The organism is Thiothrix subterranea (assembly GCF_016772315.1).
GTDB classification, from domain to species: Bacteria; Pseudomonadota; Gammaproteobacteria; order Thiotrichales; family Thiotrichaceae; genus Thiothrix; species Thiothrix subterranea.
The window spans coordinates 402,017-515,794 of sequence record NZ_CP053482.1 but is presented as its reverse complement, the minus strand read 5'-3'; the positions used below and the strand labels follow the sequence as shown (position 1 = coordinate 515,794).

The window sequence follows — 113,778 nt, the reverse complement described above, 5'->3', positions numbered from 1 at the left end:
GCAGGTCAAGTAGCAGGCAATTACCGCCTACCCAACACCACCCTCTACGTAACGCTCGAACCTTGCCTAATGTGCGTCGGCGCAATGCTACACGCACGGGTAGAGCGAGTGGTATTCGGTGCGTATGACCCAAAAACTGGCGCGGCTGGCAGTGCTTTCGACCTGCTGCAACACCCGCGCCATTACCACAAGATCGCGGCAGTGCAGGGCGGGGTATTGCAGGAAGAATGCGCTACCTTGTTGCAGGCATTCTTCCGCGAACGGCGGGCAGTGGCAGCCTTAGCCAAACCAGCGCCGGAATAGACGACTAAACCACGATTCGGCTGCTGGCGCTGGCGTCGGGGTAGCAGGTGCTGGCGGTGTGACGGGTGTAGTGGGCGGGGCTGATGGCGTAGGTGTTGGTGGAGGGGTAACGCTAGGTGCTGGGGGTGTCACGGGTGGCACTGGCGTCGGGGTTGCGGGTGGCGTGGGCGCTTCACTCGGTGCGAGTTGCGCACCATTGGCGAATTTGATGATTTGTTCAACAATTGCTGCCAGTGGCTGGCCTTTGGCGCTGGCTGATTTCGCCGCTGCTCGCCAAGTAGAGGGGACAGGCGCTCCCCCTGTCCACGCGCCCGTGGCTTGCGCTTCATAAGCTGTTTTGGCTTTTAGCCCCTTGCCCGGTGTCCACAGGAAATCGGGGTGTTTGTTGGTATACCATTCGCCGCCGATGATATTGCCTGCCGCATCCAGCTCCAGATCGTAGTAGTAGGTCACTTTCTGAATGGAGTCTTTGGCAGGGCTATCGGTGGTTTCGTGGTTCGGGCTGGTTTCGACCACGTAGGATACATCCATCCGCACTCCGACGATGGATTGGGTTTGAGCACTGCGGTAAGTCTTGAATTTATCGTCGGTGAATGCCGCTTTGCTGACGGTGGCAGCCGCTAACGTATCGGCATATTGCATGACTTGCGGGTTGAAATAACGGTATTCGTAAGCGTACAGCGGTTGATTCCACACTTCGTAGTCGAAGGTAACATCCAGCACCATGCTGCGTTTACCCGCGCCAAGTTGATTGACGATGGCTAAATGCCAAGCACCGGGGTTGGTGTCAAAACAGTTTGCGGATTTCACGCGCCCGGTTGCGGGGTCGGTTGCAGGCGCTTTGTCGTTACAACGCCCGCCGATAAAGCGGGTAGCACTGGCGGCGTTTGCCCACAGCAGTGAGGCTAAGCCTTTAATATCAGAGGGATAAAATGTGATCGCAACATTGCTGGGGGTTTTGAGCGTCACGCTTTTGGTAGGGCGTGCCAACATGTAAGCAGCCGGTGCCCACCCGTGACAGATACCCATCCAGCTTTCGACGGAGCCGTTTTTGTCATAATAATATTTGCCGTCTGCCCACATTTTTTTGGTGAGGGTTTCATTGGCGTCGCCGATCAGCGCATCGTATTTTTCAGCAGGCGAAAGGTTATTGATTTTACTGGCATTACTGCTGGCAAGGATCGTCGCCGCAGGCGCAGCGCGGACGTAATCGTAATTCTTTTTCCAGTCCGAATCTTCTGGGAAATTAGGGTCAGCATAACGTGCGCCGAGAATCCCTTTGTAAATTGCCCAGTAATCGTCTGACCAAGGTGATTCGGCGAGTGTGGCTTTTTTCAGACCAGCCGTTTCCATCTCACTGAGTTTGTTGTAAGTCAGTGCATCGACCAAATTGACCGGCTTATCGTTTGAAGCAATCGCCGCACGGGTGGAAACACTGCCCGGTTCGCCCGCAGAGGGTTGCAGGATGTCCATGCGTTGTTCATCACGCGCTGCAATGTAGTCTTGGTTTTCAATAGCCGTGCGTGAAAACAGGGTTGCGCCGGTAACGGGATTGCCTGCGGCATCGGTTTTCGGCGGTTGGCGATTCATGAAGGCTTTGGGGTCTTGTGCAAAAGCCGCGAGATCAGCATTGATTTGCTGTTCAATAGTCATTGTCATGTGAAACATCTCCTTGTCCGCTTGGCGGGTTGCCCTGATATTGTTATCCCTGACTATAGCGTGTTCTGGTGATTTCTGGCAGATATTCCCACTGGTCGAAGTAAGCAGCCTGCCCCGCGTAATTGCCTTGTGCATCCCGCAAGTTCCACACAATGGCTTGGCGAATCAAAAAACGCCGCCCGCTGCTGGAAATGCGCACCCCCGCGTAATCGTCAATGTAACCTTGGCGGGCAACGGTTTGCAGCAAGTGTTCGCGTTCTTCGCGTACTAACGCTTCGGCGGAATAGCGTGAGGGCAATTGCGTCAGTGTTTCCCAATCCATTTCAAAGACTTCTAGCGCTTTCTGATTGCCGTAAGTGAAGAGTGGGTCAGCATCGGTATTGTGCGAGAGCAATACAAACGGTGCTGCGTCGAGCGTGTGCGCTGTGCTGACACCTTGCCATGCCAGCCCCGCCAAATCGCGCCCGACGTAATGGCGAAAGCTGGAATGCAGCAAGTGCAAATGCGCGGTGAGTTGGGCTGTATCCATCATACGCTTGCCAGATTGCCTTTGGTTTCGAGCCATTGTTTGCGGTCGCCAGCGCGTTTTTTTGCCAGCAACATATCCATCATCAGGTCGGCGGCATCGGTGTCGTCGAGGCTAAGTTTCACCAAACGGCGCGTATCGGGGGCAATGGTGGTTTCGCGCAATTGCAACGGGTTCATCTCCCCTAAGCCTTTGAAGCGGGTCACAGCGACCGTGCCGCGTTTCTTTTCGGCGGCGATAATGTCGAGACGTGCCTGTTTTTCAGCTTCATCCAGCGCGTAATAAACTTCCTTGCCGATGTCGATGCGGTACAACGGCGGCATGGCAACGAAGACATGACCCGCTTGCACTAAGGGGCGGAAGTGTTTGACAAATAAGGCACAAAGCAGCGTGGCAATGTGCGCCCCGTCCGAATCCGCATCGGCGAGAATACACACTTTGCCGTAGCGCAATTGGCTCAAATCGACATTGCCCGGTTCTACGCCAATCGCCACGGAAATGTCGTGTACCTCTTGCGAACCCAGTACTTGTTCCGAATCGACTTCCCACGTATTCAGAATTTTACCGCGCAATGGCATGATGGCTTGGAATTCGCGGTCACGTGCTTGCTTGGCGGAACCGCCTGCTGAATCGCCTTCGACCAAAAAAAGTTCGGTGCGGGTGGTGTCTTGTGAGGAACAATCCGCGAGTTTTCCGGGGAGGGCGGGGCCAGCGGTGACGCGCTTGCGGATGACTTTTTTGCTGGCTTTTTGGCGTTTGGTGGCGTTATTGATCGCTAATTGCGCGAGTTGTTCGCCAATGACGGTGTTGTTGTTGAGGTAGAGGCTGAAAGCGTCTTTGATTGCGCCGCTGATGAAACTCGCGGCTTCGCGGGAGGACAGACGTTCTTTGGTTTGCCCGGCAAATTGCGGGTCTTGCATCTTGAACGACAGCACGAAGGCGATATTTTCCCACACGTCATCGGGGGTGAGTTTCATGCCGCGTGGCAATAGGTTGCGGAATTCGCAGTATTCGCGCAAGGCATCCGTGACACCCGTGCGCAAGCCGTTAACGTGTGTGCCGCCTTGCACAGTCGGAATCAGGTTAACGTAGCTTTCTTGGATGGCAGTGCCGCCTTCGGGCAACCACAGCAATGCCCAATCGAGCGTTTCACGCGGCGCGGTGAGCGAGCCGGTGAACGGGTCTTCGGGCAGGGTGATGAATTCGCTGACGGCTTCGTTGAGGTAATCGCGCAAACCGCTTTGGTAATACCATTCGGTCACTTCGGGTTCGGTGGTCGAAGCGTCGGTGAAGCGGATGCGTAAGCCGGGGCAGAGAACTGCTTTTGCGCGTAAATTGTGCTTGAGGGCTTTAACGCCGAATTTTACGGTATCGAAGTATTTGCCATCCGGCCAGAAATGCACGGTCGTGCCGGTTTCACGCTTGCCTGCTTTGCCGATGACTTCGAGTTCGCTGGCTTTGTTGCCGTCGGCAAACGTCATGCGGTAAAGCTGGCTGTTGCGCTTGATGGTGACTTCGAGCTTGCGTGACAGGGCATTGACCACGGATACGCCGACACCGTGTAAGCCGCCGGAGAATTGGTAGTTTTGGTCGGAAAACTTGCCGCCTGCGTGCAGGGTGCAGAGGATGACTTCGATCCCCGGTTTGCCTTGTTCGGGGTGAATGTCGACCGGCATTCCGCGTCCGTTGTCGGTGACGGAGACTGAGCCGTCGGCGTGTAGGGTTACGTCGATTTGGTTGGCGTGTCCGGCGAGGGCTTCGTCCACGCTATTGTCGATGACTTCTTGCGCTAAATGGTTGGGGCGCGTGGTGTCGGTGTACATGCCGGGGCGTTTGCGCACGGGGTCGAGTCCGGTGAGGACTTCGATGGAAGAGGCGTTGTAAGTGTTGTTGGTCATTGGTTTTTCTTGATGGGGGTTGCGGAAGTGTGCGAAGGGTTGTCAACTCCACGCAATGATTCTACTGGAAGTTTGTGCTCGTGCGGTATTTTGATCTGTAGACGGTCACAGGTCATAGTGCAGCAACAACGGATCAGCAACGCCCGCCTCCGCAAAGCCTTTGGCACGCAGCAGGCAGGAATCGCATTGCCCGCACGGTTTGCCGTCATCACCGGGGTCATAACAACTGCTGGTCAGGCCATAATCCACGCACAGTTCCAACCCTTTACGGATAATATCCGCCTTGCTCATCTCAATCAGCGGCGCATGGATAGTGAGCTTATTGCCCTCAACCCCGCTTTTGGTCGCAAGATTCGCCATCGTTTCAAACGCGCTGATGAATTCCGGGCGGCAATCGGGGTAGCCCGAATAATCGAGCGCATTCACCCCCACAAAAATATGGTTAGCGTGCAACACTTCCGCCCAGCCCAGCGCGAACGATAGAAAAATCGTATTGCGAGCGGGGACGTAGGTGATCGGAATATCCGCTTCCATCGCGGCAGTATCACGCCCTTTCGGAACAGCAATATCAGCCGTCAACGCCGAACCACCAAAAGCACGCAGGTTAATATCAGCAATGACATGTTCCTTGACCTGCATCGCCGCCGCCACCCGTTGCGCGGACGCGAGTTCGATGCTGTGGCGCTGCCCGTAGCGGAACGAGAGCGCGTAGGGTTCATAGCCTTGCGCTTTGGCAATGGCAAGAACAGTGGTGGAATCGAGTCCGCCACTGAGAAGAATGACTGCTTTTTTCATGGATTCGCGTCGGTTTGCTAGGAATCAAGCGCGAATTATGGCGCAGGTGCAGGCGTTGCGCTAGTTGCTTGGATGCGTCATGCTTGCCTGCGCTTAAGCTTATTCAACCGGAGTCGCCTGATGCAAACCACGCTTGCCTCTTTTTCCATCGCCCGCTTGCCACGTATCGAATTCGGCGCAGGTGCTATCCGTAAGTTGCCCGCGATTGCCGCGCAATACGGCAAACGTTTGCTGATTATCACCGGGGCTGGCTCCTTCACGGATTCTGTGGCTGCTGAGGCGTTGTTTCACGAGCTGCAAGCGGCTGGTTTTAGCTGGGAAATTCGGCGCGTGACGCAAGAGCCTTCCCCGCAATGGGTGGATACCACCGTCGCCGCCTGTAATGCCTTGTCGGATATGGATTTTGATGCGGTCATTGGAATTGGCGGTGGCAGTCCCTTGGATGCTGCCAAAGCGTTGGCGGGGCTGCTCAAACCCGGCAATTCGGTGCTGGATCATTTGGAAGGTGTCGGCCCCGAATTGCCGTATCAAGGCGCTGCCACACCGTTCATCGCTGTGCCTACCACGGCTGGCACGGGTTCAGAAGCCACCAAAAACGCGGTGCTGTCGGTGCAGGGCGAACACGGTTTCAAGAAATCGTTTCGGGATGATCGCTTGGTTGCCGAATACGCCATCATTGACCCCGATTTGCTGGCAACTTGTCCACCTGCACAAATTGCAGCCAATGGCATGGATGCGTTCACCCAGTTGCTGGAAGCTTACGTGTCCATCCGTGCCAATCCGTTGACCGATGCGCTGGCGTTGTCGGGCATGGAAGCGGTGCGCGATAGCTTGCTAAATTTCTACCATGACCCCAGTGATAGCGCGGCTCGCGGCAAAATGGCTTACGCTGCTCTGTTATCGGGCATTTGTTTGGCGCAAACGGGGCTGGGTTCGGTGCATGGCGTGGTCGCACCGCTGGGAGCGTTTCATCCGATTGCCCACGGAGTCGGCTGCGGCATGTTGGTGGCTGAAGCCACGCGCTTAAACATTGACTTGATGGAGGCCAATGAACCCGAGAACCCCGCATTGGTAAAATACACCACGGTCGGTAAATTGTTCCGAGGGCGCAGCCATGTTGATCCGGTCGGGGCGCGGGTGTTTTTGGTACACACGCTGACCACCTGGGCGCATCAATTGCAATTGCCAGGCTTGGCAGATTTTGGGGTCACGGAGGCGGATATTCCGAAAATCGTGGCGCATTCACGCGGTTCCAGCATGAAAACCAACCCGATTACGTTGACCGATACCGATATTGCGCACCTGATTCGGGTTTGCTTGTGATGACTTTGCCCGCGTATGCCCCCGTCGATTTGGTGCAACACCAACAAGCCTTGCGCCAATGCACGCTTTGCCCGCTGATGATCCGCCCGGTCATTACTGGCGAACCCGTTGTGTCACCCGTGATGTCCATCGGGCAAGCGCCCGGTATCCACGAAGCCAAGGTCATGCGCCCGTTTGGTTGGACAGCAGGCAAAACCCTCTTCAAATGGTTTGAAGGGATTGGGTTAGATGAAACGGCATTTCGGCAACGGGTTTACATGGCGGCAGTTTGTCGGTGTTTTCCGGGCAAGCAAGCGCAAGGCGGTGATCGCGTTCCCTCCACGGAAGAGGTGACGAATTGCTCACGCTGGCTGAATGCTGAAATTCGCCTATTGCGCCCGCAACTGCTGATTTTGATTGGCAAGTTAGCCATTAGCCAATTTCTTAGCGCCAAAAAGTTGGATGAAGTGGTGGGGAAATGCCATCGCACGGTGATCGACGGACGCGAAGTCGATTTGCTGCCGTTGCCGCATCCGTCGGGTTTGTCGACGTGGTTTCGTACTGAGCCGGGAAAAACCTTGTTGCAGGATGCGCTGCAAGCCTTGGCAGCACACCCCGCTTGGCTTGGCTTATTGGATGCTGAAAGCCGCGAGTAAGCCGCTTTTCCCTAAGGTATAAACAACATTGCCGTCTTTAACGGGGGCGACGGTGTAGCCGGTTTTATCGCCTTGGGTGCGTGCCGCCACTTGCCCGTTGCTGGTATTGATCCAATGCAAGTAGCCTTGGTAATCGCCGATGACGAGGTATTGACCAAGTAGCGCTGGCGCAGTGGGTTGGCGACGTTGCAGGTCATCCATTTTCCACACCGGGTTGCCGGAAAGCGGTTCCAGTTTCCACAGATCACCCGCGTCACTGCTGGTATACAAGCCGTTCGGGTCGGCATCCACGCCGGTATAGCTGGAGTAGGGCGCTGCCCAGGCGACACTGCCGTCACGCATATTGATGCCTGCAATTCGCCCGTTGTAACTCGCGGCAAACAGCGCTTCGCCCAAGGCTTTCATCTCGCCATCCACGTCGGTCATGCGGTCAAGATCGCTGCTGCCGCGTGGCACGGACAGGGTAACTTCCCACAGCCCTTTGCCGCTTTGCATGTCGAAAGCTGTGACCACACCGTTATCGAAACCGGCGATGACCATGCCGCCCACGACAATCGGAGTGCTTGCGCCACGCAACGAAAGCGTTGGGCTTTTGCGCCCTTCACGCCAGAGAACTTGCCCGTTTTGGGTGGAAAGGCCGTGCAAACCGCCATTACTGGTGCGGAATACTACAACACCGTTATTAGGCGCTGATGCTGCCAATACTTCACTGCCCAAGGGCGTTGACCAGAGAATTTTGCCGGTTTGCCGCTCCAATGCAAGCGCATTGCCGTTGCCAGTGCCGAGGAATACGCCACCTGCGCCGCTGCTGACGCCGCCGGTCACACCACCCTCAAGCGTGGTTTGCCAGATCTGCCCGCCGTTGGCTTTGCTCCACGCACTGGCTGAACGCCCGCCAGCCACTAATACGGCACTGTCATCCACTGAGGGGTGGATGCGCACGTAGTCTTTGCCGCTGCTGCTGCCCGTGCTGACTTGCCATAAGGTGCGCACGGTGGCAGTGGCTTTGACTTCTTTCAAGGCTTTCGGTGGGTTTTCCGTTTTGGCAGGAATAACCGCTGTGGTCATTTGTGAGAGTGTGCCGCAACCCGATAAGGCGACAGCGACGAGCAGGGCGACGCTAATGTGTTTCATGGTGTCCTTGTTAGGTTCCCTCACCGAGGTTGTCACGTTTCAGTTTGATCAATTCGCTGGAACTGCCTGCCGCGCCCAGCATGGCTTTGTCATAAGCCGCGCGTGCGTCGGTGGGTTTATTTTGGGCAACGTAAATGTCGCCTTTCAGCTCGTCAATCAGTGCTTGATACGCCTCAGGGTAGGTTTGGGTGATGAGCGTTTGCGCTTCGTCCACTTTTTTCATGGCAAGCAAAACGCGGGCGAGGCGGATATTGGCAAGGTGTTTGAAATCCGCTTCCTTGCTATTGTCGATGACCCAGCGCAGGGCGGTGGCTGCCGGTTCGTATTCGCCTTTTTCAGCGTATTGCTGCGCCGCTTTCATGCTGGCAATCGCCGCATACGGGGTGGAGGCGTAACCGCTTTGCAAGGCTTGGATGTCTGTTTGCGCTTGTTCCAATGAGGTTTCACTGGCTTTTTCGACTTTGGCATAGAGCGCCGAGGCTTCTGCCGCCGTGGTTTCTTGGTAGTCTTTCCAATATTGCCAGCCGAATAAACCGCCAATTGCCAGTGCGATACCGGCTATGACGGAAGTGCCGTTTTCTTTCCACCAAGCTTTGAGTTCTTCGACTTTTTCATCATCGGTTTTGTAATCAGACATGAGTTTGCCCCTGAATTATTGAGTTAAGTTGGTATTTATTGTGTTTTTTCAAGCAAAACAGCAAGGTGTTGCGCCACTTGGCTGAGCGGGAGCGTAATCTGCTCACCGCCGTCACGCAAGGGTTTGAGGCCGATTTCGCCACGTTCCACTTCATTTTCCCCCAGAATCAGGGCAAAGCTGGCGGAAGATTTATCAGCCCGTTTCATTTGGGTTTTGAAACTGCCTTCGCCACCATTGCTGATCAGGCGCAAGTCGGGCAGGGCATCACGCAATGTTTCTGCCAGTGTCAAGCCGGTTTGAATCGCGGCTGTGCCTGCCATGATCAAATAAACATCGGGGGCGGTGACGGGTGGAGTAATGCCTTGGGTTTCCAGCAACAGAATCAGGCGTTCCAAACCCATGCCGAAGCCCACACCGGGGGTCGGTTTGCCGCCCAATTGTTCCACCAAGCCGTCGTAACGCCCGCCTGCACAGACGGTACTTTGTGCGCCGAGATCATCCGTTACCCACTCGAATACCATGTGGGTGTAATAATCCAGCCCGCGTACCAAGCGCGGGTTGACTTCGTAGGCAATGCCCATGCTGTCCAGTAAGGAGCGCAATGTCGCAAAGTGTTCGCGGGAAACCGCATCCAAATGATCGTGCAGGCTGGGTGCTGCGGCTACAATTTCCTTCAGGTCAGGATTTTTGGTGTCCAAAATTCGCAACGGGTTGGTGTGCAGGCGGCGTTTGGAATCCTCATCAAGTGCATCGTGATGCGCGGTGAAATACTCCACCAGTAATTCACGGTAAGTATGACGGCATTCGGGCGTGCCTAGCGTGTTTAATTCCAAACGCAAGTTGCGCAGCCCAAGGCTTTTCCATAACCGCGCAGTCATGGAGATGAGTTCGGCGTCAATATCCGGCCCCGCCATGCCGAACGCTTCCACGCCAATTTGGTGGAATTGACGGTAACGGCCTTTTTGGGGGCGTTCATGGCGGAACATCGGGCCGGTATACCACAGGCGTTGTTGCTGATTATGCAGCAGCCCGTGTTGAATTCCGGCACGAATACAGCCAGCCGTACCTTCCGGGCGTAAACTTAAGCTGTCATCGTTGCGATCGGTAAAGGTGTACATTTCCTTTTCAACAATATCGGTCACTTCGCCGACAGCACGCGAAAACAAATCGGTTTGCTCGACGATAGGCATACGGATTTCGCTGTAGCCGTAGCGATTCAGCAAGGTGCGGGCAGTGTTTTCAAGGTACTGCCATGCGGGGGTAGCATCCGGCAGAATGTCATTCATCCCCCGGATAGATTGGATATTTTTGCTCATGCTTACTCGACTCGGAAACGGGCAACGCTGCCTTTGGTGTGTGTGGTCAAATCGAAGGGTTGACCATTGACGAAAATCTTAACGCCCGGTGCATTACCGATTTTGACATTCAACGGCGGTGTGGCTTTGAATTCTTTAATGTTGCCAGCCGTGTTGAGGGACTCGAACAAGGTCTTTTTATCATCACCTTTGATTTGCATCCAGACTTCTTCGGCGAATTCCATTTTGATGCTGACTTCACCGGCAATGGGCGGCGTGGTGGCATCGGTTGGCGTTGCAGCGGTATCGGTCGGGGTTGTTGCCGGTGGTGTGACGGGTGTTTCTGACGCAGTAGCAGTAACGGTTGGCATTGCAGCGGTATTTGGTGCTGGTGTTGCGGGCGTTGTTGCAGGAGCGGGCGTTACGGCGGTTGTTTCAGCCGCTTTAGCCTCGGTTGGCGCAGCGGTATCTTGAGTGCTTGTAACCGTTGCTTCCGGTGCTGGTATTGCGGGCGTGGCAGGATTCTGCGTCGCTTGATCGCTTGGTGCGGTTGCTACCACTTCAGAAATAGGTGCTGGCGCTGGTGTGGGAACGCTGGGTGTTGCTGCTTGCTGAGCTTGTTGTTCGGCAGCGGCTTTTTCACGTTCCATGGCTTCTTTTTGCGCGACGTAAGCTTCCATGGCGGACGGCGGGCGTTGTTGGGTGTCGGGCGGATTGGTTTGTGCAGAAAACGATGACCAAGTATGATTTGCCCAGTCACGCACCCCCGGAATCATGGAAAATAATCCCAATAATAATACTAACGCTCCAAACCCGATGAATTTCAGGGTGGAGGTTGACATCATGGGCTGTGCCACTTTGTTGAGCGGTCTAGCGGGGGCAAAGTGATGGGCAATTTCATCGGGTTTTGCGCCGCGCAGGGCTTCATAAGTGCGAATCAGCTCTTTAGCGTCAATGTCTGCCAGTTTAGAATAGCCGCGCAAATAGCCCCGAACGTAAGGCGGTTCGGGCAGGTGAGCGAAATCTTCCCGCTCCAGTGCTTTAATAATATGAGTGGACAGGTGCAGTTCTTCCGCTGCTTGTTCGATGTCAAGTCCCGCTTTTTCGCGGCAAGCCACGAGCAGGGCGGTCAGGTCGCCGGGTTGCACCGCAGCAGATGTCCTTTCTTCGACTGAGTGGGCTGTCTCTGTCACGTGTCCTCCAGTTTAATCAATCAATTTGGCTGGCAGCGCTGCTATCGGGGAATTTTTCCCGCAAGGTGCTGGCACAGGCATCCGCTTTATCCGTTTCATTCAAGCGTGTTTGTACTTGGTAACACAGCAGCAAACTGTCCGGGGTTGCCGGTGCTACTTCATTATAGCGGTAAATAAACGCTTCTGCCTTGGCTGGCTCACCTTTTTCATGGTGCAATCTGGCCATCTGGTAAAGCGCTTCCGAGAAACGGTCGTTTTTTTCCAGTGCTTGGCGGAAATACGTTTCTGCTGCTGCCACATTGCCCGCTTTTTTGGTGCAAATGCCTGCATTGGTGTAGGCAAATTCCGGCGTTTTATAGAGCGGATCACTGAGCGCTTTGAGAAAAGCCGTTTCTGCGGCGGCATACTGTTGCGTGCGACACAGGTGTGAGCCGTAGTTATTCAGTAAATCGGAATCGTTGGGCGTAAGACTGAGTGCTTTGCGGAAGTGTTTATTCGCTTTAGCATCATCCTTCAAACGTTCTTGAAGTAAAGCATAATAATGGTGTGCCGGTGCGGAACGCGAATCTTGCGCCAAGGCTTTTTCCAGATTCATATTGGCTAAATCCAAACGCCCTTTCTGCAAGTAACCGATGCCTAGTTGGGTGTAATAACTGCCCGTTTTGTCATCAGTGCTGGAAGTTGTGTTGGAGCAGCCGCCCATGCTGCTAATCAACAGCGCCAACAATGCATACGTTATTATTTTCATTGCTATTTTATGACCGTTCGATGCGTGCGAAATGTATCTCTCGGCGACTTTTGTCATTGACCTGACCTGCAAGTTGCCCGCAAGCAGCATCAATATCCTCGCCCCGTGTTTTTCTGGTGATGACAGTATAACCTGCTTCGGTCAGAATATCACGGAAACGGTGTATGCGATTGTTACTAGAACGTTTATAGCGCGTTTCGGGAAACGGGTTGAACGGAATCAGGTTGATTTTCGAGGGAATGCCTTTCAGTATTTTGGCGAGTTCGTGGGCGTTGGCATCGCTATCGTTGATGCCATCCAGCATCACGTATTCCCACGTAATGTGATTGCGTTCGGTGGTCTTTCTCTCCAAGAACTGGCGGCACATGGCGAGCAAGTCCTTGATCGGGTATTTGCGGTTCAATGGCACGAGTTGGTCACGCAATGTGTCATTCGGTGCGTGCAAGGAAACGGCAAGCGAAACATCCAGCGTATCGGCTAAACGATCCAACGCAGGCAATACGCCAGAGGTGCTGAGGGTAACGCGGCGTTTGCTCAGACCGTAAGCATTATCATCCATCATCAAGCGTAAGGCATTGATGACGTTATCGAAATTCAGCAAAGGTTCGCCCATGCCCATCATCACCACGTTGCTGACGACGCGAGCGCCTTTGGGGTCAGCTTGCAAGGTGCGTTTGGCGACCCATAATTGCCCGATGATTTCTGCCGTCGTTAAATTGCGGTTGAAACCTTGGCGAGCGGTGGAGCAGAAGGTGCAATCCAGCGCACAGCCGACTTGCGAGGAAATGCACAGCGTGCCGCGATCGTCTTCGGGGATGAACACGGTTTCAATGGCATTGCCATCGTCCAGCCGCAGCAACCACTTGTGGGTGCCATCGGCGGATTGCTGATCCATTACAATTTCCGGGGCGCGAATCACGGCATTATCCGTTAAAAATTGGCGCAGCGGTTTGCTGATATTGGTCATCTGGTCAACACTGTCGACATTAAGCTGGTGCAGCCATTTGATGATTTGGGTGGCACGAAACGGCTTTTCACCGATGGAGGTGAAATACGCTTTCAGCCCTTCATGGCTAAAATCCAGCAGATTGACTTTCTTAACAGTGTCAGACACAGATGACGTTTACCTTAAATTAACGAGTGCGTGGGCACAGACCGTCTGTACCGAAGAAGTAAGCGATTTCAATCGCGGCATTTTCTGCGCTGTCAGAACCGTGAACGGCATTTTCGTCAATGGAATCAGCGAAGTCTGCACGGATTGTACCAGTGTCTGCATTCTTAGGGTTAGTTGCACCCATCAATTCGCGGTTTTTAGCAACCGCATTTTCACCTTCCAGCACTTGCACCATGACAGGGCCAGAGGTCATGAATGCCACCAAATCACCGAAGAACGGGCGCTCTTTGTGTACAGCATAGAAACCTTCAGCGCGTTCTTGGCTCAGGTGAACCATTTTTGCAGCAACGATTTTCAGACCAGCGTTTTCAAAACGGCTGTAGATCTGACCGATCACGTTTTTAGCCACTGCGTCAGGTTTGATAATGGAAATGGTTTGCTCGATCGCCATGCGGGATACTCCAGTAAAAAGTTAAGGCTATAATTGAGGGCGCAATTGTAATGGGTGTGCATCATGCAGGCAAAGCATATTCGTCGCATCGAGTGCAAACCCCGTGCTAGACTTCGTTGCAAACGGTAAATCACAAGCAATAATCGACGAAAAGGACTTAATATGCTGGCGAAACTGACCCGATTGGTGATTATGGGTGGCGTGTTGTCACTGGGTATAACGGGCTGCGGTACGACTACCGGCGGCAAAACGGCGACAACGGGTTCTACCTCTTTGTCTGCGGCGAAAGGTGCATTTTCCACGAATAATTCAGCCTCCCCATTGGGCATGAATACTAACGAGATTTTGGAAAGCGATGCGAGTATGCCTTTCATCGACCTGATGCGGGCAGCGATGCCCTTTCAGGAAGCCAGCCCCTGGTTGACCAAAGGCAATGTGGTTTACGACACCAATGGTTGGCCTGCCAATTTAAATGGCGGGCAAGCGGGGACACGTTTCCTTTCCAATTTACCCGCTGCGGTTATTCCTGAAGGCACGTATACCGTGTTGTATGACGGCGAAGGCGAGATTCAGTACATGAATGATGCTGCCTTGGTCGAGCGCCAACCGGGTCGTGACAGTATTACCATTGCAGCCGGTGATGATGGCATGTTGAATACATCGTTGCTGATTACCCGCAGTAATCCACAAAACTACGTGCGCAACATCCGCATTCTGCCACCGGGCGGGATTTGTGCGAGTAATCCGTTTCAGCGTGTGGCCTCTGCCGCCGCGTGTGGGGATTTCAAATCGTTTGTGGAACATGCCGATAGCATTATTTTCAATCCTGATTTCATGGCATTCATGAAAGATTTTCGCTCGATTCGCTTTATGAACATGAGTGGCGTGACCCGCAGTGATGAACGCGCTTGGTCAGATCGCAATCAATTGAGCAAGGCAACCTGGGGTGGCAAAGAAGCCACGCGCGGCGCACCGCTGGAAATTCAGGTGGAACTCGCCAACCGTTTGAATGCTGACCCGTGGTTTACGCTGCCGCACGAGGCAGACGATAATTACGTGCGTGAATTTGCGTCTTATGTGAAACAGCACTTGAATAGCAATCTCAAGCCGCACATCGAATACAGCAACGAGGCGTGGAATACGATTTTCACCCAAGCTAACTACATGATTGATAAAGGGATGCGTTTAGGGCTGGATTCCAATGCGCAGCGTGCCGGACACCGTTATTATTCGCAACGTTCCGTAGAAATTTTCAAGATTTGGGAAAGCGTGTACGGCGGTTCTGAGCGTTTGGTGCGTATTTTGGCGGGCTGGACGGTGAATGATAAGTTGACCGAAACCGTGTTGAGCCATCAAGACGCTTACAAACACGTGGATGCCTTCGCGATTGGCCCGTATGTGTTCGGTGGTCATGCGGAACTTCGCAATGTCAGAACGGTTGAAGAAGCCTTTGACTTGATTAATAACCCGATTTACCGCCATTCACTCGACAAAGAAATGGGTTATGTGCGGATGCAAAAAGCGATTACCGATAAATACGGTTTGCGCTTGGTGGCGTATGAAGCAGGGCAGGGTTTGGCGGATTTCAAAACCAAAAGCGATGATGAGTTCCCTAATCCGGTGTTGTTTGCGGCTAACCGTGACCCTAGGATGCGCGGTGTTTACGACCGTTTGTTGAATGCTTGGAAAGCCGAGGGTGGTACATTGTTTATGCATTACACCGCGCCGCGTACTTTTACCAAGCACGGGCCATGGGGTACGAAGGAATACATTACGCAACCGACCAGTCAAGCACCGAAATACCAAGCATTACTCGACTTTATCAACAGCACCCCGTGCTGGTGGGATGGCTGTAAGCGTTAAGATTCAGGGGGAAATGATGTTTACACACGAAAAACCGGCACATTCGGTGGCGATTCATCCGTTATTGCCGACAACGTGGGAGGCGTTTAGCGCCTCTCTGCCTGAGGCGGAACGGCAATGGGCAAAATTGCATGATTTTAAGGCGAATGCAGGGCAACTGTGCTTGATTCCAGACGGGCAGGGTGGCATTAGTAAAGTGCTGGTGGGCTATAGCGCCGACGCTGGAGTACGTTGGGCGTTGGCGGCATTGCCGAACAAATTGCCAGGCGGACATTACCATCTGGCGTGCGATTGGTCGGCAGAGGCGCAGTTACAAGCGAGCATTGGCTGGGGTTTAGGCTATTACCGCTTTGAGTATTACACCAAGCCGGATAATAAAGCCCGCCCGGTGTTATTCGTGGAAAATCAGCAAGCGCGTGCCAAAGCCTTTGTGCAAGCGGTGGCATTGGTACGGGATTTGGTGAATCAACCCGCGAATCACATGATGCCGGAGCATTTATCTGCCGCTGCGCAGGAATTGGCACGTGCGTTTGATGCCGATTTCAGCGAAATTGTGGGCGATGCGTTGCTGGCGAAGAATTACCCCGCTATCCATGCGGTGGGGCGTGCCAGTGCTCATGCGCCGCGTTTGCTGACTTTGCAATGGGGTAATTCTGAGCATCCGGCGGTGACGTTGGTGGGCAAGGGCGTGTGTTTTGATACCGGCGGTTTGGACATTAAACCGTCGCAATACATGCGTTTGATGAAGAAAGATATGGGTGGCGCGGCGCATGTGCTGGGCTTGGCGCGATTGATTATGCAGTTGCAGCTTCCGGTGCAGTTACGGGTGCTGATTCCGGCGGTTGACAATGCGATTGGCGGGGATGCGTTTCGCCCCGGCGACATTTTGGCAACCCGCGCGGGTAAATCGGTGGAAGTGGATAATACCGATGCCGAGGGGCGTTTGGTGTTGTGTGATGCATTGGCGGATGCGGTGAGTCACAAGCCGGATTTGCTGTTGGATTTTGCGACGTTAACCGGCGCAGCACGGGTGGCGTTGGGGACAGAAATCCCCGTGTTTTTCAGCAATAACCAAGCATTGACCGCTAAACTGCAAGCGGTAGCGGCGGATGCGGAAGAATTGATTTGGAATCTGCCGTTGCATCGCCCGTATTTCGATCAGTTGAAAAGTGGCTGTGCCGATTTTACCAACAGCGGCGGGAGCTATGGCGGTGCAATTACAGCGGCATTATTCCTGAATGAATTTGTGCCGGAGTCCACACCTTGGGCGCATTTTGATGTGATGGCCTGGAATACCCGTGAACGCGCCGGTCGTCCGGTGGGTGGGGAGGCGATGGGCTTATTTGCCGTTTATCACTATTTAGAAGCCGTTTATCGCGGCGATTGAACTTTTGCGGACTCTTTCGTTCAGTTTCGATTCATTTTTCTTATTCTGGTCTATAATCTAAGTATTAGAGTGTTAGATAGGTTGGAATACTATGCAACGACGGTACGCGGCGCAGCGTAACATCGCCCGTCATTTTGCTTTGGGGATCGCCCTAACAGGATTGATGCTAACGTTTTTAGCAGCAGTTCTGTTGGTGTTCCCTTATAAGCTGGCAGCGAACCCTGAAGTACAGGGCGAGCTGCTGTATGATTTGTTGGGAAGTTTGGAATACCAAGACGATGGGCGTTTCAGCCCAGTTGATGACCCTGTGATGCAACAAAACCTGAAAACGTTGACGACTCAAAAGCGTTTAAACGGGCGTGAGGGCGTGGCGTATATCCTGAATGTGCGCAATGGGATGGTGGTATGGCAGTCAGCTCCGGTTCGCGCAGAACTGGGAGTCGTGGCGGTGGATGACACTTACACCATGCAATTCAAGCAAACCCCTACGCATCAATTGGCAGTGCAAAATTTCTGGCTAAAAGCGGCAGGTAATGCCCGTGTGGAATTCAGGATGGTGGTAGCATTGCCAATTCATTGACGTTGCCTTGCGTAGGAAGCCCGCTGTTATGGTCGATTTTTATGACGAACTTGCATACGAAACCAATCCTTTCCCCGAAACGCACCCCGGCAATCTGGCTACTTTAGGGCGTTTATTCGGGATTCCGACTGCCTCACCGCAACAATGCCGGGTATTGGAATTGGGTTCGGCAACCGGCGGTAATTTAATCCCGATGGCGTGGCATTTACCCCATAGCGAATTTGTAGGGGTGGAGTTATCGGGGGCGCAAGTGGCGATCGGGCAGCGCATTGTCGAGCAATTACCGCTGCAAAATATTCGTTTGGATGTCGGCGATATTTTGGAAATTGACCCTGCCGCGTTGGGGCAGTTTGATTACATCATTGCCCACGGTGTGTATTCCTGGGTCCCTGCGGTAGTCCGTGAAAAAATCTTGGCGGTGGCGCGTGAATGCTTGACACCGCACGGGCTGGCTTACATCAGTTATAATTTACTTCCCGGCTGGCGGATGCGGGGAAGTTTGCGTGATTTATTATTGCACGCGACCCGCGAGGTAACAGGTGCGGCGGCTAAATACCGTGCCGCGATTGCCGCTTTAGAGCGTTTGCAACAAGCCTTGGTGGGGGCGGAAGCTGACAGCCAGCGTTATGTGCAAAAAGAGATTACCTACCTGCTCGGTTCGCACCCCAGTTATTTGTTGCACGAATATTTGGCGGGCGAAAACAACGCTTTTTTATTTAGCGAATTCCTTGCTGATGCCCAGCGGCATGAATTGCAATACGTGTGTGAAACCGATTTGCACACCTTGTTCGACACTACGCTGAGCGGAGCCGCGCAAGCCGCTTTGGGGGATATTGAAGACCCGTTGCAGCACGAGCAATGGATGGATTTTGTGCGAATGCGGGCATTCCGCAAAAGTGTATTATGCCGTGCCGATGTGACATTGGAACGTGCAGTGGATGTGGATGTGTTCACCGAGTTTTTTTACAGCGCGGATTTACGGCTTAAAGGCAAAGCGAATCTGAGCAATACCAAGCCGGTGGCGTTTTTGACGCCAGACAATACTGAGCTGACAGTAACGCACCCTCTGAGCAAAGCCGCCTTGCTGTATTTGCAGGAAGTACACCCTTACACACCGGATTTCAACGAGTTATACGCCCATGCTGCTGAACGGGTACGTGATGCTGGCGGCAAACAATTTGCGAATGCTCGCAGCGAATTGGTCAGTGAGTGGTTCAGCTTGTACAGTTATCGTGCGGTGTATGGGCATTTACATCCCTGCTTAATCAAACCCGAATGGTCGGAACGCCCTGAAGTCAGCGCTTTGGCACGTTTGCAAGCGGCTGAAGGCTGGCAAAGTGTGGCGAGTATTCGCCATCAAGCCCTGAGTCTTGATGATTTTTCTAGCCGTTTATTGCAAGTGTTGGATGGCACGCACACTGTTCCCGAACTTACCCAACTTTTGTGTGAGGAAGTGACCGGAGGGGCGTTACCAATCCCCGGTGGTAAACAAGCACAAACTGGCGGTAAAGGCTTGGAAAAAGAAATTGCAGCGAATGTTAAGCACTTGCTGAGTGTATTTGCGCGGCATGGTCTGTTGGTTTAAAGATTAAGCAACCCAAGCACACTGACAATCGCTAATCCGCCACCGATCCAGCGCTTGAAGGTGATGTCATTGCGGGTAATGGCATGATGCGCTTTCAACCCTAATACGTGCCCAATTGCCGCGACCGGAATTAACAGCAGTGCCGTCATGAAATTCATCTCCACGTCCAAAGCGATGAAGGTGGTCATTTTGATACTGACCAATACAAACCACAGTACAAACAAGGTATCGCGTAATTTTTCCTTGCTTACATGGCGCATATACACAGCGACCATGAGCGGTGCGCCCGTGAGTGACGTGCCTGCCACGTAGCCGCCCAATATGAGCAAAAGTTTGTCTACCCAAGCTTGATGGCTTTCGATCGCACGATTCAGCATCCAGATAATACCGTAGAACAGGCTAACCGAATAAATAAACACATTCAGCCACAAGGTTGGCAGGCTGATCAGGCCGAATACACCAATAATGGCGGGTGGAATGATGTACCAAGCTGAGTGCCGCAAATACGCCCAATCGACATTATGCAAACGCTGGCTCAAGGTCAGGCCGGAAAAAAACAGCAGATGCGTTCCAATAATTGGCAACCACAGCAACGGGTCAGGGTTGAGAAATAACATTAACGGCAAGCCTAATGCTGCCCCGCCAAATCCCAGCCCGGTACGTACAAAGCCTGCCCATACAAATAACAGGCACACGAGCAAGGTTTGGGAAATACTAAAATCTAACAGCATGGTAAATGTCGCCTTGCAAAAGGCGCATTCTAACAAATGGCTAGAAAATTGTGGTCACGGCGTGTTTGCCACTAAGCTTTTTACCAGCCAAGCGGGGGCGGGAATCTCCGTCATCGGCTGAAAAATGCCGCTAAGTTTGGCGGGCATGGCGGGTATTTTGCGGGCTTCGCTCCAACTATTGCCCCAGTCATTGCTGCTGTATTGATACCATTGTTTGCGTTCACCGCTGCCTGCTGGCACATACGCCGCCGTGATCAGTGTGCCGCGCCCTTGCGTATCCATATTGAAATCGTGCAGACCGGGGTAATGGTTGCCCCAATTGGGGCGATTTAATTCAGCGGGAAGATGCACGGTGGTGCAACTGAAGTCGCTCAACTGGTTTTTGCCCTGCAAAACAATGTAATCATTGCCGGAGCCTTCGCGTCCCCACGTGGCAAACAAGGTCACGCGATTCAACGATGGCGTGCTGTAAGCAGCGAGTACCGCGCTGCCATCGGCAATTGGGTAAGCTTGCCAAACAGTGTCGCGTTTGGCGAATAAAATAGCGCCTGATTCCGCCGGATTTTGCCCAATCAACAACGGCAGTGTTACACCCTTTAAAGCATAACCGTGTAACGCATTGTTTTTAATTAGTGAATTTACAAACGCTTTGCTGATGCGCTCGGCTTGCCCGCATTGCCACCCCGGTTGCCACAATGCGGCAACGTCAGTTTTTAGGGTTTCCCCGGCACAGCCGCTGACAGGGAGCAAATTGCTGATTAGCAATAATCCTGCAAATACGGTGTGCGATGTGGTATGCATAATGATTTCCTTTTTTGCCCCCGAAGCTCAGTCTACTGCTTCAGACTGCCAGAATAAAGAAATGTTCAGTATCGGGAAGCAAGCAATAATTCACGGGTATAAAGGTGTTGCGGGTGATCAAACATAAGGTTTACGGCCCCGGTTTCCACCACTTCACCGTGACGCATGACGGCGATGCGGTCACACACCCCACCCGCCAAGGGTAAATCGTGGGTAATCAACACCAGTGCCATTTGCCGCTGGGCGCGAATGTCCCGCAACAGTGCGAGAATTTCGGACTGTACCGTGACATCCAAAGCGGTGGTGGGTTCGTCAGCAATCAGCAATTCGGGTTCGCATAGCAATGCCATTGCAATCATTACCCGTTGGCGCATTCCGCCAGAAAGTTCGTGCGGGTAACTGTGTAAGCGGCGGCGGGCATCGGGGATACGCACTTGGTCGAGCATGGTCAGGGCCTGCTGTTGTGCTGCTTTCGCGCTCATGCCTTGATGGACTTCCAGCACTTCGGTGAGTTGCCGTCCGATGGTCAGTAGCGGATTTAACGCCGTCATCGGGTCTTGGAAAATCATTGCCATGCGTTTGCCACGGTATTGATTGAGCACAAGCGGCGGCTGATTCAGCAATTCTGTACCCGAAAATTGCACGCTGCCACGGGTTTGGGCATTGTGTGGCAGTAAGCCCATGACGGCGTGAAACAGTTGGCTTTTGCCAGCACCGGACTCGCCGACTACCGCGAGGGTTTCGCCCGCCATGAGTTGCAAATCCACGCCGCGCACGGCTTCGATCACGCCGTCGGGGGTGTTAAAACAAAGCTGTAATTGCTGAATGGATAACAGAGGTATCACGGCGTTGGAGTTCCATTGCGCTATAATTCAAACATCATAACCTGTGAGCCGTAATAAAATGAACACCCGTAATCGTGAGGGTATGTTGGGCGATTTTCTTAATGTCCGCCAAGAAGCCATTTCCAGCGTCTCATTGCTGGGGTGAATTTCTTTTTGTATGGCAAAAGGTGGTGGTGCGTTCGTTGTAGAGCAGGATTGATTGACCGATTTGTTCTATAGTACCGGGTTTGCGCTCATTTGAAGGAGGTTTGCATGTTTCGCAAAGCAGCAGGGTTGCTTGCCAGCATGGTGGTGTGGTCTATGTCGACGGCGATAGCGGCGGAAACGTCGTTGAAACAGAATTTGATGACGGCGGCTGATACCAAAGCCAGTGGCGAATACGCTTTTTCCCAGTGCCGTGCGTTGACAGGGCAGACGTTTGACACGACTAAATCGACGAAAAAAGCGCTGATTGTGGGCGACAGTTATGCCTGCGATTTTCTGAACAGTATGCAGGAAAACGGGTATTTGCGTGATTACCAGATTGCGCTGCGTTTTATTCCGTATGACTGCCAAACCGTGGCGGGCGATGCAGCCCCTAAGTACATTGCCGCTAAAGATCGTAGCTTGTGTGCCACGCCAGAGCGAGCCGACAGTTTGGAGCGTGCGAAAGCGCAGATGCAAGAAGCCGATGTGGTGATTTTTGCATCCCGCTGGAAACCGGAGATTGCGGCGGCATTGCCACAGACCTTGCATACCTTGGGTTTGCAACCCCGGCAACGGGTAGTGGTGGTCGGCAGCAAGTTTTTCGGCAAAATTTCGGTGCGGCAATACTTGCGAATGCCTGCCAATGATTTGAAAAAGTTGGAAAATGAGGTAGACCCTAGCGAAGCAAAAGCCATCAATGCGGTGTTGGCGAAGGGCTTAGGCAAAGAGGTATTGTTTGTTGACCCGCACAATTTGGTGTGTGGCGATGATACGAGCTGCCCGTTGTTTACCGATGATGTGAATTTGATTTCGTATGACGGGCGGCATTTGACCAAGGAAGGGGCGCGTTACATGGGCAAAGTGTTGTTCCAACACTCGGCATTAGGGCAGATGTGACGGCAAATCCACATTTCCTGCATGACCTTTGCACGTGATTCGGGCAGAATCGCGGCTTCTTTTTGTGGAAACCACGTTAAACCATGAGCCGTTTGTTGCGTTCCGGTGCTGTGATCAGCGCCATGACCATGATTTCCCGCGTGTTGGGCTTGCTGCGCGATATGATTGTTGCGCGTTATTTTCCGGTGGATGGCGCAACCGATGCGTTTTATGTGGCATTTCGCATCCCTAATTTGTTGCGGCGTTTGTTTGCAGAAGGGGCGTTTTCGTTAGCTTTTGTGCCGGTGTTGTCGGAATACAAGGAAAAGCGTGGTCAGGCAGAACTCAAGGATTTGATTGATCATGTGGCGGGTTATCTGGCGCTGATTTTGCTGGTGATTACGGTCATCGGTGTGGTGGCAGCACCTGTGGTGATGTGGGTGTTTGCACCGGGGTTTGCCAGCAAACCGAGTGCGCGACCGGATTTAGCCGTGGAAATGTTGCGGATTACCTTTCCCTACATTTTATTTATTTCGCTGACAGCGTTTGTCAGTGGGATTTTGAATACATTTCATCGGTTTGCGATTCCGGCTTTAACGCCTGCTTTATTGAATGTGGTGATGATTGCGGCGGCGGTGTGGGGTGCGCCGTACTTTGACGAACCAATTTTGGCATTGGCGTGGGGGGTGTTTTTCGCGGGGTTGGCGCAATTGGTGTTTCAGTTGCCGACCTTGACACGTTTGGGATTGTTGCCGCGTTTCCGCCTGCGTAAGGCTCACGAAGGTGTTAGCCGGATTATGACGCTGATGATTCCGACCTTGTTTGGTTCATCAGTGGCGCAGTTGAATTTGCTGATCAATACCTTGCTGGCATCATTTTTGGCGGTGGGCAGTATTTCGTGGTTGTATTATTCCGACCGTTTTGTGGAATTGCCGTTAGCGATTGTCGGGGTGGCGTTGGGGACGGTGATTTTACCCAAATTATCCAGCGATCATGCCAAGGCGGATGCGTCGCAATTTCAGCAAACGATGGATTGGGCCTTGCGGCTGGGGGTGTTGATTTCGCTGCCTGCGACGCTGGGTTTGGTGTTGTTGGCAAAGCCGATTTTGGCAACGGTGATGATGCACGGTGAATTTGCTTGGCGTGATGTGCAAATGTCATCCTTGAGTTTGATGACGTATGCGGTCGGCTTAAGCGGATTTATTCTGGTGAAAGTGTTAGCGCCCGGTTTTTATTCGCGTCAAGATACCAAAACCCCGGTTAAAATCGGCATGATTGCGATTGGGGCGAATATGGCGCTGAATGTGTTGATTGTATTGCCTTGGTATTTTTCGGGTATCGCGGGGGCGCACGCTGGCTTGGCCTTGGCAACCGCCTTAGCGGGATATGTGAATGCGGGTTTGTTGTTCTATCATTTGCGTAAGCAGCAGATTTTTCAACCGACAAAAGGCTGGAGGGTCTTTTTGCTGAAAATCGGTGCAGCTTGCTTAGCGATGACGGCGTTGGTTTGGCTGGCATCTCCGGCAGATGCATGGTGGCAAACGGCTTCCACATGGTCAAGAATTGGCTGGTTAACGGGGCTGATTGCGCTGGCGTTAAGCAGTTATTTTATGGCGCTGCGGCTGCTGGGAATGCCGTTTAGGCAAATGTTGGGGCGCTGATACTTTTTTCTCTGGTACACTTCGCGCAAGTGTCAAAATACATCCTACAGGAATCTATAATGAAAAAGTTAGTTACACTGCTGTCTGTTCCCGTTGTTTTGCTGGTCGCGTGGGGCGGTACTACTTGGTATGTCGGTCAACAGACTGAAACCACCTTGAAACAGTTTATCGACCAACAAAATCAAGCGTCCACACAAAGCGGCATCAAACAAGAACTGGTTAGCTATGAAAAAAGCGCTTTGGGCGCTACCGCGATTACCAAGCTGATTATGGATGTGCCACCCTTGAGTGGTTTGGGTGAAATCCAATTCATCAATGAAATTAGCAATGGCCCGGTGTTTATCGGTGGTGGCAGCCCAGTGCAGTTCGGCACGGCGCGAATCCACACCCAACTGGATACAGCGGCGTTGGATGCTGAGCAGCGTGAATGGTTAACCACGGCATTTGCGGGTAAAGCGCCGTTAGAAGGCCACACCGTGATTGGTTTTGGTGGCAATACGGATTACCACTTCACCACGAATCCGCTGAAAGTCGATCAGGACGGCACGACCGCACAAATGGATAGCATTACCTTGTCTGGCACTTCAGCGCCGGATATGACGGGTAAGATTTCAGTGCAAGCGGGCAAAATTGAAGTTAAAGATACCACGGCGCAATTCACCCTGCCTTCCATGCAATTAGAAGGCGACATGACCGGCATGATTGGCGGGCAAGCCTTGGGAACGTTCGATCTCAAAATGCCGGGCGTGAGCATTTTAGCGGAAGAGACGACCGTGCCAGTCAGCTTTGATTTGGCGATGCAGTCCGACAGCGGTATCACTGACAATGAATTAGCCTTTAAAATCGCCACGCAAGCCAGCAATATTCAAGGCGTAGACGACGCGCTCAGCAAGTTGGATTTCAAACTTGATCTCAGCGGCTTGGATATGGCTGGTGCAGAGGAACTGGGCAAGCTACAAGCCGAATTGCAAAGCCTCCAGAACCAAATGCTGTGGAGCAGCGAAGCCACCGAAACCCCAGAAGGCCAGCAAAAACAGCAGGAGTTGATGACGCAATTGACCGATACCACCGGTAAAGTCGTCGAAACCTTGTTTGCTAAAGTGCTGAAAACCGACAAAAGCCGCTTGCATACCACGCTCTTGACCGAAAGCCCCAAGGGTAAGCTGAATGCTGATGTGGATTTGACCTACACGGGTAAAGCAGCCCCGGATATGATGGCGCTTGCCAGTTATGGCCCCAATGACTGGGCAAAACTCATGAAAGGCAAAGTAACCTTGGATGCCGATAAAGCCTTACTGCCTCCCGGTTCTGAGCTGATGTTGACTCCGCTCAGTGAACAGGGTTTGCTGAAGTTGGACGGCGAGAAAATTACCAGTGCCATCGAGCTGGCGGGTGAAAATGTTACCCTGAATGGCAAACAGATGCCGTTTGCTGATTTTGTGGCTATGCTGGCTCCGCCGGGCATGGATCAAGGCATGATGGAAGAGGGTGGCGACCCGAATATGGGCATTCCTGAAGATTTGATGAAAAAGATCGAGGCAGAAGGCTTGACCCCTGAAATCATCCAGTTACTGGAAGAAAGCGATGATGTGCCGAAGGAAACCATCGAGATAATGAAACAATTGCAGCAAATGCAGCAGCAAATGGGTGCTGAGGAAGCACCTGCGACTGAAGCAGCACCCGCCGCAGACGCTAACAAGGAGTAGAGAATAATGGCAGAAAATGCAACTTCCCCCTATATTTTTGAAGCGACCCCGCAGAATTTTCAGCAAATCATGGAAAGTTCTTACCAAGTCCCCATCTTGGTGGATTTCTGGGCGGATTGGTGTCAACCCTGCAAAACGCTGATGCCGATTTTGGCGAAGTTGGCGAATGAATACCAAGGCGGTTTCATTCTGGTGAAGGTCAATAGCGACCAACAACAGCAACTCGCCGCCCAATTCGGGGTGCGTAATCTGCCGACCGTCAAGGTCATTAAAGATGGCAGGATTGTGGATGAATTCACGGGGGTACAGCCAGAGTCTGAAATTCGCAAACTCATCGACCGCCACCGCACCCGCAAAACCGAGCCGTACCGCCAGCAAGCGCTGGAAATGTACAACAACGGTGATTTGCCGGGCGCAACTCAGTTGATGGAACAAGTGCTTCAGCACGAACCGGATTTTCATGAGGCGGCAATTGAACTCGCCGGAATGCTGATTCAGCAACAGCGTGCGGAAGAAGCGGAGGCTCTGCTGCAAGCGATTCCGCCGGATGCCATTGATAATCAGGTCATGAGCCAGCTACTAGCAGAGGTGAAACGGGCAAAATTGCAAGCGCAAGTGGTCGGTGTGGATACCTCAGCGCTCGAACAGCAATTAGCCGCTAACCCTGACGACCTGGCAACCATGCTGGAATTAGCCAAAATCCGTGTCGCAATGGATGAGATTGAAGCCGGTCTGGAGCTGTATTTCACCGTGCATAAAAAAGACAGCAAGTTCCAAGATGGCGCTGGTAAACAAGGTTTATTCAATACTTTTGAATTGATCGGTAGCGCCAATCCTTTGGTGAAAAAATATCGCAATAAGTTATTTGCCTTACTTTATTGAGGTGTTTTGGGTTATTTTCGGCAAAAATGCGAGTTTGCCCTTGAAATTCCCAAACTAAACCTTACTTTCCACGGCGAAATGATTTTTATCGCCGTGGAGTAGTAACAATGAACGATCCCAAAGACAACCTGCAAGACGCAGCGACAAACGATGCAGATGACGCTGTGATGGACGTGATGGATATTGAGCCATTAGACACTGATGCCCTGCAAATCGAACTCGACAAAGCCAAGGCTGAAGCCGCCGATAACTACGAACAATTGCTGCGAGCGCAAGCGGAAATGGCGAATCAACGCCGTCGTTTTGAAAAACAAATTGAAGACGCGCACAAATATTCTGCCCAAAAATTTCTCGAATCCATCATTCCGGTGATCGACAGCTTGGAAATGGGGATGCAGGCGCAAGGCGATATTGAGCAAATTCGCGAAGGCATGGCGCTTACCCTCAAGCAGTTTGAAACCGTCATGGAAAAATTCAACATTACCTCCGTCGGTAAACCGGGTGATGCGTTTAACCCTGAACACCATCAAGCCATGTCGATGCAGCCACACCCTGAGTTCGACAACAATACCTTGTCGTTGGTGATGCAAAAAGGTTACTTGCTGAACGGTCGCGTGGTACGCCCTGCGATGGTCATGGTTAGCAAAAAGTAAAGATTCTGTCACATCGGCTCTTGAAAACGGGTAGTTAACCCCACATAAACAAGCCAATTGACAACATTCGTATTAGCCCTACAAAAAGCATTCTGGAGAGACACTATGGGAAAGATTATCGGTATTGACTTGGGTACAACTAACTCTTGCGTGGCGGTCATGGATGGCGACAAGCCCCGTGTTATCGAAAACGCAGAAGGTGATCGCACCACCCCGTCAATCATTGCGTTCATGGAAGACGAAGTGCTGGTCGGTCAAACCGCCAAGCGCCAAGCCGTCACCAACCCAGAAAATACCCTGTACGCCATTAAGCGTTTGATTGGTCGCCGTTTCAAAGAGGATGCGGTACAAAAAGACATCAAACTTGTGCCGTACAAAATCGTCCAAGCCGACAACGGCGATGCGTGGGTAGACGTGCGCGGCAAGAAAATGGCACCGCCAGAAATTTCCGCCCGCGTGCTGATGAAGATGAAGAAAACCGCTGAAGATTTCTTGGGCGAGCCTGTTACCGAAGCGGTTATTACTGTTCCGGCTTACTTCAACGATTCGCAACGTCAAGCCACCAAAGACGCGGGCAGAATCGCGGGTCTGGATGTTAAGCGCATCATCAATGAGCCAACCGCAGCGGCACTGGCTTACGGCATGGACAAAGCCAAAGGCGACAGCAAAATCGCCGTTTATGACTTGGGTGGCGGTACATTCGACGTATCCATCATCGAAATCGCTGACGTTGATGGCGAAATGCAGTTTGAAGTACTGTCTACCAACGGCGACACCTTCCTCGGTGGTGAAGACTTCGATATGCGATTGATCGACTATCTGGCAGACGAATTCCGCAAAACCAGCGGTTTGGATCTGAAAGGCGATCCATTGGCGATGCAACGTCTGAAAGACGCGGCAGAAAAAGCCAAGATCGAACTGTCAACCAGCCAACAATCTGACGTGAATCTGCCGTACATCACCGCTGATGCTTCCGGCCCGAAACACTTGAACATCAAAGTGAGCCGCGCCAAGTTGGAATCATTGGTGGACGACCTGATCGAGCGCACTATGGTACCGTGCAAAATTGCCCTGAAAGATGCCGGTTTGTCAGTGGCACAAATCAACGATGTCATCATGGTTGGCGGTCAAACGCGTATGCCGAAAGTCCAAGAAGCAGTGAAAAACTTCTTCGGCAAAGAGCCACGCAAAGACGTGAACCCTGACGAAGCGGTTGCCGTTGGTGCAGCGATTCAAGGCGGCGTATTGGGCGGCGGTGTTAAAGACATTCTGTTGTTGGACGTTACCCCATTGTCATTGGGTATCGAAACCCTCGGCGGCGTGCTGACCAAGCTGATCCAAAAGAACACCACGATCCCCACCAAAGCATCGCAAGTGTTCTCCACCGCAGAAGACAACCAAACGGCTGTTACCGTGCACGTCCTGCAAGGTGAACGCGAAATGGCGCGTGACAATAAGTCACTGGGGCGTTTCGACCTGCAAGACATTCCACCTGCTCCGCGCGGTATGCCGCAAGTAGAAGTAACGTTTGACATCGACGCAAACGGTATCTTGAACGTTGGCGCGAAAGACAAGTCCACCGGCAAGCAGCAAACCATCGTCATCAAGGCTTCTTCCGGCTTGTCCGATGCTGAAGTCCAGCAAATGGTGAAGGACGCGGAAGCGCACGCGGAAGATGACCGTAAATCTCGCGAATTGGTCGATGCACGCAACCAAGCCGACAGCATGATTCACGGCACGGAAAAGTCGCTGAAAGAGTACGGTGAAAAGGTGGATGGCGCATCGCGTGCTAACCTCGAATCCCTGATCAGCGAATTGCGTGATGCGGTCAAAGGCGACAACAAAGACGTGATCGAGCGCAAGTCCGAAGCGTTGATGGAAGCGTCTGGCAAGCTGATGCAGCAAATGGCGGGCGGCGCAGACGGCGGCGTTGAACCGGGTGCAGGCGCACAAACGGGCGGCAAGGCGGGCGACGACGACATCGTTGATGCTGAATTTGAAGAAGTTGATGGCAAGAAGTAATACACTAGCCATCTTCTAAATACACAGGCGCAGCAAGAATTTTCTTGCTGTGCCTGATTTCGTTTAAGTGGGGATCGAATTTATGTCCAAGCGGGATTATTACGAAGTCCTTGGTGTACAAAAGAATGTCAGCGAAGATGACCTGAAAAAGGCATTCCGCCGTTTGGCGATGAAGCATCATCCCGACCGCAACCCTGACAATGCCGAATCAGAAGCCAAATTCAAAGAAGCCAAAGAAGCTTATGAAGTGCTGAATGACCCGCAAAAGCGTGCCGCGTATGATCAGTTCGGTCATGCGGGCGTGGATCAGTCCAGCGGTTTTGGCGGCGGTGGGCGCGGTGGTGCTCAAGGTGGTTTCGGCGATGTGTTTGAGGACATTTTCGGCGACATTTTTGGTGGCGGACGTGGCGGCAGAGGCGGTGGCGGCGCGAATCGTGCCTACCGTGGCAGCGATCTGCAATACAACCTTGAATTAACTTTGGAAGATGCGGTATTTGGTAGCACTACCGATATTCGCGTGCCTTCCTTGCAACATTGCGATACCTGTAACGGCAGTGGTGCAAAAGCGGGCACGCACCCGCAAACCTGCCCAACCTGTCATGGCAGTGGTCAGGTGCGGATTCAGCAAGGTTTCTTTGCTATTCAGCAGACTTGTCCGCATTGTCACGGCAAGGGCAAAATCATTGCCGACCCTTGCCCTGACTGCCACGGACAAGGCCGCAAAGAAAAGCAGAAAACCCTGTCAGTGCGCATTCCAGCAGGCGTGGACAATGGCGATCGGGTACGCTTAGCGGGCGAAGGCGAAGCCGGTATTAACGGTGGACCAGCGGGCGATTTGTACGTGCAAGTATTCGTCAAGCCACACGATTTATTCCAGCGCGAGGGCGATAATTTGCATTGCGAAGTGCCGATTCGCTTCACCACCGCTGCCATTGGTGGCGAGTTTGAAGTACCAACGCTGGATGGCAATCGCGTTAGCCTGAAGATTCCGGCTGAAACGCAAACCGGCAAACAGTTCCGCTTGCGCAACAAGGGCGTGAAATCGGTGCGCAGCGCTGCTGTCGGTGATTTGATTTGCCGTGTCGTGGTCGAAACGCCGGTGAATTTGACCAAACGGCAGCGTGAATTGTTGGAAGAATTGGATGCTACCTTTGTGCATGGAGGCAAAAAACACAGCCCGCAAGAACACGGCTGGTTGGATAAAGCCAAAGGTTTCGTCAAAGACTTGTTTGAAGGTGACAAATAATGACTAGGATTGCCATCGTAGGCGCGGCTGGGCGTATGGGCAAGGCGTTGATTGAAGCTTGTGCGCAAACCGACGGCTTGGAATTGACAGTTGCTACTGAACAACCTGCCAGTTCGCTGATTGGAGCGGACGCAGGCGAAGTCGCGGGCATTGGCAAAAACGGTGTGCTTATTGCGCCCACGTTAGATGATGCAGCGAACGATTTCGATGTATTGATCGACTTTACCCGCCCTGAGCCGTGCTTGCTGCATCTGAACTGGTGTGTTGCCAAAGGCAAAAAAATTGTCATTGGCACGACGGGTTTTGATGACAATGGCAAAGCTGCTATCGCCAAAGCTGCCGAGCAAATCGCGGTAGTGTTTGCGCCGAATATGAGTGTTGGGGTGAATTTGTGCCTGAAGTTGCTGGATATGGCAGCACGAGTGCTGGGCGATACCGTCGACATTGAGATTATGGAAGCGCATCATCGCCACAAAGTCGATGCGCCTTCTGGCACGGCGTTGCGCATGGGCGAAGTGGTGGCGAATGCACTGGGGCGTGATCTGAAAGAATGCGCGGTTTATGGGCGCGAAGGCGTGACCGGCGAACGTGAGCGCCAAACCATTGGATTTGCCACGGTACGTGCTGGCGATGTGGTCGGTGATCACACGGTATTGTTTGCCGATGTGGGTGAACGGGTGGAAATTACCCATAAAGCGTCCAGCCGGATGACGTTCGCGAAAGGCGCAGTACGTGCTGCTGGTTGGCTTGATGACAAATCATCTGGCTTGTTTGATATGCAGGATGTATTAGGGCTGAAGTGATGCAAACGACTCCGGTAAAGCTTTGGGATTTGCCGACCCGCCTGTTCCACTGGACTCTAGTGATCGGTATTGGTTTTTCGTGGTTTTGTGCGGAAATCGGCGGTAACTGGATGGTGTGGCACGAGCGCAGTGGTATTTTTCTGCTGGCTCTGGTGCTGTTTCGGATTGTCTGGGGCTTTATTGGGAGTGATACCGCCCAGTTTAGGCAATTTCTGACGTCGCCGGTGCAAGCGTTGGCGCATTTGCGTGATTGGCGGAGCAGAGCAACGGCGTTTCATGCCGGGCATAATCCGTTGGGGGCGTGGATGGTGGTGGTATTGTTGCTGGCAGTGTTGGCACAAGCGGCTACCGGTTTATTTGCTACCGACGATATTATGACCGAAGGGCCGTTGATCGCGCTGGTATCCGGTAGTACAGCGGAATGGCTGACGTCTATTCACCATTTTAGCTTTAATAGCATTCTGCTGTTGGCAGGTATTCATATCGCGGCGGTATTTTTCTACCGTTTTTATAAGCGGACTAATCTGGTTAAGGCAATGGTTGTGGGTAAAGCCGACTGGCCTACGCAACAGCCATTACCTGTCACATTGGTATTCAAGCCTGCTTGGTTGGGCGTATTGGTGTTTGCGATGATCTACGCGGGTGTTGCATCTGGGATTGCTTTTTTAGCACAGTGATTGCAGGTGTTACGCACTATTTTGACATAGATCATTAGCAATTCTTAATATACTTAATTAAGATACTCTCCATTGATTATTGCATAGCTTCATTGTGATTTCTCATGGTGAAGGGAGAGTGAAATGGATTATGAGACCTTAGTGGCGTATTTGAGTACGGAAGAAATCTCCGCTGTCATTGGAGCAGTGGTGGGGTTGACCTTCGGTATTTTTGCACAGCAAAGCCGTTTTTGTTTACGCGCCGCGTGCGTCGAATTTTGGCGCGGGCAAACGGGCAAAAAATTTGCGATTTGGCTACTCGCATTTGGTGCGGCGATGTTGGCTACTCAGTATTTGATTGGCGCTGGCGCGATTGATACCGGGCAGATTCGGCAGTTGAATAATGCGGGGTCTATGTCTGGCGCGATTATTGGCGGCCTGCTGTTTGGTGGCGGCATGGTGTTAGCGGGCGGTTGTGCCAGCCGTTTGCTGGTGTTATCCGCGACCGGCAATATGCGCACGATGGTGGCGGGGCTGGTGGTAACGATTGTGGCACAAGCGTCATTGACCGGCGGATTGTCTCCCCTGCGCGAAGAAATTTCTTCTTGGTGGTTGGTCGATGGCAGTTCGCGCAGTTTCGCCGGGTGGTTGCCGCCCTATGGTGGCATTATGTTGGGGGCAGCTTTCTTGGGAATCGCTCTATGGTTTGCTAAGCGTCACGAGGTGAGTAAGTGGTTGAGCATTGCGGCGATGATCACAGGCTTCTCTGTTGCGCTAGGGTGGTGGTTGACCAGTTGGCAGGCCAGCAATTCTTTTGACATTGTGCAAGTGCAAAGTGTGAGTTTCACCGGGCCTTCAGCCGATACCTTGATGGGATTGATCAATCAGCCTTACTTGTCATTGAGCTTCAATGTGGGTCTCGTACCGGGCGTCTTCCTTGGTTCGTTGCTGGCGGCACTGGTGACTCGTGAATTCAAATGGCAGCAGTTTACGCAAGACAGCGGCTTTACCCGTTTTTTCATCGGTGCGACATTGATGGGATTTGGCGGGATGCTTGCCGGTGGTTGCGCGGTCGGCGCGGGTGTTACCGGCGGAGTCATTTTAGTCATCACCGCGTGGGTCGCGCTGTTTAGCATGTGGATTGGCGCAGGTGTCATGGATTGGGTCGTCGACCGTAAAGCTGATGAACTCAAAGCAGCAGCAGAAGCCGCTCGGCACGCTACCGATAACCTCCCTGATTTTGCTAAAGCCCCCGATATGGTACGCATGAATTAATCATTACGATTACAGTCTTAACGCCCTTCACCCCTTGCGAGGGAAGGGCGGGGGATGGGGGAATTCCCCTTAATCTTTCTTATATTCCTTATGGCAAGCCTTGCAAGACTCACCCACTTTACCGAATTGCGGCTTGATTGCCGCCATATCACCACCTTTAGCAATTTCAGCCAGTGATGCTGCTTCTACTTGGAAGGTTTCCATTTTCTTTTTGAAATCATCCATGTTCGCCCAGATATTATCTTTGGCTTCGGTTTCGCCCATGTCGCTGCCAGGGATGAAGCCATTGATGGGGAATTTGCTCAATGCGGCTACCGCTTCCGCATTTTTTGCAAACTCTTCCGCATTGAACTCTTTTTCACCTTTAACCATCGCACCCATCGGGCCGAAATGGTGCTTGATCATGCTGAAACCGGCTTGGCGGTAATCAATCGCCGCTTCTTCCGGTGATTTTTGCTCATCAGCCGTGACGGTGGAAATGGCGGCAACGCTCATGGCGGTGACGGTGATAGCTAGGATTTTGGTAAACATATTCATGGGTTAGTTCCTGAATGTTAGTGAGGGTATAAATCGTTATGCCTAAGACCGTGATTTTCGCAGGGTGTTGCGTAGCTTTTCAATAAAAGCGTAAAAAGGTGAGTAGTAATTGTAAATTGGCGTGAGTTGCCCATTGAAAGTACGTTTGAAGCGGTTAATGCCTTGCATCACCGGATCGGTAGTATCCACGGCATAACCGCCCCAATCGTAAGTGTGGAATCCCGCCGCTTTGAAATGCCGCATTCCTTGCCAATGCAGGCAGCGATTGGCAAACCCCATGGCACGGCGCATATCCGGGTCATGGTTGTACGCCTGTGAACTGGCTGAAATCAGCAAATTCGTCACGCCTTGTTGTGGCGGAGAGAGCAGGTAAAAGTGGCAAATCACGGGGCGACCTTCGTGCTCAACGCTAAAAATACAGTAATTTTCCTTGCCAATGGCGCGAGCATCTTGATCAGTAAATAAAGACAAACCGCGTGCGGTGGCAAAGGCATTATAGAGCGGAATAAAATCTGCCAGTGCGGTATCGCGATTAAGGTTAAAGCACTGTTCCTGTTCGCACCGCCGAATTTGATTACGGGTATCTTTGGGGAAGTTTTGAAAAATTGCCGTTTCATCCGCCGTTAAATCAGTCAGCAAGGTATGCCGATTCTCGGTGTAAAATAACGCTGGCTTGTCTGCCGCATAACAATCCATGTAGGCAGTGGGCAGCAAGACATCACGCCAACGGGGTTTGGTGGTATGGGCAAAATAGTATTTTTGGATAGGAATACCATAATGATAATGTTGAACACGCATCATACTAGCCGATAGTTATTTTAATGTTAGGCAGAACTATACTACATTTGCCTTCATGTGTATAATCTGCGCCTTTTTACCAACCATTAATCTGGAGCCTAGGCGAATATGTCTCTGAGTGCAGAAGTTAAGGCCGGTGTTGTTGCACAATACCGCCAATCAGACACAGATACCGGGTCCCCGGAAGTGCAAGTTGCGTTGTTAACAGCGCGTATTCAGCATCTGACGGACCATTTTGCAACCCACAAGCATGACCACCATTCCCGTCGCGGGTTATTGGCAATGGTAAGTCAGCGTCGTAAGATGTTGGATTACTTGAAGCGTAAAGATCTGGCGCGTTATCAAGCGCTGATTTCCAGCTTGGGTCTGCGCCGCTAAGTCGGGGCAACCACTCCAAAACACCGCCATTGTGCGGTGTTTTGTTATGTAAGAACTGATCGTTTACTATCATTCGTCGCGCAGGAAGGTTGTTGATAAAGGTTTGTATCACGCTCACTTCCGAATCTTTATCAACAGCCTGCCCGTGACATTCCATTTGCAATTGTAATAACACCTATCAAAGGAACGCCCAACGTCATGGCAAAAATCACCAAGACTTTCCAATACGGCAATAACACCGTCACTATCGAAACCGGCGAAATCGCCAAACAAGCCACCGCCGCCGTCATGATCACGATGGATGACACCAGCGTGCTGGTCACTGTCGTAGGCAGCAAAGAAACCGTGCCCGGTCGCGATTTCTTCCCGATGACGGTTGATTACCAAGAAAAATTCTACGCCGCCGGTCGCATTCCCGGTGGTTTCTTCAAGCGTGAAGCGCGTGCGACCGAAGAAGAAACGCTGGTTGCGCGTTTGATCGACCGCCCATTGCGTCCGCTGTTCCCAGAAGGCTTTACCCACGAAGTGCAATTGATTGCCACTGTGGTTTCCATGAATCCATCGGTTAGCGCCGACATTCCGGCATTGCTGGGTGCATCAGCGGTCATGGCACTTTCCGGTATGCCATTCCAAGGCCCTATCGGTGCCGCTCGCGTGGGCTACCGTGACGGTGGCTATTTGCTGAATCCATCCAAAGAAGACCTGCTTACTTCTGAGTTGGATTTGGTGATCGCCGGTACTGATTGTGCCGTGCTGATGGTCGAATCTGAAGCGAAAGAACTCAGTGAAGATGTCATGCTGGGCGCGGTCATGTTTGGTCACGAGCAAATGCAAGTCGCTATTAATGCCATCAAGGAATTGGCGGCAGAAGTGGCAACTCCAGCATGGGATTGGTCTGCACCGGTAGCCAATACTGCGTTGGCAGACGCGGTAGAAGCAGCTTGCTCGGCTGATCTGGTTGAAGCCTTCCAAATTGCGGACAAGCAAGCGCGTTATGCCCGCATCCACGATGTACAAAGTGCATTGGTTGAGAAACTGGCAGCGAAAGAAAGCGAAACGGGTTTCAGTGCAGACGAAATCAAAGGTGAATTCAAAAACGCTGAAAAGAAAGTCGTGCGTGGCAGCATCCTCGATGGCAAGCCCCGTATCGATGGTCGTGCGCTGGATACCGTGCGTAAAATTACCGTGCGCGTCGGCGTATTGCCGCGTACTCACGGTTCAGCACTGTTCACCCGTGGTGAAACACAGGCGTTGGTTGTGACCACGCTGGGTACTGAGCGTGATGCACAGGTGATCGACGCGATTACTGGCGAATACAAAGATAACTTCCTGTTTAACTACAATTTCCCGCCGTACAGCGTGGGTGAAACGGGTCGTTTCGGTTCACCGAAGCGTCGTGAAATCGGTCATGGGCGTTTGGCAAAACGTGGCGTGAAAGCGATGGTGCCAAGCACTGACGATTTCCCGTACACCATTCGTTGCGTGTCTGAAATCACCGAATCCAACGGTTCTAGCTCCATGGCGAGCGTGTGCGGCAGTTCCTTGGCGATGATGGACGCGGGCGTACCGTTGAAAGCGCCAGTCGCGGGTATCGCGATGGGCTTGATCAAAGAAGGCGAGCGTTTTGCGGTATTGTCCGACATTCTCGGTGACGAAGATCACCTCGGCGATATGGACTTTAAAGTAGCCGGTTCTGCGGACGGTATCACCGCGCTGCAAATGGACATCAAGATCACCGGCATTACCAAAGAAATCATGCAGCAAGCGTTGGTGCAAGCCAAAGCAGGCCGTTTGTACATCTTGGGTGAAATGGCGAAAGGTCTGGAAGCGCCGCGTGACGAAGTATCCGAATATGCCCCACGCTACGTCACCATGAAAATCAACCCGGACAAAATCCGCGAAGTCATCGGTAAAGGCGGCGAAACCATCCGTGGTATCACCGCTGCGACTGGCGCAAGTGTTGACATCAATGACGAAGGTTTCATCAAAATTGCGGCAATTGACGCCAAAGCTGCTTATGAAGCTCGCAGCATGATCGAAGCGATTACTGCCGAAGTGGAATTGAACAAGGTTTACACCGGTAAAGTCGTGCGTCTGATGGACTTCGGTGCATTTGTCACTATCTTGCCGGGCAAAGACGGTTTGCTGCATATTTCACAAATCAGCGACGAGCGCGTTGAGCGCGTGACCGATTTCGTCAACGAAGGCGATGTGGTTAAAGTCAAAGTCATCGAAATCGACCGCCAAGGTCGGATGCGTTTGAGCATGAAAGCAGTGGGCGAAGGCGAGTAAGTTTTCCCCTCTTCCGATGTTAGCAAAAGACCCTGCGGGGTCTTTTGTTTTTGGTGTCGACAATGTTGTATTTATGTTATTGTATGACAGCGTTTTTAGCGCAAACATAAGGGATATGTCGACAATATGAAGGTTTTTTGTTGACCTTGTGCATAAAAAACCCTATAATGTCGACAATTCATAAGATTAGTAAAAAAGCATTCCAGAAATGCTATTCGATACCTACCAAAAAGGATGTGTGCAGATGAGCAGTGAGATTCTGACCCCGGTACTGCCGGAATCCGTCGCCGATGCTACCGTGGTGACATGGAGCAAAAAAGTCGGTGATAGTGTCAAACAGGACGAAGTACTGGTTGAAATCGAAACCGACAAAGTGGTGCTGGAAGTACCTGCTCCTGCCGATGGTGTCCTCACCGAAATTATTGAGCAAGCGGGTGCAACCGTCATTAGCAGTCAATTGCTGGGTCGTATGACCATTGGCGCAGTAGCAGCAGCTCCAAAAGCCGAAGCTGCCCCCGCCGTTGCTGCTCCAGCAGCAAGCACTGAACCACAAACCGCCCCCGCTGCCCGCAAACTGATGGCAGAAAACAATCTGACGGCTGCTGATGTCGATGGTTCTGGCAAGCAAGGCCGTATTCTTAAGGAAGACGTGCAAGCCGCTGTTGCCGCGAAACCTGCTGCCGCGCCAGCTCCTGTTGCTGCTCCAGCACCCGTTGCCGCCGCACCTGCACCAACTGTTGCCGTTTCTGCTTCAGGTGCTCGCATGGAACAGCGCGTTCCCATGACCCGCCTCCGCGCCCGCATCGCCGAACGTCTGATGTACGCCAAGCAATCCACCGCGATGCTGACCACCTTCAACGAAATCGACATGAAGCCGTTGATGGATATGCGTAACGAATACAAAGACGCATTCGAGAAAAAACACAAAGCGAAACTGGGCTTTATGTCTCTGTTCGTGAAAGCAGCCGCTGTCGCGCTGCAACGTTTCCCTGAAGTCAATGCCTCAATTGATGGCAATGACATTGTTTACCACGGCTTCTGCGATATTGGTATTGCCGTGTCATCTGATCGCGGTCTGGTCGTTCCGATCCTGCGTAATACCGAAAACATGGGCTTAGCTGACATCGAATCCGGCATTGCCGGTTACGCTGCCAAAGCTCGTGAAGGTAAGCTGGATATGGGCGATCTGACTGGTGGTACGTTCACTATAACCAACGGGGGCGTTTTTGGGTCGTTGCTATCAACCCCAATTCTAAACCCTCCTCAAAGCGCGATCCTGGGGATGCACGCGATCCAGAAGCGCCCTGTCGTTGTCAATGATCAGATTGTTATTCGCCCGATGATGTATGTGGCTCTCTCGTATGACCACCGCATTGTCGACGGTCAAGGTGCTGTCACCTTCCTCAAAACCATCAAGGAATTGGTTGAAAACCCGGTTCGCTTGGTGTTGGATGTGTGAGGTAACACGCCATGACTGATAAATATGATGTCATCGTCGTCGGGGCAGGCCCCGGCGGTTATGTCGCCGCTATCCGTTGCGCCCAACTTGGCTTAAAAACTGCATGTGTGGAAGAGTGGATCAACAAACAGCAAAAGCCTGCCCTCGGCGGTACTTGCCTGAACGTCGGTTGCATCCCGTCCAAAGCATTATTGGAAAGCTCCGAACGTTACGAAGAAATCGCCAAACACAATGCCGACCACGGCATCACGGTTGACGGTTTGCAGATTGACGTTGCCAAGATGATTGCCCGCAAGGACAAAATCGTCAGCCAACTGACTGGCGGTATTGAGCAATTGTTCAAAGCCAACGGCATTACGTGGTTGCAAGGTCGCGGTCGGTTGCTGGCTGGCAAGCAAGTGGAAGTCACCGCGCATGACGGCACGGTTTCAACGGCTACGGCTGATAACGTCATCATCGCGGTAGGCTCTACCCCGATTGAACTGCCGATTGCCAAATGGCTGGATACACGTATTGTCGATTCCGCTGGTGCGCTGGATTGGGAAACTACTCCCGGCAAACTCGGTGTGATCGGTGCAGGCGTGATCGGTTTGGAAATGGGCAGCGTATGGCGCAGGCTCGGCTCTGAAGTGGTGGTCATCGAAGCGATGGACGATTTCCTCGGTGCGGCTGACCGTGACGTGGCTAAATCTGCGCAGATGCAATTCAAAAAGCAAGGGCTGGACATCCGCCTAAGCTCCAAAGTTGCCAAGGTTGATGTAGGCGATAACGGCGTAACCGTGACCTACAACGATCCGAACGGTGAGCAAACCTTGCTGGTTGATCGGTTGATCGTCGCCGTCGGGCGTAAGTCCAACACTGCGGGCGCATTTGCTGCTGATTGCGGGGTGCAACTGGATGATCGTGGACGTGTCGTTGTCGATGCGCATCTGCAAACCGCCGTGCCGGGTGTTTACGCGATTGGTGACTGCATCGTAGGGCCAATGCTGGCGCACAAAGCCTCGGAAGAGGGTGTGCTGGTTGCCGAGCAGATTGCCGGTCAAAAGCCGCACATCAATTACGACGCGATTCCGTGGGTTATTTACACGCACCCGGAAATCGCATGGGTCGGTAAGACCGAAGCCGAATTGAAAGCCGCTGGCGTTGCGTATAACACAGGCAGCTTCCCGTTTGCCGCCAACGGTCGCGCCAAAGCGATGGATCAAGCCGACGGTTTGGTGAAAGTGCTGGCAGATGCCAAAACAGACCGGATTCTGGGCGTGCATTTTGTGGGGCCATTGGCTTCCGAACTGGTCGGTCAGGCAGTGATTGCAATTGAAACCGAATGTTCGTCAGAAGATTTGGCACGCATGACGTTTGCGCACCCAACCGTTTCCGAAGCAATACACGAAGCGATGCTGGCTGTGGATGGGCGGGCATTACATGCCGTTGGCAAAAAGCGTAAGTAATATGGTGTACCCCTCACCCCCCAGCCCCCTCTCCCTCAAGGGGCGAGGGGGAGCAAGAGATAAAGCCTCTTAGCCCCTCTCCCCTTGAGGGAGAGGGGTTGGGGTGAGGGGTAACACGCCACGGTCTGCTGCACGCAGATACGTGGCGTTTGTACGATTATAACCCGCGTTTTCGCGGTGAACTACCAAAGGAAAACTGAGGATGAATTTACACGAATATCAGGCCAAAGCGGTTTTTAGCCAATACGGTATGCCTGTACCCACTGGCAAAATCGCTTCAACTGCGGCGGAAGCCGAAGCAGCAGCGGCTTCTTTAAGCACGGCGACAGTAGTGGTCAAGGCGCAAGTCCACGCGGGTGGACGCGGTAAAGCCGGTGGTGTGAAACTGGTTAAGACTCCGGCTGATGCAGCCACCTTCGCAGCCAGCTTGCTGGGTACAAACCTAGTCACGTACCAGACCGACAAACACGGTCAACCCGTCAACACCATTTTGGTGGAAGAAACCTGCAATATCGCCCGCGAATTGTACCTCGGCGCAGTGCTGGATCGCTCCAGCCGCCGCATCGTCATCATGGCCTCCACCGAAGGCGGCATGGAAATCGAGAAGGTTGCGCACGAAACCCCGGAAAAAATCCTCAAAGTACAGGTTGATCCACTGGTCGGTGTAATGCCTTACCAAGGGCGTGAATTGGCGTTTGGTTTAGGTTTGGAAGGCGCACAAATTGGGCAATTCACCAAACTGCTGGTCGGCTTGGGCAAAATGTTCAAGGAAAAAGACCTGTCTCTGGTCGAAATCAACCCGCTGGTAGTCACGGCTGAAGGCAACTTATTGTGTCTCGATGGCAAAGTGAATGTGGACAGCAACGCGCTCTACCGCCAGCCTGAACTGGTAGCGATGCGTGACAAATCCCAGGAAGATGCACGCGAACTGGAAGCGGACGAGTGGGAACTGAACTACGTGGCACTCGAAGGCAATATCGGTTGCATGGTCAACGGCGCAGGCTTGGCAATGGCGACGATGGACATTATCAAACTGTCCGGCGGTCAACCCGCCAACTTCCTCGACGTAGGCGGTGGCGCAACGGCTGAACGGGTAGCGGCGGCTTTCAAGATCATTCTGTCTGACTCTGCGGTTAAAGGCATTCTGATTAATATCTTCGGTGGCATTGTGCGTTGCGATTTGATTGCCGAAGGGATTATCAAAGCGGTGCAAGAAGTTAACGTTTCTGTCCCTGTTGTAGTGCGTTTGGAAGGCAATAATGCCGAAAAAGGTGCTGAATTGCTGACTAATAGCGGCTTGGCTGTGATTGCTGCAAGCGATCTTGGCGATGCTGCCCTGAAAATCGTTGCTGCCGTAGGAGAATCCGCATGAGCGTATTGATTAATAAAGACACCAAAGTCATCTGCCAAGGTTTCACCGGCAAGCAAGGGACTTTCCATTCTGAGCAAGCAATTGCTTACGGTACTAACATGGTCGGCGGGATCACGCCGGGTAAAGGCGGCACCACGCATTTGGGTTTGCCAGTCTTCAATACTGTGCGCGAAGCGGTCGAGGCAACAGGTGCGGATGCCAGCGTTATCTACGTTCCGGCAGCATTCTGTAAAGATTCCATCATTGAAGCGGCTTACGCAGGCATCAAGCTGATCGTGTGCATTACTGAAGGCGTTCCTGCACTGGATATGCTGGAAGCGAAAGTGGTCGTGGACAGTTTAGGCGTGCGTCTGATTGGCCCCAACTGCCCCGGCATTATTACACCGGGCGAATGCAAAATCGGCATTATGCCGGGTCACATCCATAAACCGGGCAGTGTCGGTATCGTGTCACGTTCCGGCACGCTGACTTACGAAGCGGTTAAGCAAACCAACGAATGGGGTCAAAGTACCTGTATCGGTATTGGTGGCGACCCCATTCCGGGCACAAGCTTCATTGATGCACTGACCTTGTTCCAAGCTGACCCGCAAACCGAAGTCATTTTGATGTGCGGCGAAATCGGCGGTTCAGCGGAAGAAGAAGCGGCGGAATTCATCAAAGCGCACGTCACTAAACCAGTGGTTTCCTACATTGCAGGCGTTACCGCACCCAAGGGTAAGCGCATGGGTCACGCAGGCGCGATTATTGCAGGCGGAAAAGGCACTGCGCAGGAAAAGTATGCTGCGCTGCAACAAGCTGGCGTGTATACTGTTCAGTCTCCGGCTGAACTAGGGAAGGGTGTCGCCGCTGCGTTCGCAGCCCTGCAAGGATAAGTTTTCGTTAATTTTTTGGAGCGCCTGCATGACCAAACAAACTGTCACCATCATTGATAACGTCACCGGCAAACAAGTCGAGTTGGACGTGCTTCAGCCTAGCATCGGGGTCAAAACCATTGACATCCGTAAATTGTACAAGGAACTGGGGTATTTCACTTACGACCCCGGTTTTATGTCGACTGCTAGTTGTTCCAGTGAAATTACGTATTTGGATGGGGATGCAGGCACGCTGCTCTACCGTGGTTATCCGATTGAGCAGTTGGCAGAACACAGCAGCTTTTTGGAAGTCTGCTATTTGCTGCTGAATAAAACCTTGCCCACCAAGCAAGAGTTGGCGGATTTTGAGTACATGATCTCGCGCCACACCATGTTGCATGATCAGGTACAGTATTTCTTCCGGGGTTTCCGCCGTGACGCGCATCCGATGGCAACCGTGGTTGGGGTCGTGGGGGCGTTGTCCGCGTTCTACCACGATGACATGAATATCCATGACCCAGAACAACGTAAGCGTTCTGCGCACCGTTTGATTGCGAAAATGCCGACGATTGCGGCATGGAGCTACCGTTATTCCGTGGGTTTGCCGTTTGTCTACCCGCGTAATGATTTGTCGTATGCGGAAGATTTCTTGCACCTAATGTTCTCCGTGCCGACTGAGCCGTACAAGGCTGACCCGTTGCATGTGAAAGCGTTGGAAGTCATTATGATTTTGCACGCTGACCATGAGCAAAATGCCTCGACCTCAACCGTGCGTTTGGCGGGCAGTTCGGAAGCGAACCCGTTTGCAGCCGTGGCAGCCGGGATTGCGTCCTTGTGGGGGCCTGCGCACGGTGGTGCGAACGAAGCCGTGATCACTATGTTGCGTGACATTGAAAAGTCTGGCTTACCCTTGTCGCATTGGGTAGACCGCGCTAAAGACAAAAATGACCGTTTCCGCTTGATGGGCTTCGGGCATCGCGTGTATAAAAACTATGATCCACGCGCCCGGATTATCCGTGAATTGGCGAATGAGATTCTGGATCGCTTGCCCGCTAATGACCCGAACCAGAAACTGTTTGCGATTGCGCGTGAGCTGGAACAGGTGGCCTTGAACGATGAGTATTTCAAAGCGCGTAACCTGTACCCGAACGTCGATTTCTATTCCGGGGTGATTTTCCTGAGCATGGGGATTCCGGTCAGCATGTTTACGGTGATGTTCGCGCTGGCACGTACCATCGGCTGGATTTCGCAGTGGGATGAAATGATGGGTGATGAGGAGTCGCGCATCGGTCGTCCACGCCAGTTGTACGTGGGTGCGGAAAGCCGCAATTATGTTCCAGTGGATGAAAGATAAGTTTTGTTGTTTTGAGGAGTCTATAGAAAATGTTGCAAGAATATCGCCAACACGTTGCCGAACGCGCCGCTCAGGGCATCCCGCCTAAGCCATTGGATGCAGCACAAACCGCTGCACTGGTGGAATTGCTGAAAAACCCTCCGGCAGGCGAAGAAGCCTTTCTGGTTGATTTGCTGGAAAACCGCGTTCCGGCGGGTGTCGACGAAGCCGCTTATGTGAAAGCCGCTTTCCTTGCTGCCATCGTCACGGGTGAAACTGCTTGTGCATTGATTAGCCCGGTGCGTGCGGTCGAAGTTCTCGGCATGATGTTGGGTGGTTACAATGTACAACCGTTGATTGCCGCGCTGGATGTGCCTGCAACGGCTGATGCTGCTGCTACCGCTCTGTCACACACGCTGCTGATGTTTGATGCGTTCCACGACGTGGAAGCCAAAGCGAAAGCGGGTAATGCGTCTGCACAGAAAGTCATGGAATCTTGGGCAGCGGGCGAATGGTTCACTTCCAAGCCTGAAGTGGCTGAGAAAATCACCGTTACCGTTTTCAAAGTTCCCGGCGAAACCAATACTGACGATTTGTCACCTGCACCGGATGCTTGGTCACGCCCTGACATCCCACTCCATGCTAACGCGATGCTGAAAATGGCGCGTGACGGTATCGAGCCGGAAGTTCAAGGCAGCGTCGGCCCTTTAAAGCAAATCGAAGCGGTGAAAGCGAAAGGCTTCCCAGTGGCTTACGTCGGTGACGTTGTTGGTACGGGTTCTTCACGTAAGTCTGCGACCAACTCCGTGCTGTGGTTCTTCGGCGATGATATGCCGGGAATTCCGAACAAGCGTGTGGGCGGCTACTGCTTTGGTAGCAAAATTGCGCCGATTTTCTTCAATACAATGGAAGATTCTGGGTCGCTGCCGATTGAAATGGATGTTGCCCAAATGAACATGGGCGACGTGGTTGATGTTTACCCGTATGAAGGCGTTGCCAAGCGTCACGGTACGGATGAAGTTATTTCCACCTTCAGCCTGAAAACTCAAGTGTTGTTGGACGAAGCGCGTGCGGGTGGTCGTATCAATCTGATCATCGGGCGTGGTTTGACCGCCAAAGCGCGTGAATCACTGGGACTGCCGCCGGTTGATTTGTTCCGTACTCCAGAGCAGCCTGCTGATACGGGCAAAGGTTTCACACTGGCACAGAAAATGGTCGGCAAGGCTTGCGGCATGACGGGTGTACGCCCCGGCATGTACTGCGAACCGAAAATGACTACGGTGGGTTCACAAGACACTACTGGCCCGATGACCCGTGATGAGCTGAAAGATTTGGCTTGTTTGGGCTTCTCGGCGGATTTGGTGATGCAGTCTTTCTGCCATACGGCTGCTTATCCTAAGCCGGTTGACGTGGTAACGCACCACACCTTGCCAGATTTCATCATGACCCGTGGCGGTGTTTCGTTGCGCCCCGGTGATGGTGTTATCCACTCGTGGTTGAACCGCATGTTGTTGCCGGATACCGTGGGTACAGGTGGTGACTCGCATACCCGTTTCCCGATTGGTATTTCCTTCCCAGCCGGTTCTGGTCTGGTGGCATTTGCGGCTGCGACGGGCGTTATGCCGTTGGATATGCCGGAATCTGTGCTGGTACGTTTCACCGGCACAATGCAACCGGGTATCACCCTGCGTGACCTCGTGCATTCCATTCCACACAAAGCGATCCAGATGGGTCTGCTGACGGTGGAAAAGAAAGGCAAGAAGAACGTTTTCAACGGCACAGTGCTGGAAATCGAAGGTCTGGATCACCTGACTGTCGAACAAGCATTTGAACTGTCGGATGCTTCTGCGGAACGTTCGGCGGCTGGCTGTACGGTTGCGTTGTCGGAAGCCTCGGTTGCGGAATACCTGCGTTCTAATATCGTGATGTTGAAGTGGATGTTGGTGGAAGGTTATGGCGATCCGCGCACGATCGAACGTCGTATTAAGGGCATGGAAGCATGGTTGGCTAACCCAAGTCTGATGCGTGCTGACAAAGACGCAGAATATTCGGCGGTGATCGAAATCAACATGGATGAGATCAAAGAGCCTATCCTGTGTGCGCCGAATGACCCGGATGATGCACGTTTGTTGTCGGAAGTGGCGGGTCGCAAGATTGATGAAGTGTTCATCGGTTCGTGCATGACCAATATCGGTCACTTCCGTGCGGCGGGTAAGTTATTGGATGCGACGACTGCGCAAATCCCGACACGTATGTGGATTACCCCACCGACGAAAATGGATGCTTCGCAGTTGAGTGACGAAGGTTACTACAACATCTTCGGTCGTGCGGGTGCGCGGATGGAAATGCCGGGTTGTTCATTGTGCATGGGGAATCAGGCGCGTATTGCTGAAAACTCCACGGCGGTGTCTACTTCTACGCGTAACTTCCCGAACCGTTTGGGTACTGGCGCGGATGTGTTCTTGGCTTCGGCGGAACTGGCTTCTGTGGCGGCGATCATGGGCAAATTGCCTACGGTTGCGGAGTACATGGAATACGCGAAGAAGATTGATAGCATGGCGGGTGACATTTACCGTTATTTGAACTTCGATAAGATGGAGCATTATCAGAAGGCGGCGCAGAAGGTTGTGCCGATTCCGGTAGTGGCGGGTTAACACCCACTCTCTGTAAAAAAGCCCCGCAGTGTCGGGGCTTTTTTTATACAGTATGGTTCAATCGTACAACATAATATCGCCAATCGACTGCGCCCACTGCGCAAACGCTGGAATCCCGAAAATTTCATCACCGACAGCGCGGAGCATATCCGACACCAACATCACGCCCATTTCCTTCAGCGGAAACGCTTTGGCGTAGTTGAGAATATGCCCATAGGTTTCCGCCGCTTCTGGCGTGCCTTTCGCCCGAATCGCCCGTCCCACCAGCGATGAAGCCACCGCGTATTGCAAATCCACTTCTTTGGGCGCTTTAACATCTTCACCACGCAAAATCGCATCCAAGTCCGGCATTTGATCAAGGCTATCCACAAACGCTTTCAGCTCAATCCCCGCCGCTGGCCCGACACAGGCTTGCAAGGTTCCCAGCAATAAATTGGGGGAATTGCCAAATTTCTGCAAGGCGCGGTGCGCAAATTCCCACGAACGCGGGGTAGGGAAGGCAACCGGATTGTGTGCCGGATCAAAGTTAAACAATTGTTCGGGGCGGAAGCGCAAAAAGCCGATAATGCGTTCGTCGATGTGGTGTTTGTACGCCCAAGCTACCCAGTCATCCAGATTCAAATCGACTTCAAAGTGTGAAAAGCGGTTGGCTAAGGGAGCGGGCATGGTGTAAGTCACGCCTCGGTCGCCTTGGCGATTGCCAGCGGCAAAGATTGCCCAGCCATCCGGTACACGGTAATCGCCCAAGCGTCGGTCTAAAATCAACTGATACGCCGCAGCCGATACGCTCGGCACGGCGGAGGTGATTTCATCCAAAAACAAAATGCCCACGGCTCCGTGGCGCTCTTCATCCGGCAGCATGGAGGGAATCGCCCATTCCACCAGCTCTTTGTCACGGAAAGGAATGCCGCGTAAATCGCTGGGTTCCATTTGCGACAAGCGCACGTCAATCACCGGCGCACCGTGGCGAACCCCGACTTGCGCCACAATTTGCGACTTGCCTACACCCGGCGGCCCCCACAACATTACGGGGGTATGATGACCTTCTAACGTGCCGAGAAACTCTTTGTCGAGGATGGAACTGAGTGAAGCTGGGCGCATGGGGAATCCTGTAGTATTGTCACAAAGCGCTTGATGATACGGCAAACCCGCGTATCATTTCATGTTTCCTTAACTTGCATGGCGATTATTACCCTCATGGCAAAAGCGACGACCAAAAAGAAAAGTGCCCCCGGCAGCAAAAGCATCGCCGTGAACAGGCAGGCACGCCACGACTATTACATCGAGCAAACCTTCGAGGCGGGTTTGGTGCTGCAAGGCTGGGAAGTGAAAAGCCTCCGGGCAGGGCGTATCCAGCTTAAAGAAAGTTACGTGATTCTCGAAAAAGGCGAAGTGTTTTTATTTGGCGCACACATTAGCGCCTTATTATCCGCCTCCACCCACATCATTCCCGACTCATTGCGCACCCGTAAACTGTTGTTGCACGATACCGAAATCATCAAGCTCAATAATGCAGTCGACCGCAAAGGTTACACCGTTGTACCCTTGGCAATGTATTGGAAGAATAACCGTGTCAAAGTCGAAATCGGTTTGGCAAAAGGTAAACAACAACACGACAAGCGCGACACTGAAAAAGAACGCGATTGGAGCCGTGAAAAAGAACGCATTATGAAACGGCATTAATGCGATGAGCCGTTATAATAGAACCAACGTACCTTTAACTATCAAGGAGACATCGAAATGAAATCTACATTGCTGGCATTGAGTATTGCCGTAGCGCTGGGCTTGAGCATGACAGCCCAGGCTGAAGAAGCGGTTACGGTTAAAATTGGTCAATCTTCTCCACTCACCGGGCCACAAGCCCATATCGGTAAAGACAATGACAATGGCGTGCGTTTGGCAATTGACGAAATCAACGCCACCAAGCCGGTGATTGATGGTAAAGCTGTTACCTTTGAGGTGATGAGTGAAGATGACCAAGCCGACCCGAAAACGGCAACCATCGTGGCGCAGCGCATGATTGACGAGGGCATTGTTGGCGTGGTCGGGCATTTGAATTCGGGGGCAACCATCCCCGCTTCCAAGGTTTACGCGGATAATGACATCCCACAAATTTCTCCTTCTGCCACGGCGATTAAATACACCGCGCAAGGGTTCAAAACCGCTTTCCGCGTCATGACTAACGACGAACAACAAGGCAAAGTCTTAGGCGCGTATGCGGCAAAACTGGGCAAGAAAGTCGCCATCGTCGATGACCAAACCGCTTACGGGCAAGGTTTAGCGGCTGAAGTTGAAAAGGCCGCCAAAGCCGCTGGTGCAGAAGTGGTAGCGGTTGAACATACCAATGACAAAGCGACCGATTTCAGCGCGATTTTGACCTCGATTAAAGGCAAAGCGCCGGATGTTATTTTCTTCGGTGGCATGGATCCGCAAGGCGCACCGATGGCAAAACAAATGCGTCAATTGGGCATGAAAGCACAGTTCCTCGGCGGTGACGGTTTGCAAACCCCTAAATTCATTGAATTGGCGGGTGCGGATGCCGAAGGCGCGATTGCCTCCATTCCCGGCTTGCCGATTGAAAAAATGCCTAAGGGGGCGGATTTCAAAAAGAAATTTGAAGAAAAGTACGGGCAAATCCAGTTGTATGCCCCGTATGCGTATGACGCGGCTTACGTGATGGTCGATGCGATGCAACGTGCCAATTCCACTGACCCGGTAAAATACCTGCCAGAATTGGGCAAAACCAGTTTTGAGGGGGTTACGGGCAAAATCGGTTTCGATGCCAAGGGCGACCTGACGTCAGGGCCAATCACGTTGTACACCGTGAAGGGCGGTAAGTGGGAAACATTGGAAACGGTTCAGCCATAATGGATATTTTCGCACAGCAGATGGTGAATGGTTTGGTGTTGGGGAGTGTGTACGCCTTGGTTGCGCTGGGCTACACGCTGGTTTACGGCATCTTGGAGCTAATCAACTTCGCCCACGGGGAAACCACCATGATGGGGTCGATGATCGCTATTACGGTGATCGGGGCATTGTTTGGGGTTGCACCCGATTTGCCCGGCATTGTGATTGTGTTCACCGGTCTGCTGGCGGCGATTCCGGCGTGCATGTTGCTGGGGTATTCGATTGAGCGGGTGGCTTACCGCCCGCTGCGCCATGCCCCGCGCCTTGCGCCATTGATTACGGCGATTGGTATTTCCATTGTGTTGCAAAACGTGGCGATGCTGATTTGGGGGAAGCAATACATTGCGTTCCCCACCACTTTGTTACCGCAAGGTCGGCATGAAATTTTGGGCGCATCCATTACGGATGTGCAAATTGCTATCTTATTTTTAACCGTGACCATCATGGTGGCGCTGGTGACGTTGGTGAATCGTACCCGTTTGGGGCGAGCGATGCGGGCCACAGCACAAGCACCCGCCGTCGCGCAATTGATGGGCGTGAATGTCAATCGAGTCATTTCGGCGACGTTCGTGATTGGAGCGGGTTTAGCTGCCATTGCAGGTGTCATGGTAAGCGCAAATTACGGACAAGCCCATTATTACATGGGCTTTTTATTGGGCTTGAAAGCCTTCTCCGCCGCAGTCTTGGGGGGAATTGGCAATCTTACCGGTGCGATGCTCGGCGGCATGTTGCTGGGGGTACTCGAAGCCTTGGGCGCGGGTTACATCGGCGATTTGACCGGCGGTTTCTTGGGAAGTCACTATCAGGATATTTTCGCTTTTCTGGTGTTGATCTTGGTATTAACGCTGAAACCGTCAGGGTTGCTGGGGAGTAAAAGCGTTGAACGTGCTTAACCTATTGAAAAGCAAAGCATGGCTAACAGCGGTGTTGTTGTTGCTGGGGCTGATTTTGTTGCCGTTTGTGGTGGAAGCCAGCCTCGGTAAATCGTGGTTGCGGATTCTCGACTTTGCGTTGCTGTACATTATGTTGGCGCTGGGGCTGAATATCGTGGTGGGTTACGCCGGGTTATTGGACTTGGGATACGTGGCATTCTACGCGGTAGGTGCGTATTGCTGGGCATTATTGGCGTCGCCGCATTTTGGTTTGAATTTGCCGTTTTGGGTGATTTTACCCGCAGGCGCGGCGATTGCTGCTTTGTTTGGGGTGTTATTAGGCACGCCAACCTTGCGCTTACGCGGTGATTATTTGGCAATTGTGACCTTGGGGTTTGGGGAAATTATCCGTATTTTTCTCAATAACCTGAATTCCCCCGTGAACATTACCAATGGCCCGCAAGGGATTACGCTGATTGAGCCAATGAACCTGTTTGGTTTTTCCTTAGGCAAGAAGCAGGAAATATTGGGTTTAACCCTGTCATCGCCCCACTTGTATTACTACCTGTTTTTAGTATTTGTGGCCTTGGTGGTATTTGTGTGTATGCGCTTGGAAAATTCGCGCATTGGGCGGGCATGGGTGGCGATTCGTGAAGATGAAATGGCGGCGGCAGCGGCGGGTATTAATACCCGTAACATCAAGCTGTTGGCATTTGCCATGGGTGCAACCTTTGGCGGTTTGAGCGGCGGCTTGTTTGCGAGTTTCCAAGGTTTTGTTAGCCCAGAAAGTTTCAATTTGATGGAATCCATTATGATCCTGAGCATGATTGTGCTGGGGGGAATGGGCAATATTTATGGCGTGATTTTGGGCGCGTTGCTGGTAACGGTGATTCCCGAAGCCTTGCGCTATACCGGCGAATTGCAGCGGGCGCTGTTTGGCGAAGTGTTTATTGATCCCGCAGATTTGCGCATGTTGTTGTTCGGGATTGCGCTGGTATTGATGATGTTATTGCGTCCGGCGGGGTTGTTGCCTTCCAAACAACGGCGGCAAGAATTGGCGGAGGATGCGGGATGAGCGAGACGCATGATTTGCTCCGCGTTACCAATGTGTCCAAGCATTTTGGTGGTATTAAGGCGCTTACCGATGTCAGTTTTACGGTGCGCACGGGCGAAATCTTTGGCGTGATTGGTCCGAATGGTGCGGGCAAAACCACGCTGTTTAATGCCTTGACGGGCTTGTATCAGCCGGACACCGGTGCGATTGATTTGCTCGGTACCTCGCTGTATCGGCGTAAACCGCACGAAATCCTCAAAGCGGGTTTTGCACGGACGTTCCAAAATATCCGCCTATTCCACAATATGACCGCGCTGGAAAACGTGATGGTGGGGCGGCATACGCGCACCACGTCGGGTGTATTGGCGGCATTGCTGCACACCGCCCATAACCGCAAGGAAGAGCGCGATTGCATGGCATTTGCCCAGCAATTGCTGACCCGCGTCGGGATTGGCAAACACACGCATACGCTGGCAAAAAACTTATCGTATGGCGACCAACGTCGTTTGGAAATCGCCCGCGCTTTGGCAAGTGAGCCGAAATTACTCGCACTTGACGAACCCGCTGCTGGTATGAACCCGAATGAGAAAAATGCCCTGCGTGACCTGATGGTGAGCTTGCGCGAGGAAGGCTTGACGCTGATGCTGATCGAACACGACGTGAAATTGGTCATGGGGATTTGTGACCGTTTGGTGGTACTGGATTACGGCGAAAAAATTGCCGAAGGTACACCGGAGGTAGTACGTCATGACCCCAAAGTGATTGCGGCCTATTTGGGTGGGGAGGTCGTGGCATGAGTCTGTTATCTGTGCAAAATCTGTGCGTCAATTACGACAGCATCCGCGCGGTAAAAGGCATTAGCTTTGAGGTTGAAGCGGGTGAAACGGTGTGTTTGATCGGCGCAAACGGTGCTGGTAAAACCACCACGCTGAAAACCTTGAGCGGTTTATTACCCGCGACTTCCGGCGAAATCGTGTTCGACGGGCGCAAGCTCCATGGAATGCCCGCCTACCAAATTGCTGCGCTGAAGCTGGCTTTAGTGCCGGAAGGTCGGGGTATTTTTACGCGCATGTCCGTGTTGGAAAACCTGATGATGGGCGCGTACAACCGTTCTGATCGTGCCGCTGTGCAGCGTGAAATCGACGACATTTACACCTTGTTACCGCGTTTGGCAGAACGTCGCCAACAACAGGCGGGGCTGCTTTCCGGCGGCGAACAACAAATGTTGGCACTGGCACGCGCCATGCTGTCCAAACCGAAACTGCTGATGCTCGACGAACCCAGCATGGGGCTTGCGCCGATTATGGTGCAAACCATTTACCGCATTATTCAAACCATTGCGCAACAAGGCATCACTATTTTGCTGATCGAACAAAACGTGCGCCTCGCTTTAAGCATTAGCCAGCGCGGTTACGTGATGGAACACGGCGATATTACCTTGAGTGGTGCGGCGCAAACCTTGGCAAATGACCCTGCCGTACAAGCCGCTTATCTGGGCGAACTCTAAGCATTGAGCGGAGCAATTCTATGTACACACCCGCGTTAGAACACCTGTGCATCGTCATGGTGGAAACCTCGCACCCCGGCAATATCGGCTCGGCAGCGCGTGCCATGAAAGTCATGGGGATTCAGGACTTACGCCTCGTTGCCCCGCGCAAACCGTATTCGCAAGACACTTGGGCATTGGCATCCGGCGCGAATGACATTATCGAACAGGCAAAAATTGTCCCGACCTTGCAAGATGCGGTGGCGGATTGCCACATCGTGATCGGCGCAAGTGCGCGTTCCGAACGTACCTTGCAATGGCCGCAGATGGATTCACGGGAATGCGGCGTATTCGTTGCCGAACATTTGCCGCAGCAGAAAATTGCGCTGGTCTTTGGGCGCGAGCGCAGCGGTTTGACCAATGAAGAACTCGATCACTGCAATACCTTGGTGCATATCCCCATGGCATTCGACTTTTTTTCGTTGAATATTGCGATGGCGATTCAGGTATTGGCTTACGAATGTGCGACGGCGGTGCGCTTGGCAACGCCTAGCGAAACGACGCCTCCTGACCCGGATGATGCCTTAGCCAGTGCCGAGTCTATGGAAAGCTTTTACACGCATTTGGAACAGTCGATGATTGCTACCCGCTTTCTTGACCCTGAAAATCCGCGTTTGCTGATGCGGCGGCTGCGGCGGCTGTTTGGGCGGGCAGGGGTGACGGTGAGTGAGATGAATATCTTACGGGGCATGTTGGCGGCGTTCGCGGGTCGGAAGTTCCAAACCCGCGAGTAAGCTAGAGAGGGGCTAAGAGTTTATTTTTTCTTGCTTACTTTCGCCTTTTTAGGGAGAGAGGGCTGGGGGGCGACGGGTGACGGCGAAGCCGAATCCGGTAGCACCGTTGGTTCTAGTACCGGTGTCGGTTCACCCAAGCGGCATTTGACGTAAGTACCCGGCGCATTCTCAATCGCTGCAAGTTTGCCAGCCCCCGGCTGGCGTGCATCAACCTGTTCATTGTTAGCTAGTGCACGTACCCAACTATCCCATTCCGGCCACCAAGAACCTGCATTCACTTGCGTGTTGGCTAACCATGTATCAGCACTTTCCGGCAGTTCGTTGCTGACGCGATAGTTGTACTTATTGGCAGCAGGTGGATTCACGATACCGGCAATATGCCCGGAACCGCCCAAAATGAAGCGCACATCGCCGCCAAACAACCGCGCACCGGAATAGGTAGATTTCCAAGGCGCAATGTGGTCTTCGATGGTGGAAATGAAGCACGCAGGTACATCAATCGTGCCTAAATCCAATTCCACACCGTCCACACTCAGTGCTTTGGGTTGGCAGAGTTTGTTGTCTTTGTAGAGGTTACGCAGATACCAAGAGTGCATTTTCACCGGCATCCGGGTTGAATCCGAATTCCAGTACAGCAAGTCAAACGGACGCGGATCGTTGCCCAACAAGTAGTTATTGACGTAGAACGACCAAATCAAATCATTCGCCCGCAACAGATTGAACGCGCCTGACATGGTGCTGCCATCCATGTAACCCTGTTCCTGCATTTGTGCTTCGAGTGTACTGATCTGAGCTTCGTCAATAAACACGCCTAGTTCACCCGGTTCTGAGAAATCCAACATGGTGGTGAAGAATGTAGCACTTTTAACGCGGGTATCGCCTTTGCTTTTCAAGTAAGCCAAAGTGGATGATAGCAATGTGCCGCCGATGCAGTAGCCAATCATGTTCAGCTCAGACTCGCCGCTATCGTATTGCACCGCATCCATCGCGTTGATAACCGCGTGAATGTAGTCTTCAAAACCCGTATCCACATAGGTTTCATCGGGGTTGACCCACGACATCACGTAGACGGTATGCCCTTGATCCACCAGCCATTTGAGCATGGAGTTTTTCGGTTGCAAATCCAGAATGTAAAACTTGTTGATCCAAGGTGGTACGATCAACAGCGGGCGCTTCAGAACGGTTTCCGTGCTTGGCGTGTATTGAATCAACTGAAACATTTTATTCTGGAATACGACTTTGCCGGGGGTGACGGCGACGTTTTCACCTAGCTTGAAGGCTTTGGTGTCGGTCATACGAATCCGCAATTGACCGTTACCTGCTTCCAAATCTTCCAGCATGTTTTTCAGGCCGTGTACCAGATTCGCGCCTTTGGTATTGCGGATTTTTTCCAACACTGCCGGATTGGTCAGGGCGAAATTGGTCGGCGACATCGCATCGAGACTGCGTTCGGTGAAAAACTTGACGCGCTCGGCGGTGTGGTCATCCAAGCCTTCGGCGGAGGCGACGATTTGGCGCGTCCAGTCAGAAACCATTAGATAGGTCTGTTTGATCACATCAAACGCGGGTTTGTTTTCCCAGTCTTCGTGGCTGAAACGGCGGTCGGATTTTGGCGTTTCAAATACCTTAGTCGTAGGCTGCCCGCTCATGAAACTTTGCATGGCTTGCTGGCTCAGTTCCATCGACTTTTGCCAGAAAGCCATATTGGTTTCAATGAGCTTTTCGGGATTTTTGGTAACGGCTTCCATCCAATCGCTGTAAGCCTGTTTCAAATTGAATGGATCAAGTTTCATCCCTTCATGCGCTTTGCTGAAACTGGCCATGATTTCTTCAACTTGTTTGAAGTTTTCCTGCATTTCTTTGGCAACAGAGGCAAACCCTAAGGTATTGATTCCGGCTTGTGGGTCGGGCGTTTGGGCGTTGTCTGACATGGTTATTTCCTTTGGTGAGGCGTGGTTTTGGTCGTTATGTCTTTATGGCACTAAGCCCAGATACTGGGTTGGATGCACATCCATCACGTTATTTTCCCACCCGGTGATTTTCGGGCTGACCAAGTGTTGAGTGGTGTTGTAGTAAATCGGGATGATCGGCGTATCCGCCAATAGAATGCGTTCAGCTTGTTCCATGGCTTCTTGGCGCTTTTTGGTGTCGGTTTGGGTTTCGGCTTCTGCCATTAAACGGTCGAATTCGGGATTTTTGTAGCCAGAGGTGTTCATTTCACCCACATCGGACTTGAACAGGCTGAGGAAGGTGTGTGCGTCGTTGTAGTCGCCAATCCAACTGGAGCGTACTACTTGGAACTGCTTTTGCTTACGTGAGCTGAGGTAGACTTTCCATTCCTCATTACGCAGGTTGGTTTTCACGCCTAAGGTTTGTTTCCACATCGCTGCGACAGCAATCGCGAGCTTCTTATTGTTGTCGCTGGTGTTGTAGAGAATTTCCAGCCCCAGCGGTTTGTCAGCGCCATAGCCGCTTTCGGCATACAGCTCTTGGGCAAGTTTGGTGCGAGCGGCTTTATCCAGCGATTTTTCTTCCATGTTTTGCTGGGTGTAATTATCGACGGGTGGAACCCAACCCCACGCGGGGATTTCACCGGCTTGGGTAATTTTTTCGGTGAGAATGTCGCGATCTAACGCCAGCGAGAGGGCGCGACGCAACTTAGGATTTTCCTTGAACGCCGGATTTTCCAGATTCAAAGCGTAATAATACGTGCCAATGTACGGCGTGCTATGGAATTCTGCGGCGTAATCTTGCGCGACGGTTTTAATTTGATCGGATGGCACATCGTAGGTAATGTCGATTTCCCCGGCACGGTAACGCTTGAGTTCGCTGTTCTGATCTTCGGTAGGAATGTAATACACGCTGTCAATTTTTACCTCGGCAGCGCGGCGGTAATGCGGGTTCTTCAGCAGTTTGACGTGGGCTTGCGGTGTCCATTCGCTCAGGCAGTACGCACCGTTGCAGCGGATGTTTTCGGGTTTGATCCAATCCTTACCCGCTTTTTCAACGGCGTGTTTGGGAATGGGGAACGCCATCGGGTGCATTAACATGCCGAGGAAATAGGAGGTTGGGGCTTTGAGGGTTATTTCCAACGTTTGTGGGTCGACGGCTTTCACGCCAATGCTGTCAGGGTCTTTTTGCTCGCCTTTGTTGAAGGCTTCTGCGCCTGCAATCGGCCAGAGGATAAAGGCGTAGTCGGACGCGGTTTCCGGGGCAAGCGCCCGCTGGTAGGCGTACACGAAATCGTCAGCCGTCAACGCGATGCCATCTGACCACTGGCTGTCTTTGCGCAAGTGGAAGGTGTAGCGCTTACCGTCGGCGCTGATTTCCCATTTTTCTGCTACACCGGGTTGCAGCTTGCCAACCGCATCTTCTGTGACCAGCCCTTCAAACATATCACGCTGAATATTCGCTTCAGAAACGCCGGAGGATTGGTGAATATCCAGCGTTTCCGGTTCAGTGCCATTGCCGCGTTTCAGCACGGTTTCGGCAAGGGCAAACGGGGCATAGGTTAAACAGAGAGCGAGGAACAAGCGTGGCAGTTTGCGCATGGTTTTTTCCAATGAAGTGGGTGGGAAGCATGATAACACAGGCTATTCGCCTAATGCCCGCGAGCGCATGAGGGCGCGTATCAACGGGAAGCCCAGCGAGGCGCTCAGGTGTTCAGCGGTGTCTTTCAATGCGCGTGTTGTTTGAAAATCAGACGCTTTGCCTGCAATGATGACCCAGTTTCTACTGGCGGTCAGGACGGTGCGAATGTCGGTAAAGTGTGCGCGTAAGGCATCGCGCAGCAATGGGTCTTCGCGCTGTTCTGTCCAGCAATTCATCACTAGCCAGCCGTTTTCCTTGAGATTGGCGGCGCAACGGGCGACAAAATCGGCACGCAATTGCACATGGTCTATGCCATCACCGTGGTAGAGGTCAGCGAATATCACATCCACTTTGCGCAATTCGGCGTTATTCAGAAACTCGTCGGCATCTTGTTGGACGATTTGCAGGCGTTTGCTGCGTGGCATTTGGAAAAAACGTTGGGCAACGTCGATGACGGTGGCACGTAATTCTACCGCAGTAATGTGAATGCCGGGGATGTGGCGGTGCAAAGCAGTGACTAAACTGCCGCCGCCTAAGCCTAAAATCAGCACCCGTTTTGGTTGGCAAAACAGCAAGACCAGCAACATCGCTTGGGTGTATTCGTATTGCAAGATGTGCGGGGCGGCTTTTAAACAGCGGCTTTGCTCATCATTGGGGGCAAAGGCTAGAATGCGGCATTCGCCATCATCGAGTACCGTGATTGAGCCGAATTCATCATCACTATGGTGTAAGGTTTGTATCATGGCGTAAACGTATCACAACTGTGTGAGCAAAAGGAGTAAGTAAATGTCATTGGGGCCAGTCATGCTGGATGTAGCCGGTACAGAATTGAGTGCCGCAGACCGCGAATTATTGAAACATCCCGCCGTCGGTGGGGTGATTTTGTTTGCGCGTAATTACCAGAATCCGGCGCAATTGGCGGCGTTGACCGCAGCAATCCGGGCGGTGCGTGAACCACATTTACTGGTGGCGGTGGATCAGGAAGGCGGACGGGTGCAACGTTTCCGCGAAGGTTTTCAGCGTTTGCCGCCAGCGGGGTATTACGCGGCGTTGTACGAGCAGTCACCGGCGGCTGCGCAGTACGCGGCGCAACGCATGGGCTGGTTGATGGCATCTGAGTTGCAAGCGGTGGGGGTGGATTTCAGCTTTGCGCCAGTGTTGGATCTTGATCGTGGGCTGAATCGGGTGATCGGGGATCGTGCCTTCGGGCAAGACACGCCAACGGTGATGGCATTGACGGGGGCGTGGATGCAGGGAGCACGTTTGGCAGGCATGGTGTCGGTCGGCAAACATTTCCCCGGTCATGGCGGCGTGACGGCGGATTCGCACGAAGCCTTGCCGTGTGACGAGCGTGCTTGGGAAACCTTGTGGGCGGAAGACATTGCACCCTTTGGGCATTTGATTGCACAAGGGCTGGAGGCGGTGATGCCATCGCACGTGGTGTATCCGTGCGTGGATGATGCGCCCGCTGGGTTTTCGCCGCGCTGGTTGCAGGCGATTTTGCGCGGGCAAATGGGTTTTCAGGGCGCAATCTTCAGCGATGCCTTGGATATGGCAGCAGCGGCAGCCGCAGGCGATTTTGTCGGGCGGGCAAAAGCAGCGTTGGCAGCGGGGTGCGATCAGTTGTTGATGTGCAATAACCGTGCGGCAGCCGTGTCGGTGGTGGAGGCATTGGCGGATTATCGCGACACAGCGGCACAAGCGCGGTTGGCACGCTTATACAGCCGTCATTTCATGCCGTTGCACCACGCCCAGCAACAGCCGACTTGGGCTGAAGCGGAGGCGGTGTGGGCACAATTTGCGGCGGATACCGTATCCGGCATGACCTTGGCGTATGATCCGACCACACGCGGCGGTACGGTGTTGTAAGCGCTATTCCTTGAGCTTGATGAGCAAATGCCCTTCTTCCACGTGGATGTCTTCGACACCGGCGGCGAAGGATTGCCAGAAACCGGCATTGCCACCGAATTCGTTGACCAAATCCACGTTTTTCAGGTTGCCCAGCCATGCGTTGGGCACGGGTACACCCCATACGCTCACGCCTTTGAGTTTGATAATGGGGTTGTTGTTGGCGTAGGCCAGTTCCATACCCGCATTCACTTTGAGCGTTTTGCCGCCGATAAACGGGAATTCGGGATCCAGTGGCAGCAAGATTTTGGCACTGGCAAGGTTGTCGGCAAGGTCGATGACCGCTTGTTCTGCCATGTCGGTGTTTTTGGCGAGCAAGGCGTTCAGCTCTTTCTCTGACAAGGAAATTTCACGGCTTGCGCCGACTTCGGTATACGGTTCGGGGGTGAGATCGTCCACAGGCGCGGGTAAACCGATTTGTTGGAGCTTTTGCGCCAATACGGTGGTTTCACGCGCATCGAGGGTGACAGGTTGAAACGGCTTGGGAAATAAGAAGTATTGAATAACCCACAGCGTGACGCTGACAGAGATAAATACTGTTAATAAAATCACGCCAACGACGTGTAAGCACCCAATTTTTGTGTCTGAGCTTGTGTCCATTTATGCTCCAGCAAGAAAACGTACAGCCCGTCTAGGCTATTCCATCGTAAGCATTTAGCATAAAACATCTGGCTGGGGTTGTAGAAATCTGCCAGAGTTTATTATTTAGCGATTAACGGGCGGTAGTATGTCGGAATTTAATCTAATCCGCGAATATTTTTTCTGGAAACCTAAGCCGGATAGTGTGCGTGTCAGTGTCGGGGATGACGCGGCGGTGCTTACATTACCGGCAAATAAAGAATTGGTGGTGTCGGTGGATACTTCTAATGCCGGGGTGCATTTCCCGCTGAATACGCCGCCACACGCGGTTGGGTATAAAGCGTTGGCGGTGAATTTGAGTGATTTGGCGGCAATGGGGGCAGAACCGGCATGGTTTACGTTGGCGCTTTCCTTGCCAGCGGTAGATCAAGAATGGGTGGCGGAATTCACGCGCGGAATGCGAGAGCTGGCGAAACAGCACGGTATTTTCCTGATTGGGGGCGATACCACACGCGGCGCATTGAGCATTACGATTCAGGTGATGGGGTGGGTTCCGCCGGGTAGGGCGTTACTGCGGAGTGGGGCGCGACACGGTGATTGGGTATGCGTTTCCGGTACTTTAGGTGATGCGGCAGCAGGTTTGGCGATTGTGCAGCAACGCTTGGTATTGCCAACAGCGGCGGCGGCATTTTGCGTGCAGCGTTTGAATTATCCCACCCCGCGTGTGGCGTTGGGGCAGTGTTTGCGTGGGTTGGCGAGCGCTTGTATGGATATTTCTGACGGGTTGTTGGCAGATTTGGGGCATATCTTAACAGCTTCGGGGGTGGGGGCGCGTTTGCAGCACACGGCGATTCCTGTTTCAGCCGCATTGCAACCACTGGCGTTAGCGCAGCGGCTGGATTTTGCTCTTAGGGGCGGCGATGATTACGAATTATTGTTTACCTTGCCAAAGCAGCATTTGGATGAGGTGCAGCAAGTGGCTAATAAGTATCACATTCAGGTTACAGTTATCGGAGAAGTGGATGATAATCAAACGGGTTTGTCCGTGGATTATACCTTTTCCGATAAACGGCAAGGTTATGAACATTTTTCTTGAGAATGGCAGTGTGTTTGGGAACCTTCATAAACATCACATTGTCTATCAAAACAACAATCACTTAGCACTTGGGGCTTAAACGTATGAACAATCAAATGAAATTGAGCGCAATTGCGCTGACTCTGGCAACCTTGATGGCGGGCTGTGCACCTGTACCGGGAGCCAATACGCAAGCAGGCGCAACCACGGGTGGCGATTACGCAAACAGTTACGGCACGACCGCGACAACTGGTACGGATTACGGTTATGGCACGACCACCGCACCGGCTACGAATACTGGCACGACTTCTAACGCCTCTTATTACGACTACGGTGCGGGTACAGCATCGACGGGTTCTGCTGCTTATGGTGGCGCTACCACGACGGCTTCCACTGGCAGTTATTACGATTACACCGCACCGGGCAGTTCATCCTCTGGTGGCGGCTACAGCAATTCGGCCGGTGGTGCTTATGCGGTGCAAGTGGTTGCCAGCCCGAACCGAGGCACCGCTGATGCGATGCGTAGCCAAATGCAATCCGCCGGTTTCAATGCGGTGGTTGATCAAGTGGGTGGCTACTACAAAGTGCGCATCCCCTTCAGCAGCGAGAGCGAAGCTAAAGCCAATTTGAGCCGTGTTCGTTCTAGCGTGCCGGATGCTTTTTACACCGTTCGCTAAAGTTTAAGGGTGTCGCAATGCTCCTGTCGTAAGGGGCATTGCGCACTTCGTAACGCTAATTCTCCCGCTCTTCTGCTCATCACACGATTTATTGTGCTATAGATGCTAAAAATGCACGTATACAAATCATTTGAGATTTTTATACGCCATGAGACGAATTGCCCTATTACCGCACTTTGCTTTATTTGCCTTGTTGCTATTCGCTAACAGCGTGCAAGCGGGTTTATACCGTTGGGTAGATGCCGCAGGCATGGTGCATTATTCTGATGTTGTTCCCCCTTCCGTCGAAAAGCAGGGTCACGCTCAGTTAAACAAGCAAGGCATGACTGTTGAAATCGTGCCCGGAGCACCCAGCGAAGCAGAGCTTACCGCAGGTAAACGCCGCGAGACCTTGGCAAAATTGCGCGATGCATTGGATAATAAGCAACAAGAACAAGACAACCACCTGTTGGCTAATTACGCGGATGTAGCGGAACTGGAAGCCGTATTTCACAGCAAATTAGCCGTGTTGGACAAAAACACCCAATCCATTGCGGAACGGCGCGAGTCTCTGGAAACCAAGTTAGCGGTAGTAAGAGAGCAAGCCAGCAAAGTCGAAGCGCCTGAGCAAGGTGAAAAACTCAACGGTTACATTCAAGATGCCGAAAAAACACTGGCGGCTTACGATCATGCCTTGCAGGAAAATCAAACCGAGCAAGACCGGCTGCGCCAGCGTTATGAAAAAGACCGAGAGCGTTTAAGCAAATTGCTTAAGGCGTCACCATCGTCCCCACGCCCTGATCCGTCAACAGCTCCAGCAACACTGCGTGCGGCACTCGACCATCAATAATGCTGGCACTTTTCGCGCCTGCTGAAATCGCATCGGTAGCACACGCCAGTTTGGGCAACATACCGCCTTGAATCGTACCATCTGCTATCAAGTTCTGAATGTCCGCCTGACTCAACGCTTCGATTAAAACACCTTGCTTGTCGAGTACACCGGGGGTATTGGTCAGCAATAACAAACGTTCGGCATTTAAAACTTCCGCCATTTTACCCGCTACAATGTCGGCATTGATGTTGTAGCTGGTGCCATCTCTGCCCACGCCAATTGGGGCAATGACGGGAATAAAGCGGTCTTCTTCCAACATTTTGACCACGCTGGCATCAATCTCGATAACTTCGCCGACATGCCCTAAGTCAACTTCCGGGTGTTCCATTTTTTGCGCAATGATCATATTGCCGTCTTTGCCGGTTAAACCAATGGCGCGTCCGCCCGCCTGATTGATCATATTGACGATTTGCTTATTGACCAGCCCACCTAGCACCATTTGCACCACGTCCATGGTTTCGGCATCGGTGACGCGCATTCCATCCACGAAATGGCTTTCCTTGCCAATTTGTTTGAGCAAGTTGCCGATTTGCGGGCCGCCGCCGTGAATAACGACGGGATTAATGCCCACTTGTTTCAGCAGCACGATGTCGCGGGCAAAACTTTGTTGCAATGCCGGGTCGGTCATGGCATTGCCGCCGTATTTGACCACAATGGTTTTGCCGGAATATTTTTGGATGTAAGGCAATGCCTCCATCAGAATGGCAGCGGTACTATTCGGGCTGTTCGTCGTCATGTTTGATATAGACCTTGTAGTTGTCTTTGAAATCACGCAGGTTATCGCCGAGCATGTGGCGGAATTGTTTGCTAAGGTAATCCATCGTGTCGTCAGCGTCTTCGATGAATTCTTTGCGGTCAATGGAGGAGGCGGCAACCACGAAGGTGTTGAAACGGGCCGCTGCATACAGCATGGCAGCGCCAACTTTGCCTAAATCGCTGGTGTCGACGGATGTATTCGCCAACTCAATAAATTTCTCTGCCAAGTCCCAGAATTCCGGGTCATTGTCTTGCGAACTGCTTTGTTTCTTGCTCATGTGGTGAGAATCCTTGAGGGTAAGGGGAGCAAGATTAAAACGGCAATGCCTCCGGGGTCAATTGCAGGCGTTGAATATCGGCACGAAACAGGGCGCGGATGGCTTCTAAGCGTTCCGGCGTATCGGCTTCAAAGCGCAAAGTAATGGTGGGGCTGGTATTGGAAGCACGCGCTAAACCCCAGCCGTCGGCGTATTCGGCACGCATTCCATCGAGCGTAATCAGGCGTTGCGCCTGTAATTGCTGATGCTGCATCCATAGCGCCATTGCCACCCCGGCAGCTTCGTAGGAGGCAAAGTAAACCTTGTGTTCTGGCGTGCTGAAACCTTCGGGAATGCGGGCAAATACTTGAGCGGGAGTAGCAGTTTTCTGTGATAACACTTCCAGCAAGCGGGCGGCAATGTACATGCCATCGTCGTATTCCATGCCACGATCGCGCAGCACAATATGCCCACTGAATTCCCCGCCCAATACCGCGTTGTGTTCACGGATGTATTTTTTCAACAGGGAATGCCCGCTAATGCACATGCCGGGAATGCCGCCCGCGTCACGGATAGCCTGATCGAGCCGATAGGTGCATTTCACATCATAGGCAACGGTGCGCCGCGGCTGTTGTGGCAATACCGCCTGCGCCAGCAGGATAAGGATGCGATCAGGCCAAAGGATATGCCCGTTACCATCGACTGCAATCAAGCGGTCGCCATCGCCATCAAAGGCAATGCCAATATCCAGCCCTTGTTCGCGCACCAAGGTTTGCAGCGCTTGCAAATTCGCAGGTTGCGTCGGGTCGGGGGAATGGTTGGGGAAATTGCCATCGACTTCACAAAACAGCGGGTGGACTTCGCAACCCAAATCGCGGAAAAAATGTTCTGCCAACAATGCAGTCGCGCCATTGCCGCAATCCAGCCCAATGCGCAGGCGGCGTTGCAGGTGGATTTGCTGGCATACCGTGTGTTGGTATGCGCTCAGAATACTGGCGGTGTGCAACCTGCCCGCATCGGGCTGATGCCAGAGTTCGCCGCGAATAATGCGTTCGTACAGGCGTTGAATGCGCTCGTTATACTGGCATTCGCCGTTGATCACGATTTTAATGCCGTTTTGGTCGGGCGGATTGTGGCTGCCGGTGATCATTACCCCGTGCGGCGCAAGCCCGGACTGCACGGCGAAATACAACACCGGCGTTGGCACCAAACCGACATCGGTGACATGACAACCCGCCGCCATCAACCCTTCAATGGCGGCTTGCGCCAATGCGGGACTGGAAAGCCGCCCATCACGCCCAACCACGACCGCTTGCTCACCCCGCTCACGCAATTGCGAGCCGATGGCTTGCCCAATCAGGCGCACACTGTGTTCGGTGAGATTGTCGGCATACACACCGCGCACGTCGTAAGCACGGAATAAGGAATGAGAAACGAGCGGTTGTGGAATACTCATGGTTTAGTGCCTACCGGAATGCCCAAAACCGCCTTCACCACGGTGCGACTGATCGAAATCGTCAACCGATTGCAGCGCGACTTGCACCACCGGTACAAACACCAGTTGCGCAATGCGTTCACCCGGTTGAATGGTGAAGCTGTCGTTACTCCGATTCCAGCAGGAAATGAACAATTGCCCTTGGTAGTCCGAATCAATCAAACCGACCAGATTTCCCAGCACAATCCCGTGTTTATGACCCAGTCCAGAGCGCGGCAAGATGACGGCGGCAAGCGTTGGGTCGCCAATATGAATCGCAATACCGGTTGGAATGAGTTCCGTATCCCCTGCATTCAATACCAGCGGTGCATCCAAACAGGCGCGTAAATCCATGCCCGCTGAGCCATTGGTGGCATATTCAGGCAGGGGAAATTCAGTGCCAATGCGTGGGTCGAGGATTTTGTATTCAATCGTGGTCATGTGTCGGTTGCTTCCGTTGCAGGTATTGGGCTGCCACTAATTGCATCAAGGCGGTGGCAAGCGCGTGTTTGTCCATTTCAGGCAGGGAGGTATGCCCGTCTTTCCATACCACTTCGAGCGCATTGGTGGGTTGGTCGAAGGCTTTGCCATCCGCCACCGAATTCGCGGCAATCATGTCGATGTTTTTGCGTTCCAGTTTGCTGCGGGCGTAGGTCATCAAGTCGTGGGTTTCGGCGGCAAAGCCTACGGTGAACAGGTGCGGGTAGGTTTGTTTGATGGTAGCCAAAATATCGGTGGTGCGCTGCATTTCCAGATTAAGGGTAGCCGCGTTCTTTTTGATTTTGCGGTCTGCCACATTAATGGGGGTGTAATCGGCAACGGCGGCAGTGGCAATGAATACATCCGCTTGTTTAGCGGCTTCATGGGTGGCGTTGAGCATATCGGCTGCCGATTCGGTGATAACGCGGCTTACTCCAGCGGGACAATCTAACGCCACGTGCCCGGAAACCAACATGACTTCTGCCCCCATGTTGACCGCTGCTGATGCAACGGCGTAACCCATTTTGCCGGAACTGCGATTGGTGAGAAAGCGCACCGGATCAATCGCTTCGCGGGTAGGGCCAGCGGTGATTAAGACGCGCACCCCTTGCAGTAATTGACTGGTGGCACAACAGGTTTCCAGTTCACGCACAATGTCGGCAGGTTCGAGCATTCGCCCTAAGCCGGTATCGCCACAGGCTTGCACACCTTCCGCCGGGCCGAACACCGTCACGCCGCGTGTTTGCAGGGTTTGCAGATTGTGCTGGGTGGCGGCATGTTTCCACATTTGCTGATTCATTGCCGGGGCAACAATCACGCGGGCAGTGGAGGCAAGGCAAACCGTACTCAACAAATCGTCCGCCATGCCCCAGGTTAAGCGTGCCAAGGTATTGGCGGTGGCGGGCGCAATCAGAATGACATCTGCCCAACGTGCCAATTCGATATGCCCCATGCCCATTTCGGCTTGCGGGTCGAGCAATTCGGTATGCACCGGGTTGCCGGACAAGGCTTGCAGCGTCAGCGGGGTAATGAAGGCTTGGGCGGATGCGGTCATGCATACCCGCACGTTTGCGCCGCTTTTCACTAACAAACGTGTCAGTTCAGCGGATTTGTAGGCGGCGATACCGCCACTTATCCCTAAAAGGATGTTCTTACCAGGAAGGAATGCCATAAAATTTGTGTTCTAAACCCTTGAATCCTACTCAACAATAAAAGCGAAACCCATGGCAATTACTGACTGGCCTCTTGATGAACGCCCGCGTGAGAAATTGATGTTACGCGGCGCACCAGCCTTGTCCGATGCCGAATTACTGGCCATTTTTCTGCGTGTCGGGGTCAAGGGCAAAACGGCGGTTGACCTCTCACGCGAACTGCTGCAAACGTTCGGTAGTTTACGGCAATTATTTGATGCAGACGCACAAAATTTTTGTGCAACGCACGGTATGGGGGAAGCCAAATACGTGCAACTGCAAGCGGTATTGGAAATGTCCAAACGTTACCTCAGTGAAAAAATGCGGCGCGGGGACGCTTTGAGTGACCCTGAAGCGGTGCGTTTTTACCTGACCTCCAAATTGCGCGATTACCGTTTTGAGGTATTCGCCTGCTTATTTCTCGATAATCGCCACCGGGTGATTCAGTACGAAGAGCTGTTTCGCGGTACGATTGACGGGGCAAGTGTACACCCGCGTGAAGTGGTGCGCCGTGCGTTGCATCACAATGCAGCGGCAATTATTTTCGCGCATAATCATCCTTCCGGCGTTGCCGAACCCAGTCAGGCGGATGAGCGCATTACCCAAAAGCTCAAAGATGCCCTGCATTTAATTGATGTCAGGGTGTTGGATCATTTTGTGATCGGCGATCAAGTAGTCTCGTTTGCCGAACGCGGGTTGTTGTAGAATAACCGTTTACCACCATTAAAAAAGGATTTATCCCATGATTACAGCCGAACAGGAACAACAAGTCAGCGGCGCAATGGAACTGCTGAGTGCTTATATTGCTAACCCGCCGTGGGAAGAGTGGATGGTTGAAGTCTTCTCGGATGCGATTGCTTATGCCGCTGAAATGCTGGAATTATCCGGCGATGAAGTGCTGGATTATCTTGACGAAGAACCCTTAGGGCAAATGGCGCATTCGCATGTGTTTGAACATTTTGTGACGACCGAAACCAATGAAGACGGCGAAAGTGTGCTGGAAGCCTTCATTCGTGCTCGTGTGCAACAGGAAGATAAATCGTTCGCTTGCCAGTATCTGGATGCGTTTGCACATTCCGAACTCGCGTTGTGGGAAGTGGTTGGCAAAGTCGGTAAAAAAGTGGAAGTGCGCCGTCTAGGTTCGGATGAGCCAAGCGTGTTGGCACAGTTGGATGCGACCAATATTCCCACCAATATTTGCATTGCGTCGCGTTTACTAAAGCTGCCGAATAACCAGAACATTTTTAGTTTTGGAATGCTGCCGATTGAACGCACCGAAGCGGAAGAAATTTTGGCGTATTTGGCGCAAGTCCGTGCCGAAATGCTGGAAACGGCGCAAACCGAAGTGCAGGATCACGAAGCGGAAGACATTGAAGCGGCGATTATCGAGGAATTGACCGATGTGATGTTCCATGAAACGCTGACGGCGTGGATTGGTCAAGGCTTTGAGAACTAAACAAAAAAAGAGCCACCTTTAGGGGTGGCTCTGAGGTATTTCTTGTAATTCTAGTGTTGTGTCATTTTACAAATAGGTTGTCACAACATTGTTATGTGCTTGCATTCCTCCTAGCTGGCGTCTTACGCGCTCTCCAGTACAAGCACTGAGAAATATTGTAGAGACTAAGGGTTTACTTGCCTACTGGCATCAAGACCAGCTTAGGCAAGGGTATGCCCTAGATACTGCTTAGAATGGGATGTCGTCATCAAAGTCTTCAAAGCCACGGCTGGAGGCATTGTCCGCCGGAGCAGATGGCGCACCGCCGCCGTAACCACCGCCAGCGCCTTGATTGCTGCTGCGTTGCGCGGGGGCGGCGGATGAGTCGTCGTAATTGCCCGAACCCATGCCGCCACCGGGACGCCCGCCCAGCATTTTCATATCGGTGGCGTTTACTTCGGTGCGGTAGTGTTTTTGCCCATCTTTTTCCCACGAACGGGTTTTCAGGCTGCCTTCGACGTAAAGTAATTGGCCTTTGCGAACATAATCACCAACGACTTTGGCTAAGCCTCGGTAAAAAGTCACGTTGTGCCATTCAGTGGCTTCTTTCTTCTCGCCGGTATTTTTGTCTTTCCATGATTCACTGGTGGCGACACTGATATTGGCGATTGCGTCACCGCTGGGCATGTATTTCATCTCAGGGTCTCTGCCCACCGTGCCGACCAGAATGACTTTGTTGATACCATTTGCCATGTTCGTTCCTTATGTCAATATTTCGCGAGATTCTACGCTGAAGCGGGTGAGAATGCATCCAAGCCCGCCTGATCGAGCGCGGTCTTATCGATTTTCAGATAAGCGATGCATTCTTCGGCGGCGAGGGCGACTTCCTTTACGCCAGCGACAGCCAGCAATTCGGTGTGCAAGCGTTGCGGGTCAGAAAACAGCAGCGGATCCAGCTTCAGGATTTTACTGGCATAAAAAGTCGGTTGGGGCAATTGCAGCGCGACTAATAACCAGATGCCAACCACCACCGCACTGAACAGGAATACGCCGGTTGCACCCCACTCATGATTTACCATGCCGCCGAGTGCGCCGCCCGCAAAGATTCCCAAGAATTGCGAGCTGCTGAAAATCCCCATTGCGGTTCCCTTGGTGTTAACGTCGGAATATTTAGCCACCAACGACGGTTGTACTGCCTCCAAGAAATTAAAACCGATGAAAAACAGCCAAAAGGCCACCAGCAACCACACGATCTGAGCATGACCGGCTGCCATGAGTAATTCGGCAACGATCAGCAAGACGGTGCAACCCAGCAAGAGCGGGCGAATCTTGCGCTGTTTCTCCGCCATAATAATCAGCGGGACAGACAGCACGAATGAGCCAATGAATACCGGCAAATACACCTTCCAATGTTCCGCCGTTGGCAGCCCCAATTCGTGGGTGAACAGGGTGGGCAATACCAAAAAGTTGGCGGTCATCACCAAATGCAGGATAAAAACCCCCACATTCATGCGCAATAACGCCGCATTACTAAGCGCAGTGCTGAGGTAGCCTTTGATGATACCGGCGTCACGGTGTTGCAAGGTGCGTGCAGGGTTGGGAATCACGAATACCACCAAGGCAATCCCCAAGAACGCGAGTAGCATGGTTAACCAGAAAATACTGGGGACACCACCCACTTGACTGACGATCGGCCCCAGAATCATTCCCAGCATGAAGGATACCCCAATGGTTAGCCCAATCACGCCCATGGTGCGAATGCGGTGTTCTTCACGAATCAAATCCGCCGCCAGTGCCATTGTTGGGGCAGCCACCGCGCCCATGCCTTGAATCATGCGCCCCAGCACGATGAGCCACATGGATGATGCCAGTGCTGCAATGATGCTCCCGAAGGCAAAGACCAGCAAACCGCCGATAATGACCGGCTTGCGCCCGATTTTATCCGAGAGAATGCCGAGTGGGATTTGGAATACCGCTTGCGATAAACCGTAAATGCCAATGGCTAAGCCTGCCAGCGCGGGGGTGGAATCCGGGAAGGTTTCTGCATACAGCGCGAATACGGGCAGGATCATAAACAGACCCAACATCCGTACCGCATAAATCGCAGCAAGGGAGGCGGTGACGCGCCATTCCAGACTATTCATAGGTTTGTTAACGCTCTACAAAACAAAGTAGGAACATATAGTAGCGGTTTTCGCCGAGGATGAAACATCCCTCACAACGTTATCATAGCGATTTGACTTTGAACTTACGCCCTTTGATCTTGCCATTCAGCAGGCAATTCAACGCTTGTTTGGCAGCGCTACGCTCGACCGCAACGTAGGCGGCGTATTCCAATACGTCGATTTTGCCGACCGATTTGCCATTAATGCCACCTTCGCCGGTGAGTGCGCCGAGGATGTCGCCGGGGCGGACTTTTTCCTTGCGCCCCGCCGCAATGCACAGCGTGACATTGCCGGGTTGAGTAGGGCTGAGCGCCGCTTTGGGCAGGGCGGAAATCACTTCGTAGTCCAGTTCGGTTTTCTGCGCAATGCCAATGTCAGCCAGTTTGTGGCGTTCGGCATCGGTAAGGAGGTTGAGTGCCATGCCTTCCTTGCCTGCGCGTCCGGTACGCCCGATGCGGTGGATGTAAATGTCAGCATCGTGCGGTAATTCGTAGTTGATAACACATGGCAGGTCTTCGATGTCCAACCCGCGTGCGGCAACGTCGGTGGCGACCAGCAAATTGAAGCTATTATGTTTGAATTGCACGAATACTTCGTCGCGATCACGCTGTTCCATTTCGCCGTGTAAGGCTTTGACACTGAAACCGAGTTGGCTCAAATGTTCGGTGATTTCACGCACGCCGACTTTCATATTGCAGAAAATCACCGCCGAACGCGGTTTGTAATGCGCCAGCAAAGTTTCGAGTGCTGCCAGCCGTTCGGTCTTATTGCACAGGTACGAATACTGGTTAATGACCCCGGCGGTGTGCAAGGCTTCGGCTTTGACTTCGATCGGGTTGCGTTGGAATTGCGCACTCAGGCGTTTAATGTCGTCGGGGTAGGTGGCAGAAAACAGCAGCGTCTGGCGGTGTTTCGGGGTGAGGCTGATGATTTTGGCGATGTCTTCCATGAAGCCCATTTCCAACATGCGGTCGGCTTCGTCGAGCACCAGCGTGTGGATTTGGCTGAGTTCGATGGTGTGTTTGCCGATGTGGTCGTTAATGCGCCCCGGTGTGCCTACAATAACGTGTGCGCCGTGTTCTAGGGATGCAGCTTGCGGGGCAAGTGGTTGCCCACCGGTTAAGGTCACGACTTTGATATTGGGCTGGTAACGTGCCAAGCGGCGGATTTCGGTGGCGACTTGCGCACTGAGTTCGCGGGTCGGGCAGAGTACCAAGGCTTGCGCGGCGAAATTTTGCGGGTCTAGTTTTGCCAGCAAGGTAATCGCAAACACAGCGGTTTTGCCGCTGCCGGTTTTGGCTTGCCCGATTAAATCAGCGCCTTGTAAAGCGTGGGGCAGAGCTTTGGCTTGAATCCCCGTCATCAGTTTGTAACCCAAGTTGCCTAGATTGGCGAGTTGTTGGGGTGGCAGGTTCAAATTCGCGAAAGAAGCGGGCATGGGGTGGCTCTTGGGGTCAGGGGTTAAGAGCACACTATAGCGGATTTTACGGCGGAAAGCCCTTCTCCCCGTGCGAGAGAAGGGCGTGAGGCATTATTCCTTGCCTTGCAATGGCGCAGCCGCGCAAATAGCAGCAGAAACACCCGCACTGTATTGCGCAAAGTTCTTGTGGAACAGTGACGCCAGATAGGTCGCTTTCGTGGTATATGCCGCTTTATCCGCCCATGTCGATGACGGTTCCAATACGTCGGACGGCACATCCGGGCACGAAACCGGGATGTTCAAACCGAAAATCGCATCGCGGCGGGTATCAACCTGATCCAAATCCCCATTCAACGCGGCATTCACCATGCTACGAGTATGATGAATATTCATGCGTTTGCCCACGCCATAGCCGCCGCCTGTCCAGCCGGTATTGACCAGCCAGCAAGATACGCCATGTTCATTGATTTTCGCACCGAGCAAGTCCGCATACACCGAGGGGTGCAACGCCATGAAGGGCGCACCAAAGCACGTGCTGAAGGTCGCGGTGGGTTCCGTCACGCCTTTTTCTGTACCCGCGACTTTGGCGGTGTAACCGGAAATAAAGTGGTACATCGCCTGCTCAGTGGTGAGCTTGGAAATCGGTGGCAATACGCCAAACGCATCGCAGGTCAGCATAATAATGTGCTTAGGATGACCGGCTTTGCCGGGGTATAACGCGCCCGGAATTTGCGTAATCGGGTAACTGGCACGGGTGTTTTCAGTGATGCTATTGTCGTCCAGATTCAGCTTGCGGGTCGCTTGATCCATCACCACGTTTTCCAGCACCGTGCCGAAGGTTTGGGTGGTTTTGTAGATCATCGGCTCTTGTTCTGCCGACAAGTTAATCACTTTGGCGTAACAACCGCCTTCCAGATTGAACACGCCGTTATCGCTCCAGCCGTGTTCGTCATCGCCAATCAGGGCGCGATTTGGGTCTGCCGAGAGCGTGGTTTTACCCGTGCCGGACAAGCCAAACAGAATCGCCACATCGCCATCTTTGCCAACATTGGCAGAAGCGTGCATCGACATAATACCGCGCTGTGGCAACAAATAGTTGAGCACCGAGAAAATGGATTTCTTGATTTCGCCCGCGTAATGCGTGCCACCAATCAAGATCAGCCCGCGTGTCAGGTTCAAGAGCACGAATGCGCCCGAATGCGTGCCGTGCTTTTCCGGGTCGGCTTGCATATCCGGTACGTGGATGACGGTGAATTTGGGTTCAGCTACGCCTAAGGTGCGGTTCAAGTCGTCGGGGCGAATGAACATATTCCGCGCAAACAGGGCGTGCCAAGCGTATTGCGAAATAATGCGTACTGGCAATTCGTCGGCTTCACTCGCGCCTGCCAGCAAGTCTTGGACGAATAATTCACGACCTTCCAAAAACTGAAGGGCATCTGCCAATACTTGGTCGAATTGTGCTTCGGTGAGTGATTTGTTGACTTTGCCCCACCACACTTTATCGTGTGAGCCAGCGTCATCCACAATGAATTTGTCATTGGGGGCGCGACCCGTAAATGTACCCGTGTAGGCGACAAAGACGCCATCTTCGCTGATTTTGCCTTCGCTGCGGTTGAGGGCTTGTTCGTAGAGAACCGGGGAAGACTGGTTCCAGTAAAGGTTATTGGTGTTTTTAAGCCCCAACGTACTGGCAAGGTGTTGTGCCAGTGTAGCAGTTGTACTCATATTACGCCTCCGGTAGCGCCGTATAGTGTCGACAATGTGTCATATGAACGGTAAGAAGGCAAAGAATGATAGCGCACGATGTTGACTATTAGAATACATTTACGTGTAAATTTACTGATAAATAGCAACATTGTCGACATATTAATAAAAGCCTGTCGACAATATAGGGTTATCTAAGGTTTTCTTGAAAAATCCGGTAAAGTTGTCGTGCTTTTTGTGCTGACTTGCTGATTCATTGTGATATTCTCACGCAATGGAAAATTTTTACTTAAGTCAAACACGTTTCGATACCTTCCCGCTGGATGAGCGCTTATTGGCCTCGCTGACAGAAGCAGGCTTTGAGTTTTGCTCGCGTATTCAGGTGGAAACCTTGCCATTGGCCTTGGCAGGGCAGGATATTGCTGGGCAAGCCCAGACGGGTACGGGGAAAACGGGCGCATTCTTGGTCGCCATTTTTCAGCATTTGCTGACAAATCCGCTACCGGGTGCAGCGGCAGGCAGTGTGCGTTGTTTGATTCTTGCGCCAACGCGCGAATTAGCGATTCAGATTGCGCGGGATGCGGAAGAATTGGGTAAACACACCGGCTTGCGTTCGGTGCTGGTCTACGGGGGCGCGGGTTACGACAAACAACGCCGCCAATTTGAAGCGCCAGTCGACGTATTGATCGGCACGCCGGGGCGCATTATCGACTATTACAAGCAGCATGTGTTTACCCTGAAACACGCGCAAGCGTTGGTCATGGATGAAGCCGACCGTATGTTTGACATGGGCTTTATTCAGGATGTGCGCTATTTGATGCACAAATTGCCGCCACCGGCAAAGCGCTTGAATATGTTGTTTTCCGCGACCTTATCGCAGCGCGTTTTGGAATTGGCTTACGAGCACATGAATAACCCGCAGCAGGTGAAAATCGAAACCGAATCGGTCGGCGCGGATAATATTGCTGAACACGTATATTTCCCTGCAAATGATGAAAAAATTCCGTTGTTGATTGGGTTAATCCGTAAGCTTCAGCCGTTTCGGGCGATTGTGTTTGTGAATACTAAGCACATTGCTGAAAAGATTGACGATTATTTGCGGGCGAATGGCATTACGTCCGATTTGATTTCCGGCGATGTGCGCCAGAATAAGCGCGAAAAGCTGTTGCAGGCGTTTGAAGCGGGTGATTTTCAGGTATTGATTGCGACCGACGTGGCGGCACGGGGGTTGCACATTCCTGATGTGTCGCACGTATTCAACTTCGATTTGCCGCAAGTGGCAGAAGATTACGTGCATCGCATTGGGCGTACTGCGCGTGCTGGTGCATCGGGCGAAGCACACAGTTTTGCGTGTGAAGATACCGCGTTTTATTTGCCGGATATTGAAGCGTATACCGGCAAGCCGTTGCCGGTTGCGCGAATTAATGCGGAATTGCTGCCAAGTGAACTGCACCGTCCGCCGCGCAGTCAGCGTGAACGGGTTGCGCATCACGGGCAAGACAATAATCGCCGTCAGCAAAGTGGCGGTGGTGAACAGCGGCGCAGAAAACCCCGTCCGAATCCTAACGCAGGTTAATCCATGGATACTTACGCAAAGCGCTTACACAATCCTTTCAATGGCGTTTTGCAGGTGGTGGCGAATGAGCAGATTCGTGCCTTAAGTTTTAATGGCGTGGATTGGGAGCTTCAGTTTAAATGCACCACCCCGCGTGGTATCGGCTATGCGCGAATCGGACGTTGGGAACGTAGCGCCGGTTTCAAACCTTTTCCGCTCGACCCCAGTATTGACCGCTCTGCGGTGGAAGCTGCGCATGGGGTGATTGTCGCCGCGCTAGAAACGGCGCAAGTCCCCTTGCCACAAGACGATTATTACGAATTTTGGTTGCTGGAAGACAGAACACGCCAGCCATTGGCTTTATTAGCCAGTTGCCGCCAGCCGCAGGAAATGCGCCAAGCCACCATTCACCCCGCATGGAAATGCATCAGTGCCAGCCAATTAGAGCTGGATAATACCCCCGAAGAAGCGCGGCGTGGGCTGCCCCCACTCAGTTACCGGTTGGAGCAACAGGTGAAATATTGCGCGGGGCAAAATCCGCAAGCGCAATGGTTTTTGCGGGCAGCGGATGGCACTGGGCAGGCGTTGAATGCCGCTGGTGAGGGGGTGAGCGACGTGCTGGCGGCGAGTCATTTTCCGCCGCTGTTATTGCGTGAAACTTGGGCAAAAGTGGCAGAACAAGATTTGTGCGCCCGTTACTTACAGCGGCTTGCGCCCCGTTTATTGACCTTGCAGGCATTATCACTGGAAAGTCGCGAGCGGGTGGAGCAATTGGCGAGTCGTTACGCGCAGGAAGTGGCGGCACATTTTCACCTATATCCCGCCATCGCGGATACCCAGCGCATGACCGCATTGCGGGTGGAAGCCCGTTTGCGCAGTGCTTGTTTGTGATTAACACCCGGCTGCAAGCATCTCTGCCCGATACGTGCTGTAAATGCTGCTCGATGCGGTATAAGGCCAGGTAGGCCAATCCACGCCACCGCTGTGCACCAGACTCCCGCTCAAACCCGTTTGTGATGGCAAGTTATTGAACTTTACCCACACCCTGAAATTACCTGCGCCGTGTATGGCTTCTGCGGTTTTGAGCATCGCAATGAGCGCCAATTTCGCGGTGTTTTTGGTCTTTTGCCGCCCGGCAACGGTTGCGCCATTTAAGGTGTTAAATGCTGCCATATCCAGTGTGAAGGAATATTCAAACACCCCGCTGCTGGTGTAACGGTCAAAGTTGTAAATGTAGGGAATCGTGGTCGTGCCATTCACCAATAAGTTGATGTTTTGATAAGTGCTTGTCCCACCTAATACTTGGTGCAGGGTTTTGGTTTCGGAAAAAATCCCTTCCATCAAGCTGGCTAAGGGGATGCCGAATTCAGCCTCCATGAGCTGCTCGTCTAAACACACGTAACCGCTTTGCGTGCGTTCGTAAGGGATAAAAAATTCGGTGTATTCGGAAACCGTGGCTTGCACGCTCGCTGTCGCAGTGAACAGTAACGCACTGGCTAATAATTGTTTCATGGTGTTGCCCTCGCTGATAGAAATGCAGCATAGATGCGTGCATCTCTTTAACTATAGTGCAGTTGGACACTGCATGAGTGGAATAACGCGGCCTATTTTTTGTATAAGGTGTCCTGCCACACCAGCCCAACACTGACCCGATCATCGCTTCCCGCCAGTGTATTGTCTTGGGTATACGCCAACCGTGCGCCGATTTTTTTATTGAGTTGCCAATTCACTTGTACGGTTTCGCGCTTGGGGTTGGCAGCAGTGATCAGGTTGGCTTCTTCAGCTAACACTTGTGCACCATTACCACTCAGGTCGTTTTCCAGTGACAGTTTTTCCAGCCGGTAACTGAGTTTTAGCTTGCGCCATTCCAAACTGGGAGTGACTGCATAGGCCAAGTGATCGCTATCATAGCTGGCGGTGCGGGTGGTATCCGACAGTGTACCGCTGGATTGCGCTTGGGCGGCTTCGTAACGCAAGCCTGCTTTGATGCCGCCAGATGTTACCGGGGCAGAAACAGCAAACCACGTACCAGCCATTTGGGTATCGCCGCTGAATTGCACATCAGTTAACGTAACGCCGCTGGGGGTGTGAGAATGGTCGGTGGAAAAATAGCGGTCATCGCTACGTTTAGCCGCATTCGCCTGCATCGCCCATGCGCCGCCGTTTAAATCCCAGCCTGCGCGTTCGTGGTTGAATTTGGCGTAAATATCCTGCGCCCCTTCGCCCTTGCTGGCAGGGAAAAAGTCACCGTTCCACACTTCGACCCCGACTTCGGTGTTGGCAGTGGGGTTGCCTGCGACGCGCACGCCCGTGTCATGAATGCTTCTGCCCCAGAACGCATCCGCCAGCAAGGTGCTTTCCGCAAAGGTGTCGGTGCTGGGGTGATGGTGTGCGGAGGGGGTAAACGCCGGTTCAAGCAAACCCGCGCTGACGGTAATGGGTTTGGGCGTATTCGGTTGGTAATCCAGCGTTAGGTTTTCCAGTTCAATACTGGTTGTGCCGTCATTGTGTACCCCGGCTTTGGCGCTGACGGTGGTGCGTTCGCCCAAACGGTGTGAACCCCACAGGATGGCATCGTCCAGCTTGCCGCCTTTTTCAACGGGTAAGGAATGCCCGCCCATCATCACACCGGGAATGCGCCACAGCCCGTCACTGTCTGCCGCGCCTTGCGAATGCCAAGTCATGCTGGCAGCCGCGCCGACTTCGGTGGTCGTGGTCGGATCGGGTGTGTGCTTGTGTTCGTCGGTGTGGGCGAATCCCGCCAAGGGTGATGCCAGTAAGGCGAAACTTGTAACAGTACGGAGCATGGCTTATTCCCAAGGGTTGGCAAAACGTGGGTTGGTCACAAAGTCGCGGTCGGTGAGGCTTTCCAGAAAGGCGACCATATCCTGTATTTCTTGCTCAGTCATACCGATGGGGCGGATGAAACTGCTCTTGTTGGGATTCAGCCGCCCATCCCCGGCATTCGCGCCGCTGGTGATATTGCGCCCTCCATCATTGTAATGCCGCACGACTTCTTCCAGCGTGGCAATGCTGCCATCGTGCATATAAGGCGCAGTCAAGGCGATGTTGCGCAAAGTAGGGGGACGGAAACGCCCCATGTCTTCTGGCTTAGCGGTGATTTCATAAATGCCTTCGCCGCCTTCGGGGTAGCCACCTTTGCCGTCAATATTGTATAGCCCATTGTTGAAAAACACCGCGCTGGCGAAACTTTGGGTGCGATCAAACGACGATTGGGTGAAATTCATACCATCATGGCAATGGAAACACTCGGTTTTCTCATCGAAAAACAGCCGCATCCCCCGTAGGGCGGGAGCAGATAAGGCGGTGGTATCGCCTGCTTCATGCTTGTCAAACGGGCTATTGAAACTGTTCAAACCCCGCCCAAAACTCGCTAACGCCTTGACTATATTATCGAAATGGATCGGGCTGGCTTCCCCCGGAAACGCTTTGGCAAACAGGTCGGCGTAACGCGGTTCGGCTTTGAAGCGGGCGAGAACTTCGTCTTTATTGGCGTCGTTGATGCCCAGTTCCACCGGAAATTCGCCGAACAGCGGCACAGGCGCTTGTTGTTCCAAGGTGACAGTGGTGGGATTTCCCCAATTGACGGAAGCGTTATAGGCAATATTCACCAAGGCTTGGGAATGACGCGGGTGCATTTCACCCGTTGACCCCAACGGGCGGATAGCGCCATCCGAAAATGCTAAGGATTGCACATGGCAAGAAGCACAGGCTTGTGTGCCATTGCCCGACAAGCGCCGGTCATAAAACAGGTGCTTGCCGAGTTGGAATTTCTCTTCGGTCAGCACGTTGGTGATGGGAACGACCGGCAGCGGATAATCGGCGGGAATGTTCCAGATAAAATCACGGCTGGCGAAGGTTGTACCATCGCCAGTGTTAATGGTCGTGCGGCTGTCCTTTTCTGGGCAGCCGCTCAACAGCAAGGCGCAGCCCGTGATAAGGGCTACGCTGGCGGTGGTCTGTAAAAAATTGATTGGTTTCATCCGTTACTGAATAGAGAATGCCTGTTGTGAGCCGGGGGTGGTACTGCCAAGGCTGTGTGCCAAGCCAAGATTGCCGAAGATAGCGGGGCAATCTTTGTCGTCTTGTCCAGACATACAGCCAATGGCGCTACCCGTGTCAATGTTGATGTTCGTTCCAGCGATGGTTTTGGCGTAATCTAGCACGACAGTGCTAGTGGTTGAACCTGTTACCTTAAAACCTTCCAATTTGACGGTGGGGCGGTTAGGGCTAGTGCAAGTAACGACTGCGCCGGTGGTTGGGTCGCCAGAACAGCCGGTAGAACCCAGATGCAGATTGAAGGTTTTGGTGGTGGTGCTATCCAGTTTTGTCACCAAGGCGGTGGGGTTAATATCCAAGCGCATAAATTTGTGACCAGACTGCCAAGCCCAGAACATCCCCGCCCGGTTGTAAGGCGCACGCGAAGTGCTGGCGTTGTGGTGGTTAGCAGTGGAAGGTACACCGACGATAAATTCAATGCCCGTGACGGTAGCGGGGTCAACGGCTGCTTTGAGTTTGACTTCTTTGTTGGTGGTTTTGACCGCGCCGTTACAGGAATCCGTTTTGTCTTGGAAATCTAACATCGCTACGCCGTATTGTGGGTCTTGGAAAGCGTTGTCATCCAAGGTAGTGCTGACGCTTTTGCCATCGCTGGTTTTCAGCATAATGTCGTGGATGTAGAAGGCAAAATCACTGACTTTACCACTATCACCGGATGAACCCAGCCCGGTCAGGGTGGCATCGCAACTGATGCTGGTTGTTCCGGCTTTTGCTGCGAAGGGGATAGTCAGGCTAGTGGTGGTGGCGGTTGCCGCTACTGCGGTGGAGGCAGTGCTGGTGGTGTCACTGCTGCTAGAGCCGCCACCGCAGGCAGTCAAGAATAAAGCGCCAGCTACAGCCAGTCCGGTTTTCAATGATGTTGTTTGTTTCATGCGTCCACCTTTTGGTTTGATAAAACTCAATATTGATCGTGACGCTATAGAGCAAATATCGCGCCAAATATTTTTTTGATTTTTATCAAAGGGTTGGTGGTTCTAGTGGTGATCTAATCGCGTGAAATGACACGTTTTACTGCGGCATTTCACGCGATTGATGTGGAGATGCTAAGGAGCTGTTATTTGCTGGTCATAGAGGCTTTTTGCAGACTAACCACTTGCGCCCACTGTTCCGGGGTCAAAATGGTTTGCATGTGGTCGCGGCATTTGGTTTTTTGTTCAGCTAAAGCGCGGCGCATCGCTGTTATTTCATCAAACTGCTTCATCAGGTCGGCTTCACTTGCCCCACTCATGGAGGCTTCTGCCAACGCTTGTTCAGATTCGACGATTTTTTTGGCTGCTTCTGCTGCTTTATCGCTATTATCCTTGAACCAAGCACCCACCTGCATGACTTGATCATCGGTTAGTTTCAGTTCATCAAGGTTTTTCTTGATGGTCACCATGTAATTCGGTAGCGGGTTAGCGTGCTTCATGTTTTGCATCGCCTGTTGTTTGGCGGCAGCTTCGGCATCCATAGGTGCGGTTGCGGTAGCAGCAGGCATAGCCTGTGCAGGGGCTGGTTTGGCGGCATCATCGGCAACAGCGACACCCACAAGGGCAGCAGAAAGTAACAGGTAACTGATCGGTTTCAACATGGGTTTTCTCCTGATTTAAGATTGATTAAGTTTATTTTTCACGGTATTTTTAAAAGTATAAATGTCACGAATGTCAGTTGCATTGCGTATTGTCAAGCCTTGCTTGCTAACCGATACCCCAACCCCGCCAGTGCCAGAAACCACACAATACTCGCCCCGGTCGGCAAATCCAGCCACGCCGACACCGCAATCCCCGCCGCATACCCCAACACCCCCAACCCAAAAGCCGGAAGCAACGCAGGCTGCTCTTGCGCTTTGCCCATCACCGCCAATGCCGGAATCACCAAACTGGCAAACACCAAATACACCCCGACGATTTGTACCGAAAACGTAATCACCACCGCGAACACCAGATAAAAAGTGCGCCGCGCAAACAACCGAGGCAACCAGTGCGGAAACTGCCACACCACCAGCCAAAACACCCCCGCCAATACTGCCAACGGCACTAAATCTGCCCAGTTCACCCACAAAATTTGCCCGGTCAGCAATTCCCGCAAATGTTCGCCACCGTGCGGATTATTCGCCAGCAACAGCAAGCCACCCGTCGCCGCCAACACAAACACGATCCCGATCAAGGCTTCCTGCTGGTGTTGCCAGCGCGTTTCTGCCCAGCCCAGCAATGCCGCCCCGCCCAATGCCGCACTCAGCGCAATCACCTGCGTTGCCCAGCCATGCACTTCCCAGCCCAGCGTATGCGCGGCAATCACCCCCAAGCCAGCGATTTGTGCAATCGCCAAGTCGATGAAAATAATGCCGCGCCGCAACACCTCCCGCCCCAGCGGGATATGCGTTGCCAATACCAGCAAGCCTGCCACCAATGCAGGCGCGAGGATGGAAAGCTGCAATGCCCAATCCATCCGTTACCCCTGCACGCTGGTCAGGCGTTGGATAATGTCATCAAACAGCGTAAACAAATCCGTCGCCGCTGGTGTGCCACCCACCGTAGACGGCAACATCACCACCGGAATCCCCGCTTTGCCTGACAACCATTGTGCCGAACGCGGGTTTTCGTAAGCCGAGTGCAACACGAATTTGGCAGGCGTGGTTTGCAATTGCTGCAACACGTTCGTCAGGTGTGCAGTGGTAGGAGGAATGCCGGGTTTGGGTTCGAGCGTGGCGACTTCCTTCAAACCGAGCCAATCTTGCAGGTAGACCCAGCTTTTGTGATGCACCACCACTGGCGTGCTGCGTAAGCTGGCTGCCTTGTTTGCCCAGCCTTGCAGCGCTTGCTGCCAGCGCGTGTTGAAGTTGGTGTAACCTTGCTGGTAATGCGCGGCATTGGCGGTATCCAGTTGTGCCATGCGTTCCGCCAGTGCTTTGGCAACTTGCGCAATGCGGCGCGGGTCGGTCTGGATGTGCGGGTTGCCGTCGGCGTGGACATCGCCATCGCTGCGCTCAACCTTCACGGGAATATCGAGCAATTGCACCTGTTGCGCTGCCATGAATGACCCTGGTTGCCCCTCCTGCACTTTGGCATTGCCGGATTTTTGCAACAGGATCGGCAACCAACCAATTTCCAGTTCTGCACCGGTACACACCAGCAGATCAGCATTGCGCACTTGCGCAATCAGGCTGGGGCGACCTTCGATATGGTGCGGGTCTTGCAAGCCAGTAGTGGCGTTATAGACGCTCACTTTGTCGCCGCCGAGTGCTTGCGCCAATGAACCCCATTCCGGTTCGCAGGCAAAGATTTTCAGGTCAGCGTGTGCCAGTGCACTGCTGCACAATAGGCTGACAGCGAGGATGAAACGTTTCATGCGGACTCCTTAAAAACCGTGTGCGCCGTGCGAACCGAAGCTGTGGGTGTATTGCAGCATCACTTGCTGGTCGGTTTCCGGCGTGCTCTTGTCTTCGTTGAACTGCAAGCGTAAGCGGCTGTATTCACGCGGGGTGTAATCCACCATAAGGGTATTGCGTTTGGGGGTATGCCCTTCGGTGGCAAGCCCTGTGGTTTCGACTTGATGGTCGGTTGCTGCTTTCCCGTTGGCTTGCGTCAGGGTGTTATCGCTGTCCAGTTGGTCATGGCGCAAACCGACCCGCCAGTGTGGACGGAACTGGTAGACACCTTGCACGTAAAAACCGTCCTGCTTGCCGTCGTAATCGAGGGTGCGTTCCAAACCGCCATCCGGTTTTACGAGGTCGATCTTGCCGGATTCATCACGCTGGAAATATTCGCCTTGTAGCTTGAAGTTACGTTCTTGAGCATTGCCATTCGGTGCCCATTTGTAAGTGGCGTTAACGGTGTTGATGCTACTTTTGCCATCAAAACTGGGAGTCGCGGCATGGATTGAACCATCGGCTCGCGTATGGGAATGCAATTCGCCTTCGCGGTCGTTGATACTGTCTGCCCGCCAGTGACCGATTCCGGCTTGCCAGCTATGATCCGTGCCAATGTCGCCGCCGGTTTTGGCGAATACGGTGGCTGCCCCAACCGTATCATCGCTATTAGCAGCGGGAAATTTATCGCCTTTGAACAGTTCTGTCCCCACTTGCACAAATTGCTGGGTAGGGGCGACGTAACTGAGCTGCACACCGTCATCATTGGTATGCCCGCCAAACATGCCTTTGTAAACCAAAGGATTATCGGCGAAATCCCATTCGTGGTTATGTTTGCTGCTCAGATAGCCGACATCCGAAAAAAACCGCCCGGCTTTGACGGTCACACCCTTGCCCAATCCTTGGGTTTCGACGAAAGCTTCTTCCAGTTCCATTTCCAGCCCTTCATCCTCAGTCTCCATAATGCCAGTGGTCACGCGGGCTTTGAGTTTGTCGTTGATATTGCCGGAAACCACCGCTTCGATATGCCCAGTGTGCAAGCCTTCACGCATACCGTGATCATGTCCGCCGGAAGGGAAGCCGGGTAAATGGGCATGTTCGTGGTCGTGTTCTTCTTCACCTTCTTCGTGGGCGGCTTCATCTTTGTTGCTGTCGAAATAGATGCCTTCGACAATCAGGCTACCTTCCCAGTTGGCGCTGGGTTTGAGGGTATCCTTGATGGCGTTGCCTGTGGTGGTTTCGGCGAAAGCGGTCGGTGCTGCCAGTGCAGCAACAATGGCGATAGCCAAAGTCGTTTGTGTCAGTTGCATATCTTCACCCCGTTGGTGCTTGAACGTTTATAATGGGGCAAATGGTACGTGCATTGAGGAGATAAATGCAATACTGTTGCAAAATATCGACGCTAACGAGTGGCAAATATGACCCCATCCAACCCGCTTCCCGACGGTGAAATCGCCGCCCGCACCCTGCTCCAACAGACTCAAGGCAGAGTAACGCCTGCACGAGTCGGGGTGCTGGGCATTTTGCTCAATGCCAATGCCGCCCTGAGCCATCAGGAAATCGAACAAACCGCACTCCAGCAAGGCTTGATTGTTGATCGCGTGACCCTTTACCGCGCCTTGGACTGGTTGGTGGAGCAGGGGTTAGCACACAAGATCCCTGGGGCAGACCGCACTTGTCGTTACAATGCACAAGCGGGAGTACCCCACCAGCACGCCCATTTCCATTGCAAGGATTGCGAGCAGGTATTTTGTTTGGAAAATTTGCAGCCCACCTTGCTGTTTGCCTTACCGGGCGGCTACCAGATCGACGAGGTGGAACTGAACCTGCAAGGGCGTTGCCCTGATTGCCGCAATAAACATGCAAGTTAATTGCAAATAGCCAAGGGCAACACTACAATCCAATGCAATTTAGTTGCAATAAGGATTCCAACATGCAAGCAATGCTCACAGCACCTGATACTCGCCTGCCTGTTACGGTTCTCTCCGGCTTTTTAGGCGCAGGCAAAACCACTTTGCTCAACCACATCCTCAACAACCGCGAAGGCAAGCGCGTTGCCGTCATCGTCAACGATATGTCGGAGGTGAATATTGATGCCGAACTGGTGCGTTCCGGCGGTGCAGAATTGTCTCGCACCGAAGAAAAAATGGTGGAAATGAGCAACGGTTGCATTTGCTGCACCTTGCGCGAAGACTTGTTGTTGGAAGTCGGGCGGTTGGCGAAGGAGGGCAAGTTTGATTATTTGGTGATCGAATCCACCGGCATTTCCGAACCGATGCCCGTGGCTGAAACCTTTACGTTTGAAGATGAAAATGGGCAATCGCTATCCCACATTACCCGCCTTGATACGATGGTGACGGTGGTAGATGCTGCCAATTTCCCGCGTGAACTGGATCGCGCCCGTTCCTTGCAAGAAGTCGGCGAATCCTTGGGCGAAGATGACCAGCGCAGCGTGGCAGAATTGCTGGTCGATCAGGTGGAATTTGCGGATGTGATTTTGCTCAACAAAGCCGATCAGGTTTCCTCTGAAGAACGCGCCCGTCTCGAACATGCGTTACGCCAACTCAACCGCGAAGCCGAGATTATCCCCGTGACGTTTGGGCAAGCACCGCTGGATAAAATCCTCGATACTGGGCGTTTCAGCTTTGAACGCGCTGAGCAAGCTCCCGGTTGGTTGCAGGAGTTACGCGGCACGCACAACCCTGAAACGCTGGAATACGGTATCGGCAGTTTCGTGTACCGCGCCCGCCGCCCATTCCACCCTGAACGTTTGGCGGATGTGCTGGACAATGGTTTGCGCGGCGGCACATTGCTGCGTTCCAAAGGTTATTTCTGGCTGGCAACCCGCCATCACAACGCGGGTGAATGGTCGCAGGCGGGTGGTTTGTTGCGGCTGGGTCAGGCGGGTTTCTGGTGGGCAGCGGTACACCGCGATGATTGGCCGGATGATGCGGAATACCGTGAACACATTCTGGCGCAATTTGAGGGCGATTATGGCGACCGCCGCCAGCAACTGGTGTTCATCGGGCAAGGGCTGGATCAGGCGCGGATTACCGCTGCACTGGATAGCGCACTGCTAACCGATGACGAAATGCAACTGGGATTGGAAGGCTGGAAACGCTTTCCTGATCCAATTCCGGTGTGGGGGTAACGATGACGGAAGCTGAATTACTGGCGATGTCGCCAGAAGATTACATGAATGCGCAGCAACTGGCTTTCTTTCGGGGCATGTTGCTAGACATGAAAAATGCGATTCTGGAGCGCGGCGAAGAGACCATGCAATCCCTGCGTGAGAGCGAATTGCTGCCCGACCCGGCAGATCAAGCCACGCTGGAAGAAGAACATGTGCTGGAATTGCGTACCCGTGACCGCGAGCGCAAATTGCTGAAAAAGATCAATGAGGCGTTGGAACGCCTTGACAGCGGCAACTACGGGTATTGTGAGGAAACCGGCGAGCCGATTGGTTTGCCGCGTTTGTTGGCACGCCCTGCGGCAACCTTGAGTCTGGAAGCGCAAGCCTACCGTGAAATCCAGCAGCGGCAGTTTGCGGGGTAACAGATTTATGTCAAAAGCTTTTTTCCAGTCGATTGAGCCAAGCCCTTGTGAAACTCGATTTCCGCTGGATACTGTTCTGGGGAATCTAGCCTTCAATGAGCAAGGGCTGATTCCAGTGATTACCCAGCAATACGATACGGGTAAGGTATTGATGATGGCTTGGATGAATGCGGAATCTATCCGCAGAACGCTGACCACGGGAGCAATGACGTATTGGTCACGTTCCCGGCAAGCGTTTTGGGTTAAAGGGGAAAGCAGTGGCAATACCCAAACGCTCAAACTCATGCGCATTGATTGTGATGGCGATGCCCTATTGTGTCAGGTAGATCAACAAGGTGGCGCATCGTGCCATACGTTGCGCTCAAATTGCTTCTATTTTGAGGTGGATACCGTGTCATCTAACGTAGTCGTTAATGAATCCATGCCGCTATGAAAGCCAACCATTGCTTATTGATCGGTTTTTTTCTGTTCCTATCGGGTTGTGATACTGAAACAGCCACAAATGCAGAGCAGGCATCGGAAGCAGCAACGTTGCCAGCAGATGCTCCCGCACTTGGAACGAAGATCCAACAATTGACTGGTTCTGGGGCTAAAACCACCTCACAAACTGGTGAATATCCGCAAATTGCTTGGGAAGACCTGGAATTACCGGGACATGGGCTGGAAGACATCGTAAAAAAATACCAACCCCAAATTGATGCCATCCCGGAAGGTGATCCCGCCGAGGAAGCTGTCATGGATAAAATGCAGGCTGAGTTAAACACTGCGCCAGTCAATCCGGCAATGAATGGTAAAAAAATCAAATTACCCGGCTTTGTTGCACCGTTGGAAATAGACGAAAGCAACGGGATGGTCGGTGATTTTTTATTAGTGCCTTATTTTGGCGCATGTATCCATCTGCCCCCTCCGCCCTTGAGCCAAACGCTGTTGGTTAAACCCAAAACGGGCAAAAGCATTGGTATGGAACGGGTTTATGAGCCTGTTTGGGTTTCTGGAACGATTAAGACAGAAAGCACCAAAACTGATCTTGCCGACGCAGGCTATAAGATCGTGGATGCCGCTATAGAAATGTACCAAGAGCCAAACGATGAAACGCAATAGCCACCGCAACCATAGCTTGTTGACCGCTGGGCTGGGCTATCGCCTGTTATTGGTGACACTACTGATTGCTTTGCTATGGTTGGCGGTTGGGTGGGTGTTATGGTGAATCCGCCCGCTATCAGCTTTCATGACCTGACACTGGGTTATGGGAAACATGCAGTGCTACGGCATCTGGAGGCAAGCGTGCCACGCGGGGCATTGCTCGCGGTGATTGGCGCAAACGGCACGGGCAAATCCACCTTGCTGAAAGCATTGATGGGCGAACTTAAACCCATGGGCGGCAGTATCCAGCGGCATGGTTTTGGGTGGCGCGATCTTGCCTACCTGCCACAACGGGCGGCGTTGGAGCAGAACTTCCCTATGGATGTGCATGATTGCGTGGCAATGGGGTTATGGCGACAGGTCGGTGCTTTTGGCGGTGTTTCCTCGGTACAGGAAAATCAGATTACCGACGCTTTGGCAACGGTGGGGATGGGGGGGATGCGGCACGTCGCATTATCCCGTTTGTCTGGTGGGCAGATGCAACGGGTATTGTTTGCTCGCCTGTTGCTCCAAGATGCGCCGGTTATTCTGCTGGATGAGCCATTCAATGCCATTGATACCAACACCATCCTTGATTTGATGAAGCTGATTCAGCATTGGCATCAACAAGGGCGTACTGTGCTAACGGTGTTACATGACTGGGGGCTGGTGCGTCAGTATTTCCCCGCTACCTTATGGCTGACAAACGGTCAAGCCGTATACGGAACCACGGCAAAGGTGTTGGGGCAACAGTCAGAACGGTGGGGTGCCTGATGTTGTATGACCTGCTGTTTGCACCCTTTACCGATTATGTGTTTATGCAACGCGCCTTGGTGGGGACGTGGGCAATGGCATTGGGGGCAACGCCGTTTGGGGTGTTCCTGCTATTGCGACGTATGAGTTTGGTCGGGGATGCAATGGCACATGCCATTCTGCCGGGTATTGCCGTCGGCTATCTGTTGGCCGGTTTATCCTTGACTGCGATGACGCTGGGCGGGTTGGTGGCAGGTGTAGTCGTGGCGGTGCTAACCAGCTTGGTAACACGGCTAACCCGTTTGCCGGAAGATGCCAGTTTGGCGGCTTTTTATCTGGTGTCATTGGCATTGGGTGTGCTGATCATTTCTAGCAAGGGCAGCAGTGTGGATTTGGTACACGTGCTGTTTGGGTCAGTATTGGCTTTGAATAATGCGGCATTATTGCTGGTGGCAGGCATTGCCACGCTCTCTATGCTGACTTTGGCGGTTTTGTACCGCCCCTTGGTGCTGGAATGCTTTGATTCCGCTTATTGCCGTTCGGTCAGTACCTTTGGGGGTTGGACACCCGTGGTGTTTCTGACCATGGTGGTGTTGAATCTGGTGGGGGGCTTCCATGCGTTGGGGACGTTGATGGCGGTAGGCATTATGATCTTGCCCGCTGTCATTGCCCGTCTGTGGACACAGCAATTAGGCACGATGTTGGCATTGGCGGTGGCGGTTGCCATGTTGTGCAGTTGGTTTGGCTTGTTGATGTCTTACCATTTTGACTTGCCATCAGGCCCCACCATCATCCTGAGTTTGGGGGGAGTGTATATCCTGTCTGCCTTGTTAGTGTTACGCCCGCAGCGTGGCAAGGTTGAGTCTGTTAAACATTTTTCACACTGAATTAAGGAGAAAATAGGATGTTTCATCAATGGTTACGGCCTTGCCTGTTGGTAGTGTTGCTGGCATGGCTACCGTGGGTTCATGCCGAGGAAGCCCCGCTCAAAGCGGTTGCTACTTTCAGCATTCTGGGGGATATGGTCAAGGCGATTGGTGGGGAACGCATCCAGTTGACCACGCTGGTGGGGGCTGATAGTGACGGGCATGTTTACCAACCCACGCCTGCCGATGCAAAAACAGTAGCACAGGCGGATATGCTGTTCGTCAATGGCTTGGGGTTTGAAGGCTGGTTGGAGCGGCTGGTCGAAGCATCCGGTTATAAAGGCAAGGTGGTGACGGCGACAGAAGGCATTACCGGCTTGCCGTTGGATGGGGGGAGTCATCAACATGAAGGAGTTGACCCCCATGCTTGGCAAAATCTCGCCAACGCAAAAACGTACATCCAGAATATTACTCGTGCCTTGCAGGATGCTGATCCAGTAGGCAGTGCGGTGTATGCCATCAACCGCGATACTTACCTGCAACAATTGGCTGTACTGGAACAGCAACTTGCCGAAACCCTAGGCAAATTACCCGAAGACCGCCGTAGTGTTGTGACCAGTCACGATGCGTTTGGGTATTTTGCGGCGGCGTACCAGCTTAAATTCCTTGCCCCACAAGGCATTAACACCGAAACGGAGGCGACTGCCAAAGATGTGGCGGCCTTGATTGAGCAGATTCGTGCTGAAAAGATCACCGCCGTTTTTGTGGAGAACATGGTATCACCGCGTTTGCTGGAACAGATTGCGGCTGAAAGTGGTGCAACAGTAGGTGGGACATTGTATGCAGATGCCTTGTCACCTGCGGATGGTGTCGCCGGGACTTATCTGGCAATGATGGAGCACAATATCGAAACCTTGTATCAGGCATTGGCAGCAAAGTGACCCAAGCATGACCCCAACCACACAGCAGCACCCGGATGACGTGGTGGATAACCGCTTTCCGATTACCATCCTCAGCGGTTTTCTGGGCAGCGGCAAAACCACTGTCCTTAATAACCTATTGAAACCGTCATTCTGGGAACGATTGTTGCGCATCCCGCCGTTGACGGCGGTGATTATGAATGAGTTCGGTAGTGTCGGGCTGGATCATCAACTGGTCGGTGATACCCAAGGGCCAATGGCATTGCTCAACGGCGGCTGCATTTGCTGTGAAATTCAGGGTTCGCTGGTTCCCACCCTGAAAAATCTGTGGATGGGGCGGCGCGACGGCACATTGCCACCCTATGAACGCATCATCATCGAAACCACCGGGGTTGCCGACCCGACATCGGTGATGGAAACCCTGCTGCGTTCCGACTGGGTGGCGTGGCGGCATTATCTGGATGGCGTGGTCATTACTGTCGATGCACTGTTTGCCGATAGCCAGCTTGATGCGCATTTCGAGGCTGTCAGACAAGTGGCGACGGCTGACCGTCTGCTGCTGACCAAGACCGACCTCGCCGATGCAGACAAAATTGCCCAGCTTGAAAGCCGCCTTGCCAAACTCAACCCAGCGGCACCGATTGTCCCGGTGCTGAACGGCAATGTAGACCCTGAGCATGTTTTCAAACTGCGGGCATACCACCAAACTGAACCCGCCAAGGCGCAGCAATGGCTGGCGGTGGATAATTTCCGTCTGATAACGCCGCTTGCACCGATGCGCCCCGGCATCCGTAACCCCAGCCTGCCTGCTTCCCCCGGCATTGACGGGCGTATCCGCAGTTTTTCGCTGGTGTTTGACCACCCCTTGCCTTGGCAGGGCATTGTGGATGCACTGGAAACCCTGACCGGTTTTTGCAGCCATCGCCTACTGCGCATGAAAGCCATTGTCAATGTGCAAGAATACCCCGGTCGCCCGGTGGTACTGCACGCCGTCCAGCACCTGTTTTACCCCTCGGTGGAACTGCCGCGCTGGCCTGATGACGACCAGCGCAGCCGTTTCGTCTTTATTACCGCTGACCTGGATGAAACCTTTGTCAGCAATTTGCTGTCTTCTTTCACGAAAACCCTCGAAAATCAGTAAAACCGGAGAACACCATGAAATTTCCACACATTTTGATCAGTACCCTCAGCCTGTTCGTTGCCCTGTCTGCTGGTGGTGTTTACGCCGACGACCACAAGCACGAAGCGCACGATGATAAAGCCAAAACCGAAACGCACGAACATGAAGCCGAAGGCCACGAAGAACACGGCGCACACGAACACGGTGCTGCTACGTTGAGCCTTGCTGCCGGGGCGGAAGGGCTGGAAATTATGCTCGAATCCCCCGCTGCCAACATCGTCGGCTTTGAACACGCCGCCAGCACCGATGAGGATAAGAAAAAATTGGCAGATGCTAAAGCCAAGCTGGAAGCCGGAGCAGACCTGTTCAGCATCAACCCCGAAGCGGAATGTACCTTGAAAAGTGCCGAAGTGGTTTCTGCCTTGTTAGGCAATGCGGAAGCAGCGGAGAAGGATGCCGATCACGATCATGAAGACAAGGATAAAGGCAAGGAAGAACACGCCGACCATGCTGATCATGACCACAAGGACGGTGAAACCCATAACGACATGGATGTGACTTGGACGTTTGCCTGCGCCAAACCCGCCGAATTGAAGGAAGTGACCACCAAACTGTTTGCGGCATTCCCGGAAGGTTTCCAGAAAGTCAAAGCGGAATGGGTAACAGATAAGGGAGCTTCTGCGCAAGAACTGGATAAGGATGCCACGCTCAAACTCAACTAACTATTGAGACTGTAAAAAATCCGGGGTGGCCTTTGGGAACACAACCACCCCGGAAAACCGTGTTAGAGAGGGTTTGTTATTGTATTTGTTGGCTATTGGTCAGCACTTTCCAGATCGCCATGAAACTCCAGCCACATCACATTAATAATGCCGAATGCACACGCAAGCAGCACTCCTAAAATCCACGCGAAATACCACATAGCAAACCTCCTCAATAAACCGAATGGTCGTTGTCACGGATAAACTGCACAGTGACCTTGCCCCACAACTGCTTGTAGCACCAGAAGGTGTAAAACAGGATGATGGGTACAAAGATCATTGCTGCCCAGAACATGATTGCCAGCGTCAAATGGCTAGAAGCCGAATCCCAAATGGTCAGGCTATGGCTAGGGTTCAAGCTGGAGGGCATCACGAACGGAAACAATGATACCCCTGCGGTCATGATGATCCCGACGATGCTCAAAGAGCTGCTGATAAAGCCCATCACCGGACGGTTTGAGCCAGCCGCTGCTACCACACCCAATGCACCTAACAGACCTGTGATGGGTGCAAGTATCGCTGTTGGATAAAGGCTGTAATTCGCCAGCCATGCACCCGCCATTGGCACAACCGTTTTCGCCACCGGATTCGGCAAGGTATCATGTGCTGGCATTTGGGTAATGGCATAGCCATCAATGCCAGCCCACAACCAAATACCTGCCAGCGCGAAAGTGACAAACACACCCAGCCCGGTCAATTGCGCTGCCTTACGTGAACGCGCATACACGTCCGCATCCGTGCGCATCATCAGGTAAGTTGCGCCTTGCATGGTGAACATTAGCAAGCTAACCAATCCTGCCAACACCGCAAACGGATGAAACAATCCAAAGAATGAACCTTGCCCACTCACCCGCAAGAACTCATCAAACTGGAACGACACCCCTAAAAACAGGTTGCCAAACGCCACCCCAATCACCAGCGGCGGAATCACCCCCGCAGCCACCAAGCCCCAATCCCACGTATTGCGCCAGCGCGGATCAGCAATCTTGGAGCGGTAATCAAACCCGACGGGTCTGAAAAACAGTGAAAACAGCGTCAGCACCAACCCCCAGTACAGCATTGAAAAGGCCGCCCCGAACGTAATTGGCCAAGCTGCAAAAATTGCCCCCGCCGCCAGAATCAACCACACCTGATTGCCATCCCAATGCGGCGCAATCGTGTTGATGGCTACGCGGCGTTCCTCATCGGTTTTACCAACAATGCGCAGCAATGCGCCCACACCCATGTCGAAGCCATCCGTCAGGGCAAAGCCGATAAACAGCACGCCCACCAGTACCCACCAAATCACCTTGAAGGTTTCGTAATCGAAAATCATGCCTGTACTCCTTTAGCGTTTGCCTCGAAATGGTAGCCGCCGGTATGCAGGCTGCTTGGCCCTTGCTTGGCGAACTTGATCATCAGGTACATTTCTGCCACCAGCAGCACGGTGTAGAAAAACACAAACCCAGCGATAGACCCGATCAAATCCCATTCCGTCAAGGTGGATGTGCCCAAGAACGTCGGTAATACCTCACCAATCGCCCACGGTTGGCGACCGTATTCCGCCACAAACCAACCGCATTCAATCGCAATCCACGGTAACGGCAAGCTGTAAAAGGCAAAGCGCAGCAGCCACGGCTTGCTGCACGCGGTCTTTTTCGCGGTGTAATAAAATGCCATTGCAAACAGCACCAGCATTAGAAAACCCGCTGCTACCATGATGCGGAATGTCCAAAACAGCGGGGCTACGTGCGGGACGGTATCTTGCGCGGCGAGTTTGATGTGCGCTTCGGTAGCGTCGGTCACATTCGGGGTAAAGCGTTTCAGCAACAACCCGTAACCCAAGTCTTTGCGCAAGTGTTCAAACTGGGCTTTTTCAGTTTCCGTGGCGGTATTCTGGCGCAACTTGAGGAGTATGCCGTAAGCCAACATACCGCTGCGGATGCGCTGGGCATTTTCTTTCACCAGATCGTTGATGCCTTTGACTTCTTCCGTGAGCGAGCGGGTGGCAATCAAGCCCAATGCCCACGGGATTTTCACCTCAACGCTGTTGGTGCCTGTTTCCTGATCGGGGAAGGCAATCAAGTTGAAACCAGCGGGGGCAGGGTGGGTTTCCCATTCCGCTTCAATCGCTGCCAGTTTCATTTTTTGCACGTCACCCGCTTCGTAACCGCTTTCGTCACCCAACAAGATCACGGAGAGGATAGCGGCAAAACCGAACCCGGCAGCGACCGCGAATGAACGGCGGGCAAAGCCGAGATCACGCCCTTTGAGGATGTACCACGCACTGATTGACAGCACGAACATTGCGCCAGTCACATAACCTGCCGCTACGGTATGCACGAACTTGACCTGCGCCACCGGATTGAGCAGCACAGCGGCGAAGTCGACCATTTCCATGCGCATGGTTTCATAGCTGAATTCGGAGCCGACCGGGTTTTGCATCCAGCCATTGGCTATCAGAATCCACAGCGCGGATAAGTTCGTGCCAATCGCCATCAGCCATGTGACCATCAAATGAGAGGTTTTGCTCAGCCGATCCCAACCGAAGAAGAACAGCCCGACGAAGGTGGATTCGAGGAAAAACGCCATCAAGCCTTCAATCGCCAGCGGTGCGCCGAATACGTCGCCGACGTAATGCGAGTAATACGCCCAGTTGGTGCCGAACTGAAATTCCATCGTCAAGCCGGTGGTGACACCGAGGGCAAAGTTGATGCCAAACAGTTTGCCCCAGAAGCGGGTCATGTCTTTGTAGACTTGCTTGCCTGTCATCACGTAGACGGATTCCATGATGGCGAGCATAAAGGTCATGCCCAGCGTCAGCGGGACGAACAAGAAATGGTACAGCGCGGTAATGGCGAACTGCCAGCGCGAGAGATCGACGACTGCATCGCTGATCATAGAGCCTCCAGATAATGACAAAAAGGTTGTTGGCTACCCTAAACGCAATTAGTGTGCCATGTTCTGGAAGTTTTATATTTCAATGACTTGCTGAATATTTCGATGATTTTTCTGTGTTAAATCACGGTTGCCTGTGGCAAATGGCACGTCATGAACACGGTACTGGGCGAACATTGCGTAGCAGAAAACAGGTTAAGCAAACCACGCTGACGGCGACCTGTGTTTTATGACTCATTGGTTGTGTTATTTCACGCGAATGTTCAAGGGAATACAGCGCCATGTTATCCGAAAGTCTTTATGAAATAAGCCATTAGAGCCAATGGCATAACAATTGCCCTAGCTAAAATTTGATATTTGTCAACTTGGAGTCTGTTCATGCTCAAACGTTCCGCTTTGTGTCTTGCCATTTTGTCCGCACTCGCCCCTTTGAGTGGTTTTGCTGATCCGCCTGCTGTGGATGCCTTAGCAGACATTACTGTCATGGGCAGCAAAACCGACCGGACAAGCGCCGGGGAAGTGGATGGTTATCAAGCATTTACCGCCGATAGCGCCACCAAAACCCGCACGCCATTAAAGAAAATTCCGCAGTCTGTGCAAGTTGTTCCCAACAAGCTCATGAAAGACCAGCAGGTACAGTCAGTGAGTGAAACCCTACGCAATGTCAGCGGTGTTGTACCCAACAACCCTTTAACCATTCCGGGCTGGGAAGCAACGTTAGTGCGCGGTTTTTCGGCTGAACAGGCACAAGATGGGGCAAACCTGAACTATAACCTCGGCGACAGGGAAAGCACCGTCAATATTGAGCGGATCGAAGTTTTAAAAGGCCCCAATGCGGTGTTATACGGTGGTAGTTCAGGCACGCCGGTCGGTGGAACCGTGAATCTGGTATCGAAACAGCCAGAAAAAGAGAAATTTGGCAAAGTAGGCATAACGATTGGCAGTCACGATTTGCTTAAGCCTTCATTTGACCTCAATCAGCCGCTGAGTGAAACCGCGCAATTGCGTGTGACAGGGGAATACACACAATCCAAGAGCCAAGTGGAAGGCATGGAACGCGAAAGTTATAACCTGAACCCAACCCTGAAGCTTACCGACAACGCCAAAACCACCTTGACTCTGCAAGGAAAAACCTCGCGCTGGGAAGGGCAGGATTATCAAGGCTTGCCTGCCACTGGCACGATTGCGGGCGATTTTAAAATTAATCGGGATTTGTTTTTAGGCAACAAAGATTTGCCGAACTCCACCTCTGCGCTGGATAGCCTTGCGGCGAATTTGGATCACCAACTGAATGATACTTGGTCGGTTGCTGCCAAGGTGCGTACTGCCAACAGTGATTTTGATGAAAAAGGTCAAACTTTGATCGGGGGTGACGGTTTCACCGCGAATGCACCCACGGTAGGGTCTAGCTGGGGCGTGACCAACGTCAATGTTTATCAGGAACAACAAGACGTTAGCGTGACTGCCGATGTCAAAGGTGAGTTCAAAACGGAGAAAACCAAAACAGAGGTGCTTGTCGGGGTCGAGCACAGTACCTTGGATGACGAAGGCTTTATGGATACCGATGGCGCAGAGGTGGTTGATTTGACCAATCCGGTTTTTGCCCTGCCTTACACTGACCCGAATACGGCGTTTCGTTGGGCGGGCAAGGTGGCGAATAAAACATCCGGTGTTTATGCCCAAGCGCAACACAGCATGAATGACCGGGTGCATGTGCTCGGTGGCGCAAAACTGGCAAAAGTCGAGGTGGTGTATGCAGACAGTTTCGGTGCTGATGAAAACACGTCTGAAACCAAGCTCTTGCCCCGTGCGGGTGTGGTGGTGGATATGAACGCAAACGCCTCGGCGTTTGCCAGTTATAGCGAAGGGTTGCGTGGGGTCGGTTGGGCAAACTACAGTGATACGCCCAAACCGATTGAGTCCAAGCAAACCGAAGCGGGTATCAAGTTTAGCGCCAATCAACAGCTTTCCGGCTCGGTGGCGGCATTCCAGATTGACCGTGACAATACCGGCATACCTGACCCCGCAACGGGGGGAATGACTTCGTTACCGAATGGGGCGGAGCGTTCCAAAGGGGCTGAAGTGGATGTGGTCTGGCAGCCGAACCCCGGTTTTAGCTTGACCGCCAACTATGCCAAGACCGATGCGACCTACACCAAAGCGGCGGGGGCGATTCCGGCGGGCAATAAGCTAGCGGGTGTGCCTGAACATTCTGGGCGTGTCTGGGGAAATTACACTTTTAAAACGGGTAAAGCCAAAGGCGTGAGTGTTGGCGCGGGCGTGTATGCACAGTCCGAAGCGATGCTAACAGGGAGCAATGATTTCAAAGCACCGGCATTCCATACCGTGGATGCGAAAGTCGGTTATGAAACCAAACGCTTTGAAACGGCGTTGACAGTCAAAAATCTGACGAATGAACAGTATTTTGAGCGATTCAATTATTTTAGTGGGCGGGTTGCACCTGGTGCTGACCGCACGGTTTACCTCAGCACGGCAATCAAATTTTAGGAGTACCCCATGAAAAACCGTCGTCATTTTATGGCTGGCGCGTTGGGCATGTTGTTGGCAGGTATCAGCAGCCGCTTATTGGCTGCTGATGCTGACAAAGCAACACCCGCGACTACGCCAGCAACCGCTAAAACGGATGCCAAGCCTGAGCATGATATGTCCATGATGCCACCCGAATGGACAAAGCCTGATCAGATTGCCATGCTGCTTTATCCTGAATTTACTGCGTTGGATTTGATCGGCCCGCAATACATGTTGGGCGGGTTGATGGGGGCAACCGTACACCTCGTTTCATCCTCGCTTGAACCTGTCACCAGTGATACCAAAGTCACCATTGTGCCGACAGCGACGTATGACGATGTACCCAAAGATTTAACCGTGCTGTTTATTCCCGGCGGTGGTGAATCGGTTATCAAAGCCTTGGGTGATGAAAAGCTGATGGCATTTGTGCGGGATCGTGGTTCTCGTGCCAAATTCGTGACTTCCACTTGTACGGGGTCGTTGATCCTTGCAGGGGCGGGGCTGTTGGAGGGTTATAAGGCAACATCCCACTGGGTAGCGCGGGATGCACTGGTGGCAGGTGGGGCAATCCCGGTGAATCAACGGGTGGTGCGTGACCGCAACCGAATTACGGGGGCGGGCGTGACAGCGGGTATTGATCTGGGCTTAACCGTGATCGCGGAATTGCGTGACCCATTTTACGCGCAAAATATCCAATTGTTAGCCGAATACGCGCCTGAACCGCCTTTCAATGCGGGTACACCGGAAACTGCACCGAAAGAGGCGGTGGCAATCATGAGTGCGATGTTCGCGGGTTATAGCGATAAGGCTCAGGCGGCGATTAAGAAAGCAGTTGGTAGTACTTGAACTGACGGATGGTTTAGACAAGATCGTGCTTTTTCAGCCGGTAATTGAGCGCATCGCGGCTGATTCCCAGCAACTGTGCCGCCTTGGTTTTATTCCCGTAGGTGCGTTTCAACGCTTCTTGCAGCAAGTGGCGTTCCAGTTCTTCCAGCTTCACGCCGCTATCCGGCAGGACAAAACGCCCGCTATCGGTATTGGTTTGCGGCGTGGGTGTTGGTTGGGAGCGTAGCGAGGCCAGCAAGTTATCCGGGGTAATGCTGCGCCCCGCCTGCAAAATGCTGAGTTTTTCACACAGGTTGCGTAGTTCCCGTACATTGCCCGGCCAAGAATAGGCTAGCAACAGCGTCAGGGCGGCTGGCCCCAGCGTACTTTTTGCTTGCTGGTGTTGGTGGGCAAAATGTGCCAGAAAATGTTGCATCAGCGGCGCGATGTCCTCCTGACGTTCGCGCAGGGGCGGCAGTTCCAGCGGTACGACATTGAGGCGGTAAAACAAGTCAGAGCGGAATTGACCCGTTGCTACCCGATCAGACAGGTTGCAATGCGTGGCGGCAAGCACCCGTGCATTGATGCGCTGTGGCTGAGTTTTGCCCAAGGGTAAGATTTCCCCCTGTTCCAGAAAACGCAGCAGTTTGGGTTGCAAGTGCAGCGGCAGTTCGCAGATTTCGTCGAGAAATAGCGTTCCGCCATCGGCAGCGGCAATCAAGCCGGTGTGATGATCGTTTGCGCCGGTGAATGCGCCTTTGATATGCCCAAACAGCAGGGATTCTGCGAGTGTAGCGGGCAGGGTGGTGCAGTTGATGGTGATAAAGGCTTGTTGGCTGCGCGGGCTGGCAGCGTGGATGGTTTGTGCAACCCGTTCCTTGCCCGTGCCGGATTCGCCCAGAATCAGCACGCAGGCGTTAGTACGCGCAACCTGTGCGACTGCCCGCAAGACTGCCTGCATTCGGGGTGATTGGCTGGATAAGGTTTTGGAATACATACTGTTTGTGGTTAAAGCTATTGTACAGGACTCATGCTATTGACCCTGATTTGATAAATAGCAAATGCCGTGCCAATAATTCAATAGTTTGTTTTTAAAAGAAATATGTAAAAACGCGACAGGTTGGGCTGTGTGGATTGGCGCAGTAGCGCGTGGATTGACGCATCGCCTGTTCCAGCATGTCTTTGGGAGTTTCGATCACAAATTCGTCATCTATGTGTTATTTCATACAGTTTTGAAAATATCAAAGCAGATCATTTGGAAAGCCCCATCCTCGCGGCTTTAACCAAGGCTTTTGCTTCTGGCACGCATTTAAGCCAGCCGCGACACTTCCACGCGCTGCGTATCCGTCACGATCAGCCAAGCGTTCAAGTTCTTGAGCGCTGCAATGCTGGGCAATTGTAAATAGCCTCGCACTTGCTGAATGCCTTCCTGTTTCTTGGCCTCCCAACCTTTGTCACCATCGCCTTTTTTGTTGTATTTCAGCTCAATCAAATGCTGGAAGTTGACCTTAAACACAACTGGCGGATCACTTGGTTGGGGATGGTGAAAACTTGCCCAGCCAACGAATCACGTTTTAAGGTGATAACTCCCCTGTAAGCCAGCAGGCTGATGAAATCGCTGCGGTCAAGACACTCCTTGTCAAAGTCGAGCGTATGCCGCTGGGTGGCTTGCACTTCACCCGCATTCAACAATTCATCCAGCACCGCGAAATTGTCATCACGGTTGCCGATGGTGAACAGCTTCATGATTTTGCCGTAGTCCGAGGCGATGTTCTCATCCAGCATCGGCTTGGGGTATTCGCAGCGCTTGCGGTCAAAATTTTTGACGAAATACAGCAGCATATTGGCGTTATAAACGCTTTGCTCTGCCTTGAGATTGAAGCGGTAGCCGTTGTACCAAGCACGGGCATCACTCAGCAGTTTTTCCAGCGATAAAGGGCAGGCATCCGCCAGCGGTTGCAATAAAGTGATAACTTCCGCTTCGGTAAAGCCCACTGCTTCATTAAAATCTTCATGCAGCGACAAATTCACACCAATATTAAAGCCACTGGTCATGCTATCTAGCATTACTGGCGTAACCCCCGTGACAAATAGCCGGTCAAGTGTGCCGCGCTGAGTGGCAGTTTTCAGCACTTCGTAAAAACTGCGTACAAACCCGCCTTTGCCCATGATTTTTTGGAACAGTTGCAGGTCATCCGCGAGAATGCTGTTGGCAAAGTGGTCGTATTCGTCGATCAGCAGCAGGAATTTCTGCTCACCAAGCAGTTCCACAAAGCGTTCCATTTTAGCAGCCGGGGAAGTTTTTGCCGCAATGTCTGCCTGCATGGTTTGAGGGAAGTGATAACGTTGCAAGAAACCCAACAGGTAGTTATCCACTTTTTCAGTGACGCGCTGCAAAATCGCATCATGCCCACTATCAGTATCAATCCCGCTGAAATCCATGAACAGCACGGGGTAGGTATTGTGCAGTGGTGTGGGGTGTCGCCCGATATGCAGCGTGCCAAACAGTGTGTCAAATTCGTCGCGGTGCGCAATGTCGTAATAATATTCCAACATCGACAGCAGTAGGCTTTTACCGAAATGGCGCGGGCGCATCAGAAACAAGTGGCTGCCCGCTTGCTCCAGCTTGGGGAGGTAATGGATCTTGTCGATGTAGGCAAATGTGCGGTGTAATCTGTGCGGCTGGCGGCGCGGACGGTTTGAGATTTCAAATACGAGCGTTCGGGTTCAATTACCCTTAATTTTGCGCCTGATCACAACATGGGTATATTATAAATCACTAATAATATTTCCCAAGGGTAATGCGCGTGCCACACCAACAAGCCAAAGGTCATTGCTCGACCTGTAGTATTCGACCCATTACGATTTTTGCTACCTTGGATGCCACCGAGGTGGAACAAATTCAGGCGTTTCAACCCGCCATTATCCAGTATGCGCCGGATGAAATTATCTACCATCAGGGATGGATGCTCGTTATGCGTTCACTTTGCGCCAAGGTTTTGTCAAAATTGTCAATACGTTAGCGGATGGGCGTTCGCACATTGTACAATTGCTGCGCGATGGGGATTTCTTCGGATTTGGCGGTTTGTCGGGGGTCGATTATAAGCATTCGGCTATCGCACTCAATACGGTGGAAGTTTGCCGTTTACCCTTGTCGGATTTACTCAAACTCAAGCAAACCCACCCTAAAATTGAAACCGAAATGACCAAGCGTTGGCTGGAACGCCTGCACCGCGCCGAAAGCATGTTGGTGGAATTAGGCGCGAAAAAAGCGGCTGAACGGTTAGCATCATTTTTATTGCGTTGGTGTGCGGGCAATGCGCCGGATACGTGGGTAGCGTTGCCCTTGAATCGCGGTGAAATCGGGGAGTTATTGGGCGTGACGATTGAAACCGTCAGCCGTTTCCTTGCGGATTGGAAACGTCAGGGCTTTATCGGGGAAGCTCGCGGCAACATCCAAATGCTGGATGCTGCCGGGTTGCGTCGTGCCGTGGGGATTGATGAGTAGTTACGCCGTTATCGGCAGCGGTAGTAGCGGCTGTTGTTTCAACAACTTAGCATTCAAGTGAAACAAACCCCACAAGGTTTGGATTTGCAACACCACCAACGGCACGAGCAGGAAGAAATACGCCAGCGAATTCTTTTCCAGCAAGCCGGTGCCGACCAGCCCGACATGGATAAAGAAAAAGCCCATCACATAACCCGCGACCCCTGGGCAAATCAGCGCGAATGACCCCGCACTTTTTTCCTTGCCGTACACATAAGCATTAAAATAGCCCAGCTTTTTCATGACAGCGTAGCCCAGTATCGCAAACAAAATTTGCACACTGAGCAGCACGGTCAGTAGCCCAAGGCTTTCAACCGGTTCAACATGCAAGCCAAAATTGTGGTGCATCGCCATTGACAAGCGATACAGCGCAATGCCACTCACGGTAATGATAGGGATAATGATCCACAATGACACCGAGGATTCACGGTCAATGCCATGTTCCAACATAGCGCGGAAGCCCAAAATCAACTTGGTGACTGCCAATAAACTTGCCGTACTAATAAACAGCAGTGATAGCACCAAACCAATACCGGAGGTCAGCGGCACTTCGCTCATCGCCGCCGCAGCGGAAAACCCCACCCCAACCATGCCAAACGCAAAAATGGCCAGCATCTGACTCAGGTTATTATTGCGGCTGCAATCAAAATGCCCCGTGACCAGCACCCGACTCATAAAATCAATGAAAATACGTGCTGCAAACCAGCCAGTAATCCCGAATGCTAGAATTGCCAGCGGGAACAAATATTCCACCACATTCCACAATCCCGGCACAAACAGCGCACCCAAAATGAAACCGACGTTAATCGTCATCGCAAATGTCAGTGGAATCGCCATAAATTGCACTTCCGAATTGCTTTGGCGCAATTTATGGAAGGTTGCGCTTTGGCGGAAGTAGCGGTATTCATTCACATTCCATACCAGCAAGCGCACATGCAACACAGAAAGTACGATAATTCCCAACAGCGAAACGGCTACCAGCAGTTGCAACATGGGGTTGTCACCTTGCAGCACTGCCTGCAACGATTCCCATGTGGGTATCGGCGTGCCTTTGTGCGGGGTCATGAACATCAGGTACATAAAAAAGGTGACAACCGCGCCACCTGCGCCCAATGCAGACAAAAAATATAATGGAGAATAAGCATCCCCCAATTTATGACGTAAGTTGAACATAGCGATGTTACCCATCTAAAAATTAATATGTCACTATATTATTAATTTCTAATTTAGATTGTTTTGCAAAATCGCAAAGTTGCACCTGATTTTTGATTAAACTTTTATCAAATTTAGAAATATCAAAGTAAAATACTCGGAAAAGCCCCATCCTAGCCACTTAACCAAGGCTACCGAGAATTCCCATGCTGAGTAAAATTGCCATCCTCGAAGGCAGCACGCTGTTATTGCTACTGTTTTTGGCTGTTCCTGCCAAACGCTTATTCGGCTACCCCGAAGCCGTGACCCTGATGGGTTCGATCCACGGCGCAGCCTTTATTGTCTATGTCGTCACCTTAATGGCTTTTTTTGCAGGCAAACACCTGAACTTGCAACAATTGGGGATGGGCTTGTTTGCCGCATTCATCCCCTTCGGCAGTTTTGTGTTTGAACATAAAGTGTTGAAACCGCGCCAACTCTGAGATGAATTGCGGAATCTCAAACAGCACTCCGGTTTTCTTGTGTTATAATTTGCAACTTTGTTGCAAGTTGAGAATGAGAAAATGAAGGGAAATATCGCACTCGGTGTGTTGCTGATGTCGGGTCAGGTGTTAGCGGCGGACGTTGAGCCGCTGTTGTACGTCGATTCCGTGCTGTATGGCGATTCGGAAGGCGGCGACGCAGGCAGTTATGCGGGGCAAGCCCTCGGTGTTTACAACGTTCATCAGGATGGTGCGGGTGGGCATGAAGGTCATTCGCACGGCGGCTTGGAGCAGGGCGCACACCTGCGCAGCATCGAAGCAGGGCTGGATTGGCAAGCCAGCGACAAGCTCGATGGAAGCATCAAAGGCGTGATTTTGCCCGAAGCCGGTGAAGCCGAACTGGAAGAAGCGTGGGCGCGTTACCACCTGCCTGCCAATACCAGCGTCAAAGCGGGCAAGCTATTGAGTGCTTTCGGCGCAAACAATATTCACCCGCACGAGTCTGACTTCGTGCAGCAAAACTTGCCGGTGCAAATGCTGCTGGACGGCGGTTTGATCGAAAAAGGTATGCAACTGGAATGGCAACCGGAAATTGCCGGAACGCACCTAAAAACCGGCGTGGAACTGCTGGATGGCGGCAATCGTGGCATTGCCGCGCAAGAGGAAAGTGTCACGGGGTATAAAACCAGCAAGGGTAAAACCGCCAATATTAGCTACCCCGAACACCCCGATTTCCCGCAAGTCAGCCATGTTTACCTCAAAGCTGAAAAAGAATTGGGCGAAAAACACGCCATCAGCGGCGGTGTATCCTACCTCCAATCGCGCCAGCATCAGGAATTGCACCAGTACCACCCCGGCATCAACGAGGCCGATCACGGTTTGAGCGGCGAAGCCACGCTGTGGAGTACCAGTGCCGCTTATCAACACGATGCGGGCAAGAGTGGAGAGGTGGGCAATTTCAAAGTCGCCGCCGAATACCTTTACCAGAACAAAGACTTGACGCTGAATTTCCACGAAGACAAGCCCAATCTGATCGGGCAACCGCGTGATTTGCATGTGGACGGCTATTCGATGCAGGGGACTTACCATGTTGCCCCGAAATGGCAGGTGGGTTTGCGCCACGAACGCGTCGGTGGCACGCATGAAGCCCGTCGCCCTAGCGTTGCGCCATTCCCAACCCAGACCAGCTATTTTAATGATATGAAACGCAATACAGTTGCAGTGACTTGGCAGCCAGCCAAGCAGCACCAAGTACGCTTGGAAGCTGCTCATAACAATTTTGATGTCGGCGAAGACACCAACGGCGACGGGCGCAGCGAAGCTGTCAACAAAACCTTTGACCAATTCATGCTGCAATACCAGTGGAGCTTGGATAACGGGCATGACGGCGACCACCACGATCACTAACCCTAATGAACCTGAGAGGTTTTTATGTTGAAAAAATTGTTATTACTTACCTTGCTGTGTGTCGGCTTGAATACCACCGCATTTGCGGCTGAATTGAAAGTCGGCGATAGTTTGCCCGCGATTACGCTGAAAGATCAGCACGATAAAGCCGTCACGGTTGCGCCAGACGTTCAAACGCTGTTATTCACGGTGGAAAAACCCGCATCCGATTTGGTCAATGATTATCTGAAACAGCAAACGCCCGATTTTCTGATCAGCAAGCAGGCGTATTTTCTGGCAGACATTAGCGGGATGCCGAGCATGATTACTAAAATGTTTGCGATTCCAAAAATGCAGGAACGCCCTTACACGATTGTGCTGGGCTATGAGGCCGCAGATTTGGCGTTCATGCCGCGTCAAAAAGATCACGTTACCCTGGTGAAAGTGAAAGCTGGTAAGGTCGATAATATTTTGTTCATCAAGGATGAAGCTGGCTTAGCCGATAGTTTTTGATCTTTTTCAATGCACCGAGGCAAGGGTTCAGGCAGTTTGCTCGGCGTGCTTTAGGTTATTATTTTTAATGTGAAGGTGTTGATATGAATAAGTATATGGTAATGGTGAGTTTGGCAGCATTGCTGACCGCGTGCGGTGAAAAAGCAGAGAAAGCCGCTGAAGCGCCTGCTGCTGCTCCGGCTCAAACCGACGTCGCTGCACAACAAGCGGCTCCGGCATCTGCTGCGCCCGCCGTTGACAAAGCCGCGTTGGTAGAATCCGCCAAAGGTGCTGTACAAGCCTTGGGTGGTACACTCAAAGGCGAACTCGAAGCCGCCATGAAAGCCGGTGGCCCGGTTGAAGCGATGGGCATTTGCCACACCAAAGCGCCGGAAATTGCCAAAGCCGTTTCAGCCGAAAAGGGCATGGAAGTCAGCCGGGTAAGCTTGAAAAACCGTAACCCAGTAATGGGTCAGGCCAATGAATGGCAAACCGCTGTATTAAACGATTTTGAAGCGAAAAAAGCCGCCGGTGCAGACCCTGCAACCATCGCTTACGCGGAAGTGGTCAACAATGAATTCCGTTTCATGAAAGCGATCCCGACCGCTGCGGTTTGTTTGAAATGCCACGGCACCGAACTCAGCCCAGCCGTCACCGCTAAGTTAACCGAGCTGTACCCACAAGACAAAGCCACGGGTTATAAAGAAGGCGATTTGCGCGGTGCTTTTGTGGTCGTGAAAAATCTCGCGCAGTAACGCGGGCTTCTTGCCATACCCTCTCCATACACTTAGAGTATAAGGGTAATATGCCGTTATACTAGCGGTAAAACTAAGGAGAGGGTATGTCAAACATCAAAGGTAGGGGACACTGCCAATCCTGCCAGATTCGGCATTTGAGCATTTTTGCGCAATTGCCACGGGATAGGCTCATTGAAATACAGGCGTTTCAACCGTCTGTCGTCACCTATGCTGCCGATGAAACGGTTTACCATCAGGGCGATAATTCCGTGAATGCGTTTACCTTGCGCAAAGGCTTGGTGAAGCTGATTAAAACCCTGCCTAATGGCCGTACCCAGATTGTACGGGTGTTGCGTACCGGTGATTTGTTTGGTTTCGACGGTTTCGCCGGGGAAGCTTATAACCATACCGCGATTCCCCTTAATGACATTGAAGTCTGCCGTTTACCCTTAGCAGATCTGTCAGAATTAAAAAAACAAAATGCCGAAATTGAAAACACCATGATGAAACGTTGGATTCAGCATTTGCGTGAAGCTGAAGACATGATGTTGGAATTGGGTGCTAAAAAAGCCGCCGAGCGTCTCGCTTCGTTCCTGATTCGTTGGTGTGAAAACAGCAACGGTGGTTGGGTGGCTTTATCATTATCTCGTGCTGAAATCGGTGAATTATTGGGTTTGACGATCGAAACCGTGAGCCGTTTTCTGTCGGATTGGAAGCGCCAAGGGTTTCTTAACGAACAACGCGGTAGCATTCAGCTTGAAAATGTTGATGGCTTGCGTAAAGCAGTCTGTTCCAGTGGGAGTTGTTGAGTCATGAATCGGATGTCAGCAGAAGCCAGTCTTAATCTGTATATCACTGCTGTGCATCCTTGCCCGTATTTGCCTGATCGTCAGGCAATGAATTTGTTGGTTGACCCTTGTTATAAGATGACGTCTGAGTTGTATGGGCGCTTGTTGGATAGTGGCTTTCGGCGCAGTGGCGGTGATGTTTACCGTCCGCATTGTCGCCATTGCAGCGCTTGTGTTTCCAGCCGTATTGCGGTGAATGCGTTCAAACCCAACCGTTCCCAGCGCCGCAATTGGAAACGTAATCAAGATTTACGGGTGGTGGTAAATCGTAGTGGTTTTAAAGACGAATACGCTGCCTTGTATCGGGATTATATTCAACAACGCCATACCGGTGGGGGTATGGATACGGACAGCATGGATACGTTTGCCGGATTTTTGCTGACACGCTGGTGCAAAACTTGGTTAGTCGAGTTTTGGGAACAAGAGCGTTTGTTAGCGGTGGCGGCTGTGGATGAATTAAACAATGGCTTATCATCCGTTTATACTTTTTTTGATCCTTCCGTCAGTGAGGCACGCGGTTTGGGTACATTCGCGGTACTGTGGCAAATTGAGCAAGCGCGTCAATGCGGTTTGGCGTTTGTGTACCCCGGTTATTGGATCGATGAATCGCCCAAAATGTGCTACAAAATTAACTTCCAACCCATTGAAGGTTTGGTCAATGGCACTTGGATTCCGTTAGCGGCTAGTCACGCTTAATTGCTTAATAATTGTTCTCTGTTCATCTTTGGTTCATTAGCTTATATTTATCATATATAAATTTTATGATAACTTGCTACTATTGGTGGGTCACAGGAAACAGACGATGATTAAGACATTTACCCTAAAAGCCATTGACCATGATCAGGCAACCCCGGAAAGTGGTTTAATCGCATGGCATGTTGTCGATGAAAATAATCGCAAGCGCATTATCAAAGCGACGACAGAGTTAAGCCGTCAAGGTTTTATTAAAACCGTTAGACCGCACCATGATCGCGAAATGCCGTTAGTTGAATTGCTTTCTTATTACGTGGAAGGTGAAAGTTTTCGCATCGACTTTGGCATGTTTAACGAAACGTTTGGCTATACGCCGCGTGAAGTCTTTGCTGCCTCGCAATCACAATCAGAAAGTGCCAGCAGTCGCATGAAACAAGGCATTCGCCAACTGTTCCACGTACCATTTTGAAAAAGGGCGCACATTGCGCCCTTTTTGTGGTGACTATTGATTAGCCATTAGTGCCTAAAGTGGCGCATTTTCTACATAAGCATTTCATCCCGCCTCACTACGTATCAAAACAACAACTTACGGGGCAATATCACAGCTTTGATTCTTGCTGATACCGAATAAGACGCGGTATCTTGTGCGGTATCTATTCGCAGTGTGGAGCAAGTACCGTGGGCATTCTCAAAGACAAAGATTTAAAAGCCATTCACAGAAATGAAATCATCCCGGACAAAGGAAAGTTGGTGGATGGTGAAGGGCTGTATATCAAGCTTAAGCCGTTGAAATCTGGCGGAATGGGCATGTATTGGCGGCTGGACTACCAATACGCTGGAAAGCGAAAAACCCTACCTATTGGCACGTACCCACAGATAACCATTACTGAGGCGCGTAACACACACAAGGCGGCAAAAGTAGGGCTAACCAAGGGCATAGACCCGATGACGGCAAAGCGGGCGGACAAGGTAGCGGAAGCATCCAAGACCACATTCAAAGAACTGGCGCTCGACTGGTGCGAACTCCCAAGAAACAAAAGCCAATGGTGTGAATCATACCGGGAGAAGGTGCTACGCATTTTTTCCCGTGATGTGTTCCCGGTAATCGGTCAAAAGTCTGTAAAGGATGTAATCCCCTCGGATGTGATACGTATCATGCTGGCAATGGAAAAGCGGGGCGCATCCACTCAGGCGGCATTGATGCGGCAAATCACCAGCGGCGCATTCAAATACGGCATGGTGTTAGAGGTGGCAGACCGTAACCCGGCGGATATTGACCCCACAATGATACTTGCCCCAAGGGTGAAGAAACCAAGGGCAGCCATTACCGACCCTGTAGAGATCGGCAAGCTGTTACGCAATATCGACGTTTACAATGGTTACATCCAGACAAAGCACATTCTACGGCTTGCCCCTCTGCTTATGCTGAGGCCGGGAGAGTTGCGGGCGGCTGAGTGGTCGGAATTCGATTTCACAACAGCTACATGGACAATTCAAGCCACCCGCATGAAGTCAAAGCAGCACATCAAGGCGGCAAATCTGGAACAGCATTGGCACATCGTCCCGTTACCCCTGCAAGCCGTGGCTATCCTGCAAGACTTGCACCAGTACACCGGGCGGGGGCGCTACGTGTTCCCCAATGTTCGCGGGAATGCTCAATACTTATCAGGCCACACCATCACGGCGGCATTGCGCAATATGGGCTACACAGACGGCGAAATGTGCGCACACGGATTTAGGGGCATGGCATCCACACGCCTGAACGAAATGCGCAAGCCAGACGGTAGCAGGGCGTGGGATTCAGACGTGATAGAGCGACAGCTTGCACACACTGACAAGAACGTAGTCAGGCGGGCATATAACCGGGCTGACTACCTGACAGAACGGCGCGAAATGCTGCAAGCGTGGGCGGATTATCTCGACACCTTGCGGGCAGGTTAGCTTCCATCAAATGACCATCAAATGAGCCGGGCAAGTTCCCGGCTTTTTTGTGCTCACCATTGGGGTGTTGGTTGCCTGCTATTCTTGCCAGTTCTGCTATTCATCGCTCCTCATTGGTTTGCTATTTCCACCCTGATTTTTTGCTATTCCTGCTATTCCTGCTATTCCTGCTATTTTTAGGTTAATTACTAATCAATATTGAGTAAGTGTAAGTGATTAATAAATATACATATACTATATAATCAATAACTTAGTGTTTTGCTAACCCCTGTTTTCACTTTCACACGCTTGCTATTGCTATTCCTGCTATTCCTGCTATTCCTGAAAAGCAGGCATCCAACACCCCAACGGCGTACCAATCAAAACCCGATCAAGAAACCACGCCACCCATTGAACCAGTGAATTAAAAACGCTGTTATAATTTGCCCACTGAATGATGGGCAGGATTAGGCATGGCTAAACGATCACTGCACACTGAGGCGCTTCTACAGCGACCAATCAGGCAGCGGCACGGCTTCACAAGGCGGGTTACGATTCCGGGCAGTGCGGAAACTGGCGGGCGTGTGAACCTGTTATGGTTTGTTAAGGTTTGAACTCTATAAAACTCTAGTAATGTATGTTTCGTGCGGGCATTGAATCAACAGTAGCGACCTGACAAAACCTGACATTTTTGGGCGATTGATTCTAAAATGGAAAACATTTAGAAATTAGAGGGTTACACAATGCCAAGACCAGCAGGCACAGCAAAGACAGGCGGGCGCAAACCCGGCACACCAAACAAGGTTACTCACCCCATCCGTGAAGCTGCTCAAGAGTACACGATTGACGCACTTGAAACGCTGGTGGCAATCATGCGCGACGAAGCAAGCCCACCAGCGGCAAGGGTATCAGCTTGTAATTCAATCCTTGATCGTGGTCACGGCAAACCAACGCAAGCCATTGACCTGAACACGGCGGCAAAACATGAGGAATGGTTAGACCTTCTCGAAGGCGTGAAGGACGTGGACTAAAAAACGCGAAAGCGTGTCTGTGTCGAACTGACAAAACTGACAAAACCCCTCACCATGCTTTCACTATTCAGGGCAAATAGTGCAAGTATGCCCATGATCGGGCGATTGCGGATGAATTCGGGCTGATTGCGGATTAAGTAGCGGCTAATGCGACCTTCACCAGCTCCAGGAACACGCGGGCGTATTGTGGGGCGCTACTCGGTGTCCGTTTTGGGAAGCGTGCGGCAACTCCTCAAATTGAGGGCTTCGTTTTGGGTGTCCGTTTTTGGCATCCAACGGCGGCGGTATCGTTTCCGAAAACGCCACCCTGAAAAATAACGGCCTGTTATGCGGAAAATAGCAGATTGCTCTATTTTTTGACGACGTAAGGCGGCGAATCACCATCAAGCTGATCGGGCAGGTTCTTTGCTGTCCTGAGTTCTTCCCGGACAATCTGGCGCACTTGCGCGGCTGTAAGTGTCTGTTCTTCACCATCTGGCAAACCACTGGCAAGCCGAAGCCTTGCGATTATTTCCGCATTCATAGATCGGCTATTTTCCTCTGATGCTTCCATCAATTCCTGATGCAAATCAACCGGGATTCTGAAAGTTATGCGCGTGTATTCCATCCCTGAATGTTACATCAAAATAGTGTCATCTTTCTATTGACACTGTGGCGGTGTCATGTCACGCTTAAGACACTTAAACAGTGTCACAATGGAAACGACAATATGCCAACCCAAGCAATCAGAACACAGACCCGGTTCAAGCCAGACCTTCACGCATGGCTTGCAGATCGGGCAAAGCGGAACAACCGCAGTTTTAACGGTGAATTGATGGAAGTTTTGAAGCAATTGAAGGAGGCAGAACAGAAACAGACAGCGGCATAAGCCACAAACGAAAACGCCCCAACCGTAACGGAAGAGGCGCTTAAGGGCTGCAAGGTGTTACTAGCACCAGAACAGCCATTTACTGACAACCATAGAAGAGTAACCAGTATGAAAAATGATACCTCAAAACCGCCCAAAATGGGCAACCTTGATGCAAGCGCAATCCTTGCCGACCTCGCGGCAATCCATGCCATTGTCTCGAATCACATCACCTGCATGAACGCTCTGAAGCTGGGCAACCATTGCAACGCTTTGATCGGCGTATTAACCCTGCTTGAATTGCTGGCGGCTGGCATTGATGAGGGGGCGCAATCATGAGCGACCTAAACACCCTCCTACGTGACATTCACGCCCGTGCCGACAGTCTGGCGATCTTTGCCCAACACGCGGCGGCACTGGATAGCACTGTATCCACCCACAAAAGCGGATACGTCGAAAACGTGATTGATACCCTACGTATTCTCGACTGCTTAAAAGTCGATTTGCTTGATTTGGTACGTGCAGAACAGGCACGCACCAACACGCAAGCCTATACCAACCTTCACGGTAAATGCATCGTTCCCCCCGTATGGATTGGCTGGAGGATGGGCATTACTGGCAGTGCGACGAAAACGGCGGCTCGTACTATCACGACTACGGCATGGATTCCGGCGATTATCGCGCCTGTTCCTGCTATTGCATCGGCATTGACCCCACCAGCGGCGCAAGCATCAAAGTGTGGCTCAATTGCGATATGCAGGAGGTAGAGGTATGAGCAAGCGAATCAAGTACGTCTACCTGCAACCCGGACAAGTGCCACCGCAGGCAAACCCCCCAACCAAAACACAAGCAACCCGCACCAGCGCCACAACCCAAACCACAAAGCCGCCTGTCATGGATGGCTTAGCGTGGGCAATGTTGCTGGCAGTGGCGGCGCTGTGGGCAGTAGTGGGGGCAATGTCATGAGCAATCCACTACTGACACCCCAAGAGCAAGCGCATGTTGCCTCTGTGAGAGCGTTACAGCACTTTGACACCCCTACGCTATCCGATAACGCCCCGATCAACTGGGAACGCCTCCACGCGCTAATTCCGTGGATAGCCTTCCTGTTTGCCGGATTCGTTTGGGCGGCATTCCTGCTGATTCCTACGGCATTCGGCCTGCATTACGCGGGCATGTTCCCTGCTGCAAGCAATTGGCTGTATGTCCTGATGGGCTTGACCTTGTGTCTGGCCTGTTTCGTCGCTGCACAAGTCAAACACGGAGCGCGGGCTATCCTGTTCGCGTTCGCCGTACTTCTTTTAAGCTATTGGTTCTGAGGTAAAAATGATGAATAACGAAAACTTCAATGCTGGCCTCGCGTACAGCGATTACAAGACCCGCCAAACGTTCTACATGCTGGCGGCGGCGGTAGCCTTCCTGATGAGTTCTTACTTTGTGGTGGGCTATCTGGCAGGCAATTTGCACGTATTAGAGTGGGATGCATCCCAGTGGGCTAATGGTATCGTAGCCGTCGGCATCACTGCCGTTATGACGGGATACCAATTTATCCTCTACGGTGCGGGCAATGTCGCAGGCGGCAAGAAAGCGACCGTTCTAGCGGTCGTGGTGGCGGTGTCCTTCTCGCTGCTATCCGAAGTCGGGCAAGGCATGGAACGCGATACAATCCGCATGGAAACCAAAAGCCAAGAATCACCAACCTATAAGGCCATTGTTGGCGCGATTGGTGGCACTGCCAGTGCATCGCCCTACTCTGCCGACCTGCAAGCCGCTGAAGTGAAATTAGCGCAATGTGAGCAGCGCCTCGCACAAGGCAAGGAAAAACACTGTGAAGGTAGCAAAGCGCGTGTTGAAGCCGTCAACAAGATGATTGCAGGCCATGCAACGGCAAGCCAATCACAAGCCCTAGCCCTCGCTGCAACCGCTAAAGCGATGGAAAAGGACGAAAAGAATTATGCTGCACTGGTGAGCGTGTTACGTGAAACGTTCGGTGTGTCTGGCACAATCGGCTCGTTTCTTGTCTCGCTAATCATCATCAGCTTTTTCGAGTACGCCTTCCATTACTTAGGCGGGCAATTCGCGGCGGCGCGTGAATACCTGATGGCGCATGGCTATGACGTGACCCGCCATTTACGCCAACCCCCGCGCAAATTTGATGGCAGCATCAGCACCTATTCCGACCGTAGCAGCGAATCCGCTCCCGCATCGGCATTCACCAGTAGCGCCAACGCTGCAAAGCAAACCGTAAGCGAATACGCGGCAAAAATTGAGGAAGGCTTAAAAGCATCCCCCGAAGTGATTGCAACCGAATATGCGCGTGCGCAACATGCCCGTGAACAGATGGCGGCAAAAACAGGCGATGTTTTAAAAACCGTTGGTGATTCAATCGAATCCGCAATTAAAAAACCTGAAGTAGCCGAACGTCATCACCTGTATTGCACACTTGCAAACGGTCGGCAAATGGATAAGGTTTTTAAAGCACATGAAGCAGATGCAGCGCTTAAAGAATGGCAGCGTTTGAATGAAACTGGCATTGGTGAAGATGGCAACCCCATTGCAAGATTAGGTTTGCATCAAACCTATTTTGAAACCGAAAAGGACGCTGAAGCTTTTGAAAAAAAGATCGAAGCGGAAAACCTAAAATGGCAATCTGACGCGCCAGTGATTAAATCGGTAACAGGCTTTAAACAATCACCCGATCAAGCGGCGAATGTTAATAAACTGTATCAATCAGAAATGGAACGCCATGAAGCCGGTAAGGTATTTAATGACGAATCCCCTACCCCGCCAATTCAGCGTATGTCTGTATCTGACACCATCCGTGCGTTAGTGGATACGGTTAAAAAGTCTGGTGCTACCACTGAGGCCGATATTCAAGCGGCGGTATTTGATGGCTATGCAAAACTGTTTAACCCGTGCGATCTTGACGATAAAGACCTGTTAAAAGTAGCGGGCAAAATTGCCAAGAGTGCCACCCCCGCCACCGCATTTCCTGCCATGCCATTCCAGCAACGTACTGGCGCAACCGGCTTGCACAACCCCGCGTTA

114 protein-coding genes (2 of these 114 only partly in view) are annotated in these 113,778 nt (G+C 52.4%); 67 read left to right on the top strand and 47 right to left on the bottom strand.

Translation table 11 applies throughout. The annotated features are described in order from the left end of the window. Positions 1–303, top strand: the 3' portion of a protein-coding gene (tadA, locus tag HMY34_RS02515) for a tRNA adenosine(34) deaminase TadA (protein WP_202717749.1). 228 nt of this gene lie to the left of the window's left edge; only the last 303 of its 531 coding nucleotides appear in the window; the start codon falls outside the window, past its left edge; the stop codon is at positions 301–303. Here tadA and HMY34_RS02510 read toward each other — a convergent pair. The 4 genes from HMY34_RS02510 to queC all read right to left on the bottom strand — a co-directional run bounded on the left by HMY34_RS02510 (position 280) and on the right by queC (position 5,181). Beyond that, complete coding sequence (locus HMY34_RS02510; RefSeq protein WP_202717748.1) at positions 280–1,962, bottom strand: hypothetical protein; 1,683 nt, start codon at positions 1,960–1,962, stop codon at positions 280–282. The two genes, tadA and HMY34_RS02510, sit on opposite strands and share 24 nt — an antisense overlap. 43 nt (positions 1,963–2,005) lie before the next feature. Then, entirely contained in the window at positions 2,006–2,494 is a 489-nt protein-coding gene (locus HMY34_RS02505; RefSeq protein ID WP_202717747.1) for an MEKHLA domain-containing protein, read from the bottom strand. Then, entirely contained in the window at positions 2,491–4,386 is a 1,896-nt protein-coding gene (parE, locus tag HMY34_RS02500; RefSeq protein WP_202717746.1) for a DNA topoisomerase IV subunit B, read from the bottom strand. Before parE ends, HMY34_RS02505 begins: the two co-directional genes overlap by 4 nt. 105 nt (positions 4,387–4,491) lie before the next feature. Beyond that, a complete protein-coding gene (queC, locus tag HMY34_RS02495; RefSeq protein WP_202717745.1) occupies positions 4,492–5,181 on the bottom strand; it encodes a 7-cyano-7-deazaguanine synthase QueC in 690 nt (229 codons plus the stop codon). A 120-nt stretch (positions 5,182–5,301) separates the two neighbouring features. Here queC and HMY34_RS02490 point away from each other — a divergent pair, with 120 nt between their 5' ends. Next, the gene (locus HMY34_RS02490; protein WP_202717744.1) at positions 5,302–6,504 is read left to right on the top strand and encodes an iron-containing alcohol dehydrogenase; all 1,203 of its coding nucleotides are present in this window, start codon (positions 5,302–5,304) and stop codon (positions 6,502–6,504) included. Then, a complete protein-coding gene (locus HMY34_RS02485; protein WP_228288038.1) occupies positions 6,504–7,139 on the top strand; it encodes a uracil-DNA glycosylase family protein in 636 nt (211 codons plus the stop codon). Before HMY34_RS02490 ends, HMY34_RS02485 begins: the two co-directional genes overlap by 1 nt. On the opposite strand, the gene bamB is transcribed toward HMY34_RS02485, so the two are convergent. Genes bamB through ndk form a run of 7 tightly spaced genes read right to left on the bottom strand, consistent with a single transcriptional unit; the run spans position 7,113 to position 13,711 of the window. Further along, entirely contained in the window at positions 7,113–8,273 is a 1,161-nt protein-coding gene (gene bamB / locus HMY34_RS02480) for an outer membrane protein assembly factor BamB (protein ID WP_202717743.1), read from the bottom strand. The genes HMY34_RS02485 and bamB overlap by 27 nt on opposite strands. 10 nt (positions 8,274–8,283) lie before the next feature. Next, entirely contained in the window at positions 8,284–8,910 is a 627-nt protein-coding gene (locus HMY34_RS02475; RefSeq protein WP_202717742.1) for a YfgM family protein, read from the bottom strand. 35 nt (positions 8,911–8,945) lie between these two features. Further along, entirely contained in the window at positions 8,946–10,226 is a 1,281-nt protein-coding gene (gene hisS / locus HMY34_RS02470; protein WP_202717741.1) for a histidine--tRNA ligase, read from the bottom strand. Between the two features lie 2 nt (positions 10,227–10,228). Further along, complete coding sequence (locus HMY34_RS02465; RefSeq protein ID WP_202717740.1) at positions 10,229–11,398, bottom strand: RodZ domain-containing protein; 1,170 nt, start codon at positions 11,396–11,398, stop codon at positions 10,229–10,231. Positions 11,399–11,414: 16 nt separating this feature from the next. Then, on the bottom strand, positions 11,415–12,146 hold the full coding sequence (gene pilW / locus HMY34_RS02460; RefSeq protein WP_202717739.1) for a type IV pilus biogenesis/stability protein PilW: 732 nt from the start codon (positions 12,144–12,146) through the stop codon (positions 11,415–11,417). A 7-nt stretch (positions 12,147–12,153) separates the two neighbouring features. After that, positions 12,154–13,260, bottom strand: a complete 1,107-nt coding sequence (rlmN, locus tag HMY34_RS02455) for a dual-specificity RNA methyltransferase RlmN (RefSeq protein WP_202717738.1) — start codon at positions 13,258–13,260, stop codon at positions 12,154–12,156. A gap of 19 nt (positions 13,261–13,279) precedes the next feature. Continuing rightward, a complete protein-coding gene (gene ndk, locus HMY34_RS02450; RefSeq protein WP_202717737.1) occupies positions 13,280–13,711 on the bottom strand; it encodes a nucleoside-diphosphate kinase in 432 nt (143 codons plus the stop codon). A gap of 162 nt (positions 13,712–13,873) precedes the next feature. Between ndk and HMY34_RS02445 the strand changes: the two genes are divergently transcribed. The 4 genes from HMY34_RS02445 to HMY34_RS02430 all read left to right on the top strand — a co-directional run bounded on the left by HMY34_RS02445 (position 13,874) and on the right by HMY34_RS02430 (position 19,126). Beyond that, complete coding sequence (locus HMY34_RS02445) at positions 13,874–15,574, top strand: hypothetical protein (RefSeq protein WP_202717736.1); 1,701 nt, start codon at positions 13,874–13,876, stop codon at positions 15,572–15,574. A gap of 16 nt (positions 15,575–15,590) precedes the next feature. Next, on the top strand, positions 15,591–16,961 hold the full coding sequence (locus tag HMY34_RS02440) for a leucyl aminopeptidase family protein (protein ID WP_202717735.1): 1,371 nt from the start codon (positions 15,591–15,593) through the stop codon (positions 16,959–16,961). A 91-nt stretch (positions 16,962–17,052) separates the two neighbouring features. Continuing rightward, entirely contained in the window at positions 17,053–17,541 is a 489-nt protein-coding gene (locus HMY34_RS02435; RefSeq protein ID WP_202717734.1) for a hypothetical protein, read from the top strand. 28 nt (positions 17,542–17,569) lie between these two features. Beyond that, on the top strand, positions 17,570–19,126 hold the full coding sequence (locus HMY34_RS02430) for a methyltransferase regulatory domain-containing protein (RefSeq protein WP_202717733.1): 1,557 nt from the start codon (positions 17,570–17,572) through the stop codon (positions 19,124–19,126). Here the strand turns inward: HMY34_RS02430 and HMY34_RS02425 are convergent. The 3 genes from HMY34_RS02425 to HMY34_RS02415 all read right to left on the bottom strand — a co-directional run bounded on the left by HMY34_RS02425 (position 19,123) and on the right by HMY34_RS02415 (position 21,503). Continuing rightward, a complete protein-coding gene (locus HMY34_RS02425; protein ID WP_202717732.1) occupies positions 19,123–19,857 on the bottom strand; it encodes a TSUP family transporter in 735 nt (244 codons plus the stop codon). The genes HMY34_RS02430 and HMY34_RS02425 overlap by 4 nt on opposite strands. Positions 19,858–19,911: 54 nt before the next feature. Beyond that, entirely contained in the window at positions 19,912–20,658 is a 747-nt protein-coding gene (locus HMY34_RS02420) for a hypothetical protein (protein ID WP_202717731.1), read from the bottom strand. Between the two features lie 65 nt (positions 20,659–20,723). Further along, positions 20,724–21,503 (bottom strand): ATP-binding cassette domain-containing protein, encoded by a 780-nt coding sequence (locus HMY34_RS02415; protein ID WP_228287956.1) that lies wholly within the window; start codon positions 21,501–21,503, stop codon positions 20,724–20,726. A gap of 252 nt (positions 21,504–21,755) precedes the next feature. Here HMY34_RS02415 and HMY34_RS02410 point away from each other — a divergent pair, with 252 nt between their 5' ends. From HMY34_RS02410 to HMY34_RS02365, 10 genes are all read left to right on the top strand, one after another. Next, a complete protein-coding gene (locus HMY34_RS02410) occupies positions 21,756–22,586 on the top strand; it encodes an SGNH hydrolase domain-containing protein (RefSeq protein WP_202717730.1) in 831 nt (276 codons plus the stop codon). Between the two features lie 83 nt (positions 22,587–22,669). Next, positions 22,670–24,226, top strand: a complete 1,557-nt coding sequence (gene murJ / locus HMY34_RS02405) for a murein biosynthesis integral membrane protein MurJ (protein ID WP_202717729.1) — start codon at positions 22,670–22,672, stop codon at positions 24,224–24,226. 59 nt (positions 24,227–24,285) lie between these two features. Continuing rightward, entirely contained in the window at positions 24,286–25,932 is a 1,647-nt protein-coding gene (locus HMY34_RS02400; RefSeq protein WP_202717728.1) for a DUF945 family protein, read from the top strand. Between the two features lie 6 nt (positions 25,933–25,938). Then, positions 25,939–26,814 (top strand): thioredoxin, encoded by an 876-nt coding sequence (gene trxA, locus HMY34_RS02395; RefSeq protein ID WP_202717727.1) that lies wholly within the window; start codon positions 25,939–25,941, stop codon positions 26,812–26,814. 107 nt (positions 26,815–26,921) lie between these two features. After that, positions 26,922–27,467: a nucleotide exchange factor GrpE gene (gene grpE, locus HMY34_RS02390; protein WP_202717726.1), complete on the top strand. Its 546-nt coding sequence runs from the start codon at positions 26,922–26,924 to the stop codon at positions 27,465–27,467. Positions 27,468–27,572: 105 nt separating this feature from the next. Further along, positions 27,573–29,489 (top strand): molecular chaperone DnaK, encoded by a 1,917-nt coding sequence (gene dnaK, locus HMY34_RS02385; RefSeq protein ID WP_202717725.1) that lies wholly within the window; start codon positions 27,573–27,575, stop codon positions 29,487–29,489. 82 nt (positions 29,490–29,571) lie between these two features. Further along, positions 29,572–30,735, top strand: coding sequence for a molecular chaperone DnaJ (gene dnaJ, locus HMY34_RS02380; protein ID WP_202717724.1), 1,164 nt, complete (start codon positions 29,572–29,574; stop codon positions 30,733–30,735). Further along, positions 30,735–31,538: a 4-hydroxy-tetrahydrodipicolinate reductase gene (gene dapB, locus HMY34_RS02375; RefSeq protein WP_202717723.1), complete on the top strand. Its 804-nt coding sequence runs from the start codon at positions 30,735–30,737 to the stop codon at positions 31,536–31,538. Before dnaJ ends, dapB begins: the two co-directional genes overlap by 1 nt. Further along, positions 31,538–32,215: a cytochrome b/b6 domain-containing protein gene (locus tag HMY34_RS02370; protein ID WP_202717722.1), complete on the top strand. Its 678-nt coding sequence runs from the start codon at positions 31,538–31,540 to the stop codon at positions 32,213–32,215. The genes dapB and HMY34_RS02370 overlap by 1 nt, the downstream gene beginning before the upstream one ends. 123 nt (positions 32,216–32,338) lie before the next feature. Beyond that, positions 32,339–33,469 (top strand): YeeE/YedE family protein, encoded by a 1,131-nt coding sequence (locus tag HMY34_RS02365; RefSeq protein ID WP_202717721.1) that lies wholly within the window; start codon positions 32,339–32,341, stop codon positions 33,467–33,469. 69 nt (positions 33,470–33,538) lie between these two features. Here the strand turns inward: HMY34_RS02365 and HMY34_RS02360 are convergent, their stop codons facing one another. Beyond that, complete coding sequence (locus tag HMY34_RS02360; RefSeq protein ID WP_202717720.1) at positions 33,539–34,006, bottom strand: c-type cytochrome; 468 nt, start codon at positions 34,004–34,006, stop codon at positions 33,539–33,541. A gap of 42 nt (positions 34,007–34,048) precedes the next feature. After that, complete coding sequence (locus tag HMY34_RS02355; protein WP_202717719.1) at positions 34,049–34,807, bottom strand: GNAT family N-acetyltransferase; 759 nt, start codon at positions 34,805–34,807, stop codon at positions 34,049–34,051. A gap of 105 nt (positions 34,808–34,912) precedes the next feature. Here HMY34_RS02355 and rpsO point away from each other — a divergent pair, with 105 nt between their 5' ends. The 8 genes from rpsO (at position 34,913) to acnB (ending at position 46,591) form a co-directional block, all read left to right on the top strand. Beyond that, positions 34,913–35,182 carry a 30S ribosomal protein S15 gene (rpsO, locus tag HMY34_RS02350; RefSeq protein ID WP_202717718.1) on the top strand — a complete coding sequence of 90 codons (270 nt, stop codon included), beginning with the start codon at positions 34,913–34,915 and terminating at the stop codon, positions 35,180–35,182. 198 nt (positions 35,183–35,380) lie between these two features. Beyond that, positions 35,381–37,474: a polyribonucleotide nucleotidyltransferase gene (gene pnp, locus HMY34_RS02345; protein ID WP_202717717.1), complete on the top strand. Its 2,094-nt coding sequence runs from the start codon at positions 35,381–35,383 to the stop codon at positions 37,472–37,474. Between the two features lie 244 nt (positions 37,475–37,718). Next, on the top strand, positions 37,719–38,933 hold the full coding sequence (odhB, locus tag HMY34_RS02340) for a 2-oxoglutarate dehydrogenase complex dihydrolipoyllysine-residue succinyltransferase (RefSeq protein WP_202717716.1): 1,215 nt from the start codon (positions 37,719–37,721) through the stop codon (positions 38,931–38,933). Positions 38,934–38,944: 11 nt separating this feature from the next. Next, positions 38,945–40,381: a dihydrolipoyl dehydrogenase gene (lpdA, locus tag HMY34_RS02335; protein WP_202717715.1), complete on the top strand. Its 1,437-nt coding sequence runs from the start codon at positions 38,945–38,947 to the stop codon at positions 40,379–40,381. A 202-nt stretch (positions 40,382–40,583) separates the two neighbouring features. Beyond that, positions 40,584–41,753 carry an ADP-forming succinate--CoA ligase subunit beta gene (gene sucC, locus HMY34_RS02330; protein ID WP_202717714.1) on the top strand — a complete coding sequence of 390 codons (1,170 nt, stop codon included), beginning with the start codon at positions 40,584–40,586 and terminating at the stop codon, positions 41,751–41,753. Further along, entirely contained in the window at positions 41,750–42,625 is an 876-nt protein-coding gene (gene sucD / locus HMY34_RS02325) for a succinate--CoA ligase subunit alpha (RefSeq protein WP_202717713.1), read from the top strand. Before sucC ends, sucD begins: the two co-directional genes overlap by 4 nt. A 28-nt stretch (positions 42,626–42,653) precedes the next feature. Beyond that, entirely contained in the window at positions 42,654–43,958 is a 1,305-nt protein-coding gene (locus HMY34_RS02320) for a citrate synthase (protein WP_202717712.1), read from the top strand. A 29-nt stretch (positions 43,959–43,987) separates the two neighbouring features. Next, positions 43,988–46,591 (top strand): bifunctional aconitate hydratase 2/2-methylisocitrate dehydratase, encoded by a 2,604-nt coding sequence (acnB, locus tag HMY34_RS02315; RefSeq protein ID WP_202717711.1) that lies wholly within the window; start codon positions 43,988–43,990, stop codon positions 46,589–46,591. A 57-nt stretch (positions 46,592–46,648) separates the two neighbouring features. Here the strand turns inward: acnB and HMY34_RS02310 are convergent, their stop codons facing one another. Beyond that, positions 46,649–47,692, bottom strand: coding sequence for an AAA family ATPase (locus HMY34_RS02310; protein WP_202717710.1), 1,044 nt, complete (start codon positions 47,690–47,692; stop codon positions 46,649–46,651). A 96-nt stretch (positions 47,693–47,788) separates the two neighbouring features. Here HMY34_RS02310 and smpB point away from each other — a divergent pair, with 96 nt between their 5' ends. The 7 genes from smpB to HMY34_RS02275 are packed head-to-tail and all read left to right on the top strand — an operon-like array spanning position 47,789 to position 53,704. Then, the gene (gene smpB / locus HMY34_RS02305; RefSeq protein ID WP_202717709.1) at positions 47,789–48,274 is read left to right on the top strand and encodes an SsrA-binding protein SmpB; all 486 of its coding nucleotides are present in this window, start codon (positions 47,789–47,791) and stop codon (positions 48,272–48,274) included. Positions 48,275–48,331: 57 nt separating this feature from the next. Further along, positions 48,332–49,459 carry a branched-chain amino acid ABC transporter substrate-binding protein gene (locus HMY34_RS02300; protein ID WP_202717708.1) on the top strand — a complete coding sequence of 376 codons (1,128 nt, stop codon included), beginning with the start codon at positions 48,332–48,334 and terminating at the stop codon, positions 49,457–49,459. Next, a complete protein-coding gene (locus HMY34_RS02295) occupies positions 49,459–50,391 on the top strand; it encodes a branched-chain amino acid ABC transporter permease (protein WP_202717707.1) in 933 nt (310 codons plus the stop codon). Before HMY34_RS02300 ends, HMY34_RS02295 begins: the two co-directional genes overlap by 1 nt. Continuing rightward, complete coding sequence (locus HMY34_RS02290) at positions 50,384–51,445, top strand: ABC transporter permease subunit (protein WP_228288037.1); 1,062 nt, start codon at positions 50,384–50,386, stop codon at positions 51,443–51,445. Before HMY34_RS02295 ends, HMY34_RS02290 begins: the two co-directional genes overlap by 8 nt. Further along, positions 51,442–52,221 carry an ABC transporter ATP-binding protein gene (locus HMY34_RS02285; protein WP_202717705.1) on the top strand — a complete coding sequence of 260 codons (780 nt, stop codon included), beginning with the start codon at positions 51,442–51,444 and terminating at the stop codon, positions 52,219–52,221. Before HMY34_RS02290 ends, HMY34_RS02285 begins: the two co-directional genes overlap by 4 nt. After that, positions 52,218–52,931 (top strand): ABC transporter ATP-binding protein, encoded by a 714-nt coding sequence (locus HMY34_RS02280; RefSeq protein ID WP_202717704.1) that lies wholly within the window; start codon positions 52,218–52,220, stop codon positions 52,929–52,931. Before HMY34_RS02285 ends, HMY34_RS02280 begins: the two co-directional genes overlap by 4 nt. Positions 52,932–52,951: 20 nt before the next feature. Further along, complete coding sequence (locus HMY34_RS02275) at positions 52,952–53,704, top strand: RNA methyltransferase (RefSeq protein ID WP_202717703.1); 753 nt, start codon at positions 52,952–52,954, stop codon at positions 53,702–53,704. A 20-nt stretch (positions 53,705–53,724) separates the two neighbouring features. Here HMY34_RS02275 and HMY34_RS02270 read toward each other — a convergent pair whose 3' ends face one another. From HMY34_RS02270 to HMY34_RS02260, 3 genes are read right to left on the bottom strand one after another with little or no spacing between them, the layout of a single operon-like run. Then, the gene (locus tag HMY34_RS02270; protein WP_202717702.1) at positions 53,725–55,635 is read right to left on the bottom strand and encodes a PHA/PHB synthase family protein; all 1,911 of its coding nucleotides are present in this window, start codon (positions 55,633–55,635) and stop codon (positions 53,725–53,727) included. Positions 55,636–55,677: 42 nt separating this feature from the next. After that, positions 55,678–57,255 carry a peptide ABC transporter substrate-binding protein gene (locus HMY34_RS02265; RefSeq protein ID WP_202717701.1) on the bottom strand — a complete coding sequence of 526 codons (1,578 nt, stop codon included), beginning with the start codon at positions 57,253–57,255 and terminating at the stop codon, positions 55,678–55,680. A 42-nt stretch (positions 57,256–57,297) separates the two neighbouring features. Then, positions 57,298–58,038 (bottom strand): spermidine synthase, encoded by a 741-nt coding sequence (locus HMY34_RS02260; protein ID WP_202717700.1) that lies wholly within the window; start codon positions 58,036–58,038, stop codon positions 57,298–57,300. Positions 58,039–58,081: 43 nt separating this feature from the next. Between HMY34_RS02260 and nagZ the strand changes: the two genes are divergently transcribed. Then, positions 58,082–59,164, top strand: coding sequence for a beta-N-acetylhexosaminidase (nagZ, locus tag HMY34_RS02255; RefSeq protein WP_202717699.1), 1,083 nt, complete (start codon positions 58,082–58,084; stop codon positions 59,162–59,164). A 3-nt stretch (positions 59,165–59,167) separates the two neighbouring features. Here the strand turns inward: nagZ and HMY34_RS02250 are convergent, their stop codons facing one another. Next, a complete protein-coding gene (locus HMY34_RS02250) occupies positions 59,168–59,803 on the bottom strand; it encodes an arginine N-succinyltransferase (RefSeq protein ID WP_202717698.1) in 636 nt (211 codons plus the stop codon). A gap of 127 nt (positions 59,804–59,930) precedes the next feature. Between HMY34_RS02250 and thiL the strand changes: the two genes are divergently transcribed. From thiL to HMY34_RS02235, 3 genes are all read left to right on the top strand, one after another. Continuing rightward, a complete protein-coding gene (thiL, locus tag HMY34_RS02245) occupies positions 59,931–60,878 on the top strand; it encodes a thiamine-phosphate kinase (RefSeq protein ID WP_202717697.1) in 948 nt (315 codons plus the stop codon). 95 nt (positions 60,879–60,973) lie between these two features. Continuing rightward, positions 60,974–61,534, top strand: a complete 561-nt coding sequence (locus HMY34_RS02240) for an SPOR domain-containing protein (protein ID WP_202717696.1) — start codon at positions 60,974–60,976, stop codon at positions 61,532–61,534. A 148-nt stretch (positions 61,535–61,682) separates the two neighbouring features. Continuing rightward, positions 61,683–62,363: a DUF4124 domain-containing protein gene (locus HMY34_RS02235; RefSeq protein ID WP_202717695.1), complete on the top strand. Its 681-nt coding sequence runs from the start codon at positions 61,683–61,685 to the stop codon at positions 62,361–62,363. Here the strand turns inward: HMY34_RS02235 and argB are convergent. The 5 genes from argB to coaBC are packed head-to-tail and all read right to left on the bottom strand — an operon-like array spanning position 62,284 to position 66,543. Then, positions 62,284–63,141 carry an acetylglutamate kinase gene (gene argB, locus HMY34_RS02230; RefSeq protein WP_202717694.1) on the bottom strand — a complete coding sequence of 286 codons (858 nt, stop codon included), beginning with the start codon at positions 63,139–63,141 and terminating at the stop codon, positions 62,284–62,286. The genes HMY34_RS02235 and argB overlap by 80 nt on opposite strands. Further along, complete coding sequence (locus HMY34_RS02225; protein ID WP_202717693.1) at positions 63,119–63,439, bottom strand: DUF3144 domain-containing protein; 321 nt, start codon at positions 63,437–63,439, stop codon at positions 63,119–63,121. Before HMY34_RS02225 ends, argB begins: the two co-directional genes overlap by 23 nt. A gap of 34 nt (positions 63,440–63,473) precedes the next feature. After that, a complete protein-coding gene (locus HMY34_RS02220; protein ID WP_202717692.1) occupies positions 63,474–64,874 on the bottom strand; it encodes a phosphomannomutase/phosphoglucomutase in 1,401 nt (466 codons plus the stop codon). A gap of 3 nt (positions 64,875–64,877) precedes the next feature. After that, on the bottom strand, positions 64,878–65,333 hold the full coding sequence (gene dut, locus HMY34_RS02215) for a dUTP diphosphatase (RefSeq protein WP_202717691.1): 456 nt from the start codon (positions 65,331–65,333) through the stop codon (positions 64,878–64,880). Then, positions 65,320–66,543 (bottom strand): bifunctional phosphopantothenoylcysteine decarboxylase/phosphopantothenate--cysteine ligase CoaBC, encoded by a 1,224-nt coding sequence (coaBC, locus tag HMY34_RS02210; protein ID WP_202717690.1) that lies wholly within the window; start codon positions 66,541–66,543, stop codon positions 65,320–65,322. Before coaBC ends, dut begins: the two co-directional genes overlap by 14 nt. A 52-nt stretch (positions 66,544–66,595) precedes the next feature. Between coaBC and radC the strand changes: the two genes are divergently transcribed. Next, positions 66,596–67,267, top strand: a complete 672-nt coding sequence (radC, locus tag HMY34_RS02205) for a RadC family protein (protein WP_202717689.1) — start codon at positions 66,596–66,598, stop codon at positions 67,265–67,267. Positions 67,268–67,304: 37 nt separating this feature from the next. Next, positions 67,305–68,018: a hypothetical protein gene (locus HMY34_RS02200; RefSeq protein WP_202717688.1), complete on the top strand. Its 714-nt coding sequence runs from the start codon at positions 67,305–67,307 to the stop codon at positions 68,016–68,018. Between the two features lie 228 nt (positions 68,019–68,246). Here the strand turns inward: HMY34_RS02200 and ssb are convergent, their stop codons facing one another. The 4 genes from ssb to pckA all read right to left on the bottom strand — a co-directional run bounded on the left by ssb (position 68,247) and on the right by pckA (position 73,307). Next, on the bottom strand, positions 68,247–68,750 hold the full coding sequence (gene ssb / locus HMY34_RS02195) for a single-stranded DNA-binding protein (protein WP_202717687.1): 504 nt from the start codon (positions 68,748–68,750) through the stop codon (positions 68,247–68,249). Between the two features lie 32 nt (positions 68,751–68,782). Beyond that, positions 68,783–70,141, bottom strand: a complete 1,359-nt coding sequence (locus tag HMY34_RS02190; protein ID WP_202717686.1) for an MFS transporter — start codon at positions 70,139–70,141, stop codon at positions 68,783–68,785. Between the two features lie 82 nt (positions 70,142–70,223). After that, positions 70,224–71,600: an ATP-dependent RNA helicase DbpA gene (gene dbpA, locus HMY34_RS02185; RefSeq protein ID WP_202717685.1), complete on the bottom strand. Its 1,377-nt coding sequence runs from the start codon at positions 71,598–71,600 to the stop codon at positions 70,224–70,226. Between the two features lie 93 nt (positions 71,601–71,693). After that, positions 71,694–73,307 carry a phosphoenolpyruvate carboxykinase (ATP) gene (gene pckA / locus HMY34_RS02180; RefSeq protein WP_202717684.1) on the bottom strand — a complete coding sequence of 538 codons (1,614 nt, stop codon included), beginning with the start codon at positions 73,305–73,307 and terminating at the stop codon, positions 71,694–71,696. A gap of 253 nt (positions 73,308–73,560) precedes the next feature. On the opposite strand from pckA, the gene HMY34_RS02175 reads away from it, so the two are divergent. Continuing rightward, the gene (locus tag HMY34_RS02175; RefSeq protein ID WP_202717683.1) at positions 73,561–74,862 is read left to right on the top strand and encodes a DEAD/DEAH box helicase; all 1,302 of its coding nucleotides are present in this window, start codon (positions 73,561–73,563) and stop codon (positions 74,860–74,862) included. Between the two features lie 3 nt (positions 74,863–74,865). Beyond that, positions 74,866–75,732: a hypothetical protein gene (locus HMY34_RS02170; protein ID WP_202717682.1), complete on the top strand. Its 867-nt coding sequence runs from the start codon at positions 74,866–74,868 to the stop codon at positions 75,730–75,732. Here the strand turns inward: HMY34_RS02170 and HMY34_RS02165 are convergent, their stop codons facing one another. From HMY34_RS02165 to HMY34_RS02130, 8 genes are all read right to left on the bottom strand, one after another. After that, positions 75,733–76,353 (bottom strand): hypothetical protein, encoded by a 621-nt coding sequence (locus HMY34_RS02165; protein ID WP_202717568.1) that lies wholly within the window; start codon positions 76,351–76,353, stop codon positions 75,733–75,735. It abuts the gene before it with no gap. 92 nt (positions 76,354–76,445) lie between these two features. Beyond that, the gene (locus tag HMY34_RS02160) at positions 76,446–77,648 is read right to left on the bottom strand and encodes a hypothetical protein (protein WP_202717567.1); all 1,203 of its coding nucleotides are present in this window, start codon (positions 77,646–77,648) and stop codon (positions 76,446–76,448) included. A gap of 3 nt (positions 77,649–77,651) precedes the next feature. Further along, a complete protein-coding gene (locus HMY34_RS02155) occupies positions 77,652–78,845 on the bottom strand; it encodes a methanobactin export MATE transporter MbnM (protein WP_202717566.1) in 1,194 nt (397 codons plus the stop codon). A gap of 3 nt (positions 78,846–78,848) precedes the next feature. Continuing rightward, positions 78,849–79,793, bottom strand: a complete 945-nt coding sequence (locus HMY34_RS02150) for an MbnP family copper-binding protein (RefSeq protein ID WP_202717565.1) — start codon at positions 79,791–79,793, stop codon at positions 78,849–78,851. 182 nt (positions 79,794–79,975) lie between these two features. Beyond that, entirely contained in the window at positions 79,976–80,491 is a 516-nt protein-coding gene (locus tag HMY34_RS02145; protein WP_202717564.1) for a hypothetical protein, read from the bottom strand. Positions 80,492–80,583: 92 nt separating this feature from the next. Further along, the gene (locus HMY34_RS02140; protein ID WP_202717563.1) at positions 80,584–81,348 is read right to left on the bottom strand and encodes a metal ABC transporter permease; all 765 of its coding nucleotides are present in this window, start codon (positions 81,346–81,348) and stop codon (positions 80,584–80,586) included. 3 nt (positions 81,349–81,351) lie between these two features. Next, the gene (locus tag HMY34_RS02135) at positions 81,352–82,248 is read right to left on the bottom strand and encodes a metal ABC transporter substrate-binding protein (protein ID WP_202717562.1); all 897 of its coding nucleotides are present in this window, start codon (positions 82,246–82,248) and stop codon (positions 81,352–81,354) included. Between the two features lie 9 nt (positions 82,249–82,257). After that, complete coding sequence (locus HMY34_RS02130) at positions 82,258–83,577, bottom strand: putative porin (protein ID WP_202717561.1); 1,320 nt, start codon at positions 83,575–83,577, stop codon at positions 82,258–82,260. Positions 83,578–83,685: 108 nt separating this feature from the next. Between HMY34_RS02130 and HMY34_RS02125 the strand changes: the two genes are divergently transcribed. The 10 genes from HMY34_RS02125 (at position 83,686) to HMY34_RS02080 (ending at position 91,325) form a co-directional block, all read left to right on the top strand. Further along, a complete protein-coding gene (locus HMY34_RS02125; RefSeq protein WP_202717560.1) occupies positions 83,686–84,138 on the top strand; it encodes a Fur family transcriptional regulator in 453 nt (150 codons plus the stop codon). A 71-nt stretch (positions 84,139–84,209) separates the two neighbouring features. Next, entirely contained in the window at positions 84,210–85,418 is a 1,209-nt protein-coding gene (gene zigA, locus HMY34_RS02120; protein WP_202719103.1) for a zinc metallochaperone GTPase ZigA, read from the top strand. Between the two features lie 2 nt (positions 85,419–85,420). Continuing rightward, entirely contained in the window at positions 85,421–85,822 is a 402-nt protein-coding gene (dksA, locus tag HMY34_RS02115) for an RNA polymerase-binding protein DksA (protein ID WP_202717559.1), read from the top strand. A gap of 7 nt (positions 85,823–85,829) precedes the next feature. After that, a complete protein-coding gene (hisI, locus tag HMY34_RS02110) occupies positions 85,830–86,255 on the top strand; it encodes a phosphoribosyl-AMP cyclohydrolase (protein WP_202717558.1) in 426 nt (141 codons plus the stop codon). After that, positions 86,252–86,923: a DUF3299 domain-containing protein gene (locus HMY34_RS02105; RefSeq protein ID WP_202717557.1), complete on the top strand. Its 672-nt coding sequence runs from the start codon at positions 86,252–86,254 to the stop codon at positions 86,921–86,923. The genes hisI and HMY34_RS02105 overlap by 4 nt, the downstream gene beginning before the upstream one ends. Positions 86,924–87,022: 99 nt before the next feature. Beyond that, positions 87,023–87,718, top strand: a complete 696-nt coding sequence (locus HMY34_RS02100; RefSeq protein WP_202717556.1) for a metal ABC transporter ATP-binding protein — start codon at positions 87,023–87,025, stop codon at positions 87,716–87,718. After that, positions 87,718–88,584, top strand: a complete 867-nt coding sequence (locus tag HMY34_RS02095) for a metal ABC transporter permease (protein WP_202717555.1) — start codon at positions 87,718–87,720, stop codon at positions 88,582–88,584. The genes HMY34_RS02100 and HMY34_RS02095 overlap by 1 nt, the downstream gene beginning before the upstream one ends. Before the next feature lie 17 nt (positions 88,585–88,601). Continuing rightward, the gene (locus HMY34_RS02090) at positions 88,602–89,504 is read left to right on the top strand and encodes a metal ABC transporter substrate-binding protein (protein WP_202717554.1); all 903 of its coding nucleotides are present in this window, start codon (positions 88,602–88,604) and stop codon (positions 89,502–89,504) included. A 7-nt stretch (positions 89,505–89,511) separates the two neighbouring features. Next, positions 89,512–90,624 (top strand): CobW family GTP-binding protein, encoded by a 1,113-nt coding sequence (locus HMY34_RS02085; RefSeq protein ID WP_202717553.1) that lies wholly within the window; start codon positions 89,512–89,514, stop codon positions 90,622–90,624. 14 nt (positions 90,625–90,638) lie between these two features. Further along, positions 90,639–91,325 carry a ZrgA family zinc uptake protein gene (locus tag HMY34_RS02080; RefSeq protein ID WP_202717552.1) on the top strand — a complete coding sequence of 229 codons (687 nt, stop codon included), beginning with the start codon at positions 90,639–90,641 and terminating at the stop codon, positions 91,323–91,325. Positions 91,326–91,417: 92 nt separating this feature from the next. Here HMY34_RS02080 and cydX read toward each other — a convergent pair whose 3' ends face one another. Genes cydX through HMY34_RS02065 form a run of 3 tightly spaced genes read right to left on the bottom strand, consistent with a single transcriptional unit; the run spans position 91,418 to position 94,244 of the window. Continuing rightward, complete coding sequence (gene cydX / locus HMY34_RS02075) at positions 91,418–91,525, bottom strand: cytochrome bd-I oxidase subunit CydX (protein ID WP_202717551.1); 108 nt, start codon at positions 91,523–91,525, stop codon at positions 91,418–91,420. 11 nt (positions 91,526–91,536) lie between these two features. Continuing rightward, entirely contained in the window at positions 91,537–92,679 is a 1,143-nt protein-coding gene (cydB, locus tag HMY34_RS02070) for a cytochrome d ubiquinol oxidase subunit II (RefSeq protein WP_323127455.1), read from the bottom strand. After that, entirely contained in the window at positions 92,676–94,244 is a 1,569-nt protein-coding gene (locus HMY34_RS02065; RefSeq protein ID WP_202717549.1) for a cytochrome ubiquinol oxidase subunit I, read from the bottom strand. The genes cydB and HMY34_RS02065 overlap by 4 nt, the downstream gene beginning before the upstream one ends. 375 nt (positions 94,245–94,619) lie before the next feature. Here HMY34_RS02065 and HMY34_RS02060 point away from each other — a divergent pair, with 375 nt between their 5' ends. Together HMY34_RS02060 and HMY34_RS02055 are read left to right on the top strand one after the other, a co-directional pair. Next, positions 94,620–96,749 carry a TonB-dependent siderophore receptor gene (locus HMY34_RS02060; RefSeq protein ID WP_202717547.1) on the top strand — a complete coding sequence of 710 codons (2,130 nt, stop codon included), beginning with the start codon at positions 94,620–94,622 and terminating at the stop codon, positions 96,747–96,749. Positions 96,750–96,758: 9 nt separating this feature from the next. Next, the gene (locus HMY34_RS02055; RefSeq protein WP_202717545.1) at positions 96,759–97,616 is read left to right on the top strand and encodes a DJ-1/PfpI family protein; all 858 of its coding nucleotides are present in this window, start codon (positions 96,759–96,761) and stop codon (positions 97,614–97,616) included. Positions 97,617–97,629: 13 nt separating this feature from the next. Here HMY34_RS02055 and HMY34_RS02050 read toward each other — a convergent pair whose 3' ends face one another. The 4 genes from HMY34_RS02050 to HMY34_RS20100 form a co-directional block, all read right to left on the bottom strand. Then, positions 97,630–98,592, bottom strand: coding sequence for a sigma-54 interaction domain-containing protein (locus HMY34_RS02050; protein WP_202717543.1), 963 nt, complete (start codon positions 98,590–98,592; stop codon positions 97,630–97,632). 312 nt (positions 98,593–98,904) lie between these two features. Next, the gene (locus HMY34_RS20455; RefSeq protein WP_323127454.1) at positions 98,905–99,111 is read right to left on the bottom strand and encodes a hypothetical protein; all 207 of its coding nucleotides are present in this window, start codon (positions 99,109–99,111) and stop codon (positions 98,905–98,907) included. Next, entirely contained in the window at positions 99,084–100,199 is a 1,116-nt protein-coding gene (locus tag HMY34_RS02045; protein ID WP_323127453.1) for an AAA family ATPase, read from the bottom strand. Before HMY34_RS02045 ends, HMY34_RS20455 begins: the two co-directional genes overlap by 28 nt. Positions 100,200–100,348: 149 nt before the next feature. Then, on the bottom strand, positions 100,349–100,552 hold the full coding sequence (locus HMY34_RS20100; protein ID WP_228287955.1) for a hypothetical protein: 204 nt from the start codon (positions 100,550–100,552) through the stop codon (positions 100,349–100,351). A gap of 5 nt (positions 100,553–100,557) precedes the next feature. On the opposite strand from HMY34_RS20100, the gene HMY34_RS02040 reads away from it, so the two are divergent. Then, positions 100,558–101,103: a Crp/Fnr family transcriptional regulator gene (locus HMY34_RS02040; protein WP_228287954.1), complete on the top strand. Its 546-nt coding sequence runs from the start codon at positions 100,558–100,560 to the stop codon at positions 101,101–101,103. Here the strand turns inward: HMY34_RS02040 and HMY34_RS02035 are convergent, their stop codons facing one another. Then, positions 101,104–102,315, bottom strand: coding sequence for a TsoY family (seleno)protein (locus HMY34_RS02035; protein WP_202717541.1), 1,212 nt, complete (start codon positions 102,313–102,315; stop codon positions 101,104–101,106). Between the two features lie 185 nt (positions 102,316–102,500). Between HMY34_RS02035 and HMY34_RS02030 the strand changes: the two genes are divergently transcribed. From HMY34_RS02030 to HMY34_RS01990, 9 genes are all read left to right on the top strand, one after another. Next, positions 102,501–102,776 carry a DUF3817 domain-containing protein gene (locus tag HMY34_RS02030; protein ID WP_202717539.1) on the top strand — a complete coding sequence of 92 codons (276 nt, stop codon included), beginning with the start codon at positions 102,501–102,503 and terminating at the stop codon, positions 102,774–102,776. 81 nt (positions 102,777–102,857) lie between these two features. Then, positions 102,858–104,183 (top strand): hypothetical protein, encoded by a 1,326-nt coding sequence (locus HMY34_RS02025; protein WP_202717537.1) that lies wholly within the window; start codon positions 102,858–102,860, stop codon positions 104,181–104,183. A gap of 24 nt (positions 104,184–104,207) precedes the next feature. Next, positions 104,208–104,675 carry a hypothetical protein gene (locus tag HMY34_RS02020; protein ID WP_202717535.1) on the top strand — a complete coding sequence of 156 codons (468 nt, stop codon included), beginning with the start codon at positions 104,208–104,210 and terminating at the stop codon, positions 104,673–104,675. 83 nt (positions 104,676–104,758) lie between these two features. After that, on the top strand, positions 104,759–105,409 hold the full coding sequence (locus HMY34_RS02015) for a Tll0287-like domain-containing protein (protein WP_202717533.1): 651 nt from the start codon (positions 104,759–104,761) through the stop codon (positions 105,407–105,409). A gap of 86 nt (positions 105,410–105,495) precedes the next feature. Continuing rightward, positions 105,496–106,200 carry a Crp/Fnr family transcriptional regulator gene (locus HMY34_RS02010; protein ID WP_202717531.1) on the top strand — a complete coding sequence of 235 codons (705 nt, stop codon included), beginning with the start codon at positions 105,496–105,498 and terminating at the stop codon, positions 106,198–106,200. A 3-nt stretch (positions 106,201–106,203) separates the two neighbouring features. Further along, the gene (locus tag HMY34_RS02005) at positions 106,204–106,935 is read left to right on the top strand and encodes an arginyltransferase (RefSeq protein ID WP_202717529.1); all 732 of its coding nucleotides are present in this window, start codon (positions 106,204–106,206) and stop codon (positions 106,933–106,935) included. Positions 106,936–107,041: 106 nt separating this feature from the next. Next, positions 107,042–107,401 carry a hypothetical protein gene (locus HMY34_RS02000; RefSeq protein WP_202717527.1) on the top strand — a complete coding sequence of 120 codons (360 nt, stop codon included), beginning with the start codon at positions 107,042–107,044 and terminating at the stop codon, positions 107,399–107,401. Between the two features lie 209 nt (positions 107,402–107,610). After that, positions 107,611–108,873, top strand: coding sequence for a tyrosine-type recombinase/integrase (locus HMY34_RS01995; protein WP_202717525.1), 1,263 nt, complete (start codon positions 107,611–107,613; stop codon positions 108,871–108,873). A 722-nt stretch (positions 108,874–109,595) separates the two neighbouring features. Further along, a complete protein-coding gene (locus tag HMY34_RS01990; RefSeq protein WP_202717523.1) occupies positions 109,596–109,883 on the top strand; it encodes a hypothetical protein in 288 nt (95 codons plus the stop codon). Between the two features lie 349 nt (positions 109,884–110,232). On the opposite strand, the gene HMY34_RS01985 is transcribed toward HMY34_RS01990, so the two are convergent. Next, positions 110,233–110,490: an Arc family DNA-binding protein gene (locus tag HMY34_RS01985; protein ID WP_202717521.1), complete on the bottom strand. Its 258-nt coding sequence runs from the start codon at positions 110,488–110,490 to the stop codon at positions 110,233–110,235. Between the two features lie 369 nt (positions 110,491–110,859). On the opposite strand from HMY34_RS01985, the gene HMY34_RS01980 reads away from it, so the two are divergent. The 5 genes in view from HMY34_RS01980 to HMY34_RS01960 are tightly spaced (at most 10 nt apart) and all read left to right on the top strand, a layout consistent with a single transcriptional unit that may run on beyond the window. Then, on the top strand, positions 110,860–111,069 hold the full coding sequence (locus tag HMY34_RS01980; RefSeq protein WP_202717519.1) for a hypothetical protein: 210 nt from the start codon (positions 110,860–110,862) through the stop codon (positions 111,067–111,069). After that, entirely contained in the window at positions 111,066–111,497 is a 432-nt protein-coding gene (locus HMY34_RS01975; protein ID WP_202717518.1) for a hypothetical protein, read from the top strand. The genes HMY34_RS01980 and HMY34_RS01975 overlap by 4 nt, the downstream gene beginning before the upstream one ends. A gap of 4 nt (positions 111,498–111,501) precedes the next feature. Beyond that, positions 111,502–111,696: a hypothetical protein gene (locus HMY34_RS01970; RefSeq protein ID WP_202717516.1), complete on the top strand. Its 195-nt coding sequence runs from the start codon at positions 111,502–111,504 to the stop codon at positions 111,694–111,696. Continuing rightward, positions 111,693–112,049: a hypothetical protein gene (locus tag HMY34_RS01965; RefSeq protein WP_202717514.1), complete on the top strand. Its 357-nt coding sequence runs from the start codon at positions 111,693–111,695 to the stop codon at positions 112,047–112,049. The genes HMY34_RS01970 and HMY34_RS01965 overlap by 4 nt, the downstream gene beginning before the upstream one ends. Positions 112,050–112,059: 10 nt before the next feature. Next, positions 112,060–113,778, top strand: partial view of a hypothetical protein gene (locus HMY34_RS01960; RefSeq protein WP_202717512.1) — the 5' portion only. 411 nt of this gene lie beyond the right edge of the window; the window shows 1,719 of its 2,130 coding nt (coding positions 1–1,719); it begins with the start codon at positions 112,060–112,062; its stop codon lies off the right edge, out of view.

Coding starts and splice junctions, on each gene's coding strand:
- HMY34_RS02020 (WP_202717535.1), top strand. CDS start 104,208: ATGTTGAAAAAATTGTTATTACTTACCTTGCTGTGTGTCGGCTTGAAT.
- HMY34_RS02320 (WP_202717712.1), top strand. CDS start 42,654: ATGACCAAACAAACTGTCACCATCATTGATAACGTCACCGGCAAACAA.
- HMY34_RS02135 (WP_202717562.1), bottom strand. CDS start 82,248: ATGAAACGTTTCATCCTCGCTGTCAGCCTATTGTGCAGCAGTGCACTG.
- HMY34_RS02400 (WP_202717728.1), top strand. CDS start 24,286: ATGAAAAAGTTAGTTACACTGCTGTCTGTTCCCGTTGTTTTGCTGGTC.
- pilW (WP_202717739.1), bottom strand. CDS start 12,146: ATGAAAATAATAACGTATGCATTGTTGGCGCTGTTGATTAGCAGCATG.
- HMY34_RS02435 (WP_202717734.1), top strand. CDS start 17,053: ATGCAACGACGGTACGCGGCGCAGCGTAACATCGCCCGTCATTTTGCT.
- HMY34_RS02285 (WP_202717705.1), top strand. CDS start 51,442: ATGAGCGAGACGCATGATTTGCTCCGCGTTACCAATGTGTCCAAGCAT.
- HMY34_RS02510 (WP_202717748.1), bottom strand. CDS start 1,962: ATGACAATGACTATTGAACAGCAAATCAATGCTGATCTCGCGGCTTTT.
- HMY34_RS02295 (WP_202717707.1), top strand. CDS start 49,459: ATGGATATTTTCGCACAGCAGATGGTGAATGGTTTGGTGTTGGGGAGT.
- HMY34_RS02105 (WP_202717557.1), top strand. CDS start 86,252: ATGAAAGCCAACCATTGCTTATTGATCGGTTTTTTTCTGTTCCTATCG.
- HMY34_RS02015 (WP_202717533.1), top strand. CDS start 104,759: ATGAATAAGTATATGGTAATGGTGAGTTTGGCAGCATTGCTGACCGCG.
- argB (WP_202717694.1), bottom strand. CDS start 63,141: ATGACGACGAACAGCCCGAATAGTACCGCTGCCATTCTGATGGAGGCA.
- pnp (WP_202717717.1), top strand. CDS start 35,381: ATGGCAAAAATCACCAAGACTTTCCAATACGGCAATAACACCGTCACT.
- HMY34_RS02430 (WP_202717733.1), top strand. CDS start 17,570: ATGGTCGATTTTTATGACGAACTTGCATACGAAACCAATCCTTTCCCC.
- HMY34_RS01990 (WP_202717523.1), top strand. CDS start 109,596: ATGCCAAGACCAGCAGGCACAGCAAAGACAGGCGGGCGCAAACCCGGC.
- hisS (WP_202717741.1), bottom strand. CDS start 10,226: ATGAGCAAAAATATCCAATCTATCCGGGGGATGAATGACATTCTGCCG.
- ndk (WP_202717737.1), bottom strand. CDS start 13,711: ATGGCGATCGAGCAAACCATTTCCATTATCAAACCTGACGCAGTGGCT.
- HMY34_RS02025 (WP_202717537.1), top strand. CDS start 102,858: ATGAAGGGAAATATCGCACTCGGTGTGTTGCTGATGTCGGGTCAGGTG.
- HMY34_RS02000 (WP_202717527.1), top strand. CDS start 107,042: ATGATTAAGACATTTACCCTAAAAGCCATTGACCATGATCAGGCAACC.
- dksA (WP_202717559.1), top strand. CDS start 85,421: ATGACGGAAGCTGAATTACTGGCGATGTCGCCAGAAGATTACATGAAT.
- HMY34_RS02030 (WP_202717539.1), top strand. CDS start 102,501: ATGCTGAGTAAAATTGCCATCCTCGAAGGCAGCACGCTGTTATTGCTA.
- HMY34_RS02080 (WP_202717552.1), top strand. CDS start 90,639: ATGAAATTTCCACACATTTTGATCAGTACCCTCAGCCTGTTCGTTGCC.
- dapB (WP_202717723.1), top strand. CDS start 30,735: ATGACTAGGATTGCCATCGTAGGCGCGGCTGGGCGTATGGGCAAGGCG.
- HMY34_RS02235 (WP_202717695.1), top strand. CDS start 61,683: ATGAGACGAATTGCCCTATTACCGCACTTTGCTTTATTTGCCTTGTTG.
- HMY34_RS02005 (WP_202717529.1), top strand. CDS start 106,204: ATGAATCGGATGTCAGCAGAAGCCAGTCTTAATCTGTATATCACTGCT.
- HMY34_RS02125 (WP_202717560.1), top strand. CDS start 83,686: ATGACCCCATCCAACCCGCTTCCCGACGGTGAAATCGCCGCCCGCACC.
- HMY34_RS02095 (WP_202717555.1), top strand. CDS start 87,718: ATGTTGTATGACCTGCTGTTTGCACCCTTTACCGATTATGTGTTTATG.
- cydX (WP_202717551.1), bottom strand. CDS start 91,525: ATGTGGTATTTCGCGTGGATTTTAGGAGTGCTGCTTGCGTGTGCATTC.
- parE (WP_202717746.1), bottom strand. CDS start 4,386: ATGACCAACAACACTTACAACGCCTCTTCCATCGAAGTCCTCACCGGA.
- HMY34_RS02490 (WP_202717744.1), top strand. CDS start 5,302: ATGCAAACCACGCTTGCCTCTTTTTCCATCGCCCGCTTGCCACGTATC.
- HMY34_RS01975 (WP_202717518.1), top strand. CDS start 111,066: ATGAGCGACCTAAACACCCTCCTACGTGACATTCACGCCCGTGCCGAC.
- HMY34_RS02420 (WP_202717731.1), bottom strand. CDS start 20,658: ATGCATACCACATCGCACACCGTATTTGCAGGATTATTGCTAATCAGC.
- HMY34_RS02190 (WP_202717686.1), bottom strand. CDS start 70,141: ATGAATAGTCTGGAATGGCGCGTCACCGCCTCCCTTGCTGCGATTTAT.
- bamB (WP_202717743.1), bottom strand. CDS start 8,273: ATGAAACACATTAGCGTCGCCCTGCTCGTCGCTGTCGCCTTATCGGGT.
- HMY34_RS02085 (WP_202717553.1), top strand. CDS start 89,512: ATGACCCCAACCACACAGCAGCACCCGGATGACGTGGTGGATAACCGC.
- trxA (WP_202717727.1), top strand. CDS start 25,939: ATGGCAGAAAATGCAACTTCCCCCTATATTTTTGAAGCGACCCCGCAG.
- HMY34_RS02160 (WP_202717567.1), bottom strand. CDS start 77,648: ATGCTCCGTACTGTTACAAGTTTCGCCTTACTGGCATCACCCTTGGCG.
- HMY34_RS02155 (WP_202717566.1), bottom strand. CDS start 78,845: ATGAAACCAATCAATTTTTTACAGACCACCGCCAGCGTAGCCCTTATC.
- dnaJ (WP_202717724.1), top strand. CDS start 29,572: ATGTCCAAGCGGGATTATTACGAAGTCCTTGGTGTACAAAAGAATGTC.
- HMY34_RS20100 (WP_228287955.1), bottom strand. CDS start 100,552: ATGGTAGATAATTTCATCCGGCGCATACTGGATAATGGCGGGTTGAAA.
- HMY34_RS02100 (WP_202717556.1), top strand. CDS start 87,023: ATGGTGAATCCGCCCGCTATCAGCTTTCATGACCTGACACTGGGTTAT.
- cydB (WP_323127455.1), bottom strand. CDS start 92,679: ATGATTTTCGATTACGAAACCTTCAAGGTGATTTGGTGGGTACTGGTG.
- HMY34_RS02475 (WP_202717742.1), bottom strand. CDS start 8,910: ATGTCTGATTACAAAACCGATGATGAAAAAGTCGAAGAACTCAAAGCT.
- hisI (WP_202717558.1), top strand. CDS start 85,830: ATGTCAAAAGCTTTTTTCCAGTCGATTGAGCCAAGCCCTTGTGAAACT.
- lpdA (WP_202717715.1), top strand. CDS start 38,945: ATGACTGATAAATATGATGTCATCGTCGTCGGGGCAGGCCCCGGCGGT.
- HMY34_RS02445 (WP_202717736.1), top strand. CDS start 13,874: ATGCTGGCGAAACTGACCCGATTGGTGATTATGGGTGGCGTGTTGTCA.
- murJ (WP_202717729.1), top strand. CDS start 22,670: ATGAGCCGTTTGTTGCGTTCCGGTGCTGTGATCAGCGCCATGACCATG.
- HMY34_RS02170 (WP_202717682.1), top strand. CDS start 74,866: ATGGATACTTACGCAAAGCGCTTACACAATCCTTTCAATGGCGTTTTG.
- HMY34_RS02240 (WP_202717696.1), top strand. CDS start 60,974: ATGAAATTGAGCGCAATTGCGCTGACTCTGGCAACCTTGATGGCGGGC.
- grpE (WP_202717726.1), top strand. CDS start 26,922: ATGAACGATCCCAAAGACAACCTGCAAGACGCAGCGACAAACGATGCA.
- HMY34_RS02130 (WP_202717561.1), bottom strand. CDS start 83,577: ATGCAACTGACACAAACGACTTTGGCTATCGCCATTGTTGCTGCACTG.
- HMY34_RS02040 (WP_228287954.1), top strand. CDS start 100,558: ATGGATGCTCGTTATGCGTTCACTTTGCGCCAAGGTTTTGTCAAAATT.
- HMY34_RS01985 (WP_202717521.1), bottom strand. CDS start 110,490: ATGGAATACACGCGCATAACTTTCAGAATCCCGGTTGATTTGCATCAG.
- queC (WP_202717745.1), bottom strand. CDS start 5,181: ATGAAAAAAGCAGTCATTCTTCTCAGTGGCGGACTCGATTCCACCACT.
- HMY34_RS02310 (WP_202717710.1), bottom strand. CDS start 47,692: ATGCGCCCAGCTTCACTCAGTTCCATCCTCGACAAAGAGTTTCTCGGC.
- nagZ (WP_202717699.1), top strand. CDS start 58,082: ATGTCATTGGGGCCAGTCATGCTGGATGTAGCCGGTACAGAATTGAGT.
- coaBC (WP_202717690.1), bottom strand. CDS start 66,543: ATGGCATTCCTTCCTGGTAAGAACATCCTTTTAGGGATAAGTGGCGGT.
- HMY34_RS01970 (WP_202717516.1), top strand. CDS start 111,502: ATGAGCAAGCGAATCAAGTACGTCTACCTGCAACCCGGACAAGTGCCA.
- sucC (WP_202717714.1), top strand. CDS start 40,584: ATGAATTTACACGAATATCAGGCCAAAGCGGTTTTTAGCCAATACGGT.
- ssb (WP_202717687.1), bottom strand. CDS start 68,750: ATGGCAAATGGTATCAACAAAGTCATTCTGGTCGGCACGGTGGGCAGA.
- HMY34_RS02220 (WP_202717692.1), bottom strand. CDS start 64,874: ATGAGTATTCCACAACCGCTCGTTTCTCATTCCTTATTCCGTGCTTAC.
- HMY34_RS02250 (WP_202717698.1), bottom strand. CDS start 59,803: ATGGACACAAGCTCAGACACAAAAATTGGGTGCTTACACGTCGTTGGC.
- HMY34_RS02145 (WP_202717564.1), bottom strand. CDS start 80,491: ATGTTGAAACCGATCAGTTACCTGTTACTTTCTGCTGCCCTTGTGGGT.
- HMY34_RS02265 (WP_202717701.1), bottom strand. CDS start 57,255: ATGCGCAAACTGCCACGCTTGTTCCTCGCTCTCTGTTTAACCTATGCC.
- HMY34_RS02280 (WP_202717704.1), top strand. CDS start 52,218: ATGAGTCTGTTATCTGTGCAAAATCTGTGCGTCAATTACGACAGCATC.
- HMY34_RS02175 (WP_202717683.1), top strand. CDS start 73,561: ATGGAAAATTTTTACTTAAGTCAAACACGTTTCGATACCTTCCCGCTG.
- thiL (WP_202717697.1), top strand. CDS start 59,931: ATGTCGGAATTTAATCTAATCCGCGAATATTTTTTCTGGAAACCTAAG.
- HMY34_RS01980 (WP_202717519.1), top strand. CDS start 110,860: ATGAAAAATGATACCTCAAAACCGCCCAAAATGGGCAACCTTGATGCA.
- HMY34_RS02055 (WP_202717545.1), top strand. CDS start 96,759: ATGAAAAACCGTCGTCATTTTATGGCTGGCGCGTTGGGCATGTTGTTG.
- HMY34_RS02410 (WP_202717730.1), top strand. CDS start 21,756: ATGTTTCGCAAAGCAGCAGGGTTGCTTGCCAGCATGGTGGTGTGGTCT.
- sucD (WP_202717713.1), top strand. CDS start 41,750: ATGAGCGTATTGATTAATAAAGACACCAAAGTCATCTGCCAAGGTTTC.
- HMY34_RS02225 (WP_202717693.1), bottom strand. CDS start 63,439: ATGAGCAAGAAACAAAGCAGTTCGCAAGACAATGACCCGGAATTCTGG.
- HMY34_RS02505 (WP_202717747.1), bottom strand. CDS start 2,494: ATGATGGATACAGCCCAACTCACCGCGCATTTGCACTTGCTGCATTCC.
- pckA (WP_202717684.1), bottom strand. CDS start 73,307: ATGAGTACAACTGCTACACTGGCACAACACCTTGCCAGTACGTTGGGG.
- HMY34_RS02090 (WP_202717554.1), top strand. CDS start 88,602: ATGTTTCATCAATGGTTACGGCCTTGCCTGTTGGTAGTGTTGCTGGCA.
- HMY34_RS02485 (WP_228288038.1), top strand. CDS start 6,504: ATGACTTTGCCCGCGTATGCCCCCGTCGATTTGGTGCAACACCAACAA.
- HMY34_RS02360 (WP_202717720.1), bottom strand. CDS start 34,006: ATGAATATGTTTACCAAAATCCTAGCTATCACCGTCACCGCCATGAGC.
- HMY34_RS02300 (WP_202717708.1), top strand. CDS start 48,332: ATGAAATCTACATTGCTGGCATTGAGTATTGCCGTAGCGCTGGGCTTG.
- HMY34_RS01965 (WP_202717514.1), top strand. CDS start 111,693: ATGAGCAATCCACTACTGACACCCCAAGAGCAAGCGCATGTTGCCTCT.
- HMY34_RS02060 (WP_202717547.1), top strand. CDS start 94,620: ATGCTCAAACGTTCCGCTTTGTGTCTTGCCATTTTGTCCGCACTCGCC.
- HMY34_RS02165 (WP_202717568.1), bottom strand. CDS start 76,353: ATGAAACAATTATTAGCCAGTGCGTTACTGTTCACTGCGACAGCGAGC.
- acnB (WP_202717711.1), top strand. CDS start 43,988: ATGTTGCAAGAATATCGCCAACACGTTGCCGAACGCGCCGCTCAGGGC.
- smpB (WP_202717709.1), top strand. CDS start 47,789: ATGGCAAAAGCGACGACCAAAAAGAAAAGTGCCCCCGGCAGCAAAAGC.
- dut (WP_202717691.1), bottom strand. CDS start 65,333: ATGACCACGATTGAATACAAAATCCTCGACCCACGCATTGGCACTGAA.
- HMY34_RS02035 (WP_202717541.1), bottom strand. CDS start 102,315: ATGTTCAACTTACGTCATAAATTGGGGGATGCTTATTCTCCATTATAT.
- HMY34_RS02425 (WP_202717732.1), bottom strand. CDS start 19,857: ATGCTGTTAGATTTTAGTATTTCCCAAACCTTGCTCGTGTGCCTGTTA.
- HMY34_RS02275 (WP_202717703.1), top strand. CDS start 52,952: ATGTACACACCCGCGTTAGAACACCTGTGCATCGTCATGGTGGAAACC.
- dbpA (WP_202717685.1), bottom strand. CDS start 71,600: ATGCCCGCTTCTTTCGCGAATTTGAACCTGCCACCCCAACAACTCGCC.
- HMY34_RS02355 (WP_202717719.1), bottom strand. CDS start 34,807: ATGATGCGTGTTCAACATTATCATTATGGTATTCCTATCCAAAAATAC.
- HMY34_RS02200 (WP_202717688.1), top strand. CDS start 67,305: ATGATTACAGCCGAACAGGAACAACAAGTCAGCGGCGCAATGGAACTG.
- odhB (WP_202717716.1), top strand. CDS start 37,719: ATGAGCAGTGAGATTCTGACCCCGGTACTGCCGGAATCCGTCGCCGAT.
- HMY34_RS02140 (WP_202717563.1), bottom strand. CDS start 81,348: ATGGATTGGGCATTGCAGCTTTCCATCCTCGCGCCTGCATTGGTGGCA.
- rpsO (WP_202717718.1), top strand. CDS start 34,913: ATGTCTCTGAGTGCAGAAGTTAAGGCCGGTGTTGTTGCACAATACCGC.
- HMY34_RS02150 (WP_202717565.1), bottom strand. CDS start 79,793: ATGAAACAAACAACATCATTGAAAACCGGACTGGCTGTAGCTGGCGCT.
- HMY34_RS02065 (WP_202717549.1), bottom strand. CDS start 94,244: ATGATCAGCGATGCAGTCGTCGATCTCTCGCGCTGGCAGTTCGCCATT.
- HMY34_RS02370 (WP_202717722.1), top strand. CDS start 31,538: ATGCAAACGACTCCGGTAAAGCTTTGGGATTTGCCGACCCGCCTGTTC.
- HMY34_RS02050 (WP_202717543.1), bottom strand. CDS start 98,592: ATGTATTCCAAAACCTTATCCAGCCAATCACCCCGAATGCAGGCAGTC.
- HMY34_RS02440 (WP_202717735.1), top strand. CDS start 15,591: ATGTTTACACACGAAAAACCGGCACATTCGGTGGCGATTCATCCGTTA.
- dnaK (WP_202717725.1), top strand. CDS start 27,573: ATGGGAAAGATTATCGGTATTGACTTGGGTACAACTAACTCTTGCGTG.
- zigA (WP_202719103.1), top strand. CDS start 84,210: ATGCTCACAGCACCTGATACTCGCCTGCCTGTTACGGTTCTCTCCGGC.
- HMY34_RS02365 (WP_202717721.1), top strand. CDS start 32,339: ATGGATTATGAGACCTTAGTGGCGTATTTGAGTACGGAAGAAATCTCC.
- HMY34_RS02010 (WP_202717531.1), top strand. CDS start 105,496: ATGTCAAACATCAAAGGTAGGGGACACTGCCAATCCTGCCAGATTCGG.
- radC (WP_202717689.1), top strand. CDS start 66,596: ATGGCAATTACTGACTGGCCTCTTGATGAACGCCCGCGTGAGAAATTG.
- HMY34_RS02270 (WP_202717702.1), bottom strand. CDS start 55,635: ATGTCAGACAACGCCCAAACGCCCGACCCACAAGCCGGAATCAATACC.
- HMY34_RS02260 (WP_202717700.1), bottom strand. CDS start 58,038: ATGATACAAACCTTACACCATAGTGATGATGAATTCGGCTCAATCACG.